The following is a 115,343-nucleotide window of genomic DNA, read 5'->3' on the forward strand; positions in this document are numbered from 1 at the left end:
AGTATCTCAAATTTTAAGGAGTATTATTTAAGAGGAGTGCAAATGGCATTAAGTAATAAAGAAGTCAAGGTGCTTTCGTTAAGCTCGCTTGGAGGAATGTTAGAATTTTATGATTTTATTATTTTTGTGTTTTTCACATCGGTGATTTCACAGCTCTTTTTCCCCGCGCAAAGTAGCTTTTGGGCGAATATGAATACTTATGGCGCGTTTGCAGCGGGCTACTTCGCTCGCCCGCTTGGTGGCGTGATAATGGCGCACTTTGGCGATAAAAGCGGGAGGAAAAATATGTTTATGCTCTCTATTTTGCTAATGGTGATTCCCACCTTTGCGCTGGGGCTTATGCCTACTTATGAGCAGATTGGGATTCTCGCGCCAATCGTGCTAATCCTTGTGCGCGTAATGCAGGGCATTGCTATTGGCGGGGAGTTGCCCGGGGCGTGGGTGTTTGTCAAAGAGCATAACCAAAACCATTTGGGCGCGACAATGGGAATCTTCACAAGTGCTGTGGTCTCTGGAATCTTGCTAGGGAGTATCGTTACGCTTGGGGTGAATCTAAGCTTCTCACAAGAAGAGATTAAAGAATGGGCGTGGCGCATTCCGTTTTTGCTAGGCGGTGTGTTTGGAATCATCTCTATCTTTTTACGCCGATATTTAAGCGAAACGCCCGTGTTTAAGGAGATTAAAGCACTAAGCCAAACAAGCAAACTCCCTATCAAAGAAGCACTCAAATCGCACCGCTATGGCTTAGTGCATAGCTTTTTTTGCACTTGGGTGCTCACAGGGTGCGTGGTAATCACAGTGCTTCTCACACCAAACTTGCTAAGCGCAGTGTATGCAATCGATAATGTCTCTAAGGTGATTTATCAAATCATTGCTATCTTTTTCCTCGCTTCGGGCAATGTCTTTGGCGGGATTTTGAGTGATAGGATTGGAATCTGGGGGGCGAGTATCGTGCAGGGCTTAGGGCTTATGTTTTTTGCCTTTGTGTTTTATTATGGGCTTAGCAACCAAATGCACTTAGACGCGGTGTTGTTGTTTTATTACTTAATGGCGTTTTGCGCGGGAGTAATGGTCTTTACCCCGCTTATAATGGTAGAGAGCTTCCCCGCGCCTATTCGATATAGCGGGATTTCGCTAAGCTATAATGTCTCTTACGCGCTCTTTGGCGGGCTTACGCCTATCTTTTTTAGCTGGGTGGTGCATAGCGAAGATGTCTCAAACTTGCTTATTGGCTTTTATATGATGTTTTTGGGCGCGCTTGCTATCGTGCTGGGGAATCTTAAGATTAGCGGAGTGAAGCGATGAGGAGATTCTCTAGTGTGGCGAGCGTGGCGTTGGTTTGTGCGCTTAGTGGGTTTAGTGGCTTTAGCTTTAATGGGTGCGAGGAGTTTATCGACCCTTACGCTGATAGCCTTACAGAAGTGGAGCGCACAGAGACTTATGCGACTTATATCGAGGACACAAAGGCGGATAAAAAGTTTTCCCTTATCCTTAGTCGGCTAAAAGCCCCGCAAAGCTTCAAGCATAAAAATAAAATCACGCAATACACGGACTTTAGCAAAAATAAGGTTATGGACTTTGAGGGCAAGCAAGAGTTTGTCATAACGCCTATTGAGGAGCTTCTCACACTTTATCTCACGGACATTTCACGCGAGGAAACACTCACAATGCCACGATATGAGCTTGTCGAGCTAGAGAGCGTAGAGCATAAAAAAGTGCCTAACTCATATAGCCTCATCACTAAAGAGCATATCTTTGAGGGGTGCTTTTTAGTGAGTTTCACGCCTAGCGTGGATAAAGATGGCTTACTAGAGCGCAAATCCTACTTTAACGCAGATGGCTACATCAAACGCTATGAGTTTGGCGAAGCGCAAGGCGAGCGGTGGCTCTACAAACTCTCATCAAAGCCCTGCGAAAAGACGAAAAAACCTTTTTAGTTTTTTGCGTTGCAATGTGCGAGAAATTGAAATTTATCGCGCTTAGATTCTATTAGATTCTCTATTTTATAGACTTCATAGAATCAACACAAACCCTCATACAAAGATTTGGTTATTGCAAAATATCAAGGGCTTGGGTGCAGAGATTTTTCCACACGCTAAGTTGTTGGGTTTGGTTTGATTGCAACTCTTTGCATTGATTAAAGCTAAGCCGTGCGTCTTTTTCGTTGTTTTGAGTCTTTTGCACCGAGCCTTTGAGGTAGAGGGCTTGAGCGAGCGTGGGGACTTCTATATCCTTTTTAGCAAGGCTATCAAGCACTTCTAGGCTTTGATTATACCTGCCTAAGCGCATTAAACTTTGCGCCAATGCAAAATCCACATACGGCGTGCCGTGCGTGTTTTTGTGGAGTTGCTGGAGGCGTAAAATATCGCGTGCATACACTTCGATACTTACTTCGTTTTTCTCTGCTTCGGCGCGCTTAAGGAGCTCTAGCTCCACATCAATCAATCGTATATCATCGCTTAAATGCTCGTGCAAAAATGTATAAACTTGCGTTGCTTCATCTAAGTTGTTGCTAAGGATTAAATGGCGGAAAAAGATAAAGCCCACATCGTAGTATTCGCGTTGCTTAAGTCCTTTAGCAAGATTGAGCGTATCCCTCGCTGAAAGCAATGTAGGCTTGTTTTTACCGAGCTTATCGAGGTTTTGCGTCTCCATATATAAGACTGATAGCTTGGTTTGTGGGTCTTGTGCTTCTTTGGCGAGATTCTCTATTGCCACTTGAGCTTGGGCATTAAGCGCGAGAGAGTAGAGGCACTCAAACGCGGTGAAATTTTGATGAAAGGTAAATTGCTCCTTTTTATAATGACTAAAGTCTTTAGCGATTGCTTTACAATCCTTTTCTTGCAGGGCACGCAATAAGATTTGATAATAGCTTTTATCGATGAGCTCCGCTTCAACGCCATTTTGCGCGATGACATTTTCATACTCGCCCCTATCAAAGAGAATCTGGGCTTTGAGATTAAGTGCTTTTTGCGCTACGGGCGTGTTTGGATACTTCTGCATTAAGTAATCATAGCGCGTGATTTTCTCATCTGGCGAATCATCTAATCCAATATCAAAGAGCAACTCATCATCGCGTTCTTTGACTTCGGCTAAATGCCCTTTGTGTGGGTATTCTTCTGCGTAAAGGAGATTTATCCTATGCGCGTTTTCATAATCTCCAAAGTTTTGGTAAAAAACCGCTGTCTTATTGAGTAAATCATCGCGTGAAAGGCGCAAATCATCATCATCTGTATTGTTGTATAAATACTCGCCTATTTTTGCTGCGCTCTCCCACATTTCGTGCTCAGTAAGTGTGGTGATAAAATCAAGGCTTTGAAGTAAATTATTGACAAAATAGGTTGGGTTTGCTGTCATTAGCGTATCAACAAGCCTTTTTGCTTCTTTATTTTCTTTTCTACTCATATAAAATTCGCTCCACTTTATCGCAATCAAACTTGCAGAATCTAAGTCCTTTGCCTCTTCATAGGCTTGGATAAAATGACGCATAGCTTGCTGTGGCTGCTCTAATCCATAATATGACCTTGCAAGTTGCATTTTAGCGAGCGGGGCAAAACGCGAATTTGGATATTCGGTTATAAGCCTATCGTAGTAATACTTCGCCTCTGAGATAAAGTGGATTCCAACATACGCATTTCCTAGAGTGTAGAGCACTTCTGGGATATTCATATCTGTGGGGTATCGCTTCACCCACCGCACGCCTGTATCAACGATAGAATCTGCATTCTCCACTTCGTCAATTTCTCGCAGGGCAACGATTCTATAAAAAAGCAAATCCCGCACAAAAATCGTATCTGGGAACACGCGCAAAGTATCATCGATGACTTTTATCGCATCAAGGTAGGATTGTGATTTCATTAAACTCTGCGCATTTAGGTAGTAAGCAAAGTCCTGCCCCTCATCAAAGTGCAATGGCGCGCGATTGATGTCAAGCTCACCGACAAACTGCTCCTCTTTTGGCAATACTGCCACAGGGAAATTAAGTCCTTTGCTTTTGGTTTGAGAGAGAAAGGGAATCACGCCCTTAAAGCCTACGATTTGCCAATTTTTGGATTTTTTGGGTCGCTCTTTGGGAATGGGGTCATTGGTCTTTAAATCTGAGAAAGTATTAAAGAGTTTGGAGCTAAAATTTGGCTCAATATAAAGATAGAAATGCCCGTCAATAACGCGATTATAGAATCGAAAAAAAATCGTATTTGTGGGCGAGAAGCTCGCTCTTGGGGTGCGCTCAATAATGCAAACCACACGAATAGGCTCGCTATGCTCGTTAGTAAATTCTTGGCATTCAAATGGCTCGCTGTGCTGGAGATTGAGCACAGAGAAATATTCGTTATTTTGCTTGCCATAGTTTATGGTTACATCAAGTGCCTTTGTGGTAGCAACAATACACAATACGCAAAAAATAATCCTTATGGCTTTCATCGCGCCACTCCTAGCCTTGCTTGATAAAATTCTATGAAAAATAAATGAAAATTATTGATATTGATATAGTAAAACACACCATTGTATGCTATCAAGCAAATTTTGAGCCATTAGGGCACATAGAGAAACATAAAATACACAAATCGCCACAATAGCCACGCCAAAAACGCTTTTTTGTGGGCTCAGTGTATGCGGTGTGGAATCGTGTAAAAAACTTACCACCACCACACGCAAATAATAAAACGCCGCTATCGCGCTGTTGATTACCATAATAATAGCAAGCACACTTAAACCACTATCAATAGAGAGTTTAATGAGAATAAACTTCCCCCAAAAGACACTTAGAGGCGGGATTCCCGCTAATGCAAACATAAAGATTCCAAGACTTATCGCACTTATAAGCGAGCGATGAGCAAGCCCGCTAAAACGCGAAATAGCATAATCTTGTGTATCTTTAGAATCGCGTAATAACCAAAGCATACCAAATGCACCAATGTTAGCAAACATAAACCACACCCAATAGGCAAACAAACTGCTTAACCCCTCTAATCCACCAATTAAAACCCCGCTTAATAAGAATCCAGCGTGTGAAATCGAGCTGTATCCAAGCATTCGCTTTACATCTTTTTGCACTAAGGCAAGCAAGTTTGGCACACTCATCGTAAAAACCACAATGATAAAAAGCAAAACTTGAGGGAATCTGCTCTGGTCGCTTACTTCTATGGTGAGATTAAGCAAATAAAACGCTACGACAAATGCTGCAATTTTTGGCGCGATAGACATAAAGCCCGCCATTATCGCACTTGAACCCTCATACGCATCAGGAGTCCAAGTGTGGAATGGCACGGCAGAGAGTTTCACGCCAAGCCCGCAAAACATCAGCACAAAGCCTATAATGATATGAATGCTAAAAGTATTTGACGCGAGTAAGTCTAAACTCCCTGTCCCAAGATACAAAAATGCCGCACCAAAAACTAAAAACGCGCTTGCATACGCTCCCATTGTGAAATACTTAATTGCTGCTTCAATGCTATTTTTCCCTCCACCAAGAGCGATAAGCCCATACACGCCAAGCGAAGAAATCTCAAGCCCAAGTAAAATAACCACTATATTGGTGCTACTTACCATACATTGCAACCCAGCAATAACAAAAAGCCAAATAGCGTAATATTCGCCTCTTTGAAATTCCTTAGTGCTGTTTTGAGCAAGGCTTAATAAAATAAAAAGCACACTTGAGAGCAAGATAAGAATCTGAGCTAAATAAGCCACTCCACTCACAAGAAGCAAGCCAAAGAAAATTCGCTTAGGCTGGTAAATAACTCCTGTATTACTCAGCACAAAATACAAATCAGCCACCAAAAAAGCAACGCTCAATACTCCACATAGCCACATCTTAGGACGCGTATAAAACGCACTTACAAGGAGCACCACTAAAGCACCAGCAAGGACACAAAACAACGGATAGGCTTGCGAAATCTCAAGCCCTGATACATACAAATCGTTTAATTGTTGCATTTACTCTCCTTGTGTAGCGGGATTTTGTAGGTTAGAATCTTGTATAGGTTGGAGGGAGTGTAGAGATTTCTCCTCGTTAGGTTGAGTGGGGTTAGGCATAGATTCTTGTGTGCTTTGGTCGGCTTGCTCGTCTTGCTCTAATGGAGTCTTAGAGAGCTTTTCTACAACAGATGAGTCCTCTGGGTCTATGATAGTATGCGGGATAAGGGGGTCAAAGTAATTGAGTTTAGAATCCACTACATCAAGTATCATAAGTGCGGAATTTTGCGCGGGAAGCAAAATGGGCTTTGGATAGATTCCAAAAGCGATGATAAGCAACGCCAATGGAATAAGCGCGCATTTCTCACGAGCATTGACATCGTTTAATGTGGGTGTTTTAGAATCAAGTTTGCCTAAAAACACGCGCCCAAACACGCTCAACATATACACCGCACCCATAACCACACTAAGCCCAGCAAGCAGTGTGATGATTTTATTTACTTTAAAAAATCCATATAAACTCAAAAACTCGCCCACAAAGCCTATGGTAAGCGGTAATCCCACGCTTCCTAATAAAGCAATGGCAAAAAGTGTGCTAAACTTTGGCATAATGCTTGCAAGTCCGCCAAGAGATTCTATCATCGATGTATTTTTGCGCTCTTGTATCACACCCACAAGCATAAAGAGCATCGCGCTAATAATGCCGTGAGCCACCATAAAAAATACCGCACCGCTTATGCCCTCGACATTGAGCGAAAACACACCTAAAATAATCACGCCAATATGTGAGATTGAGCTGTATGCAACGACTTGCTTTATATCCTTTTGCGCGTAGGCTAAAAACGCTCCATACACCACCATACACACACAAATTATGCTAATTATGAAAGTAAAATCTACGCTTGCCACAGGGAAAAGCGGGAAACAAAAGCGAATGATTCCATAAATCCCCATTTTTGAAAGTAATGCGCTAAGGAGCACTGAACCCACAATGGGGGCTTGTCCATACGCATAAGGCAACCAAGTATGCAGTGGAAACATTGCACTTTTTACCCCAAAAGCGAGAAAAAACGCTATAAAAAGCCAGCTTTGCACATTGAGATTAAAATCATACCAATCAAGCAAATTAAAACTCCAAACCCCGCTATCCAAGTGAAACACATAGGCATAATAAACAATCCCAACAAGCATAACAAGCGAAGCACTAAAGGTATAAAGGAAAAACTTCACGCCTGCATAAATCCTGCGCTCTCCTCCCCAAATCCCAATAATAAAAAGCGAGGGCACTAAAGTAAGTTCCCAAAAAATATAAAACATCATCACATCAAGAGCGCAAAAAACACCAATAACAATGCCTTGAAGGAGTAAAATATTTGCTATAAAATAGCGCAATTTTGGTGTATCAGGCGAAATAAACACAATCCCCAAAAAGCCAATAAGCGCACTCAACAACACCAAAAAGAGCGAGATTCCATCAACGCCCACAAAATATGCAATACCAAGAGTATCAATAAGAGGGATTTTGTGAATAAACTGAAAGCCAGAAAAATGGCTATCAAAATACCAAAACAACGCACCACAGAGCACAATCTCAATGCCACCTACAAAAATCCCAAAACTTCGCGCACTAATGGGGACATTATGAAAAAAGATTTTTCGCATAAAGCTTTCTTTCCACAAAATCATTAACACACCACAAAGCACAGGGAAAAAGATGATAACGCTCAATAAATAGCCTAAAACACTATGCACTTAACACCTCCCAAAGCCCAATTAGCATTAAAGCGAGGAAGACAAATACGCCACAAACCATTAAACGCAAACTTTGCGATAAATCTCCACTTTGCGTAGCCTTTTCATATTCGCCACCTTTTGCGAGCATTTTTGCAAGAGAATCTACAATGTTATCAATGATTTTACACTCAATGCGTTGCCACAAAAATGTAGCGATTTTTTGGTAGGGGATAATGATACATTTCTCATACAGCTTAGGGATATAATATTGATGAAACAAAAGTTTATACAATGCGTTTGGTTGGGAATCAGTAAAGCCATTTTTATATTTGCCTATCGCAAAAGCTATCCCCCCAAACACTACGATTGTCGTAATAGCAATAAGATAGTAATGCGGGAAATCACTTGGCTCAAGGGAGAGTTCTGGTAAGAGCGGATTGATACTTGTCGCAAAATATTCCTCAAAAAATCCTGCCACAACGGCTAAAATCCCCAATGGCAACAGAGAAAAAAGCATTAGATTTGGTGCTTCGTGCGCGTGCTGTGTGCTTTGTTGTGCTTGTTTGCGCGGAGCAAATACAAGCATTAGCAACCTAAAGCTATAAAATGCAGTAAAAAATGCCCCTACAAGCAAGGCGACCCATAATCCAAAATGCTGGGTGTAAAAGGCAGATTCTAAAATCAAATCCTTAGAAAAATATCCTGCAAACGGAAATACCCCACAAAGGGCAAGTGAAGCGACAAGCATAAACACAAAAGTCGCCCTTAGAGGCTTATATAAACCACCCATTTTGGTAATATCAAGCTCATCATTGCACGCGTGCATTACATTCCCAGCCCCCAAGAATAAAAGAGCTTTAAAAAAAGCGTGTGTAACAAGATGAAAAAATGCTATCCAATACATTCCAAGTCCAGCTGCTACAAACATATATCCAAGCTGAGAGAGTGTAGAATACGCGATAATGCGCTTTAAATCACGATTGACTAACGCCATACTCGCTGCGAACAACGCCACAAAAGCACCAAGATAAGTGATAAACACTCTCACATCAAACAAATACCAATACAACTCATCTAAACGAAGCACCAAATACACACCAGCCGTTACCATTGTGGCTGCGTGAATAAGCGCGGATACGGGAGTAGGACCCTCCATCGCATCAGCTAGCCAAGTATGAAATGGGAACTGCGCACTTTTCCCCATAGCACCGATAAAAAGTAATGCCCCACCCCATAAAAATCCTTTATACTGCTCATAAGATGGTGCATTAGGACTGCTACTATGTGCCAAATCCGCGCTTAATGGGAGAATATCTCTAAAATAAATAGAATCTGCCGTGCTCGCTATAAAGAAAATGCCAAGAAGCATCGCTAAATCCGCAATTCTATTCATTATAAAGGCTTCATTGGAAGCAAAAATCGCGCTTTGCTTGTGATAAAAAAATCCAATAAGCAAGTATGAACACAGCCCTACTCCCTCCCAACCGATAAATAACCCAAGCAAATTATCACTCATCACCAAAAATAGCATTGAAAACACAAACGCACTCAAAAACGCGAAATAGCGGTTAAATCCTTTATCGTGCGCCATATATCCAATAGAATAAATATGCACGCAAGCACTTACCAAATTTACCACACTAGCCATTACCAAACTCACAAAATCAAGCTCAAAGGTAAATCCACTAAAAAACCCTCCAGCCACTATCCAATCGCCCATATACAAGCGGATAAGTCCAATCCCAATATCAGCTGTATAGAATCTATACAGCAAAAAGACGCATACAATAGTGCTCATAAGCAACAACGCGCTAGGCACAAATCCAGCAATCAAGCGTTTTGGGCTAAATGCAAAGTAAGCACTAAACAGCGCGCCAGCAAGTGGAGCAAACAAAATAAAAAAACCACAAAATGTTTCAAAAATTACAGAATCACCCGCCATTACTTATCCTTTAAGATTGCTTAATGAATGCAAATCGATATTGCGTTGCTTTTTAAACCATACCACCAACAATCCAAGTCCTACACACACTTCAGCTGCTGCAATAGCAATGACAAAAAAGGCGAACACTTGTCCTTGTATATCGCCTAAATGTGCCCCAACAGCTACCAATGCAATGTTTGCAGCATTAAGCATAATCTCTGTGCAAAAAAAGAGCATTAAGAGATTTCTGCGTTGCATAAGTCCAAAAAGCCCCACGCAAAATAACAATGAAGCCAAAATAAGATAATGATACAAACCTATCATTGCTCCCCTCCATTTGTAAGGTTTAGCGTATCTGGTGCATTTTTATCGCTAGATTCTGTGTTTTTGTGCATTACAAGTGCGATTGCTATGACCATACTAAGGAGCAATAAAATCGCTGCCATCTCAAAGGCAAAAAGATATTGTGTGAAAACAAAAAACCCAAATGTTTGGACATTATTGAGTGGTTCTTTTGATTGCACACTAAGCGTAAGATTCCCAAAAAGCTCAAGTTCGCCCACAAACATAACACAAATCACAACCAATAATGCCCCCACAAGCACGCTTAGCACTATGGCAAGGGTTTTGTTTTTATACGATTGTTTAAAATCTTTAGTAAGATTAAAAAGCATCATACCAAAAGCATATAACGCTACAATCGCGCCACCATACACTACGATTTGCACTACGCCTAAAAACTCTGCATTAAGCAAAAAGTAAAATACCGATACAAGCACCATTCCAAGCGCAAGCGCACTCATCGCATAAAGAGCATTTTTAGAAAGCACCACCACGAGACAAAGTCCCAATACAAGCACACCAAAGGCATAAAAAATACAAGATTCTATCATTGGCTTGCCTCCGTATTTGCTTGGGATTGTGCTGTGCTATGAGAATCTGGTGTGTTTTGTTCTTGTGGAGCAGTGTTTCCCTGCGAAATGTTATCCTCTTGGCTTTCATCAACTTTTTGTTTAATCCCATACGCTAGGGGAGTGGGAATAAGCAAGCTATCAGCATTTACACTCACGCTTCCATATCCTTGAAATTCCCCACTTGGTGCTTTTTCCAACAAAAAGTCCTTTGCGCCAAAATGCGCTCGTTGTGTGCTTGCATTTTCTATCCGCTCTCCGTGCACAATGGCGAGCTCTGGGCACACTTCCGCACACAATCCACAATAAATACAACGACCAAAATTTATCGTATAATCATCGATTTTTTTACGCCCATCACTTCCAATGCCTGTAATAATGCGAATGCAATTACTCGTGCAAATCTTCTCGCACAATCCACAGCCAATACATCGTTCGTTGTTGGATTCCAATAATCGCTGGAGTTTATGGATAGAGCGATAACGCGAAGAAAGTGGCATACTCTCAAGGGGATATTGCACCGTTACACTTTTACTACAAAATTCTCTTAAGCTCAACGATAATCCCTTAATAATATCAAGAGAAAAAGTTACTTTAATGGCTGAAATCACACGCCAAAAGAAATTTTTAGGCTTTTTTGATTCTGCAATATAATAATATTTTGCCATTTTTACTCCTTTATGCTTTATACCAAAAGTAGCACTACGCCCGTTATGCAAACATTAAGCAGTGCCAAAGGCAACAACACTTTCCAACACGCTCTTAGTAGCTGGTCTGAACGAATATGTGGTAAAGTCGCCCTCACCCACATAAACAAAAAGATAAAAAAGCATACTTTAAGCAAAATCGCTATGCCTCCGGGGATAAAGCCTATGGGATTAAAACCACCAAAAAAGAGTAATGCAAAAATAAAGCACACCGCAATCATATTGGCGTATTCACCGATAAAAAATATCCCCCACCTAAGCCCGCTATACTCTGTGCAATACCCAGAGACAATCTCTGCTTCGTGCTCTAACAAGTCAAATGGCGTGCGATTAAGCTCTACAAACGCCGCGCAAGCAAAAAGCACAAAAGCAAGAGGCTGTTTAAAAATGAGCCAATCACTCACATTTGCTTGATAGTTGTTAATATCAATAAGCGAAAGCGAGCCCACAATCATCAGCGGAGCAAGCAAGCTAAGCCCTGTAATCATCTCATAGCTTACAAACTGCACCACTGCTCGCGCTCCACCAATGAGCGAATACTTACTATGCGAGCTAAAGCCAGCAAGCAAAGGTGCATAAATCCCACACGAACTTATCGCCAAAAAAAGCAAGATTCCCATATTGACATCTGCGACAATAGGCGCGATAGTGTGTCCAAACATTTCAAACTCAGGGAAAAATGGAATCGCGCTCATCGCAACAAACGCCGATACAACCGAAACAATAGGCGCGATAATAAACATTAAGCGATTGGCATTAAGCGGGATAATATCCTCTTTAAAAAAGAGTTTAATGCCATCGGCAAGGGCTTGAAGCAGACCAAAAGGCCCAACATAATTTGGTCCAATGCGCCGTTGAAAAATACCCAAAACCTTGCGCTCCAAATAAGTGGAAAATCCCCCTAATGAAGCAAAAACTGCAATAATGACTAAAATCTTTAAAATAGTTTCTGTGATATAAAAACTCATTGTTGCGCTCCCACACTTGATGTCTGCACGCGTAACTTGGTATAAAGCGCATTGCCAAATAATGCCCTCGCGCCCTTAAGCAATGGAGAGAGGACGAAAAATTCGCCATCCATATTGTAATCAACAAACACTTGGGCTTTAAGGCTTGCTCCTTTATCGTTTTGCAAGAGCACAAAATCATTGGGTGTGATATTAAGGCTTTGCGCATACGCTGGCGAAACATACACACCTACTTTATTTTGCAATGAATCTGAACGCGCGTTAATGTGATTAAAATACGATGGACTATGAGCTAAAAGTGCGTTTAAAGACTTTGATTGTGTGTCATTGCTAAAAGGCTTTAACCCAGCTATACGCGGATAAAGAGAATCTAAAAAGCCCCTAGATTCTAAAAGTTTGCCTCGTTTGTTTTCCCCATTTGGGGCGTAAAAATTCCTAAGACTATGTAAATGTTGTAGTGTAAAATTGTGGTTAAACGCGCCCATTTCCTTGCTCCAGTCGCTCATATACCCGCTTCCTAATCCAAAGCCACACGCAATATCAGCCAAATCCAAACACGCGCAATCAAAGCTAGGCGCAAGAGGCAACAAACGCAACTCTGCATTAAGCACGCTTCCCTCCATTTGGGCAAGGGCTTTTATAGCAACATTGGGTGGTGTTTGCTTGCTATTTGGGTTGTGGCTATCAAGGACAAACGCCATCTTGCCAAACTCCTCATATATTTCATCATTGCATACACGCACGCCTATGCAATGCTCGATGTCTTGCAACTGCGCATAATCGCTTAAATGCGCCAATGAAAGCATACCAAGCGCATTGCCAAAAGGTGGGATACAAAAGATTGTCATTTTGCAAGATTGTGCTAATTGTGCGAGAAGTTGCACGATGCGAGCACTTTGAGCGTGAGAGTAAATTTCCTCGCCTACGATAATCACTCCATTTTGCGCGACAAAACCCTGTGTGAAAAATCCATCAAACGCTGGCGATGGCAAATCTTGCGTAGATTCTTGCGTGGTATGAGAATCTTTATCTTGATTTTGCGTAGAAGTATCTTTAGAATCTTCTTGCAGGCTCTCTTGCTTTGGCATAAGCTCTTTTGTGAGATTCTCTAAAAAGGCGCAAATTTCGCCCACCTCATAGACAAACGACTTTGAATTGCGACCAAGCCTTGAGATAAGCGTATTAGCAAACGAGTGAAAATGTGCGAATTTGCATTCCTTATCTGCTTTAAGTTTTTGGTTAATAAGATAACGCAGAGATGGCATTGCGTGTGGCAAGTTTGTGCCAATGCTAATAATGCCCTTTGCCTGCTTCACACAGGAGAGAAACCCTATTTGTGCGCCTGCGTTTTTTAATGCTGTGATAAACGCGCCAAAATTCTGTGCTCTCTTATTGTATAAGTTAAAACCAATTTTTTGGCGCAATGATTCTAAAATGATAATTTCCTCATTGGTGCATAAATCCCCGACAATCACGCTTTTAGCAGTGCTAAAAGCGTCTATACATTCTTGTAAGTCTATTTGGGTTGCATTCAGTGGCTCGCTTATATTATCTCCGCCAAATCGTGCTGTCCCGCAAATGGGCTCAAACTCGCCATCATTAGTAATGCGATAAATTTGCTTTTTGCCTTCTAAATTGCTATGGCGAGATTCCATATATATGAGACAGCCACCAGCACAATGCGTGCAAGTAGTGGGAATCTTGCTAAGTTCCCACGCATTTGCTCTATACTTAAAATCCTTGACAATAAGCGCACCCACAGGGCATACACTCACACACTCCGCACAATCTAAGCAGGGTTGCTCGCCTACAAAACTAATAAGTGATTTTTGTCTCCTTACCCACACGCTTAGCGGGTCTTTTGGGATTGTGTCCTTCCACAATGTGGTATCAACTTCTTGTAAATCTGCTTTTTGTGCTTTGAGGTTTGCCTCGCCTAGATTCTCATCACAAGTAGTTACACATCGCTCACATAATATACATAAATTTGGGTCATAATTTACTTTTGCCCAGCTTGCGTGTGGTTTGTTGGATTCTTGAATAAAAAAATGTTGGCTCTGCACGCCCATTTTGTTTGTCCAATTTTGTAAATCGCACTCTCCGCTTTTATCACATACACCGCATTGCAATGGGTGATTAACATCATAAGTTTGCATAATAGCTCTACGCTCATCTTGGAGCTCTGCGTTTTGTGTGATTATTTGCATTCCGTCTTTTGCTTTACTCGCGCACGCATAGGCTCTTTTGCCATCAATTTCTACCATACACATTTTACACGCACGCGTGGGCGAACAATTATTAAGATAACAAATCGCGGGAATCTCAATGCCATTGCGCCGTGCGACTTGCAAAATGTAATCGCCCTCATTGCAAAATATCTCTACACCATCGATATTTATACGCACTTTGGTAGATTCTATAATGTTAGACATTCACACCTCCTTGCAGTGAGGTAATTTTATAAAACGGATAGTGTGAAATCTCGTGCGAACAAAGGATAGCTATCGTGCCTTTTAACTCACTTAGCAATCTCGCTTGAATCTCTAATGTATCTGCGTTTTCTAAGCGCAATGTATATGGGGTTGGCGCGCTTGAAATATCTTGTAGTTTAAAAATCATACCAAAGTTGTTTGGCATAAGTAATTTGGCGTCCTTTGGCAAACTAACTTTTTGCAAATCACTTGGAAGCACTTGATAGACAAACGCACCATCGCTTTGTGGCAAATCCTCAAATTCGCTTGCAATAGCACTTGTAAGCGCAATCAACCCCTGCGTGGAATCTAAGCCCACATCTAAATCCTGCAAGTAAAGTTGCGTGTGAGTTAATAACGCGATTGTGCGTATAAGTTGTGCGATGAGCGAGGACTTTTGGTGTAATGCTAAATCCCTACCAAGCAATAATGCGCACTTTTTGTCGCACAAAAAACGACCAATATTAAGGGCTTCTTCCTCGCTCATATTACTCTCGCTAGCCAAGTAACCAATATCAAGGCTCTCTAAAAATTCTTGCACCTCATCATTTTTCTTAGCAAGATTCTCACAAACTCCCCAAAGTAAAAGCGCGCAAACTGCGTGTTCTGTGCCAATTTCATAATTATAGCCATTGGGTGTAAAAAACGGGTGCAAGAGAATAGTATCGCTAGAATGTGTCATAGAGTGCGCTAACGCAGGAAATACTCCAACACTGACAAATGAAATGTCTGGTTTTATATCTGCAAATGGCTTTATGTTAGCATTGAGCATTGTTGCAAACTTTTTCATTGCTTCACCTCGCTTGATTGCGCTGGGGTAGATTGTGTGCTGGATTGGAGGGTGTGAAAAGAGCCTTTGCGCACTACAAAAGTCCAATCTTTCTCGTTAAAGCGAATGGAATTGATTAGCTCCGCGCCACATTCTAACGCTAAATCCGCGCTTTTTTGGATTAAATCAAACTCGACAAGCTCAAAGATAAAAATACTCACTTCACCATCCTCACTTTGTGTGATAATCTCGCGCATTCTCTCCAAGCACTGCGCTCCTAAATGTCGCAAATCATATCGCCTCATCTATCCACCTCGCCAAAAATTGCATTAAGATTCCCAATGATTGTAACCACATCAGCGAGATAATGCCCCAACAACAAATCTTGCAAAAGCCCTGTGTGATAGAAGCAAGGGGCACGCACTTTCAAGCGATAAGGATATGGCGCACCAAGTGAGTGGATAATAAAGCCCAATTCCCCGCGTGGAGATTCTGTTGGGGCATACGATTCTCCCACAGGAGGGCGCATACCTTGCGTAACAAGGACAAAATGCTCCATTAGCGAATAGTTTTGTGTCATTATCTGCTCTTTTGTGGGAGAAATGTATCGCGCATCTTTTGCCATAATTTGTGATGATGTGCCTTTATAAAACTCCAACGCTTGACGAATAATTTTAGCAGATTGTCTAATCTCTTCCATATACAAGCGATAACGCGCATAGCAATCGCCCTCTTTAGCAAGCGGAATGTCAAAGTCAAATTTCTCATAAATGCTATATGGCTCACTCCTGCGAATATCAACCTCCAAACCACAGCTTCGAGCGATAATGCCACTTAATGCCCACGATTTGGCAATCTCTTTAGAAATCACGCCCACGCCATCTAATCGCGTTCTCCAGATTCTATTTTTGTCAAGCAAGCCTTCAATAAGTCCTAACATTTGTGGCAAAGAATCTAAAAAATTACACACCTTGCTATCAAAATTTGGAGGCAAATCTAGTGGCACACCACCGATACGCATTGCATTATGTGTAAGCCGCGCCCCGCAGTATTCCTCCATTAAATCAAGTCCATATTCGCGTTGTTTAAACGCGTATAAAAAAATAGAGAGTGCGCCCACATCCATTCCGTGCACGCCTACATAGAAAATATGTGAGATAATGCGACTAAGCTCTAATAAAATCACCCTGATAGCCTCCGCACGCAATGGCACTTCCACGCCGATAAGTTTCTCAACACTAAGAGCATAGGCAAAGTTATTGCTCACCGATGAAATATAATCAAGTCTGTCTGTGGTTGGCATAAACTCATTATAAATCATATTTTCTGCGAGCTTTTCTACCCCTCTATGCAAGTAACCAATATCAGGCGTGGCTTTGGTAACAATTTCATTTTCTAACTCTAAAATAAGTCGCAGTTGCCCGTGCGCGCTCGGGTGCTGTGGTCCAAAATTAAGAGTGATTTTGCTTGGAGTATGCTCATCGCCTTGAGATTGACGCTCAAAAAAGATATTCTCAAAACTAGGGTTTAATCGTGTATAAACTTGTGCCATTATCGTTTCTCTTTGAGTTTTGTTGGAGTTTTTGGGTATCGCTTGATAGCATAAGGTTTATTTTCTTCTTGGAATCTATGCGTATCTATCACGCCTTGCGTGTCTGCATTTTTAGAATCTCCACTATATTTTCGCATTGGTGCAAAGTTAATGCTATCGCCTCTATCAATCCTTGCGCTATCGCGTTGCTCAGGACCGATTATATCGCGATATTGCTCGCCAAAAATCGTATCAACCTCATACCAAGCAGCATTTTCATCGCCTTGTAGCGGATATGATTTGCGCAATGGATGTCCCACCCAATCAGGTGGCATAAGGATTCTACGCAAGTCTTTGTGTCCTTTAAACTCAATGCCAAACATATCAAAACACTCACGCTCTGCCCAATTCGCACTTTTATAAAAAGGTGTAAGAGAATCTATACTATCACCTGCACCTAACACACACTTCACCTTTAATCGCACAATCTTTCGCCCATTGTCCTCATATTTCACGCACAAATAAGAAAGCTCAAACTCATCTCTTTGCTCTAAAAAATCCACCGCTACAAGCTCGGTTAATGTCTCAAAACCAAGCCCAAAAAGTCGCTCAAACACCACAAGTATATTTTTGGAATCCACCCAAATTGTCGGCATTCCTAGCTCCATATAGTGTGATTGTATAAGCTTAGGCAAAGCGACGATAAGCTCACTAGCAAAATGCCACTGCATAAAATCCACTCTTGGCACAGCTTTTGGAATCTCAAATTTTTGCGTATAAGCGACTTTTTTTTGTCTATTTGGGACTTGATTTTTTACCATAACTACACCATTCGCTTAGATTCTAAATGTTTGTTCTGTGCCACAGGGATAGCCTTGTTTGAACGGATATGTTGTTGTAACATCAAAATTGCATATTGCAAAGTTTCAGGGCGTGGGGCACAGCCGGGCAAATAAATATCCACAGGAATGATTCTATCCACGCCTTGCACGGTAGCATAAGTATTAAACATTCCGCCTGTGTTCGCACAACTCCCCATAGAAATCACCCATCGTGGTTCGGGCATTTGGTCGTATAATCGGCGCACAAACTGCGCGTGCTTCTTGGTTACTGTGCCAGAGATTATCATCAAATCACTTTGTCGTGGAGAAGCGCGAAAAATGCTCCCAAATCTATCCAAATCATAGCGCGAACCGCCTGTCGCCATCATCTCAATAGCACAACACGCCAATCCATAAGTCATTCCCCACAGCGAGTTGCTTCGCCCCCAATTTAGAATCTTATCCACCGTGCTAAGCACTATGGGTAGTCCGCCATTTTGCAAATAGTTTATTTTATGCTCTGCCATTGCAATGCTCCCTTTTTCCACGCATACACAAACCCAACAATCAAAAGTGCAAGAAAGCTAAGCATTTCAAAAAACACAAAGCCACCCAACCCAAAATCCCTAAAGAGCTTGAAATCAATCGCCCAAGGAATCATAAAAATCACCTCAATATCAAACAAAATAAACAATAACGCAAGTAAAAAAAACTGCGAAGAAATCGTGTTTGATTGTTTATTTGGTGTAACGCCACACTCATAAGGAGCGAGTTTTAGCTTCTCTCTATCTTTTTTGGCAATCGCATTTGAAATCTTATGCTGTAAATGCAAAAGCCCGCCAAAAATCGCAATGCTCATAATAAGTGCGAGCAACACACCAATATATGGATAGGCAAATGTTGTATGACTCATCGTTTTCCTGCTTTATTTGTTGTATTTCACTCATAATTTTACGCAAAAATACATAATTTATTCCTTAAAAATGCAAAAAAGTTTCTTATTTCTTTAACTTTGTAATATTTTAGTAAAAAAGTCAAAAACTATTGTGATAAATTTTTGTATGGAGTCTTGGAGATTCTGTCCTTATGACGAACTTTCTGCTTATTTTAGGTTTTATCTCAAGCATTTTTAAGGGCGTTTTTTATACTACTCTTTGCTTCACGGTCTAATTCCCTGCGTTTAATGCTTTCTCGTTTATCATAAAGTTTCTTGCCACGCACAAGTGCAATTTGAACCTTAAGAGTATTTTTATGATTGAAATATATGCTTAATGGCACAATACTAAAACCTTGCGTGCTAACCTTGCCAAAGAGTTTGTCAATTTGCTTTTTATGTAAAAGAAGTTTTCGCGCTCTGCGCTCATCTGGCTTAAAAAATGCGTTGGTATGCTGCAATGCGCTAAAATGCGCACCAAACAAAAATGCTTCTCCCTTAATAATACGAACAAAGCTATCTTTGAGATTCACGCGCATAGCACGCGCACTTTTTACCTCTGCTCCCACAAGCACAATCCCTGCTTCTAAAGATTCTATAATCTCATAATCAAAAAATGCTTTTTTATTCTTATGCACGAGCTTTTGTCGCGTTTGTGTATCATTTTTTGTGTTATTTTTACTCAAGTTCTTTTGCATTGTGCTCCCTAAAAATGACTTAATGCTTTTATTGTAATTCTAACAAAAACTACACAATGTCCCCACTTAAAGCAAGAATTATGACAAATCCAACATTTAGGCATAAATGGGCGTAAAATTGTAATTTAATTAAAAAATATTTTGTAAAATCGCCACGCATTTACCAAAACTTACTAAAAGATTAGACTTTATACACATAAAATCTTAAAAATAAGGCAGGAAAAGAGAATGGAAAAGGTGTATTTTGATAATAACGCCACGACAATGATTGACCCCAAAGTCAAGGCGTTAATGGACCCATTTTTGAGCGAGCATTTTGGGAATCCAAACAGCTTGCATAAATTTGGCACGATTTTGCATAAACCAATCGCTGAAGCGATTGATAAACTCTACGCAGGCATAAACGCCAATGATGAAGATGATGTCATCATTACTTCTTGCGCGACAGAATCAAATAATTGGGCACTCAAGGGTGTGTATTTTGATTTGATTCATAGTGGTAAAAAACGACATATTGTTACCACAGAGGTTGAGCACCCAGCTGTGGGTTCAACTTGTAGCTTTTTGGAATCTCTAGGTGTGGAAGTTACACGCTTACCAATCAATGCTAATGGGAATATTTCTGTGGAGCAAGTGCGTGATGCTTTGCGCGATGATACAGCCCTTGTAAGCATTATGTGGGCGAATAACGAAACAGGGCTTATATTCCCTATTGAGCAAATTGGCGAGTTGTGCAAAGAACGAGGTATTTTATTTCACACCGATGCGGTGCAAGCTATCGGCAAAATCCCTGTAGATGTGCAAAAGGCTAATGTAGATTTGCTAAGCTTCTCTGCACATAAATTTCACGGACCAAAGGGTATAGGTGCGCTCTACATTCGCAAGGGTGTGAATCTCACGCCTCTACTTCACGGAGGCGAGCATATGCGCGGGCGCAGAAGTGGCACGCTCAATGTCCCCTATATCGTGGGTATGGGCGAAGCAATGCGTTTAGCAAATGACGCACTTGAATATGAAAACAAACAAGTGCGCCAAATGCGTGATTACTTAGAAGATGAATTATTAAAAATCGATGATGTGTTTGTGGTGGGCAGTAGAGAAAATCGCGTGCCAAATACGACACTTATCAGTGTGCGTGGGATTGAGGGCGAGGCAATGTTATGGGATTTAAACAAAGCTGGAATCGCGTGTAGCACGGGTAGTGCGTGTGCGAGCGAGGATTTAGAAGCAAATCCTGTAATGGTCGCCATCGGTGCAGATAAAGAGCTCGCTCACACAGCGATTAGAATCTCACTTAGTCGCTTTAACACACAAGAAGAAGTGGAATATATGATTGATGTATTTAAAAAAGCTGTAGCAAGACTACGAGAAATCTCTAGCACTTATAGTGCATAAACACAAAATAAGTAAAGGATAAAAAATGGCAAAAAATGACTTAATCGGTGGTGCGTTATGGGACGCATATAGCAAAAAAGTAGCACAACGAATGGACAACCCCACACATTTGGGCGTCATCACGCAAGAAATGGCAGATGAAAAAGGCGCGAAGCTAATCGTTGCCGACTATGGCGCAGAATCTTGTGGCGATGCGGTGCGACTCTATTGGCTCGTGGATAACGATGATACAATCATTGATGCGAAGTTTAAGAGCTTTGGCTGTGGGACGGCGATTGCAAGTAGCGATATGATGGTAGAGCTATGCCTAAACAAAAAAGTCCAAGACGCCGTGAAAATCACCAATATCGATGTGGAAAAGGCACTGCGTGATGACCCCGATACGCCCGCTGTGCCCGGGCAAAAAATGCACTGCTCGGTAATGGCGTATGATGTCATCAAAAAGGCTGCAGGAATGTATCTAGGCAAAGATGCGGAGGATTTTGAGGACGAAATCATCGTGTGTGAATGCGCGCGCGTTAGCCTCTCAACCATAAAAGAAGTCATCAAACTCAACGACTTAAAAACGGTAGAAGAAATCACGCAATACACCAAAGCAGGCGCGTTTTGCAAATCCTGCATAAAAGAGGGCGGGCACGAGAAGAGAGAATATTATCTCGTGGATATTTTAAACGCCGTGCGCACCGAAATGGAGAGCGAAAAGCTCAAAAACCAATATGAAAAAAGCCAAAGTGATGGGGCGAAATTCTCCGATATGACAATGGTGCAAAAGGTAAAAATGGTGGATAAAGTCATCGATGAAAATATCCGCCCTATGCTAATGATGGACGGCGGAAATATGGAAATCCTCGATATTAAAGACACAAGCGATGGGCATATTGATATATACATTCGCTATATGGGGGCGTGCGATGGGTGCGCGAGTGCTGCCACAGGCACACTCTATGCGATAGAATCTGTCTTGCAAGAGAATCTAGATTCTAGTATCCGTGTAATGCCGATATAAATGCCTATTTGATGTATCAAAGCAAGAATCTTAAAAATTTGTAAGGATAAGAATGCCATTTGTCAATATTCGTATCACAAAGGAAAATGGCGAACCCACAAAGGAGCAAAAAGCTCGTCTCATCGAGGGCGTAACGGATTTGCTAGCCCAAGTGCTAGGCAAAAACAAATCTAGCACCGTGGTAATAATCGATGAAATCCACACCGATGACTACGGGCTAGGAGGCAAGCCAATCACGCAAGTGCGCAAAGAGCAAGCAAAAGCACAAAGCAAATCCCAAGCAAAAAAGCTCAAATAATGCGAATCTATCTAGCGGGCGGGTGCTTTTGGGGTGTGCAGGCGTATTTTGATTTAATCAAAGGTGTGCTTGATTCTCAAGTGGGCTATGCAAACGCGCTCCCGCAATACACTAAGAATCCAAGCCAAAAATTAAGCCAAACATTAAGCTATGAAGTGGTGTGTAGCGGGCTAAGTGGTGCGGTAGAAGCAGTGGAGATTGACTTTGATGAGGGGATTTTGCCTTTACATTCTCTGCTTGCGCGGTTTTTTAGCATCATAGATCCTACGAGCATAAATAGACAGGGCAATGACATAGGCACGCAATATCGTAGCGGAATCTACGCGCTAGATGAGCGCATTTTAGCGCGTGCAAAAGAATTTATCGCTAGCAAAATCGCTCCACAAATCGCCCTAAAAACCTCTTTGAGAATTTCCCATTTAGCAACGCCCCCTTTGACAACGCCTTTGCAAATCGCCACCGAAGTCCTGCCTCTAGCCAACTTCACCCCCGCAGAATCCTACCACCAAAAATACCTCGCAAAAAACCCCAATGGCTACTGCCATATCGATATAACAAAGGCATTAGAGCCACTAGATTTGCAATCTTAAATAAAACTTTACTTCTCTTACTTTACCCTTGCCTTATGTGTCTTTTTCTCACTCTGTGTGCCACAGCCACAACCACAGCCTTTTTTAGGTTGTATAAACTTCTTTGCCACTAAAATAACACAAACCAACACTAAAGCTATGCCAATCCACTCAACTACTCCCATAATTTCTCCTTTTAAGTCTAAATTTATGCAAAGGAAACTATAATAACCCAAAATTTGTTAATGTAAGGAGTAAAAATGCCAAAATCCATAAAAAAGGTAGTCCTTGCCTACTCTGGTGGGCTTGATACAAGCGTGATTCTCAAATGGTTGGGTGATAATTATGGCTGTGAAGTATTCACTTTCACTGCAGACATTGGGCAGGGCGAGGAAGTCGAGCCCGCACGGGCAAAGGCTCTCAAACTCGGCATAAAAAAGCAAAATATTTTTATCGAGGATTTGAGAGAAGAGTTTATAGCAGACTTTGTGTTTCCAATGTTTCGGGCAAATGCAATCTATGAGGGCGAATACCTGCTAGGCACGAGTATCGCTCGCCCGCTTATCGCCAAGCGACTTGTCGAAATCGCCAAAAAAGTCGGTGCAGATGCCATAGCGCACGGCGCGACAGGCAAGGGAAATGACCAAGTGCGCTTTGAAATCGGGGCTTACGCGCTAAACCCAGACATAAAAGTCATCGCTCCGTGGCGCGAGTGGGACTTAAATAGTCGCGAGAAACTTCTCTCTTACGCACAAAAAGCGGGTATTGAAATCGAAAAAAAGGCAAATAAATCGCCTTATTCAATGGACGCAAACCTGCTCCACATAAGCTATGAAGGGCAGATTCTCGAAGACCCAAATGTCGCGCCTGAAGAGAGTATGTGGCGGTGGAGTGTGAGTCCTAAAAATGCGCCTGATACGCCACAAATCATTACCATTGAGTTTGAAAAAGGCGATGGCGTAGCAATCGATGGCAAAAAGCTAAGCCCCGCGAAATTTTGGGAAAAACTCAACGAACTAGGGAGCAAAAATGGAATCGGGCGACTTGACTTAGTCGAAAATCGCTATGTGGGAATGAAATCGCGTGGCTGCTATGAGACGCCCGGCGGGAGCATCTACCTCAAAGCACACCGCGCCATAGAATCTCTCACCCTCGATAGAGAAGAGGCACATCTCAAAGATTCTATAATGCCAAAATACGCCGAGCTTATCTACAATGGCTATTGGTTTAGCCCCGAGCGAGAGGCACTCCAAGCCCTCATCGACAAGACACAGCAACGCGTAAATGGGCAAGTGCGCCTAGAACTTTACAAGGGCAATGTTACGATTTTAGGGCGCAATTCGCGCAATTCGCTCTTTAACGCCGCGTATAGCACCTTTGAGGAAGATTGCGTCTATGACCAAAAGGACGCCGCGGGCTTTATCAAGCTAAACGCATTGCGCTTCATCATCGCAGGCAAGGCAAAGTGTAAAAAATAAGTAAAATTCTCTATGCGTAGATTTTAGTTGGGATTTGGTGTGCTATAATCGCACGCTAAACCAACTTAAACCAACATTAACTAGGATACGCTAATGCCACGCGCTAACAAAAATACAACCGCCCAACAACCCCCCCTCACAGAATCTCCACACAAAAAACAACTCCAAAACAATCAACAATCCACGCCCAAAATCCCGCATAAGCCAAAGCCCAAAATCGAAGCTGTGTGTGATTTTTTGTGCCGTTATTCTAGCGCATTGCTTAGCAATGGCGCATACACTTCGCGTATCATCAAATGCACGGAGCGAATCGGCAAGGCGTGGGGCTATGAAGTGCATTTAAGCGTGTTTTTGAAATACATTACTATCAATATCACCGATGCGCACAACTACGATAACCGCCGAACTCAAGTCATAAACAACGCACCCCTACGGGCAAATCTCGCGCTCATCTCCAATCTAAGTGCGCTAAGCTGGCAAATCCACGATGAGCACCTAAGCCTAAAAGAAGCCCAAAAATCCTTTGATTACACCCTTTCTCAAAAGCGACTCTCCGCTGTGCTAGGCGTGTTTATCATTAGTCTTGGTAATGCGGCGTTTTGTCGGCTTTTTGGCGGGGATTTGGGAGCGTTGCTCTGCATTTTTGCGGGGACTTTTGTGGGGATTTTGGTGCGCCATTTTTGCCACAAAATCCATCTTGATTCTCGAGCGCAGTATTTGCTATGCTCATTTATCGTGTCTTTTACGGCGTATATCGGCGTGTGGCTGGGGCTCTCTGCCACGCCTGATATAGCTATCGCGGGGAGTATCCTCTATCTTATCCCGGGTGCGCTTATCATCAACGCCTTTGTGGATATTATCCACGAAAACACGCTAATGGGAATCTCACGCACCATAAATATGGCAGTGGCGATGATTTGCCTTGCAGCAGGGGTGTTTATCACGCTTAGCATTTCCAAAATCAATATTTTGTGATGGGGTTTGTGTCATTGCCACGCATAAGGCGCAAAAACCTAACATATTTACAAGTAAATAAAGTAAAATCTCAATCCACATAAAGAATCTAAATGCCAAAGCTAAATCCACTGCTAGAATCTGATAACATAGAATGCCCCCACAAAGGCAAAGTCTTGCTTCAATCAAGCACAAAGGACATAATGTGTGTGCAAGATTCTAGCAACAATGACGCGGGAATGATAAGCCTAAGCGATTTAGCAAATGCCACCATTGTGGGCTGTGCTAACAATATCGCAGGGATTCCAAGTCCTTGCACTAAATTAGTAAATATCCCAAACTCTATTTGCTCCACAATGCTTGAAATAAACAATCAAAAAATAATCCTAGCCCAATTTATCTCACAAGTCATAACCGACAAAGGCTCACCTTTAATCTTGCAAGGGCAACCAAAAGCAAAGGATATTTTCGAGCTAGATGAGGAGGTGGCAGAGGGTTTTTATAATGCACAAAATAACAACGAGAATGCAGAATCTATGAGCGAATCTAACCAAAAATCTAGCGAGGATTTAAACAAATCTAATGCAGAATCTAACTCAAAATCAAACACAGATTCTAGCAATTCACAATCCACGCAAGATTCCCAAAAAGAAATCATTGAAATGTATTTTAGCTATGGGGAGGAAATGATACAATTAGAGGATTATGATACGCGATTTACAAAAGATATTAACTTACATTTAGCAACACAAGGCTACAATAAAGGCGAAGTTATCAACATAGAATTAGAGCGAAATAATCAAATCTTTAGCACACAAGCGACAATAGATGAAAATGGCAAAGCCATCATAAAAAATGTATTTAATGATTAAGGGGTAATATAATGAGTGAGTGCAAAATCATAGCAAGAGCTGGCGATAAAAGCATAGAAAAAAATGTATGCAGACCTGATTTTGAGGAAGTGCTAAAGCCTTATGTGGAAATTACGGATATTGGCATTGATGAATGGGTAGCAGGTTATAGGCAACTTGTAAAACAATACAAAGATAAACAAATTACACAGGAACAGATTTATGTAGAACTAGACGAACTTCATTTCGCTAGGTCAGGCAAAATCTACAAAAAAATTGGCACTGCTTTATTTAATTTCTTTGACGACAATCAAAAAGAACACTACAACACTTGCGCTACAAGAGTAAGCTATGCTATCAATCATAGCCCTGTGCCATTTCACAAAAATCCAAATAGTAACAATCTTAAACCCGATGGACGCTGGAAAATAAATGGATATTACTATTATATATCTGTCGATAATATTATAGATTCGCTAGAAACCATTTGGGGAGAACCAAAAAGTTATGGAGAGAATTTTGAAACATTACTACAAAAAGAACATTCAATGGATTTTTATGTATCTATGACGACCAAAAGTGAAAATAAAAAACTTTTTGAAAAATTAGAATCTTTTAATAAACAGGGCGTTGTTGCAATGAAATTACAGGGAAATCGCATTAGACATTCAACGCTATGGGATAGAGATGGATTTGTAGATGTTAAAATGAATGATAAACTTGATGATGATATAAAAAGAACATATTTATATGGGTATGATTACTTAAGCGACCCAAAAAATACACAGCCCATTGTATTGGAATTCTATTTTTGGGAGTTAAAATAATGAAAAAGTTAGTAGCATTGTGTGCGTTGATTGTTTGTGTAAGTATTATATATGCCCATGACTATGTCGCTTTTTATGATGATAGCGAATACCTTGAAATCTACAAAAAAGAGGGTAAAAAGTTTTATAGATTTTGGGGACTTGATTATTGTTTAGGATACTCAAAAAAACTGCAGGGAAATACTATGGAAGCCAATCACATACGCGAACAGGAAGCTATCTTAAGAAAAGGTGGAGGAGAGGAAGCGTTGGCAGAATTGAAAGATTATATTGATAAAAATGTGAAATTTAAAAATTTGTATTTTTGTATAGGAATGGTTTATGATTCCCCACAATACCAAGCCGAAATCGAACGAATCATCAAAAAATACTGCAAGGAATGCGAGTGAATCCAAAATACCAAAGTTTGATGATAAGGAGAAATGTGCGATGAAAACAATAATAACGCTAATGTGTTTATGTGTAATGGTAGCGTGTAGTGCAGATAGCGTTGATATAGCAGATTCTAAAGGCAGAACTTTTTGGGATAAAAAATTTATTCGTTACCCAGCAGAAGGCACATATTCATCAGCTCAAATCACAAAAACTTGCAATACAAAAGAATATTTTGATGAAGTAGGATTGCAAACAAATTCAAAAGATAAAACCATTAAAGAGAATTTTCCTATGGAGCAAGGCGAGGCAATAGAAATAAAAAGTGTGGTCTTACAAAACAATAAATTTCTGCTAAGAATTGGGGATTTGCAAACAGCAACTTGGAGTGTAGAGTTTTTAGATGATACACATATTGAATCGTGTAGTCAATATGATAATTCTACATTTTGCCATAAATATGTTTTATGTCCTTAATTCGCAAAAATTTATCTTACAAATAAGGATAAAAATGAAAAATCTAATAGTTTTATGCCTACTATGCTTTACTCCAAGCAATGCCTTTATCGTAACCTCGCAAGAGGAAATAGAATCTAAACCATTGCTTTATAGCCCAAATACCACGCAAATAAACGGCGAAAGATTATTTTTTAACGATTTGCGACAAAGTCCTACATTGCCAAAAGGGCTAAAACCGCTTGTATTGACAAAAAGCACAAAGGATTTTACAGATAGCCAAAAACAAGGCGCAAATACATATCATCGCTTTGAGGGGGATTTGGAGGTTAGCGGCGTGTTGCAATATGCTATGAGTGCGGATTATAGCGGATTTTATCAAGGGTGGATTTTGTTTTTTGATGAGCCTTATTATACGCAAAATCTCATTCCCAAAAACAAGCCATATCCAAGCAATACAGATATTTTCCCTGATAGTGCGTATATAGAGATTCAAGATGGGCAACTACCAAAACCGCTTTATGATTTATCTAAAACTAAACCTTTGTCCATCATCGGTGTGCGTGTGAGTGCGAGGCTAAAAACATTAGATATTACCACAGGCGATGGCGATGAGTGGAGGTTTTTTGGAGAGATACAAAATTTACAACCCATAGGCAAAACATTTATCAAATATCCTAATAGATTAGAATTGTATAGTTTAGGTGCGAATGGGGAGGCGATTTTGACTTATGCCTCCAAAGATTCTTACATAAACTTGCGCGAATCGCCAAATGGCAAGATTCTCTATGCGATACAAAAAAATGATATGCCTAGCAATGTTTGTGAATATGCAAAATACAAAGCAAATAAAGGCGTAATCGTATTTTTAGGCAACGATTCTCCCAAATGGTATAAAATCGCCTATATCCCACCAAATGCAAAAGACACAAGCAAAGCAATCTATGGCGTGATTCACAGCTCACAAGTGGGCTTTGAATGTGGTGAGTAATGCAAGCAAAATGTAAAAATCGTAAAAAATACTGCAATGAATGCGAGTGAATCTGTGGTAGAAAATTTATTGTCGGTAGAAAATATGATAAAAAAGGCGATTTATACTATTTATTCTACGAAGTTGGGACAAACCACAAGGATAAAGGGACGAGCAATGAAAATAAACTTTATGTAAAAACCAACCAATCTTTAGAGGGGACGAGTTTTTAAAAACATACAAATAAAGCAAATAAACATTATTTTATTACCCAGATTCGCAAAAATCTATCTTATAAACAATGAGAAAAATGAAAAAAAGGTATATCTTGGAATCACAAATCCAAAAGATTCAATCTCTTAAAGAAATAAAAAACAAGGAGTAAAAAGCAAAAATTGTCATAGAGAATTATTTGGGTGGGCAGTATTTTTTCACTATTGATGATGTGTTTGTCAAAGATGGCGTGTTGCATTTGTGTGAGAGCAAACATAGCAAAAACGCGCTTTTGCCAAGCAGTGATGACATAAAGGACGGATTACTAAAACTAATGCTGTATAATAATCTTGCAAAAATTAAGGGCTATGAGAGGTTTAAGGTTGTGTTGCGATTGACTTCGGGCGTTTTAAATTCTAGATTTTCTATGCCAAGTGAGAATCTATGCGATTTTATCGCTCAACATAAATTTTCAAACGCACAAATTACTATGCTAAAACTCTTAAATTTAGAATGCAAAAGCAATAACTTTGAAATATGGATAAACAATGACTCATTCTTTGTTTGATGATTGTATCGATTCTCGCGTGAAATCTTGTGATAAAACACGCACAAAATCTCGCAATAAATCAACATTGATAAAATCCCCTCTGCGCTATCCCGGAGGAAAATCTCGCGCAGTTGCATTCCTCGCGCAATTTTTGCCAAAGGACATAGATGAGTTTAGAGAGCCATTTTTTGGCGGGGGTTCTTTTAGCCTTTATCTTACGCAAAATCCGCGCTATGCAAAAACCAAAATCTATGCTAACGATTTAAATTCTGAACTTTTTTGCTTTTGGCAGAGTTTGCAAACGCGTCCAAATGAGCTAATAAGCGGGATTTTAGAGCTAAAAAATAGATTTCAAAATGGCAGGGATTTGTATCGCTTTATCCTCTCTAGGCGAGAATCCCCCTAGACACACTCACACGCGCAATCGACTTTTTTATCCTCAATCGCATTACATTTTCAGGCGTGGTGGATAGTGGCGGGTATTCACAAAAGGCGTATGAGGGGAGATTTACGCCTAGTAGCGTGGAGCGATTAGCACAAACGCAAAAGATTTTAGGGAATATCGCGTTTTCAAATGCTGATTATGCAGAGTTTTTGCAGGGCAAATCGAGCGACAAAAACAGCATTTTTCTCTTTTTGGACCCGCCCTATTTTAGCGCGAGCAAATCCAAACTCTACGGCAAAAAGGGCATTTTACACACGGGGTTTAATCACAATACATTATGCAAACATCTCAAATCCACCAAGCATAAATTTTTGCTCACTTATGATAATAGCGCGTTTATCCGCGAGCTGTATAGGGATTTTTGTCTGTGTGAATGGGATTTGCAATATGGTATGAATAATGTCGCTAGTGAAAATGCCCCAAAAGGCAAGGAACTTTTGATTAGCAATTTTGAGCTAGAAAAACGCACATTAACACATAATGCCACAATGAAAATAACGCAAAATCACGCGAAATAAAAGCGGAGATTCTAGAATTTACACGCAATGTTACAAAAAAACAAACAAGCGCGAGTAAAATAGCGACAAAAATAACGCTTAAAAGGGGGCTAAAATGATGGATTTTAATTTACACGGCGCGATTGCGAGCTTTTGGGAAAATCACAGCGAGATTTTGGACATTTTGCATACCGAGATTTTGCAAGGCTCTTTTACCCAAGAGATTATCGGGCATTTTATTTGCGCGTTTTTGGCGGGCTTTGGCTTTTGCTATGGGCTAAATCCACAGCTTAAAACACTCGTGTGGAGCGCGGTTTTTGCAGGCATCGGGCATACTTCGCGCGCTTATCTTATGGATTGTGGGGCTCTTAGCTTTGCGGGGGCGAGCTTTGTGGCGAGCTTGCTTATCGGGCTTTTAGGCACTTTTGTGGCGAAGCGGCTAAAAGCCCCCATTGAAGTGGTGATTTTCCCCGCCCTGCTCCCGATGTTTCCGGGCAAATACGGGTATCAAAGCATTATTTCGCTACTAAATTTTATCGAGCATAGGGACGATGCCACACGCTTAGAGTATTTGCTTAGCTTTTTTGATAATTTTATGATTATGTTTTCTGTCTCGCTATCGCTTGTCGCGGGCACTCTTGTCGTGCTTTCAATCTTTTATGAGCAAAGCTTTATGATGACACGCGGAATAAAGAGGCTAAAAATACGAGAGCATTAAAATTATGCTTGGAAGCGCACTATTGCATAGCTTTAGGCTAGTTGCCAACCATAAAAGACGGGCAAAAATGGTATAATACACACAAAACCAAAGGAGTTTTTTGTCAATGCTTAAGTTTAATCCCGTTGCGCTAGAGAATCTAAATCCTATCTATGCCCAAGAGCCATTAGAAAAAACGCATTTAAGCGCGTTTGCAAATATTATCGCTACATATCTTTTAAGTGTGCAACATAAGCTAGAGCAAAATCTCATATCCACCAAATACAGCGAGCGCAATCTTGCTAGCAACGAGTTAGCGCAGTTTTTTAGCGCGCTAGGATTTGAAGCTATAAGCGAGCAAGAAAGTGGTGCATTAAATGCAAATAGCGCGATTGATTTAGCCCTCATAAAGCGCGACACAAAAGACACTTCAAACGCCACGAACGCGCATACAAAAGTCATCATAGAAGCAAAACTCCCCCAAAATCTCACCAAAAATAAACAATCGTTTAGCCCCCAAAATGTAAATTGCAAGGCATTGCACGAGGCGATTTTGTATTATTTGCGCGAAGTGTGTGAGAAGCAAAACTACGCGCTAGAATCTATCATTATCACGGATTTTACGCGCTTTTTTATTTTTAGCTACAAAGAGTTTGATAGGCTGTTTTTTAAAAATACCAAAATCAAAGAGGCATTTGCTCGCTACAAAAATGACACGAGCAGTTTTTATGCAAAGGCAAGCGATATTATAGATACGCTAAATGATGAATTGCAAGGAATCGCCATTGATATTTCCACGCTAAAAAATCTAAATCCACAAAATCTAACTCCCAAACATAAAAAATACCTAGAATTTTTATGCAAGATTTTCCATAAAGATTTTCTCTTTGGCGAATTTAACTTAAATAATCCGCTAAGCCCTAGATTTTATAATGAATTGCTCTATATTTTAGGGCTTGCCGAATACACCAAAAATGGCAAAATCCTAATCCTACCGAGCAAAGAGAGTAAAGAAGGAAAAAATACGCTTTATCACTTAATCACTTCTCACTTGCAAGCCTACGACACGCACAAAGCAAATGATTTAGATTTTGTGATGCAATATATTATTTTGTGGCTAAATAGAATCTTGTTTTTGAAGCTCATAGAGGCAAATCTCGTGCGCTTTAATGATGATAAAACCCTCTCATTTCTTAATAAATCCAAACTCAAAGATTATCAAGCCCTATCCCATTTATTTTTTGATATTTTGGCAAAAGAGCATCATAAGCGCGATACAAGCTCGCCTTTATCTTACTTGCCACATTTAAATTCTAGCCTCTTTGAGAAGCAAGAATGCGAGGAAATCCTAGAAATCTCTATGCTTGATAATAACGCTACATTTTTTTACTACCCCACCACTCAAGTCAAAAAAGATGGCAAGACAAAGGCTGGCAGTGTGAATCTGCTAGATTATATATTTGAGTTTTTAGATAGCTTTGATTATGGCAGTGGGGAGGCAGGCAAAAATAATGCGCGACATAGTGCGCGATTTGATAGTGTGGATTCTAGCAATGTCATCGAGCAAAAAGAGCTTATCAAAACAAATGTGCTAGGGCTAGTCTTTGAGAAACTAAATGGCTACAAAGAGGGGAGCTACTATACGCCAAATTTTATCACTAGCTATATGTGTCGCGTGAGTTTGGAGCAAGTCATCGTAGAGAAATTTAACGAAGCAAATCCTAAATGGAATGCCAAAAATCTCAATGACTTGCGTGAGCTAATCCGCGATGAGCGCGAGAGGAGGGAAGATTTTAAAAAGATTTTGCGTGAAATCAAAATCTGCGACCCTGCGGTAGGGAGCGGGCATTTCCTCGTCTCTGTGCTGTGTGAAATGGTGCGTATTTATCATTACTTGCGACTAAGTGATGAGCTAAATGAATATGACTTGCGCATAGAAGATGATGAAATAATCATCTATGTGGCGCGTGATAAAGTCTTTGACTATCGTAAGCCTACTAAGCCAAATGACAATAACCAAGCTATCCAAAAATCGCTCTTTCATCTCAAAAAGTGCATAATTGAGAGCAATCTCTTTGGCGTGGATATAAACCCAAATTCTGTGGAAATCTGCAAACTGCGACTATGGATAGAACTACTAAAAAATAGCTATTATCTCACGCAGGGTGATGAGGGCTATGAGCCACATTTAAGCGTGCATTGCCACCAAATGCAAACCCTGCCAAATATCGATATAAACATAAAATGCGGAAACTCGCTCATAAGTCGATTTGCCCTGCAAGATAGCCTGCGACATATCCCAAATATCGACAAGCAAATCAAAGACTACCAAAAGCTCGTCTTTGAATATAAAAACTCTAGCCAAAGTGAGCTAAAGCCACAGAAAAAAGACATAGAATCTAAAATCCAAAATCTAAAAGCGACATTTCGCCTCACACTAAAAGACCCAAAGACAAAGCAAGCCCTAGAAAAAGCCTTAAAAAATCATATCCGTGATTTTGGGAATTTTTTGCTTGATGATGAGAGTTTGCTAGATGGACTAAGCGGGCAAATAGGCAATCTCTTTGCAGAGGCAAGCCTAAGCGAAGAGGAGCAGGCAAAAGCCGCACAAAGCTATGCAAATATCAAGCTATTGCGTCATAGGCTAGATTCTGTGCTAAGTGGCGCGGAGTATAAAGGCGCGTTTGAATGGCGTCTTGAATTTCCCGAAGTGCTTGATACAAATGGGGATTTTATGGGGTTTGATTTGGTGATAGGCAACCCACCGTATGGGAATCTCAACAAAGATTATCAAAAGCAACTTATAGAATCAAATTTTCCACATTCGTATTTTGGCGAGATTAGCTCAAATTTTGCCGAGCTAGCACACACGCTTATTAAGCAAAAAGCGCGTTTTAGTTTCGTAACAAGTTACGCGCTTACTTTTTCATTGGCACAAAGCGGGCTTAGAAATCTTTTGCACTCAAATTATAAGCATATACAAATCTCATCGTATGATAGAGATGGCTCTCCGCAGTTTGACAAAATGTCTCAAAGCGTAAGTATTTTGTTTGCACATTCTAAGGGCGAAAATCAAAAAGCGGTTTTTCAAACAAGCAATTTTGTGCGACAAAAAATTCCGCACGAGGAGGTAGAATTTAGCCCTGTGAATGATTTGCTACTCATTGATAGCGAGCTAGGCAATGATTTTGCCACAAGGCATAGAATCCCAAAAATTGGCGGGCGTAAAAATTTAGAGCTTTTGTGTTATTTGAAAAAATTGCCACACAAACTTGGCGATTTGTTTGGTGGCGATGAGTCGCTATACATACGCACAAGCGGGAATTATTGGTATAACGCGTTTTTAGAGATACCCTATAAAAGCACGGAAATCAAATCTTTTAGCGTGAAAAATAAATTTTTTGTGTTTTGTCTTATCAATTCAAACGTGTATTATTGGTGGTTACGAATCTATGGGGACGGCAGGCATAATAACAAAGATATTATGGATAGTTTTAGATTGCCAAAAATAGATTTGATACAAAAACATAATGATTTGTGGGAAAAGCTAGCACTAGCACATTGGCAAAAAATGCAAAGTGTATTTAACGCGCAACATAACTTTTTTGCTACTTCGCAAATCAAAGATTGCGTGGATATTTTGGATTATCATATTTGTTTGAAAGTTTTGGGGTTTGATATGGACATTTTAAAATATATTTGCGATTATGATAGCAATATACGCGGTGGAATAAAAGCGGATTTTAGGAAAATCAAGGATAAATAATTATGCTAAAATTGCAAGAAATTTTACACAAAAACATAAGCAATGCCACTCACTAACTCACTACAAAAGAAGCAGAAGTATTACTGCTACAAAATGGCTTTGTGGTGGATAGATAAAAAGGGGAAGTCATAGAATCTATAAAAAACTCTAAATGAATGGTTTTACCACACCGTAAAGGATAATAAAATGAAAAAGCTAATTTTTGCCCTTGTGGCGATAGTATGTGGCGTGTGTAGCACAAATGCTGGTGAAGCGCAAGAAGACTATTGTGGCGATACGAATCTAAGCGATTGTATAAGCCATTTTGATAAACAATGCGAAGCTAACAATTATGCTGCTTGCTTTGTGCTAGGAGAGTTGCACTATAAGCAAAAGCAACATAGCGAATCCAAAAAATACTTTGAAATGGTTTGTGATAAAGCAAATAGCAAATCTCCCTTTCAAGTAAAGCTACTTGATGGTAGTTTGAGTAAAAAAGTCCCTGCTATTGAAGCTATGCAAGTGGCTTGTAGTAATTTAGCAAAATTCTATGGCACTGGCAAAGGCGTTAGGCAAGATAAAGGCAAAGCGTTGCAATATGATAAAAAGGCTTGTGATTTGGGTGAAGCGCAATCTTGCGCTACGGCTGGGTTCGTATATCTTTTTGGTGATGGCACACAGATAGATTACAAACTAGCAAAAAGCTATTTTGAAAAATCCTGTGAAATGCAAAATTTTTATGGTTGCAGTATGCTAAGTGTAATGTATCGCGATGGCAAGGGCGTAGAGCAAAATCTATCCAAAGCAAAAGAATATCACGACAAAGCCTGCAATTTGGGCAAAATAGATTGTGATGAGTAAAAAACTAATAAAAAGCAGTTTAGGTTTGTTTGCGCGTTGTGGGTGAATCTAGCGTGATTTGGGGTAAATTTGTGGTAAATTTTTGAACAGATTCACGCAAGATATATGCGAATTTATTTTAGCGCAAAATCTAGCCCTCCAAATACTACAAAAACCATCGCCAATATAGCATTGCAAAGGCAATGAGAAGCACGATTCCCACGCCACTTAGGCAAATCCCAAAGCGAAACATATCCCAAATCTTTATCCCGCCCTTGCTAAAGACAATCGCATTTGGTGGCGTAGAAATAGGAAACATAAAGCTAAAGCCCACGCAAATGGTGGCTATAAGCATCACAAGACTTTGCATTTGGGGGTCTAAAAAGCCCTTTGTAGAGGCAAAAATGATAGAGAGCAAAATCGCAATAAGCGCGGTGGAGCTAATAAACATACTTAAAGTCAGCACAAGCAGGCACAAAAGCAAGATAAACACGAGGATTGGCAAACTTGAGAGGTAGCTAAAAATCGGCGCAAACGCGCTCCCCAAGCTCATCTCCGAAATCGCCATAGCCACGCAAAACCCCGCCCCAAACAAAAAGTTAATCTCATAGGGAATCTGCTTAGAATCTTCCCATTGCAAAAAGCCTAGCTTTGGCACAAACATAAGCAATCCAAAAAGAAGCAACACCGCATTTTCATTGAGCCCTAAGCCATTATAAATAGGCTTAATTGGGGAATTTAGTAGCAACAAAAGCAACAAACACCCAAGCATAACAAGCAATCGCTTATGCGCAAAACTCACGCTAATTTCTTTAAACACCTCGATTTGAAGCGTATCATTTGGCAAGCCAAAAGAGAGGATTTTCACCATTGCATAAAGCATTGTGATTGTGAGGGGGAGCATCATCATAATCCAAGTCATAAAGCCGATACCCTCAAACCCCACCGTCTCTAAAAAGCCGATAAAAATGAGATTTGGAGGCGTGCCAATAGGCGTGGTAATCCCGCTAATGCTCGCCCCAAACGCCACGCTAAGCAAAAAGCGCGTTTTTAGCACCTCATCATTTGACACGGACAACGCCACAGGGATAAGCAATAGCGCAACGGTGGAGTTTGAGAGCGCGCTACCTAACGCCACACTCGCCACGCCAAGCGCGGTAATCACACCCTTTGGCGTGGGAGGGAAATGGCTTAGGAATGATTTGGCGATGATTCTATGCAAGCCGATTTTTTCCACCGCAGTGGCGAGCATAAAGCCGCCCAAAAATAAAAAAATAATGGGATTTGCATAATTGCTCGCGGCGGATTTGACATCTAAAATCCCAAACGCGGGGAAAAGCACGATAGGCAGGAGCGAGACTATGCCAAGAGGCAGGGCTTGATTTGTCCATAGGATTATAAGCAGTGCGAGAATCCCCACAAATGCGCCCACCTGCACACTCGCATCAAAAGAAAAAATACTCACAAGCGCAGTGATAATCGCACATAAAAGCGCAAGCCCAAGCCCAAGCGAAATAGCAAACGCACCTTTGAGGGCAAATTTTGCGCTGTGCTCATTATGCGTGCTATGTCGTCTCGCTCGCCACTTGAAGTGCATATTACTCCTTAGGAATTATGTTGTGCTTGAATGCAAAAATAAAGTAATGTTGCTTAAGCAAATTGTGTGCTTAGTAAAAAAGAGAATCTCCAATCACTAAACTTTCCAAAGATTGGCGGGGATTACAATTTCTTTTCAATAAAGGTATTTACATCGCCTGAATAAGTGATTTCATCAATAGCTTTTGTATCAATAAGCTCCATAGTCTCAGCAGAATCTCTCATTGAGAGCTGGCAATCTTTAAGCTCCTCTTCATTGTAGGTGAGGTGCATATCCGCACTCGCCACGCCTTTTAGTTTAGTGATTTGTTCTAAAGATTGTATATCTTCTTTAGTATTTGGGGCTTCTATGGTGGCGATGATAAGTCCCTTATCTCTCTCATCTAGCGCGACTTGCGCGTGCGTAATGGCGTTAATTTCATCTAGTAGATTCTCCCAATCATCTCGTTTTGCCCGAATGATAATACTTGAAACATTCATATTTCTTCCTCGCATTTAGGATTTTGGCGTTGCTATTGTAACGCATTTTTTATATCAAAAAAATAAATTTTCTTGCTATCAGCACCCACAATAATATAGTTCTTATAAAAGATAATGGTGTTAGGTAGCGCATCAATGCCATTTAACTTTGCCACTTCGTCTTTCCCCTTTAGCACAGAGATTTCGCCACTCTCATCACTCATATATGCGATATATTGAGAATCTTCGCTTATAGCCACGCTGTATATAAGAAAATTTGAGCGCGAAACTTCCTTTAGCTCCGCTACTTTGCCTTGAGATTTTATTTCATAAGTAGCCAGCCTTTTGTCCATCCCCCCACTCACTAAGACATTATTAGCAAAGCCAAGTGCGAAAATATTATCCTTATGCACGCCATCAAATTTCGCCACCAAATTTACATTACTACAATCAAGCGCGTAAATTGCTCCAGATTCTCCTGTGGTATAAAGCAAATTATCCTCGCGATTAAGCACCATATCACTAAAGCGATAAATAGCTATTTTGCGTTTATTAAGCACTTTGCCACTTTTGGAATCTACTATCCACACTTCATTACCCACAAACCCAACGGCAAAGGTGCTCTCATCAATCCACAATGCCTTAGCGACATCTAAGTCTTTAATGACAATTTCACTCCTACCATTTTTGTGTAAAAACAAATCGCGCTTTGTCGCATTTGAAGCGACAATGAGTGCCTCGCCATTTTTATTCACATCTGTGTGAAATATTCTCCTCTCAATTACATTATCAAACAAATCTGTATAGCTTGGGAGTTTGATACTTTGCAGTGGTTTGAGTGATTTTTTGGCAAGGACTCCATTAAGGTCATAAATATCCACTACGCCATTACTTGTAGAGACATAGAGCTTTGGGTTGGGTTGTGTTTTTAACTCTAAAAGTCTAAGCGCGCTCACTTCCTCTTTAGAATCTAGCACTATACTCGGGCTAAGAGCAAACAACCCTCCACAAAACACTACCATAACACAAATAAGCTTTTTCACTTTGCACGCCTTTTGTAGAATTCTTAACCTCTGCATAAATAAGCCAAGTGCTTATTTATGCCTAAAGGTTAGATTGTGAAGCTTACCTTACACCTTGATTGATAACTTCAAGTAAATTTGACCTTTTTTTGTCTTTTTCGCTTTTAAAATCTGCGACAAAACTATTATTGATTAAAGGTTTCGCATTTGCTTGTGGTGCGTGGCAAGCCGTGCAGTTAAAGCGAGATTCTGCGATTTTGTTAAGCTGTCTTTTTGCACGCAAATCATACATATGTGAAGCTGGCACAGGCGTAGCACCCATATCCTTTGCTACCTTTCTATCGTGGCACATCACACACGCATTATCCTCTTTTGTAACGCTTAAATCCGTAATATCGTGAGGTATCATCGGTGGAGCATTCGTAAAGGCTCGCTCAATGAGCTCACTCTCGCCCGGTGCGCTATCTCTAAACTTATACTCTTGGAGCTTGACACTCTCGCCATCAAGTGGCGCACTTCTTAGACCAATTTCCCTATCGCTCTTAAGTGTTTGCCCAAATGCCAAACTCACACCAAAAGCGACTATCCATACATTACAAAGCAACAACTTTTTCATTTTACACTCTCCTTTTTGAATTTCAAAATATTAAAGCCAAGCGCATTGTCATTGCACACTTCGATACAACGACCGCATTTAATACACGCGATATTGGTAACTTGCGCACTTTTCTTGCCTATCATATCTAAAACTTGGGCTTCTGGGCAGATTTTCACACACGCACTACAATGTGTGCAGTTCTCTACCTTATGCTCAATGCGTAAAAGCGACTTCGCTCCAATAAGACTATAAGTCGCTCCCAAAGGACATAAATACCCGCAAAAGCCATTTTTTAACATAAATAAGTCAAACAAAAATACCGCCAAGATTCCAAAAAATCCAACGCCCAAACCAAACACCAAACCTCGATGAAGCATAGAAATGGGGCTTATCATTTCCCAAGCAAGCACGCTAAAGGCAAATGAAAGCACCAACGCCAATCCTAAAATCACAAAACGCGTCTTGCGTGAGAATCCAAGAAAACGCGCGTTTTCAATATGGAGCACTCTACGCAAATAATTCGCCAAATCCACAACCATATTGATAGGGCATACAAAAGCACAAAACCCGCGCCCCATAAATAATGCGTAGATTCCAAGCACTATGCCTAAGCCAAGCAACAAATCAAAGCTAATCGCTCCACCAGCCAAAAAAATCTGCATAAACGCTAGCGGGTCGCTAAGCGGAATCACTTCTGCTATTTTAGAAAAACTCAAATCACCCTCTAAAATATTAAGTGGCAACATTTTTTCTTTTGGGTTCGTGATGGCGAGATTACGCTCACCCACGACAAAGCCAGAAATATCGCTTTGAAACACTAAATGTGGTGTTTGAGAAATGCTTACAAATGAGCAATTTGCAAGCACAAAAAGCAACAAAATCCCCACTTGAGAGAATCTTCTCAAAAGTAAATATTTATATTTGCTTACTTTCATCATAGCAAATCCCCATCATTAAGATAGTTTAATCCACCACCTGTGCCATTTTTAGGAGAATCTGTTTCATTTGTTTTATTTTTATCCACAGATTCTAAGCGATTCTCATCGCCCTCAACCCAGCCTTTGACATAGTTTGTCCCCATCTTACCAAGTATCATCTCTCTTGGCAAGACACGAATAGTAGGCAACTCCGTTACACAAGCCTTCTCACATTTTCCACAACCTGTGCAAAATTCGTTTGCCACCATTGGCAGCATTAAAGCGTGCTTGCCCGTGCGCTCATTAGACTTATACTCTAAGTAAATCGCCTTATCAAGTATAGGACAAGCGCGATAGCACGCATCACACTGAATCCCAGCATACGCAATACAATTAAGCGTATCAATAACTGCCACACCCATTTTTGCCTTCCCAATGTCAAGTTTCTCATCAGTTTTGAGGAGATTCACATCAAGTGCATCTGTGGGGCAAGCTACCGCACAAGGAATGTCCTCACACATAAAGCACGGCACATCGCGTGGAGTGAATACAGGTAGGCCTTTGTTTCCACTTGTGGCAAGCCTTAGTGTGTAGTAAGGACAAGCCTCCACACAAAGCCCACACTTTATACAAGTAGCTTCAAAGTTTTCTCTCGCACCGGGCGGATAGAGCCATAATGGATTAGCTTTGGCTTCCTTGAGATAAGCACTCCATACCAATCCACCAACAGCCACCAAACCCATTGTTTGAAAGATTGAGCCTATTGCCTTTCTACGCGCTTCGTTCATTTAAGATTCTCCACTCTTATGCTTTATATACTTTCACCGCACACTTTTTAAAGTCAGATTCTTTAGAAAGCGGACAAGTCGCATCTAAGCACACTTTGTTGATAAAGACATTTTCGTCAAACCAAGGCACATACACAAGCCCTCGTGGAGGACGATTGCGTCCATCAATATCTACACGCATTTTTACTCTACCGCGTCTAGATTCCACATAGACTTGGTCGCCTTTTTTGATACGCATTTCTTCTGCATCTTTTTTGTGCATATAGCATAATGCCTCAGGCACAGCGCGGAATAGCTCAGGCACACGCATAGTCATCGTGCCACTATGCCAATGCTCTAACACACGCCCTGTGCTCAACCAGAATGGATATTCCTTATCAGGGACTTCTGCGGGCTCCATATATGGACGGAAAAAGATTTTTGCTCTATTTGCGATAGATTTTTTCTCTCCACCACCTTTTGTAAGCGTGCCTGTTGGCAAGGCAGCCTCTTTGTTGCCATAGAAGGCAAATGGTTTGCCATTACCATATTGACGCGCATAGGGGTCATACTTAGCATTAAATCGCCAAAGTGTTTCTCTACCGCCAACCACAGGCCACCTTAACCCACGCACTTTGTGGTAAGTATCAAAGTCTGCAAGGTCGTGCCCGTGTCCATTACCAAATTGGCGATACTCTTCCCAAAGATATTTTTGGATAAAGAACTTATATCCGCTAAATTCTTTATCATCGCTCCCTTTGATTTTTCGCTCATCTCCAAAGACTTCGCTATTAAGCTGTCCTTTTACCGCGCTAAATTGCTTTGCTGTTTTATTAGCAAAAAGCACATCAAAGAGCGTATCATCTTCTTTGTAGCCCATTTTCTTTGCAGCATCTAGCACAGGTTTCATATCGAGCTTATCATACGCCTTGCCCCATACTTCTTTGAGTTTAAATCGCTTAGAAAATTCAAGCATTTGCCAAGTATCGCTCATCGCGCTTCCTTGTGGGACAACTTGTTGTTTCCAATGTTGTGTGCGTCTCTCAGCATTTCCATACGCACCCCATTTTTCATAAATCATCGCCACAGGCAAAATTAAATCCGCCACCTTAGCACTAATGCCCGGATAACAATCACTTACCACGATAAAGTTATCAAGCTCTCTTGCAGCCTTAATCCAGTGATTTGCATTTGGGCTGTTGTGCCAAGGATTATTGACATGCACCCACGCCCACTTAACCGTGCCATCTTCTATGGCGCGTAAAAGCCCCATATATGGTAAGCCGGGCTTAGGGTTAATTGTGCCAGCTGGCACTTTCCAAATTTTCTCACTAATGGCGCGGTGTTTTGGATTTGCTACGACCATATCCGCTGGCAAGCGGTGTGAGAATGTCCCAACTTCACGCGCTGTCCCGCACGCACTTGGTTGCCCTGTGAGAGAGAATGCACCATCACCGGGCTTACTTTGCTTGCCTAAAAGTAAATGCACCATATAAGCCTGCTCATTTACCCAAGTCCCTCTTTGATGTTGATTAAAGCCCATTGTCCAAAAGCTCACAACCTTGCGGTTTTTCTCAATGTAGTAATTCGCAAGTTGTTGAAGCTTTTTCTTAAAAGAATCTAAACTCTCATCTTTATCGCCTTTTGCCAAATTAGCAACAAAATCAAGCGTATAAGGAGCAAGACCCTTTTTAAACTCTTCAAAAGTAATAAGCCAATGCGCATCAGGCTTGCCATTATTTTTATTTTCTAACACATCGCCTGCTTTATATCCAAGATAACTAAGCGTTACACCCTCATCGGCACTGAGTGTCTTGCTTACTTCTTTTGCCACTGTTGGCTTTTCTTTACTTGAGAAGCTTTTGTGGTTTGGATTAGGGCGCATTCCATACCCTATATCCACAGGACCTGTGGCATACGCACAATAGTTATTGACAAACTCTTTATCAATCGCTTGAGGTTTGTTATACACGATTTCTCTGGCGATGTAATTCCAAATTGCCAAATCTGTTTGGGGCTTAAAGATAATTTCAATATCCGCAATATCACTCGTTCTGTTTGTGAAAGTTGAGAGATTGATAAGTTTTACTCTCTTTGGGTTTGAAAATTTCCTATCTGTAACCCGAGACCATAGCACAGGGTGCATTTCCGCCATATTTGCACCCCAAGTTACAATCGTATCGGTAAGCTCAATATCATCATAGCACCCTGCTGGCTCATCGATTCCAAAGGTTTGCATAAATGCCACCACCGCACTTGCCATACAATGTCTTGCATTTGGGTCAATATTATGACTCCTAAAGCCTGCTTTCATTAGCTTAGAGGCGACATATCCCTCTTGGATTGTGTATTGCCCACTCCCAAAGACAGCGATTCCCGTTGGACCTAGTGTGTCATACACAGCTTTGAATTGCTTCTCCATTTCATCAAAGGCTCTTTTCCAGCTTACAGGAGCGAATTTACCTTTTTTGTCAAACTCACCCTTACTATTCACGCGCAAAAGTGGCTGAGTAAGCCTATCCTCACCATACATAATCTTAGCGCAAAAATACCCCTTAATGCAGTTAATACCACGATTCACAGGAGCTTCTGGGTCGCCTTTAACCGCGACTATTTTTCCATCTTTTGTCGCTACCATAATCCCACAGCCTGTCCCGCAGAATCTACAAGCACTTTTATCCCATTTCCAAGACTTTTGGGCACTATTTGCCTGCGCTACAAGTGTGCTTGGCACACTCATACCAACAGCTGAAGCCGCTGAAACCACTGCCGCGCTTTTGATAAACTCACGGCGTTTTAAGTTTGCTGACATTGCGTCCTCCTCAAAAATGTTTTTGCTTAATGTAGTCGTTTTGGGCTATGTTCATTTTACTATGATAAATGATACATTTCCACCAAAGAATCTACACGCACTTGGATTATATACAATATGCTCTATAAAGGCAATATATACTAAATTTTATACATTTTTATAGTGGAGTTAAAATACTTAAAAATATCGTTATATATGGACTTATAATACATTTGTTGTTTTTGTAAAAAAAAAACACCCTATTTTTCTTATTTGTTTCATTATTACACATTTTTTGATAATTTTAAGGAAATTTTCAGCAAACTATAATTTATAACTTTACGCTACTGACAAATATACGCATATTTTATAGAATCTATACTTCACACATATATTCTCATTTTATTTAGTAAAACAGGATTCTATACAAAACGGAAAAACAAAAATTGTGTAATTTTGTAAAAAGCTCCCATAAAATTACATAATCACTCAAATATGTTTTTTTTTTTTTTTGCATTATAATTGTATAATCATATATATGATAATGTTTTGTTTTGCAAAGACAATCTTTGAATTTTAAGGAGCGCAAATGCCAAAAACACAACCACTTTTACAATTCTTTAATGCGATAGCAATGTCATTAAGCCTTGCTCTAAGCTCTCTTAGTGCCACCAGCACGGAGAACTACTCAAAGTGGCTCGCTCGCATTGGTGGAGAGGTGGATTATATCCGCCATAGCACAGAGGGTATGTGGATGCACGGGGCTGGCACGAGCTGGATTATCCAAACTGCCTATATCAAAAAGCAAGTAAAATTAGAGCTTGATTTGCAGTTTGGACGATCACCTATGGATATACACGGTTCGTATGCCACCTTTGCAGTGGATACAAGTCCTATAAAAAACGAGCCACGATTTAATCGTTTTAGTGGTGCAAGCACACTCTATCTCAATGCTGCATTCAAAGTTGGGTGGAATATCTTAGATAGTATAGAAGACCCACTCTATATCAATCTAGGTTACAATACGGGTGATGTTTTCCTCCATCACTCTCGTGGCTATCCTATTATCTTTGCGCAACAGAGCGTAGCCTTGTTTATAGAAGCTGAAGGCAAAAAGAGTATCAACGATACATTTGCCATAAGTTATCTTGGAAGAATAGGATACTTAGGTGCTATCACACAAGTGCAGGGATCTGATGATATTCAACAAAAAGATGTAGTAAATCTCGAACCTTTGAATAATGAAGCTGGCTTTGAGGCGTGGGCAAGTGTAGGCTTCACTTATGCACTTAGCAAAAAGGTGAGCTTTTTTACGCGCCTCAATGCGAAGTATTTGCATTTACCAGCTACGCGTTCTGCTCAGCTCACCACCATTACAAATAGCTATCCAAATGGCGACCCGCTTGATACAGGCATAGTGAGTAACCAAGTCTTTAATGTCGCCTATCCTAAAACCTATCGACTTTTTGCTGGGATAAGTCTTGGCTTTGAGTTTTAAGGAGGTGGCAGATGAAAGCATTGATAACATTCAATCAAAAATTTACAAAGTTTTTCCTTATTGGTGCGTTGTCTTTGAGTTTTTTGGCTTCATTGGCACAAGGTGCGCAAGAGCTCATTAAAGATGGATTCTATCGCCACATTGGCACGGGAATCTCCTACTATCGCTATGGCGAAGTGGATACATACAACAATGACGCTTTTGTAATGCGTATAGAATCTCCTATGCTTAATGCTTCAGGCAATATGGGCTATGTCTTTCCAAACGGGATAAAACTTGATGGATATGCTGATGTCAATATCTCTTTATGGGCGTTTTACACAGGGCATACCCGTGATGAGAGGAATCCAGCTAATGATGGAAAAAAAGCAACAAGCCCTGAGTTTAACTCATATTATAGATTCCAAGGGCTTGTGGGGTATAACTTCTTAAATGGAGTAAGTGAGAGGACAACGCTTTACCTGCAAACAGGGACAGCCTACTTCCTTAGTCGCACAGATTCTCAAATGATAGAGCGTTTGCAGGGCTATTTCCATATTCCATTGCAACTAGAAGCAGAAATTATGCTTTCCAACTCACTCGCGCTTAACATTATGGGTGGAGTAAATTGGGTGCTCTTTGGCAATCACTTAAGTAAAGGCACGCGCGAGAATTCCACAGGGAATCTCAATGTAACGCAAAGAGATGGGCTCTTTGGCGCGAGTGGTTTTGTGGGATTGCGTTATAGGACGAAAGAGGGCAATATCAATGCAATAAGGCTTATGTATGAATACCTTAGGGCTGGAGATTCTCCACCTAGTGGCATAATATACACTTGGGGAGCTACGCAACCTACCCGCTATATCGAGCCCAAAAACAGCACGCATATTATTAGCTTGCAATATTTTTGGAGTTTTTAAGAACGCCATTTGCTTTAAGACTTTTTAAGTTAAAGTCTTAAAGGGATAACAATGCCAACACGCATAAACAAATGTTTTGTATTTTTATGGATTGTTTGGACTTTTGGAGTGGCAATCCTCCAAGCGCAAACTAACCAAGTTGATGTTAAGATTGAGTTAAAAAGTGATTTAGAGCAAGCACTTGAGTTTGCTCTAAATTATGAAGAAGACTATAAAGACCAAGCACTAGGATTCTTAAATACCCATTATAATATCTTACTTGAGAATCAAGGGGGTATTTGCGCCCTGTGTAATGCACGCGAACCAAAGTATTGTGAGCTTATTGAGCGTGTGTGCTATGTCTCACTTGATGCCCCACCCGCGACAAACCCCAATAAAATTGGCAAGGGCACATTTTTGATGAATAAAAAAGAACAACAAATCTATGATACACTCGGTAAAAAACTTACCGAACAAGGCGAAGAAAATCCCCTTACATTTATCGCTAATCGTGGCGGATTTTTAGTATTAGGATTCCCAAAGACTTCTCCACAAGAGGGCTTAGACTTTGAGCGTGATGTGCGCGTGGGCTATGAATTTTTACGCAAAAACTTGCAATACTTAGATAGCGAGCACAAAAATGTGCTTGATGAAAATATGATGAAGACACTCTTTTGGGGAGCGTGGATAGATGAGCACACAGCCTGCATAGCTAAAAGACTGCCAAGCTTTGATATGCTTCTAAGCAATGGCGTTACAAAAGATTCTATCCTTGATATGCCACAATTTGGCGAAAAATGCAGTGGCGGAAGCATAATGGGCTATGTCAATGCAGACACCTTTGTCATCGCACAGATTTATAGCCAGCAATACTACTATGGCGGGGAATATTATCTCAACTCAATCATATTTGTAAATGACGGCGATATGATGTATGTGTTTTTGCGCTCAAACCCACCGCCCGCATAAATCAAACAACCCAGATTCTCTGCATTTTATAAATTAGGAGGGCAATATGACGGCATTTATCACAGGAGCGAGCTCTGGCTTTGGCAAAGAATGCGCGAGAGAGCTCGCTAAACTTGGTTACAAAGTCATCGCACTTGCACGCAGAGAATCTCGCCTCCAAGAACTACAAAGCGAATTTAGCGGACAAATCCACACTATTTGTGTTGATGTGCGTGATAAAAAATCAGTGTTTGAAGCACTTGAGACAATCCCACAAAACTTTCGCGATATTTCCGTGCTGATTAACAATGCTGGACTTGCCCTAGAAACACTAGAGTTTGATAAACTAAGTATCGAGGATATAGACACAATGGTTGATACTAATATTAAGGGATTTTTGTATGTTGCACGCGCCGTGATTCCGCTTTTACGCAAGCAAAAAAGTGCGCATATCTTTAATCTAGGCTCGGTAGCTGGGCGCACGCCATATTTTGGCGGAAATGTGTATTGTGGCACAAAGGCTTTTGTCGGGCAGTTTTCACTTGCATTGCGTAATGACTTGCGTGGAAGTAACATTAAGGTAACCAATATCGCGCCCGGACTTTGCAAGACAGAGTTTAGCGAAGTGCGATTCAAAGGTGATAAGAAAAAAGCAGATGCGGTATATGAGGACACAAAATACCTAAGTGCAAAGGATATAGCACAAGTAATATGTGCGATTCTCTCCTTGCCAGAGCATATCAACATTAACGAAATTGAGTTAATGCCCGTTACGCAAAGCTGGGCTGGATTTCATTTAGAAAGATACCCACTTTGATGTTTTTTTGATTCTGCAAATTTTTACTTGTATTTGTGTTTGGGCACATTATCATTTGGATTATCTGGGTCATAAATTTTGTGTGTTTTACTCGGGCGGATTTTGTTGTCTAGAATCTAAATAGTTCGCGCTATCAATCGTGGCATTATCACTCGCATTTATAATGCCTTTTGGCAATGCTTTTTGCAAAGCGATTTCTCCATCGCTACAATCCGCACCCAAAATCAGCGCGCGCAAGACTTTGTCAATATATGCGTCATTTATTGTGCTATCATCGATTGGTGCGTGTGGTTGCGCCCACATAATAGAAACAAAAGCGCATATAAGCGCGATTTTTGCAAAAAGATTCATTTTGAGAAGCCTCCATATTGTTTTGTGTGAAATTATACTAGAGGATTTTTATAATCCTTGATTTGTGTGATGCTATAAATCATTACTTTTTATACGCAATAACTAGATATTCCATCTCATTTTCCTCGACAAATTTTTTCACGCCATAATCGATATTTTCGCAACTCGTTACAAACACACGGCGAATAGTTTTGTTGGCAAACACGCGTTGATTTTTTTCGATATAGCTCGTGCAATCCCCTAAAAAAATCCGCAACTGCTCTTGTTTGACTTGTGTGCGTTCCCAATTTTTGCACTGAATCAGCACCGCCTCATCGCCCTTGTATGCGACTAAATCAATGCCATTATCACTTTTGCCCTCTTTTAGCCCCTTAAAATACACTTTGTAGCCGTTGTTTTGGTATTCTTTGCCGATTTGGAGTTCGTATTTATCGCCTTTTTGTTTGTTGTCAAAATCAACATATTTCTTTGATTTACGCCTTTTGCGCGGTTTTATAAAAAATCGCAAAATTTTAATAAACTTAAAAAGCATTTATTTTCCTCATTTTTCTAAATTCCCTTCAAACGATATGGGCAATACCTGTTTATATCTATGGTTTTGTGTTTATCTTTTGGTAGATTATACCACGCAGTTACTACAATATTTTGAGTAAGAGAGAGAACAATGCAAAGATTTTGCTTTCCTAAAGTTGTTTGTAAGACTTTGTCATCTCGCAATACTAACCTTTCGTCCCATTTTTGTTCATCTTTTAAATAAGTCATATTGTATTCAACAATCATATTGTTACACCCCCCCCCCCCGCATTTCAATTTTGCTTGATAAAGTAAATTATCAATATCTTGCTTGTTAAAACTGATAGTTTTTTTGGCAAGCAAATGTTTATCAATGGCTGTTTTTGATATATCTATTTTGTTAAATTTATCAATCAAAATCTTTAGTCCTTTTCCATCTATTTGGCTTATGTGTCGTTTAAGCTGTCTGGTATTAGCTTTTTTTACATTGCCTATGTTATTTTCTGCTTTTAGCATTTATTCCGTCCGTCTTCTAGGATTTTTGGCTTACCATTTGAGTCAAACTCCACTACGACATAAGGCAATCCTTGCGTATTTAGTTCTGCCATAAACAAGTCGGGGTCGTTTTGCTCCATATTCCAAACCCCCGCGCCTTGAAATTCAGCTTTTAGCGAAAAATCGTGGAGTGCTTCGCCTCGCTGTCTTGATGGACTATTTGTCCTATCTTCGTTGCTCGGCTCGCACAACCCCGATTTTTCATCTAAAATCTTAGAATTTCCTGCCTTATTGACATTTTTAAAATCTCCGCAGGATACCTCCGCAGGATTCCCATTTTTTGATTGCAATTCCACTGCATTATCAATGCCTTGCCATTCCCCGCCTTTTGGCATATCATCGTTATTTGAGTCATTTGCCGTTTTCTCACAATTTATCCCCCATTTGCCCTCACAGATTAGCTTCGCGCCTATCATCGCAGGCACGCCTGTGGTATAGCTCACGCCCTGTGCACCGACTTCCTCGTAGCATTTTTCGTGCTCGCAAATGTTGTAAATGTAGATTGTCCGCTCTTTGCCCTCTTTTATGCCCTTTATGTAGCAGCCGATATGCGTTTGCCCTTTGGTGCGTGGGGCGAGACTCGCTGGGTCTGGCAGGAGCGTTTTTAGCACTTCGATAGGCACGATTTTGCCCCCTTTGTGCGCGACTTCATCGATTCTTAAAAGCCCGACATTCTCCAAGCATTTCATATGGGTGAGATAGGATTCGCCAAATGTCATAAAAAAGCGGATTTTGCGCAAGCCTTTAATATTGCGGATAAGCGATTCTAGCTCCTCGTGGTAGAGCAAGTAGCTGTTTTTCACTCCCACGCCTAGATAATCCCACTCTTTCATAAGTGATAATGGGGCAATGTCTCTCCACTGCCCACCAAAGTAGCTTTCATTTTGCAAATCTTGCGTGTTTGATTCTAATGCAAAATGCTTTTCGCTTCGCTCAAATTTGCGATAGATTTTATCCTCTTGCAAATCTGGATTTAGCGTGAGATTCGCCTCCAAACTCGTAGAATCCGCCCCATTTTTTACCCAAAATCTCCCCTTGCTACTCACCTCACGCAAGTTAATTTCAGGGTTAAAATTTGTCGCAAACGCATATCCGTGGTCGCCTGCATTGCAGTCCAAAATATCAATGCTGTGAATCTCATCAAAATAATGCTTTTGCGCGTATGCACAAAAGACATTCGTAACGCCCGGGTCAAAGCCACTGCCAAGTAGCGCGAAAATCCCCGCTTCCTTGTAGCGCGTATCATAAGCCCACTGCTCTTTATACTCAAAATGCGCGCTATCGGGGTGCTCATAATTTGCCGTGTCTAAATAATGCGTGCGAGTGCGCAAGCACGCCTCCATAATCGCCAAATCTTGATAGGGCAACGCCACATTTACCACGAGTTTTGGGCGGTATTTTTCTATCAAAGCCACCACCGATTCCACGCTATCGGCATTTACCTCATCGATTTGTATCTCGCCAAAGCCCTTTGCGCGGATAGATTCTGCGATTGCTTGACATTTACTCAAAGTGCGCGAAGCTAATATGATTTTTGAAAATACACGCCTATTCATCGCTATTTTATGCGCGACTACGCCACCTACGCCACCTGCTCCGATTTGCAATACACACGCCATTATTCACTCCTTGCGCTATAAAATTTATAAAATTGTAACAAAATCTTTTATAAATGCCCTTGATACGCTCTCCCAAAATGCTCCAAACTTGCTAAAACTGCACTTAAATCCGCACCCAAAGGCGTGAGCGAATACTCCACTTTTGGCGGGACTTCGGCATAGACTTTGCGTTTGATGATTCGCGCATTTTCTAACTCACGCAGATTTTGGGTTAGCACATTTTGGCTTATGATTTGATTTTTGCTCGCGCTTATGGATTTTTTTAGCTCTCCAAATCGCTTTGTCCCGCCTAGCAAATCACGCACGATTAGCATTTTCCATTTGTTGCCGATTAAGTTTAGCGTGGTTTCTATCGGGCAGGGCGAAAAGAAATTTTTGCTGTATAATTTTTTCATCACAAATCCTTTGAATCTAAAATTAAAAATTGCGTGATTTTAGCAAAAATTTGCTTTTTAAGATTCAGCTTTGGATTCGCACATTTATGGGTAGGATTCGCGTGAATCTATGCGCTTAGCCATAGCCCAGCACACGCGCAACATAGCGTAAATGGCGTGAAAATAAGCGCGTATTTGCAATAACGCCAAAAGCCAAAAGTTATCCCCCTTTGGGACAAAATCGAGCTTTTAGCAAGCAGTGATAGCCAAAGCAAAGTGCAGAGAGAGCCGATAGGGGTTAGCTTTGAGCCGATATTACAGCCTAGTAAATGCGCATATACAAGGTTTTGTTTGAGATTTGTATTTATACCAAAGTCAATACTTGCTAAACTCAAAGTGAACAAATGCGGTTTTTCTCCAAAAAAATGCGCAAAAGGAAAAGGTGGAAACATCTCGTGTATCGTTAAATTGCCAAAAAGCACCATAGGCAAATTATTAAATATACTTGAACCAATCGCACTAGCAACACTAACGCCAAAAGTGCTACTAATTGCATCGTGGGATAGCCCGCTTAAAAACACATCAAATGTGAGCTGAAGCTCCGTTTTTGTAAGCGCGGATACCACCACAAAGAGCCCAAAGACAAAGATGATAATCCCAAAAGGCGCGTTTTTTAGCGTGGATTTTGCCTTGCTATGCGACTTACGCCACAGAGTAAAAAGCAAAATCCCCGCATAGATTCCGCAATTCACACTCAAAGGCAGAGCAAAATGCGTGGAGAGGAAAAAACTTGCTACAAACACGCAAAGACACGCACAATGCAGGGCAAAAAGTTTGTTTGAGAGTTTGGGTTTGAGCGGGGTGCGAAAGTAGATTTTTGCCGATAATGGAGCGCGAAATACGACTAAAAACAACGCGATTGCGCTAAGAATGCCAAAGAGATTTGGCAAAAGCATCGCTCGCGCAAAATCGCCAAAGCCTATGTGGTAGAATCTTGCGGTGATTATGTTGGTGAGATTTGAGATGATAAGCGCGTTTGAGCTAATGTCGCACATAAAGGCGGTGGCAAACAAAAAGGCGATGAGTTGGAGGTTTGTCGCGTTGCGAGAGCGCAAAAATACCCCTAGCACAAGTGGCGTAAAAATCAAAATCGCCCCGTCATTTGCTAACACCGCGCTTGTAAGAACGCAACAAAGAATGAGTAAAATAAATGCTTTGCGCGTGTTTATGGCAAATTCGCCCTTTTGCACTCCAGCATTGTCGTTTTGAGCAAGCAAAATATCTTTTTCTTTGTCATTCTGAGCGAACGCAGTGAGCGAAGAATCTCTATTGTTTGAGGTTTTAGAGATACTTCGGGCTATGCCCTCAGTATGACAAGTCAAATCCTCGCAATGCCAAGAATTAGTTTTTGCCTTTTTTACGGAATATTTTACGGCACAGATTTTTAGCACCCAAAAAATCAGCCATTCAAAAAATCCAAACGCCTGTAAGCAATAGCTAATCACAATAAGCGCGATGAGGGTGAGCGCAGAATCCCAAATAAGCAAAAAGATAAAGCCCAAATCGCGTAGCTCCACAAGCCCAAGTGCGAATGTCGCCACCGCACCAATGCTAGAATACACCCAAATGCCAAATCCAAAAGGGCGACGCAAAATACAAAAAAGTGTAAGGGCGAAAATAATAAAAGCTAACATTTACATTCTCGTTTGCATCGCGACCAAAAAATTACAAAATCTTTTTTAAATCGCTAATAAATTCTGCAAATAACTTTATCTTTTTGCTAGGCTCAAAATCTGCGCTACTTAAAATATAGCACCCATCGGTATCGACCTCACAAATTGCCCTGCCTTTTTTAGCAGGACTTTTTACGCGCAGGGTTTCGTCCTCATCAAGCGTGATAAAAAAGACTTTAATATGCCTTGTCATGCTAGATTCTAGCAATTTAAGTTTCCAATATCCTGTTTGGGCTATGCGTTCGCGCAAAGTAACCTTGCTTGATAGAACAGCAATAATTTTGCAAGATTTTGGCTCAAAAACCACCATATCCACATCGGGCAAGTGCATACCAAACTCACCATAATCCACGCAAAGATTGCGTTTTATCATTTCTAAATTTTTAGGTAAGTTTTTGGTTGTTTCTAGTTTGTTGCCATTGATGATTTCTAGCCCCAAATTTCGCACGCTATCAGCGATTATGTATTCGATAAGTTTTTCTAAATTTTTCCCCTTAAATGCCCTCCAAGATTGCTCGGTATCGTTTATACCTTTTTGCAAGGCAAAATCTCTATGGATTTCCTTTGCTTCCTTAAAAATTTGCGAGAGATATTTATATGTCTCATTGCCAAATTTTGCTTTTTTGTTTTCATAAAGATTTATTAAGTCCGTGATAGTCATTACTTCTCCATTATCAAAATGTATTCGGTGGGATATACGAGTTTATCGGTATTTTTTGTTTTTGCAAATCGTCCTGTTTTAGAGTCGCGTGTGGAGGGGAGCATTTTTGATGGGATTTCTCGGTGGATAATATTGCACATTTTAAAGCCTAAATTTTGCATTTGTTCAGCAAATACTTCCGCGTTTAAAATCTCAACTCCCCTAAATTCTGTATTGCCAATTACTATGCAGGCTTTTGATTTTGGTTTTAGCACACGATACATTTCTGCAAATGATTGCAACATATCAGCATAATAGCATTGCACTTCAATAGCTTTTTTGCCCTTAAGTTGCGTGATGATATTTTGTGCGATTTTACTTTGTAAATCCGTGTTTGGTAAAGAGTTTTCTCTAAAACTACTGCCGATAAATTTTTTTCTAAATTCGCTTAGATTATCCAAAAATCCAAGCCATAGACTTGGTAGCTGGTGCAAATCGGCATATTCATAACTCGTTACATACGGAGGACTTGTAATGATAAGTTGGACTTCGTTGTCTTTAAGTGGCAAACACCTAGAATCCCCACACGAAAGATTTAAATGTTTGTCAATATTTGTGAGCGTATTTGCATCAAGCATTTGGTTAAATTGTTCGTGTTTTTTTATCATTTTTTTTGCTTGAGTTAAAAATAGTGTGTAGCAATCTGCATCTTTTTTGTGTAAATCTCTTGTGGGTTTTATGCTTTTTTGTAGCCAAATCGAGCAGGTTTTTAAAATCTGAGCAAAAGCGACTAGATAAAAATCTTGTATATCTTTATTTTCAATCCCTAAAATGTGCGTCAAAATTTCTTTAAGTTCGCACTTTTGCTTTGACTTAAACCAATAATCAATGCGCTCATTTGAATCGATATTTTTTAGATTTTGGATATTGTTACATTTTGCTTTCTTCTTAGAGTTGTTTTGTGATGATTTTTGAAAAAATAGCGAGTTTTTATCATCATTTGAAAACTTCACTGACAACGCGCTAAACTCTTGCTTCAAAAGATTTATATCTAAGGGCGTAGTTTTTACCTTTGCGACAAGATATGCGATTTGATTTATATCTACCCCAGCGCAACGGCGATTATGCACGAGGGTTTCTACCATAGTCGTCCCACTCCCCATAAAAGGGTCAAGCACCAAGTCCAAAGGCTTACTATATAGTTTAATTAGTCGTGAGGTAAGTTGAGGGATAAATTTTGCAGGATAGGTATAGTAGCTGTGCGTGATATAGGCAGTGTCTTTTTGTGTTTTATCACTAAACGACCACGAATAATCAATGGGAATCGTGCGAAAATCTTGTAAATTGATTGTATTATTTTGTGAATTTTTTTGCGTTGATAGCGAAAAATCTAATCTAGATTCTAGATTTTGCTTATATTTTTCATCATATTGTTGTGCTACTGAAGTCATTAAAAAATGTCCTTTTAGTGAATTTGTTGCCATTATATTATGTTTAGATTAAAAAGCGTAACCAAATCGCAATTATACAAAACTTTGCCTATTTATTTTCGCTAAGGTTTTTCAAACGGATTTTATCCCAAAGAGTTTCTTTGAGAGGGCGCACCATAAAATGAGTCCGCATAGTGCCACGCTTCCTAAAAAAAGATACGCGCTAAAGTAGCCATAATATTGCGCGAAATACCCGCCTACGCCATTGCTTAACGCCCCGCCAAGTCCCCCGCAGGTAAGCGCAAAGGCAAGTCCTGCGTTGATATGTCCGCTCCCACGCAAGATAAGCGCGACCACTACGGGTAAAACTACCCCGCTAACCCCCGCTCCCACGCCATCTAAAATCTGCACGACTATCATCGCTGCTATACTATCAAAATGCGCTGCCACGCCCCCGCGAATGATGAGCGCGAAAAAGCAGGCAAAAAAGAGCCAAAAATAGAGTTTAAATTCTGAATCTTGCGTAGATTTTGGCGCGGGATTTATGGAATCTAACTTATAAGAATCTAATTTTTTTAAAAATCTCCCGCATAGATACGCCACAAATATCATCGTGCTTTGTGCGATGAGAATCGTAGCTGCGGCATACGCGCCACTTGAATCAATGCCTAGCCTTTGCGCCCTTTGGCTTAGTAGCGGAAGCATTGCGGCATTGCTAAGGTGGAAGCAAAACATTATTATGCTTAGAAATAGCACGCGTTTATCGGTAAATAGCGCGATTAGGCGCGTGGGTTTGGGTTTAGGTGTCGCTTCAAAAGTCGCTTTGCTACAAATATCGCCCCGCGCAGTGAAATCATCGATAGACTCTCGCTTTATGAGTGTCAAAACCACAAGCGAAATCCCCCCAAGAGTCGCCGTAATCACAAACACGCTCACAATGCCAAAATACAGCGCAAAGCAAAAGCTAAGTGCCGCGCCAAACGCTGTCCCTGCGTGTTTATAGGCTTCGTTTCGCGCCGTTTGGAGCGGATAGTCGCGCACACCGACAATGCCAAGCGTGAGTGCGGCAAACGCAGGGGCTAAAAACACCCCGCTAAGCGCGACTAGCCCTTGTGCGATAAGCGTGAAAATAAATGAGGGAAAGAGGTAATTAAGCGTGCAAAATGTGATGATAAGGGCGATAAATGCGCCTATAAGCTCTTTTTTGCGCGTGGTTTTATCCACTAAAATCCCGCAAGGCACGCCAAGTGATAACGCGATAATGTGTGAAATCCCGCCGATAAGCCCGACTTGAGATTCACCAAAGCCATTTTGGAGTAAAAATACGCCCAAAAATGGTCCCAAACCATCGCGCACATCAGCGACAAAGAAATTGAGCCACGCTAAGAGATTACTAGGATTCATTTGTGTCCTTTAAGTAAATAGCCTGCTTGCTATAAGGTCTTGCCAATAATTTTACGATTATAGCACCAAACATCGCAAATACAAACCAAACAGAGCGCAATATAAAGCCTTTTTGTGAGATTCGCACAAAAATCTAAAAGCCAAAAATTTATGCAATTTGCACTTCAATAAAACTTCACATTGACTACACAAACGCAAGGTAAAATTTCGCCCGTGAATCTAAAAATCTAAAAAATAGATTCACAAAAATTACATTAAGGAGTTTAAAATGAAGTATTTTGTAGCAGTGATTTTAGGCGTATTTTTAGCCCAAAGTGTGGCGTTTGGCGCAAAGGCAGAGAGCGAGCATCCGCCACTAAGTGAGAGCACCAAAAAAGCAATCGCGCAATATAAGAGAAATCCTAGCGAGGCAAATAAGCAAAACTTGCTAGATTCGCTAAATGCAAGCTATGATGCCGTCATCGCGCAGAAAAAAGAAAAACTTGCCACCCGCGAAAAAGAGCGCGAGAAAAATATTAGCGCGTGGCTAAATGGCATAAAGCGTGGCAAAAACCCGCCATTTATGAATTTGGAAACGGATAACAACAAAGGCAATGAGCGCGAAATCGTGGCAAAAGCGATAAGCGCGTATAATCAAAATAAAAACGCGCACAATGAAAAGGCGTTAAAAGAGGTGTTGAGTGCGTATTATGAGGCGTTTTTAGAAGAGCAACGAGTGCATATCAAAGAGACAGAGGATTTGCGCGAGGAGCGCATAAAGGCGAGTTTTGAGCGATTCAGTAGCGAGCGATTTATGCTCTCAAAGGGCGGGAAAAATAGCGCACAAAATCTAAGCAAAGATGAGATTTTAGCTGAAATCATCGCAAATTTTATCAATGTGGGCGCGGAGTTTGTGCCTGTAAATCCAGAATCTCGAGTGCGTGAGCGCAAATTTAACGCGCTTATCAATGACGCACAAAAGGCGTATCTGCAAAATCCTAGCAAGGAAAATAAAGCAAAACTGCGCGAAGCGATAGCAGAAGCGTATAATGCGGCGTTACAAGCGCGAATCCAAAGCGTGAATCAATCAGCAAAAAAGGGCGTGAGTGGCGGGGCGAAGTTGCTTGAAAAAATGCAAGATAGCGCGTTTTTGGACGAGCAGTTTAGCGAGCTAACGCAGCAGCGCAATCTCTATGGGCGAATCGATAGGATTGTCTCTTTTGGGGGCAACACAGCGGATAATTTCACGCCACGCGCAAAGCAGGATTCTATGCGACTTGCCACCGCGCTAAAAAATGGCGATAAAAATGCGATGTCGCGGGAGTTTAACGCGCTATATGGCAAAATGCTAGACGCGCAAAAATCGCAGTTAGATTCAGCACAAAAAGGGCTTGATAAGCTAGTCGATGAGTGTTTGGAGTCGCTTATAGCTACGCCACAAGCGCAATCTAACCCACGCAAATCGCCAAATAAACCACCAAAAAGGTAGGTGTGAAATGTATGCGAAAATTTTGCTTTGCGTGGCTTTGGGTGTGCTTTGGCTAAATGGTTGTAGCGCGAGTATCGCGCGAAAGGCGGTAGTCAAAGAAACGATAATTGTATCTTCAAAGCACAAAACACACAAGCACCACCATAGGCATTATAGATTTTAGGAGATTTGTAGTGTGAGGCAAATGAAAATTTGCCCCAAAATAGGGGATTGCGCGATTTGTGAGGCAATGCTAGTGAGCCATTTATAGCTTTTAGCTTTTACACTGCGATTTTGCCCATTTTGCTTATTTGCGTAACTCTTTATAAAGCGCGTCTTTTAGCTCCAGCTCCTCTTTGGCACGCCACACGCTTTCTTCTAGCTTGTTTTTATCGAGGGCTTGCTCGTTTTGGTGGATTTGGTTTAGCAAATCTTTGGTTGTAGCCTCATCGTTTTGCGCTTTTGCGTGGTGGAGTCGCACTTGTAATATTTTCTTTTCTAGTTCGAGTTTCTCGCGCTCATCGCGGAATCTTTGCGTGGCTTTGTGCAAACTATTGTGCAATTTTGCTTCAATTTGCAGTGCGCGAATCTGCGCTTCTTTACTCGCATTTGCAAAGATTTCTGGCGCAATTCCCTTTATGCGTGGTAATTCTGCGCCTAGCGGGGCGAATCCAGCCTCGTGTGATGGGCGCGAATCGTGCGGTTTAGCAGTCGCGCTTATGGCGATAATCGCGCTAGAGAGTAGCGCAGTAGCGATAAAATGTCTCATTTTTTGTCCTTTGTATTAAAATAAAAGCGCGATTATAGCGAAATTTTGCTGTTAGATTTGGTGTTTGATTCGTGCGCTTTCTAACTTTTTCACACAAATTTTAAGTAATTACATTTTGATTAGCAAAAATTTTTAAAAAATTTTCCTTAAATTTTATCCTATTTTACGCAATAGTCCTAAAAATTATACTACGATATAAAAAAATACCTACTTGATTTTATAATATTGCTTTTATTATAATTCCGCCACGCTAACGCAAAAATTTTGTTAGCGAAATCAAACCAAAAATTAAGGAGGCAGAAATGTCAAAATTTAGTAAAATCTCTTTTGGAAATGAGCCACGAACAGAGTTTAAGGAAGCACTTGGGGCGACAGGCTGTGAAATATCCTACAATGCCTTGTCAGCGGGAAATGCAGTGCCATTTTACCACGCACACAAGCAAAATGAGGAAATTTATATCATTTTGGAAGGTGAGGGCGAAATGGAGTTAGATGGGCAAAAAGTCGCACTCAAGGCAAATGACGCGCTTCGCATTGCGCCAAGTGTAATGCGAAAAATGTCAGCAAAGACGGATTTACGCTTTTTGTGTGTGCAGGTAAAGGAAAATAGCCTAACACAATGGACGCAAAATGACGGCATTATAGGCGAATAGGGGGCAAAAATGGTAAAAAATAATAGACGGAAATTCTTAAAAATTTCGGCTTTAGGCGTAGGAATGGCGATTTTTGGGGCTAACACATTTGGCAAAAGCTTTGGCAAAAAAGGAAAATTAAAAATCGCTGTTTTGGCTGCCACAGGCAAGGCTGGGCGACTTATCACGCTTGAAGCCCTAAATCGCGGGCATAGCGTAACCGCGTTTGTGCGAAGCGCGGATAAAGCAAAGGATTTGGCAGATAAGGGCGCGAAAGTGGTGCAAAAGGACATTTTCGCGCTTGTTTCAAGCGACTTGGCGGGATTTGATGTGGTGATTAGCGCGTTTGGCGAGTGGAAGGATTTGAGCCTCTATAAAAAGCACGGAGCGCATTTAGCTAAAATTTTAGCGGGCGACAACGCGCGACTTCTCGTAGTGGGCGGTGCTGGAAGTCTCTATATGGATAAAGCACACAAAGTAATGCTAATGGATACGCCCACTTTCCCGCAAGCACACAAAGGCGTGGCAAAGGCACATAGCGAGCTTTTGGACTTGCTTCGCAAATCAAAAAATCTAAATTGGGTGTATGTAAGCCCACCCGCAGAGTTTGTCGCAGACGCACCCAAAAGTGGCAAATACAAAATCACAGGCGAAGAGTTTGAGGTAAATGACAAGGGCGAATCTAAGGGCTCTTACGCGGATTATGCAAGTGCGATGATAGATATTGCAGAAGATTCTACGCGAAACAAAGTGCGCGTGGGCGTGATAGGGCTATAATATTTTGTGGCTTGTTTGCGTAGTTTATCTGCGTGGTTTGCCCGCTATGAAAATCCTTATTGTGATATTGCAAATGCTAATTTTTGCGCTTTTTGTCGCGTATAAAACGCTTGCAGCAATGAGTAAAGGCAAAATCTGCGTAAGCGGAGTGAAGCTAAAGATTTACGCAAAATAAAAACAAAATATGTTTTGTTAAGGCAAATTTTTATACAATTTGACATTTTATTTTGCTTCAAGGAATGCGATAGCTATGTCAAATTTGGCTTACAACCTTTCTAATCAACCCGCGCTTTTTAGTGTGGATTCTAACGCGGATTTAAGCGAAAATCTAGCGGAGCGAAAAGCGCGGTTTTTAGATTCACTCAAAGGCAAAAATCTAGCCTACAAACGCTACACCAAAAGCCCTTTACGCTATGGCGGAGGTAAAAGCCTAGCCGTTGGGCTAATAATCGAGCATTTCCCAAATGATATTTCACGCGTCATTAGCCCATTTATCGGCGGTGGGAGCGTGGAGGTGGCAAGTGCGTTGGAGTTAGATTTGGAAGTCAAAGCCTTTGATATTTTTGATATTTTGGTGAATTTTTGGTGCGTTTTACTTTCAGATTCTGACACGCTGTGTGAAAACTTACAGAATCTAGAGCCAAATAAAGAGACTTACGCGACAATCAAAGCCGAGCTAAAAGCGCATTATAAAAATGAGGCGAAGCTCGATAAAATCACACTCGCGCGGGATTATTATTTTAACTTTAATCTTAGCTATGGACCGGGATTTTTGGGGTGGATGAGCAAAATCTATGAGGACAAAACGCGCTACACAAATATGCTTAATAAACTGCGTGATTTTGGGCGCAACAAAAAAGCGCGAAATCTTAGCGTGGAGTGCGCGAGTTTTGAATCTGTTTTTGAAAAATACCACAACGACTTTTTCTACTGCGACCCGCCGTATTTTCTCACAGGCGATTCTAAAATGTTTAAGGGAATCTACCCTATGCGAAATTTCCCCATTCATCACAATGGCTTTAAGCACGAGCTACTAGCCGAGCTTTTGCGCGCGCACAAAGGCAAGTTTGTGTTGAGCTACAATGACTGCGAGTGGGTGCGCAATGCGTATAAAGATTTTACAATTTTAGAGCCAAAGTGGCAATACACAATGGGACAGGGCGAAACGCGAATCGGCAAAAACCGCATCGAGCGTGGCGATACGGATAATATCAAGCAAAGCCACGAGCTGTTGATTATCAAAGAATAAGGGTGTGAAAATGAAAATTAGCGAAGTCAAAACGGCGTTTAAAATCGCTGATGTGGAGTTTGTCGCGGGTAGCACGAAGCTAAATTTTAACTACCTAAAAAATCTTAAAGATGAAAACGGCAACGCCTTGCCACAAAGCATTTTAACCCAAAATGTCGCGCGGGTGTATCTTATCGTGGTTGATGGGGTGATAAAGAAAATCGGTGGAAGTCAAGCGGTGGGTGGAATCAAAAATACGCTAGAAATCTACAAAGACGGCGGAGTCAAAGGACGCCCGAGTATCCGTAGTTTTGGCGTGTGGTATTTTCTCTATCATACGATTTTAAGCGGGGCAAAAATCGAATTTTATATGATTTATCAAGAGAATTTTGAAAAAGAAATCAAAGGGCTTTTTGGACTAAAAAATGTCAAAAATGCGTATATTTCGTATAAGCTGATTGAGGAATGTTGCATAACGGATTATTTGTCGCGTGAAAATGGTAAGCACCCTGATTGGAATGTGCAAGAGCAGGGCAAAGACTGGCCACTAGAAATCAAAAACGAACACGCAGAGATTCAAAAGAATGCGCAAAGTCGAGCGAAAAAGATAATAAGAAAAGAGGCGAAAAGATAACCAAATCACACAGATTTTAGAGTCGCACGGCATTACCCACAAATACGAATTTGATTTTAAGGCTTTTAGCACGGGCAAGACAGAGTTTAGCAACCATAAAGAGATGATTTTTGTGTGCGAAGTGGTAAAATGCAAGTGATTTGAGAGAGAATCTATATGCAAATATAAATGCAAATCTACGCAAAAACGCGTAAATCTACCCTGCGTAAATCGCCCAAAGATTCAATATATACGCAATATTCGCCAAATAATTTTCGCGCACTAAATGCGAATCCACGCCCCAAAAACTCATCATTGCACCGCACTAACTGCTCTAATACAAAGTCTTTGTAATTCGCGCTTGTCGCCATTTCTGCCCCCTAAATCTCGCAATTTTATCGCAAACCTACTTTGCGCGTTTGTCATTTTTGTGGCTTTGATAGCTCTTTATCACACGCGCCAAAATCCCCTTTGCAAAGGGCGCAATCTCATCATAGCTAAAATAAATATCCGCATCTCTTGACCTTAATACATGCGGGAAGCGAATCGCAACAACCAAATTTTCTCTATCAAATTGCGCATTATTTACCCAAAAATTCTCCACTTGCGAATCTCGCTCATTATTAAAAAAGTCCGCTTCACCGCATTTACATTGCCCTTTATTATCGCAATTATCTAGGAAAAAATCCTCATCGCAATATTCGCCTCCCCATTTTTTAACCACGATCTTTCGCAAATTTGCATTGTCATTTAGCAACTCACGCACGGGCATAGCAGGCAAAAATGCCTTGCTTTGCGTATCAAACCATCTGCCATATTTTTGGGCAAATACCAAGCCACCGCCATTTGTGTGCGATTCGACTGCGCGTTGAAAATCTTGTGAATAAAAATATCGTTGCGCTTTTGATAGCATTTTGTAGCAGCGATTAAATGGCGCGTTTGATTGATAATCATCGCTCTTTTTGGCATTTTCGCCCAAACGCTGACAAAAGCTATCATTTAAAAATTTTGCGATAAGTTTTGGCGAATCTTCTTTTGCGAATTGCAAGGATTCTATGTCAAAATATGCGACAGAACTGCCCTCCGTGCAGTAAGCCCCACAACCTTCCCATAGCTGACTAATCTCTAAAAAATCATCATCAAACGCCTGTATTGCTACACTGCTTATAGAATTTGGCATCAATCTATCTTCATCTCTATCAAAAGGGAGAATTTCTTTGTGGGCATTTTGCTTTGATATTTTTTGTATGCCGTCTAAATAAAAACTACCCACAATAGCGATGCCCACATCATCAAGGTATAAAAACGCGCCATTTGGATTTAAGTAATCTTTATCCGTCAAATTCACGCCAAAGCCTATCATTGTGGCTTTGCAGAGTTTATCGCCCAAACATTTGCCATCTTTGTTGCGTAAATCTATGGATTTTTCTTGCATATAGTGGGGATTTGGGTGATTTGGGCTTGAATCTTTGAAGTTTAAAATCTCAATGCTCCGTTTTTCTAATTTAGCTTCTATGCACTTTTTGTCGCTTTTGCAACTCACTAGCTCTTTTAGCCACGCCCTTTGATTTTCTAATAATTTTTGTGCGCCTTCTTTGTTGATGATTGCCCTTTGTAGCGCAAAATCTCTAGCCATAGCCGAATCTAAACTACTGAGATACGAATCAGCGCAAATCGCCTTTTCTGTCTCATTTCGCGCCTTTTTGCAATCAAAGCTGGGTTTATTTTTATTGGATTCATCGGCGTTTAGATTGTGATTCGCACCCAAAATAAGCACAAAAAGCGCGATAAAGATTTTTTTCATTATGGCGTCCTTTTGGATTAAAAAATGACAAAAATAAAACGCGATTTTAGCAAGATTTTGCAAAATTTTGTGCTTTATAACATTCGCGCAAATTTTTGCAAAAATTTTTACAAATCCCCCCTTGACTTAGATTCGTGCTTGTGTTTTATAATTGTGTTTTGTTGTTTTTGGTTGAGATTGCCACGCAAAATCTAGTGATTTTCTAAAGAAACTTCGCTTTTGCTTGCTTTGCTATCAATGACACAACGCAAATTCTCGCAATGACAAAACAGCATTGAAATTTTAAAATTTAAAGCAAGCAAATTCTTTCTCCCGCATTCTCCCGCGCGCGTTTTTTGCCTTAGTTGTCATATCATTTTATCGTTGCAAAATCCACACAAATTCTTTAATGGATTTTTGGGCGTTGTTTTTATGTTTTTATAATTGCAACATAATTGTGAGCAATGGAGGCTACATTTGAGTGATTTGACTTACTTTGCTTATAGTAATGCGGAGCTAGATTCTCTCAAAGCCAAAGATGCAAGGCTTGCGGGTATGATTGAGAGAATCGGGCGCATCAAACGCGAGGTAGATAGCGACTTAATCGCAAGCGTGGTGCATCATATCATCGCCCAGCAAATCTCTACTAAAGCCCAAGAGAGCATTTGGGTGCGGTTTTGCGACAAATTTGGCGCAAAGAAAAGTGTGAAGCAAAAAGCTGGACAAAATTTACATAACAATTCAAGCAAAAACTCAAGGCAAAAAGCGCGAAATCTCGCGCCACAATCTAAACTCAACATACCAAAAACATACTAAAACCCTCAAACCTCGCAATGATAATGATTTGTGGGGTTTGCATTACTCATTCAATACGACAACATCAAAAACATATTTTGCAAAAAATCTCACAAAAACCGCTTGACTTAATAATATATTTTTTATATAATCATATTTTTATATTTTATGATTTTCGTATAATATAAAAATCATAATTTGTAAAATCTCTTATAAGGAGGCGTAAATGCCAAACAACAAAGACACACAAACGACCAAAACCACGCAAAATTCAAGCGAGGATTTTATCCATTTAGGCTTTATTTGCAAGCAGATTTCACTACTGCTTTATGACGCACTAGAGCCCATATATGCCAAATATGAGCTTGATTTTCGCCAAGCTGGGATTTTGTTTATGGGGTTAAACGCAAACCTCTCCCAAACCCATATCGCAAGGCTCGCCCGCACTGATAAAAACACCATTGGCGTAATGATAGATTCCCTGCAGGAGCGCGGATTACTAGAGCGCAAGCAAAACCCAAAAAACCGCAAAGAAAACCTTATCTTGCTTACCAAAAAGGGACAAAATCTAGCACTAAAATTGCAAAAAGACATTGCCAAAGCGCAAAAAGAGGCTTTAGGGATTTTGCCACAGGTGCGATACAGCGAGCTTTGCGAGGAGCTAGCGAGCGTATATCAGCACCTTAGGGCAAAATCCACACAAAATTAACAAAAATGTGCGTAAAAGGCGGGGTTTTACGCATTGCACAATGCGTGCGTGAAACTCACACGCAAATTTTAAAATTTAAATTTTAAAGGAGCAAAAATGAATACAAACAAAACACTTACAATTATCCAATACACCGACCCTATGTGTATTTGGTGCTATGGGCTAGATGTGGCTTTGCGTAAAATCGAATTTAGCAACGATAATGTAGAGATACACAATGTGTTAGGGCTTTTGGTGCGCGATAGTAAAGAGATTATTGGCGATGATGAGTTTGCGCCATTGCGCTTTACACAACTAAAAGAGCAAATGAGGGCGCATTTTTTAGACGCGGGGGAGCGAGCGGGGTTGCCACTTGATATTTCTCATCTCGATTCTAAAAAGGCAAGTGATATTACTTCGCTTCCTGCAAGTCTGTGTGTAATGGCTATGAAGCTAGTGCGTAGCGAATCTCAAAGCGCGTATTTGCGCCGTGTGCGCGAGGCATTTCATAGCGATGGGCTAAATACGAGTGATGAAGGTGTATTGCTAAATTTAGCAGGCGATTTTTTGCGTGATTTCGATGAACAAAATGCGTTTAAGAGTGCGCTAGAAAATGGCGATGCGCAAAGAGCGTTGCAGAGCGATTTGCAACGCGTGAGGACAAAATCTATCCGCGCATTTCCCACGCTAGAGCTCCTCTATGGCGAGAAATCCCAGATTTTGCAAGGTTTTATCGAATATGAGGGCTTAAAGCGCATTATCACAAGGCTTAGCGATGGCGAGTGTGTCTTGCGCGAAATGGAGTTTAGCGATGAGGGCTTAGTCGCGTTTGTAACGCGATTTAAGCGTGTGAGTGAGCGTGAGACAAGCATTGCGCTCCATATCGACACAGCGAGATTACGCGAGCGTGTAAATCTGCTAGAAAATGCGGGGGTTTTAGAAACGCAACAATGTGGAAATAGCTACTTTATAAGCCTGCCTCATAGTGTGTCGCGTGGCGTAGCAAGTGGCTTTGCGTGTGAAAATGGCGTGTGCCAAAATGTTAGCTTGGCTTAGATTTTAGGATTTTGTCATATTGAGCGAAGCGAAATATCTCAAAGCAGCTTCTTAAAAAGCCCTTACATTCTAGAGATTTTTCGCTACGCTCAAAATGACAACATACGCAAAACAGCATTTAAATTTTAAAAAAGGAGCAACAATGAAAAAAGCAATAAAGATTTTCGTAGGATTTGTAGTGGTAGTAGGTATCGCGTTTGGTGGTATGGTGGTAGTGAGCAATGCAACTCGGGGTGAGTTTGTCGCGCAATTACAACAATCGCCGACTTTCACGCAAAAAGAGGGAATCTACTTTCGCGTAGTCAAATTTGGCTTTATCGATGTGGTGGGTGAGTTTAAGGAATTTTACTCTCAAGGCAAGGTTGAAAATGGTAATATTACGCAACTAAAAGGCGAGATAAGTGCGGATTCTGTGGATAGCCAAAGTGAAAAGCGCGATGAAATAATGCGTAGCGAAAAGTTGCTACATACCGCGCAAAATCCCCGTATTGAATTTGAAATGAGTGAGTTTGTCGCTAATGCGGTGGCACAAAAAGGCGAGCAAAGCGGACAAAATACTCACGCGATTATCAAAGGCAACCTCACGCTAAATGGCATAACCAAAGAAATACAACTAAACACGCATTTAGAATCTAATGCCAAATTTCAAAATATCATCACGCTTAGCGGACAAATCAATGTCAAAGATTTTGACATAGCAAACTTCCCTGTGGTGAGCGATTTTGTCGATATAGGCGCAAGGATTGTGCTTGATTGAAATGGCGTTATTTTTATGTTTTTATAATTGCAACATAATTGTGCGCAATGGAGGCTACATTTGAGTGATTTGACTTACTTTGCTTATAGTAATGCGGAGCTAGATTCTCTCAAAGCCAAAGATACAAGGCTTGCGGGTGTAGTTGAGAAAATCGGGCGCATCAAACGCGAGGTAGATAGCGACTTAATCGCAAGCGTGGTGCATCATATCATCGCCCAGCAAATCTCTACTAAAGCCCAAGAGAGCATTTGGGCGCGGTTTTGTGACAAATTTGGCGCAAAGGACAATGTGAAGCAAAAAGCTGGACAAAATTTACATAACAATTCAAGCAAAAACTCAAGGCAAAAAGCGCGAAATCGCGCGCCACAATCTAAACTCAACATAGAATCTCTCATTAACGCAGGTGTGGATAACCTGCGCTCTTGTGGGGTTTCAGCGCGCAAGGCGGAGTATATCATCGACTTTGCGCGCAAGGTGCAAGCGCGTGAGTTTGACATAGAGCGCGTGAAAAAAATGAGTGATAAAGAGGCGATAGATGAGCTAGTCAAACTGCGTGGGATTGGGGTTTGGACAGCGGAGATGATATTGCTTTTTTGCCTGCAAAGAAAGGATATTTTAAGCTATGATGATTTGGCACTGCAGCGCGCTCTAAAATTACTCTATGGGATAAATGGCGAGGGCAAACAGGGCAAAATCCCTAAAAATGTGTTTGAAACATATCGGGCGAAGTTTAGCCCTTATGGCAGTATCGCAAGCCTCTATCTGTGGGAAATCGCAAGCACAAAATTTGAGGGTTAGATTGTAAAATCTCAACAAACTTAAGTCCGCTATTTTGAATAATTTTTATAAATTTCAAGGTTTTTTTAGATTATATTTGGTTAATATTCCTCTTAATGACTTTCACTTTAGTGATTTTCATTCAATAGAAATGCACCAAACCACCTTAGGATAAACACTATGCAAAAAACAATAAAGACAAAATGGCAACACGCAATAGCCCTTATGGTGATAGGGATTTTTAGCACAATACTTAGCACAAACGCCAAAGACTTCTCTGTGCTTTTAGATTCTCATATTGGCTTTGAAGTGAAAAAATTTGGACTGATGAATGTCAAAGGACATTTTAAGGAATTTAGTGGGGAATTAAGCCTTGATGAAAATGGGCAAATTAGCGCACTAAAAGGCGAAGTGGCAACGCATTCAGTCTTTAGCGATAGTGCGAAACGCGATAAACATTTGCTTGAGAGTGATTTTTTGGACGCAAGCGCATTCCCTAAAATGAATCTGCAAATGATACGCTACACGGCACAATCACAAGATGACAAAACAACAAAAGGCACAATCATAGCAAAACTGCAAATACGCGATAAGACTAAGGAAGTGGAGTTTGAGAGCCTACTAAGCCAAGATAACGAAATAAGCCTTGAACTAAAAGGTGTGATTAACATTAAAGATTTTGGCATAGATGGCTCGATGATGAACTCAAACACCGTGCGCATTATCCTGCAAACGCGGTGGAGTGAAAAATAGTAAATGGCGACAAGTGCGGAGTTTAAAGATTTTGTTTTGGATAGGTTGGAGCAGTGTGTGCGTGAGGGATTACATAAGAATCTAGGTGGGGGTTTTAGCTTTAGTGCGAGGAAAATGTTTGGCGAATATTGCGTGTATATTAAGGATTTGCGTGGCTTTGGTGGCTGTGTGTCAGGCGAAAATGGAGGTAAAAAAGTGCTGTTTTTACTCTGCGATGAGCAAGTCTTTATCAAAAAATACGAGGCTTTGGAGCAAATCGCGCAGGATTTTAGCGCGTATTTTTCGCTTGGATTCCCTTTTGAAGGTGCGAGGGAGCATTATATAATCGACATTGAAAACACAGAATTGCTCTTTGCAATCATACAATCCACATTGCCGTTTTTGCCCACTCCAAAGCCCAAAAAGAGCAAAAAATAAGTTATTGTTTTGCGTGTGGCAAATTTATAGTAAAATGCGCCAAAAACTCTAACAAAGGACTTTTATGCAATCAAATGCCGACAAAACACCCAAATGGAGTTACTTTGATATAAGCTGGATACTCTCACTCTTTGGCACAGCAGTGGGTGCTGGGATTTTATACTTGCCAATTCGTGCTGGTGGCGGAGGATTTTATCCTGTGGTGGTGATGTGTGTGCTGATTTTCCCAATGGTATTTTTAAGCCACCGCGCTTTAGCACGATTTGTCGCTCAAGCAGAGGGCGTGGATAAAGACATTACACACGCTGCGGAGGAGTATTTCGGGCTTGGTGTGGGATTTTTTATCACTATTTTATATTTCTTTGCGATTTTTCCCATTTGTCTAGCTTACTGCGTGGGTATCACAAACACTTTTGCAAGTTTTGGTTACTACCAGCTTTTGCCACTGCTAGATTCTCAAAGTGCGTTAAAAGCCTTTTTAGAATCTGCCTATCAAATCCAAGATTCTCAAAATGGTGCTATCGCCACGCTTTTACCTATTTATCGTGCGGTGCTTGTCTTTATGCTTGTGAGTGGGTTTATGGGCGTGATGCTTTTTAAGCAAAGATTGATTTTAAAGGTGTGTGAATGGCTTGTATATCCGCTATGTGCGGTGCTTTTTGTCTTTTCGCTCTATCTTATCCCACATTGGAATCTCGCCTCTCTTAGCCAAATGCCAAGTGTAAATGATTTCCTTATCGTAGTGTGGCTGACTTTGCCTGTGCTTGTTTTTGCGTTTAATCACTCGCCAGCAATTTCAACTTACGCGCTTAGTATAAAGCGTAAATACCCGCAAGACTACGAAACAAAAAGCAATCGCATTTTATTTGCCACTTCATCAATGCTACTTTTCTTTGTGATGTTTTTTGTGTTTTCGTGCGTGCTAAGCCTCTCGCCCGATGAGCTCTCTCAAGCTCGAGCACAAAATATCCCCGTGCTTTCTTACTTTGCCAACAAATTAGGCAATCCTATAATTTCTTACGGGGGACCGCTGGTTGCATTTTTAGCCATTACGAGTTCATTTTTTGGGCATTACTTTGGGGCGCGTGAGGGCGCAGAGGGAATCGTGCGTAAATGCACCAAAATAGCTGGATTTAACCCAAATTTACGCGCTATATCCGTAGCTTGTGGCATTGCAATGTATGTCATAATGCTCTTCGTGGCATATTATAATCCAAGCGTGCTTGATTTCATCGAGAATCTAGGCGGTCCAATCATCGCAACAATTTTATTTTTAATGCCTATAATAGCGATTTGGAGCGTCTCTAAACTAAAAAAATTTAAGAATCCCGCGCTTGATTTGTTTGTATTTTTCACGGGCTTGCTTAGTATTTTTAGCCTTGTGTATAAGTTCTTTGTGTAATCACATTAGATTATGTGGGGGCTATAAGCGTGGTTTGTGGCATTGATGAAGCTGGGCGTGGCTGTTTATGTGGGAGTTTATTTATGTGTGGAGTGCTTGGGAGCGAGCAAGACTTGCAAGACTTAGGCATCAAAGATAGCAAAAAACTCACACAAAAACAACGACAAATCATCGCTAAGAATCTCCACACACTCGCCAACAATGGAATAATCAGCTACTTCCTCACACAAAAATCCGCCACACAAATTGACACACTTGGCTTAAGTGCGTGCTTAAAACAAAGTTTAGAAGAAATCGTTGCCTTTTTTAGCACACGACAAAACGCCCAACCCAAACACACACAGCAATCAACCACACAAAAGCCTCTCCACGCCTACACATTTCTCTATGATGGCAACACTTCATTTGGGCTCAAAGTCCCTCCCCCACATAACCTTAAAACACTCATAAAGGGCGATTGTAAGAATCTGCTTATCGGCGCGGCGAGTATCCTCGCAAAGGTGGCAAAGGATACAGAAATGCTTAAACTCCATAGTCTCTATCCTCAATACCACCTAAAAAACAACAAAGGTTATGGCACAAAAGCACACATTCAAGCAATCTTAGAGTTTGGATACACGCAAGAGCACCGCAAGAGCTTCCATATCACGCAACGATTATTATAAATTTGTAATTTTGTTACTATTAAGATAATATTTATCACTTACAATCTATTCTTGTCTATATTTTATAAAACTTTAAGGTTAAATTGATTACTCTTAGGTAATATAAAGAACAAATTTGGTTGGATAGTGAATAAGTATATTTTTGGGGGTTGCTATGGTTATACCAGAGTGGAATAATGAATATTCAGTGCATAATGGGGCTATTGATGATGAGCACAAAATGCTTTTTGAGCTGGCGCGAAAGTGCTATAACATTCTGCATAAGAATGTCGATAGGAGTGAAGTTAAGGCGATTTTGATAGAGTTTTTTAATTATATGCGCACGCATTTTAGCCACGAAGAGCATTATATGAAAAGTATTGGCTATCCTTATTTAAGCGAGCACCAAAAACTGCATAGAGAGATTATGAAAGAAGTGGCAAATATCACAAAGACTTCAAGGCAGACACAAGATTTAAAACAAAAGCTCATTTATGTGGCGAGAGATTGGCTTGTGGGGCACATTATGCAAGAAGATATGAAAATTGAAGAATGGCGTGCTATACAAGTAAGCAACAACACGCTTAAAATGCTTGAATCAAATAATGCAAACTCAAACGCGAATAGCTATGTCTATCAATGCAAATGTAAAATCCACAAAATGAATAGAAGCGAACACACAAAGCTAAGTAAAATAGATTCACAGATTCTCTGCAAAGATTGCAAAGAGCCTTTAGAATTTTTACACGAAGCCTAATGCCCTTAGATTTGAAGACTCCCCATTATTCAGTGGGGCAGTCTTTGTTTTTAGAATCTATGCCTTTGGTTTTATCATATTTTCAGGCACGACATATTTATTAAAGTCTGCCTCACTAAGAAGCCCAAGCTCTAAGCACGATTCCTTGAGTGAGATTTTCTTTTTGTGTGCGTTTTTTGCCACTTTTGCGGCATTTTCATACCCAATATGCGGATTTAGTGCGGTTACGAGCATTAGTGAATTGTGTAGGTTGTGGTCGATTTTTTCTTTATCAGGTGCTATTCCCACCGCGCAATGCTCATTAAACGACCTCATCGCATCAGCAAGCAAATCAAGACTTTGCAAGAAATTATAAATAATCACGGGTTTAAAGACATTGAGTTCAAAATTCCCTTGAGACGCCGCGAAGCCAATCGCCGCGTCATTTCCCATTACTTGCACACACACCATTGTGAGAGCTTCGCATTGCGTGGGATTGACTTTGCCCGGCATTATGGAGCTTCCGGGTTCGTTTTCTGGGATAAGAATCTCGCCCAAACCACAGCGCGGACCGCTAGCAAGCCAACGAATGTCATTTGCGATTTTCATTAGGTTTGCTGCAAGAGCTTTCATCGCCCCGTGTGTAAATGTAATAGCATCGTGGCTGGTTAGGGCGTGGAATTTATTAGGACTTGAGACAAATTTCACACCTGTAAATTTACTTAACTCCTCGCTTACTTTTTCGCTAAGTTGGGGGTGTGCATTTAGTCCTGTGCCCACAGCTGTCCCTCCGATTGCTAACTCGCGCAATGTTGGCAGTGAAGCGGTGATTTGCTCCTCGCTGTGCTCTAACATAGAGAGATACCCGCTAAACTCTTGTCCCAAAGTAAGCGGAGTAGCGTCTTGGAGATGTGTGCGCCCGATTTTGACTATGGAATCAAACTCTTTAACTTTCTTTTGAAATGTCGCCTTTAGCTCACGCAACGCAGGCAATAGTTTCTTTTCTATTTGAATCACACTTACGATACTCATCGCCGTAGGGAATGTATCATTTGAGCTCTGAGACATATTGACATCATCATTTGGGTGGATTTTTTTGCCATCTTTGGCGCGAAAATCCCCGCCCAAAATCTCACTAGCACGATTGGCAATGACTTCATTCATATTCATATTGCTTTGCGTGCCACTTCCTGTCTGCCAAATCGCGAGCGGGAAATTATCATCAAACTTGCCATCGATGATTTCATCACACGCCTGCGTAATCGCCTTTTTCTTTTCATCATTGAGCTTGCCTAATGCGTTATTAACCACCGCCACAGAACGCTTGAGCTTAGCAAAGCTATAAATTAACTCTTTTGGCATTTTTTCAACGCCGATTTTGAAGTTCTCAAAACTTCGTTGCGTTTGTGCACCCCAATACTTTTCATTTGGGACTTTGACTTCACCCATTGTGTCGTGTTCGATTCTGTAATCTGCCATTTGTTACTCCTTTTAAAAATAAAATTAAGACGAGGTATTATAACACCAAATGAGAAAATCCACCCTCGATAAGCTATCTTATCAAGGGTGGAATACGAAAAGTTACTTACAAACTAAAGAGATTCTTAGACATATCCTGCAATAAGCGCAAACACATATCCAAACACACAGGAGCTAAATACGCCCACAAGTCCCGGGATAATGAAGCTGTGATTGATTACAAATCGCCCGATATGCGTAGTCCCTGAGCGGTCAAACTGAATGGTCGCCAAGTCGCTTGGATAAGTAGGCAAAATGTAATATCCATAGCACGCCGCCGCAAATGCCACGATGATACCGGGCTCTACGCCGATTCCAAGTGCCAAAGGCACAAACGCCGCTAAGGCTGCTGCTTGTGAATTTACGAATTTTGAGATGAGAAGTAGCATTATCGCGTAAGTCCAAGGATGCTCTTGCACCACTTCACCAAGAGAGGCTTTTAGCATAGGTGTATGCACGGCAAACATCGAATCTGCCATCCAAGAAATACCAAACACCGCTACCATAGCAATCATACCTGATTTGAAAATCGCATTGTTGCCTATGTCGCTAACCTTTACCTTTGTGAAAATCACCAGCGCAGAGCCTGCCATAAGCATAAACATCTGAATCACAGCTACCATACTCATAGGCTTGTCATCAAATGCTGGGCGAAGTCCTTTGAAAATCCCTAGCAACGCCACTAACGCAATCGCTCCTAAGAAAATAAACATAGCCACCCACTCTATCGTAGGGAGTTTCACGCCTAAAAGTGTTTTGCTCTCGCCATAGACATATTCTTTGAATTTTGGGTCTTTGATACGCTCTTGGAATTCCTCATCTTTATCCAAATCTTTGCCTCTAAACCACGAGTAGATTCCCACACATAGCACGCCAAATGCGCCGCTAGGGATAGTGATTTTTAGCAAGTCGATGTATCCATCAAAGCCAGACATATGGGGCACGCCCTCTGCTAAAAGCATTGCGGTAAGGCTCACCACCGCCACGCTCACGGGTGAGCAGATAATCCCCATTTGGCTAGCGATAGACGCTCCAGCCATAGGGCGTTCTGGGCGGATATTGTTTTTAATCGCAATGTCATAGATGATAGGCATCATCGTATAAACTACATGCCCCGTGCCACAAAGAATGGTAAGAAACCAAGTTACAAACGGAGCTAAAATTGTGAGAAATTTGGGATTTCTACGCAAGATTCGCTCTGCGATTTGTAGCATCACATCTAGCCCACCGCTTGAGAGCAATGTCGCACTCGCCACCACCACGCAAAGAATGGTAAAAATCACATCGATTGCAGGCTTGCCCGGCTTGACACCAAAGCCAAATGTAAGGACAAAAATCCCAATCCCGCCGAGCAATCCAAGCGCAATCCCGCCTTTCCTCGCACCATAAAACAAACAAATTAAAACGATAATAAGCTGTATTGCAAATTGCTTGCTATCGCTTAATGACATCAAAAAATCCATAAAACACTCCTTTTGCAAAATATCGCAAACAACCAAAAACAACAAAAATCTAACATTGGGAAGACAGAGAGCTAAATTTATCATCGCACTTAGTAGTCGCGTGGAGCAGATTTTATAAAAAAAAAAAACACCCATAGTCAATAAAATTGCCAAAATTTTACATAAAATTTACTTTTTATTTACCTTTTGAAGTTTGGTTAAAAATTCAATGATGTAATGAAGTATTTTGTGGTATATGTGATACATCAAAGGCTAGATTCCATTTATCAAACAGAATCTAGCCATACTTTAGAAGAATGTATGAAGCACTTTTAGAATCTTTGCGCGACACCTCCGCCCTATTACGCGCTAGCTCCGCCGTGTAGGCTTAGATGAGGCATTATGAAATCTATCCAAGGGATTCCCACAAGCAAGTAAATCACCATATAAATCGCCGCGAAGATTCCACCAAGTAGGAAAAATGTCGGTCCTTTGATATAGTGGCTACCAAACCACAGCGGGCTACACCCTGTGCCATAAGGCGTGATAATCCCCATAAAGCCCATAGGCAAGATAAGCAACAATAGCGTCTTATTGACATCGAGCCCGGGGATTGACTGCACGAGCGTTACAAAGATGAGCATTACAGCGGTTACATACGCAGTCCCAGAGGCAAAGAAATAGCGCAACCAAGAAAACGCCAAAATCAGCGCGATAATCGCCACGATAGGCTCTACGCCATCAAACTTCCCATCAAAAAGATTTGCTAGCCACGCGATAAAGCCCACATTATTTAGCCCGCCAGCCATAGCCACAAGCGTAGCAAACCATACAAGCGTGTTCCACGCGGGCTTATTGCCTAAGAAATCCTGCCAGCTAATACATTTTGCCGCTACCATTAGCACTATCATTAGGAGTGCGGTGGTCGTGGCGTTTAGATTATAGAGCGCGGATTTTGGGAAAAAGCTCCCGCCTACCCACAGCACAAGCCCGATGAGCGCGATTACAATCATAAAGATTTGCGGGCGAGTGATTTTGCCTAATGCGTCATATTTTTGCTTCGCCCAATCCACCACTTCTTTGCTTCCTTTGACTTCAGGCGGGTAAATCACATAAGCCAAAATCGGCGTGATAATCCACAAAATAATCCCCACAGGTAAAAATGCTAAAAACCAGCTTACCCAATCCACGACTGCGCCACCGCCTTTTTCTATTTGCGTTAAAGCTAGCGGGTTTGGAGCTTGCCCTGTTAAGAAAATCGAGCTCGATACACAAGTCGTAGCAAGCCCTGTCCAAATAAGATACGCGCCGATTTTGCGTGGATTTTTATCAGGGTGAGAATCAAACATAGGCGCAATGCTTGAAACCACAGGATACACTGAACCACCGCTTCTAGCGGCATTGCTAGGGATAAATGGAGCGAGGATTAAATCCACAAGCGCAATGGCATAGCCTAAGCCCAAAGTGCTTCGCCCTAGCTTACTTACGATATAAAGTGCTAGCCTCTCGCCAAGCCCTGTCTTAGTGAATCCTAGCCCAATCGTAAATGCCGCAAAGATAAGCCACACAACCGCGTTAGAAAATCCGCTGATTCCCCAATTTAGCGCGTCTGCGGCTTTGATTTTGGCTTCTATCTCGCCTGAGCCTTTTGGTCCTAGTCGGAGCACCACCGCTATCACAATGGCAATCACGCCGATAAACGCAGGCGGGATAGGCTCTAAAATAAGCCCTAAAATTAGCCCCATAAATACGGAGAAATAAATCCACGCATTATGAGTGCAGCCCTCAGGTGCATCTACACCCCATAACTTTGGCAAAATAAACACGATAAGCCCAAACACCACAGGTGCAAAGAGCTTCGCATAAAACACCGCTTTGTCCTTTTCCATTGATATGTCCTCCCAATGTTAGATTTGCAATACGCTTGGGATTATAAAAAAAAACACCCACAAATTTCAAGGTAAATTTGTGATATTTGATAGTTTTTCTTAATTGCTGGGTATTTATTACTCACTTTTTCAGTGATTTATTTAAAAGGTTTTATTATTTTTTACCTTACCATTTATTTGTTGGGGTAACGCTGTATTCACTTTTTATAAACAAATGCGCACGATTACACATCACAAAGCGATTTACAGGGCAGTGAAATTTCTTTTAAATAGGGTTTGACATATTGTAATTGCAAATTTTGCGTGAAATGTTAGGGAATCTAAAGGCTTTTTAAGCACATTTTGTATAAAATGCTGAAATTTTGCTTAAAAATTGAATCAAGCAATAAAGCAAACGCACAAGCGTTAAAAGCAAGCAATGCAAGCATAAATGCCATATTGCAAGCACATTAAAAGGACTCAAATGCCACAACGCACCGACATTAAAACTATCTTACTCATCGGCTCTGGACCCATTGTCATCGGGCAGGCGTGCGAGTTTGACTACTCTGGCACACAAGCAGCAAAGACGCTTAAAAACTTAGGCTACCGCGTAGTGCTGATAAACTCAAACCCCGCTACGATTATGACAGACCCTGACTTTGCCCACCGCACTTATATCGAGCCTATCACGCAAGAAGTCATCGCAAATATCATAAAAGCCGAAAACATAGACGCGATACTGCCTACTATGGGCGGACAAACCGCGCTCAATGTCGCAATGGAAATGTATGAAAGCGGAGCGTTGGAGGGCGTGAAGTTTCTCGGTGCAAACCCGAGCGCAATCAAAAAAGGCGAGGATAGACAGGCGTTTAAAGAAGCTATGCTAAAAATCGGTATGGATTTGCCAAAGAGCCATTATGCCTACACGATTGATGAAGCACAGCAAGCCGCACAAAGCATTGGATTCCCGCTTATTATCCGTGCGAGCTACACGCTAGCAGGTGGTGGCAGTGGCGTGGCGTATAATATCGAGGAGTTTAAGGCATTGGCAAAAGCGGGGCTAGAAGCAAGCCCGATAAATGAAATCTTAATCGAAGAAAGTCTTTTGGGGTGGAAAGAATACGAAATGGAGGTAATCCGCGATAAAAATGACAACTGCATCATCGTGTGTAGCATCGAGAATCTCGACCCTATGGGCGTGCATACGGGGGATTCTATCACTATCGCCCCTGCGCTCACGCTCACTGACAAAGAATATCAGCGAATGCGCGATGCGTCTTTTAAGATTTTGCGTGAAATCGGCGTGGATACGGGCGGGAGCAATGTGCAATTTGCCATAAATCCGCAAAATGGGCGAATGACGGTGATTGAAATGAATCCGCGTGTCTCGCGTAGTTCGGCACTTGCGAGCAAGGCGACAGGCTACCCCATAGCCAAAGTGGCTACAATGCTAGCCGTTGGATTTAGCCTAGATGAGATTACAAACGACATCACAGGCACGCCTGCGAGCTTTGAGCCTAGCATTGATTATATCGTTACCAAAATCCCGCGCTTTACTTTTGAGAAATTCCCGCTCGCAGATTCTACGCTGACTACTTCGATGAAGTCTATCGGCGAGGTGATGGCGATTGGCGGGAGTTTCAAAGAGAGTTTGCAAAAGGCGTTGTGTAGCTTGGAGAATGGATTTTGCGGACTTGATAGTATGACAAGCGATATTGAAGTGGCGCGGAAAGAGACACGCAGGGCAAATGCAAATCGAATCCTGTATGTGGCAGATTGCTTTCGTTTGGGGCTTAGTGTCGATGAAGTCGCGGAGCTTAGCAAAATCGATAAGTGGTTTTTGCACCAAATCTATGAGCTAGTGGAGGCTGAAAGGAGCGTGAGTAGCGAGATTTTGCGTGATGAGGGGGCTATGCGCACTCTCAAATCACAGGGCTTTAGCGATAAGGCTTTGGCTAGGCGTTTAGCACAAAATGAGGGCGTGGAGATAAGTGAGGGCGAAATCTACACGGCTAGAGTGGCGATGGGCGTGGTAGCGAGATATGAGGAGGTGGATACTTGTGCGGCGGAGTTTGAGGCTTTGACGCCTTACCTTTACTCGACAATCCCGCTTAATCCTTTGTCGTGCAATTTGTCTTTGGATTTGGGCAATTCGCTCCGTGGTAATCATTCCGTTGTAGGTTCTGCGAATGCAGAATCTAGCTCTACAAACGATAGCGTGGAATTTCAGGATTCTGAATCTAATGCGCCACTAAAAATTAGAGCAACAAATGGGCGCGGTATTTTGGAGGAAAAATCGGGGCTGTGCGAGGCGAGCAACGAAGATAGGACAAGTAGTCCATCGAGGAAGCGAGCCGAAGCACTCCACGATTTTTACCCAAAAGACAAGCCCAACGCGCAAAAAGTGCTAATCATCGGTGGTGGTCCAAATCGCATCGGACAGGGCATCGAATTTGACTACTGTTGCGTGCATTCTAGCTTCGCGCTCAAAGATTTAGGTGTGCAAAGCATAATGTATAACTGCAATCCTGAGACTGTAAGCACGGATTATGATACAAGCGACACGCTTTACTTTGAGCCTATCGACTTTGAGCGCGTGAGAGCAGTGATAGAGAGGGAAAATCCAAATGGCATAATCGTGCATTTCGGGGGGCAAACGCCACTAAAACTCGCTAAAAATCTCACTACAATTGGTGCGAATATCATCGGCACAAAGGCTTCTGTCATCGACACCGCAGAGGATAGAGAGAAGTTTGCCGCCTTTGCCAAAAAACTTAAACTTAACCAACCCCAAAATGGTATCGCGTATAAAAAAGAGGAGGCGTATGAAATCGCGCGAAATATCGGCTATCCCGTGCTTGTGCGCCCTAGCTATGTGCTAGGCGGACGCGCTATGCGTATCGTGCAAAGCGATGATGAGCTAAAAACCTATATGGACGAGGCGGTGAGAGTGAGTGAATCTAGCCCCGTGCTTGTGGATAAATTTTTAGACCACGCCACCGAGCTTGATGTCGATGCGATTTGCGATGGGGAGGAAGTCTATATCGGGGGGATTATGCAGCATATCGAGGAAGCAGGCGTGCATAGCGGGGATAGTGCTAGTTGCTTGCCACCTTTTGGGTTAGATTCCCACACGATTAAAGAAGTGGAGAATCTCAGCGCATCAATCGCCATAGAACTCGGTGTCATAGGATTGCTTAATATCCAATTTGCGATTTTTCAAAACACAATTTATATCATTGAGGTAAATCCCCGCGCTTCTCGCACCGTGCCTTTTGTGAGTAAAGCCACAGGGATTCCACTTGCCAAAGTCGCTACCCGCGTAATGTGGAATCACGCGCAAAATCCCACGAATAAAGGTATTTTACGAGAATCTTTGGCATTTTATGACTCGTATAAAAAAATATCTTTTGGCGAGAAGATTCACAAACCAAAACCCCTCAAATCAACCGCATTTAAAGAATCTGTGTTCCCATTTGCTAAACTTGGCGCAGATGTATCTTTAGGACCAGAAATGAAAAGCACGGGCGAAGTAATGGGAATCTCTAATAGCGTGGGCGTGAGCTTCGCAAAATCCCAACTCGCCTCCCATAATCCTATCACGCCAAAAGGACAAATATTCCTCTCACTAAGCGATGTAGATAAAGCACAAGGGTGCAAACTCGCAGAAAAATTTGTCAATCTTGGGTTTAGTATTTGCGCCACAGGGGGCACACATAGAGCACTACAACAAAAAAATATCCCCTCTATAAGCGTGCAAAAAATCTCTGAAGGGCGTCCAAATATTTGTGATTTAATGATGAATGGCGAAGTGGCGATGGCGATTAACACGAGTGATGATAATTCTAATAAAAATGACACCACACAAATTCGCGCACAGATTCTCAAAAGTAAGATTCCCTACTTCACCACGCTAAGCGCGGCAAGTATGGTAATAGAAGCGATAAAGGCGATGAAACAAAGCGATATAAATATCCCAAACGCCTTGCAGGATTGCCTCAAAAGTTAAAAACTTAGAATCCAACACTCAAACGAGTAGTAATGTAACTCCTATCAAGGCGCAAAGAATCTCCACTAGCAAATGTGAAATTTGGCGGGGCAATGCCTATAAAACCGCTATCTTTCATCGTGTGGATATAATAACCTGCCACTACGCTAAAAATCGTAGCCTTGCGCAAATGCAAATCAATATGCAATAAAGCAGAATATTCTAATGCGCTTGGTGCGGAAGTGTAGCGCAAATTAAGCCCGAAGTTGATTGCCTCTGTGTATGCGGTGGGGGTTGAGAGTTTTATATCGCTAAAAAATAATCCGCTCATTGAATCTGGTGCGGTAAGTGCATTAAGGGCTGGACCTGTGGTATAAACGCTATTATCAAGGAAGTTTATCCCCGATGGATTCCCAGCTTGCCCCACACGCGAGTTCGCTGCGCCGAAGTTTTTATACACCGCAAATGCGATATTATATGCCTTATCAAACTCAAAGTCTTGACGCACTAGCACACTCGCATTCCAACCACTTATGTCTTTTAGTGTGCCGTTATTTGCGCCAATTTGAGCAAAATAATGCTTCCCAATGCCCATAATGCTGGTGTAATGATAGGGGAAAATCGCTGTGATTTTTGTATGTGAAGCGACACTAGAATCTGCCCCAAAGTTTAATTCGACATTAAAGCCCGGCGCGATATATTCTCTATCGGCGTAATACACATATATATCAGCCTTTGTATTTGTGCCCTCATAGCCACTTGTGAGACTTAAGATACCTTGTTGAGCAAAAAGGCGATTATAATCCATTAGCCAGCCATTGCCCACAAGCGCAACTCCACTCGTGCCAAAGGCTTTAAAGTAAAAACTACCTACATTCACGCGTGCATTGAGCCCCTCTACATACGCATCAACCCAATCATCATTTTCTTGCTTAAAGCGTCCAGCACTAAGCGTGATATTCTCTCCCTCATACTTTATAAAAGCATTATGCACGAAAATATAATGCGCGTTATTTGGCGTAGCCTCGCCTCCTCTTGAGTTGTAATAGCCCGGATAAAAGCCAATGTGATTAAATGAGGAGCCCTTTGTAGAATCGTTGATAAGCCCAGCTCCTACACCACCTATCATAACTTGAAAATTGCCAGATTTATACCCGACATTTACTTCGCCCAAAGTATAGCCATAAGTGTTGTTTGGCAAACTCTGCGAGGCAGGATTGAGTGCGAGCTTGTGCCACATTTCTAATCCAGCATTTGCAAAAATACCCTGCGCTTCATCACCTGATTCTTGTGCGTTTATCACGCTCAACGCACTAAAAGCCATTAGCCATAGTAATTTTTTCATACATTGTCTCCTAAAATATTTTTCAAGCGCAAGTATAGTAATATTTATGAGATTTTACAATGAGAGAAGCGAGATTTAGGCAAGATTCTATGATTTCATAGAATCTTGTGGCATTAAAACATATACATATAGCGCAAAGCAAACGCGCTAAAACCAGAATCTAAAGCAAGCTCAAAGCGGTGTTTCCTATCTATCATAGCAAATCCGCCACCATTCCAGCCCCAACCAATAGCAGAAGCCCCTGTATACCACCAATCATTTGAGGAAATATAATAATATCCAAGCGATAATCCCGTGTATAAGCCCCAAATGGTTTTTTGGGTTGGAGTAAATTCGATAAAATAATCCGCCCCAGCTTGCACATACACGCCATTATATGAGTATTTTCCACCCCAATAACTATATGAGTAATTGTAGTAGTTTGCCGAGCCAATGCCACGAATCCCGTGTCTAAACTTCTCTAACTGCATATCTTTGCCAAAGTAGTGCATATATCCGCCAATGATTCCCGCATTTATCGTGCCAAGCCCGCCAAAGCCAATTTGTGGTCCTAAAAAGGCTCTATCATTGCTTTTTGAAGTATGAGAATTGTTGGAAGATTTTTTGGTGTCTTTGTTTTGAGATTTTGTATTTTTACTCTCCTCGTTGAGTGCGAGATAGAGGGGTTGTGCATTCGCACTTAAAATATCAATAGGGGGGGGGGTAGATATGTGTTGTTCTGCACTAAGTGCGCCTGCCAACAACAACGGCAACAATGAAACAAAAACTTTATTTGTGCTCATTTTTTCTCCTTTTAAGTATGATGTGTTTGGAATCTAGATTCCAAAAGGCGCAATTATGCAATATAAAACCTTAATTTAAACTTAAATTAGCGCAAAAATAAAAATCTATGATATTAGATTTTTTGCAATACTACAAATATTATGCGGAGTAAAACCAAATCGCTCAAAAAGCGCATCACCCTTACCACTTGCACCAAAACTCTGCATTCCAAACACGGTATGCGCGAACGCATACCACTCTAACGCTCTTGCTGCCTCAATAGCGAGAATCTTAGAATCTCCAAACAGCGAATCTCTATACGCGCTATCTTGAGCGAGCAAAAGCTCAAAACAAGGCGCACTTACGACATTTGTGGCAATCCCCTCACTCTCAAGCAATTTTTGCGCTTTGAGCGCGAGACTTACCTCGCTCCCACTTGCAAGCAATGTAATTTTAGCATTGCGCTCTATTGTGCTTGTGGCTAAGAGATACGCACCTCTTTGCACTTGCTCTTTGGTGGCGTTGCTTAGAACTTCAAGATTCTGTCGGCTTAGCACAAAGGCACTTGGAGATTGTGATTCTAATGCAACCTGCCAACACGCGACATTTTCATTGCCATCGCAGGGGCGAAAAGTAAGTAAATTCGGCATAGCACGCAAATGCGAAAGCTGCTCGATTGGCTGATGTGTCGCACCATCTTCGCCCACACCAATGCTATCGTGGGTGAAAACATAAAATACCTTTGCTTTCATAAGGCTCGCCACGCGAATGCTAGGCGAGAGATAATCACTAAAAACAAAAAAAGTTGCACAAAATGGCAAAAAAAGTCCATAGTTTGCTAGTCCATTGCAGATTGCGCCCATTGCGCCTTCACGGATTCCAAAATGCAAATTACGCCCTGTGGGGAAATCACCAAGACCCTTTAGCTCAGTGTTATTGCTCGGGGCTAAATCCGCGCTCCCGCCGATAAATCCACTCACGCCCTTAGCGATAGCATTGAGAATCTCTCCATTACTCACACGCGTAGCCAAAGACTTACCCAGCTCATAATGCGGAAAGGCTATGTCGCCCACATCTTTCATCGCAAAGATTCTCTTACGCACCTCATCGCTTAATGCTCTCTCCCACTCTAACTCCTCTAATTCGCCTCTTTCTTTGACATTAGCAAATCGCAACGCCACAGAAGCTGGAATCTCAAAAGTTTTCGTGTTATCAAAGCCGAGTTTTTGCTTTGCTTGTTTGACAATCTCCTCTCCTAAAGGTGCGCCGTGCGCCTTATGGCTGCCTTCAAGCTCTAAAGCACCCTTAGCTATAGTGGTTTTGGCAATGATTAGGCTTGGTTTTGTAGCGTTTATGGCATTAAGCAATGTTGTGTTAATCTCCACAAAATTATGTCCATCGCATTCAAAAACTTCCCACCCTTGCGCTATAAACCGCTGTTTGATATTTTCATTAAACGCGATACTCACATCTCCCTCAATGCTAATGTTATTGCTATCATAAATAAGCACAAGACTATCGAGTTTATGTAAGCCCGCCAAAGAGCAAGCCTCATAGCTTATCCCCTCTTGCAAATCTCCATCGCCACACAAACAAAAAATATTGTGATTAAATACTTCCTTACCAAAGGTATTTTGAGCGTATTTCTCCCCAAAAGCCATACCAACGGCATTGGCAATACCTTGTCCAAGCGGTCCTGTGGTGATTTCTACACCTTGAGTGTGCTTGTATTCTGGATGTCCGGGAGTTTTAGAATCAAGTGTGCGAAATTGTTTCAAATCTTCCAAACTTACATCAAAGCCCCATAAATGCAACAAACTATACACTAACGCGCTAGCGTGCCCGCCACTAAAAATAATCCTATCGCGGTTAAGCCAATGTGGATTGGCTGGATTAAGCGTAATATACAAACTAAGCACACTCACTATATCTGCCAATCCCATAGGTGCACCGGGGTGTCCAGAGTTTGCCTTTTGCACCATATCCGCGCTTAAAAAGCGCACCGTGTTTGCCATTAGGCTAAGTTGGGCTATATCATTCTCTTGCAAACAAATCTCTTTCATAGAAATCCTTAATTTTGTAATTTTTACTTTGAATTCTAACAAAAGTGAGATGTTAGAAACCTTAAGTTATAATCACAAAAGCAAAATTAGGAGAGAAAATGTCAAAAACTATTTTGTTGCGTTTGCCAAATTGGCTTGGAGATTGCGTAATGTGCGCAAGTGCGTTTGAAAAATTAAAAGACGCGTATAAAGATGCAAAATTTATCCTTGTAGGAAGCCAAGTTATTGAGGTTTTTGCCACCGATGAAAGAGTAGAGCGTATCATCATCGATACAAGCAAAAAAGCAAAATGTCGAATCTACGCCACCTATCAACTAGCCAAGCTCGCTGGAAGTGCGGATATAAGTTTTTGCTTTACCAATGGCTTTTTTGGTGCGCTTTTTTTGTTCTTTACCCGCTCTAAAGTGCGCGTGGGCTTCGCTACGAATATGCGCTCATTTTTGCTTACCAATGCTATAAAAATGCCTACAATAAAGCCTCTGCACCAAGTGCAAAAATATGAATATTTACTCAAAGGTTTTGTAAGTGATGAAGTTTTTAGCTCCTTTGCTCCGCTACGACTTCCATTGCACAATACGAGCAAAATTGTTGTAGATTCTAAAAAAGCCATTGGCATAAATCCCGGAGCAGCGTATGGAAGTGCGAAATGCTGGGAGAAGGAGTATTTTTTAGAAATTATAAAGGCGTTTTTAGAGCAAGGATATGTCGTCTATCTTTTTGGCTCTGGGGCAGGATTACAAAGAGATTCCAAAGACGCACAACAAACGCAAAAATACGCCTTTTTGCAATCAAAAAACTTCATTGATGTAACCAACAAAACCACTTTAAATGAGCTTGTTGAAGCGATTAACAAACTCGCACTTTTTATCACTAATGATAGTGGTCCTATGCACATAGCCGCTGCACTTGGTGTAAAAACACTGAGTATATTTGGCTCTACGGATACCGCTGATACTTGCCCGTGGAATCAAACAATCGCGCAAGAGTTTTTTTACTCAAATAAAGAAATTTTGGCGCAAACTTCCGCCCAAGATTCCAAACCTCACTCTCTGCCAAAAGATATTACAAGCCTTAATCTCGTGCAAGCGGATAATTTACATATCATTAGCAAGCATATTGAATGTGCCCCGTGCAAAAAGAGAATCTGCCCTCTTTCCCATCATCTTTGTATGAAAAGCATTACGCCTAGCGAAGTTTTAACTTTAGCAAACCACATACTTCAACACTAAAGGACAACAATGAGCTTAGAAAACCTCAACTCAAAAGAACTTTTTATCTATTCTACCAATCGCTCTATAAAGAGCAAATATGAGCAAGATAGCATTTGTAAGCCAAGTATGTTGCGCAAGGAGTTTTTTAGCAAAGCGATATATTATCCTCACAAAACACTGCTTCCCAAAAATGTATGCAAACTCCTTTTGGGTAGCATTTTAGAGCAATATGACAAAGAAACAAGCAATCTCTCAACCTCCCGCCTAGTTTTTGAAAAAAATTTTTTGGCATATCTGCAAAGTAGTGCATTTTTTTTGCAATTTTATGATGAACTCTTTATCCACAATATTGACATTGCAGACATTCCTTTGCAAGATACTTATGGGGATTATGAAGAGCATTTGCATATTTTACAAGAGGTTTTTGCTCGCTATAATGCGTTTTTAGATTCTAAGCATTTGGTGTATAAAAGTAGAAAATATGAAATCTTAAAGTCGTGGCTGGGGAATTTTTCACGCATTGTCCTACACTTAGATAGCGTGCTTAATCCTTATGAAAAAGAAATTTTACAAAAAGTGGCAAACTTTTGTGAGGTTGTCATTTGCTTTCAAACCCAAGATAAAATTCCTCATAGTGTTTTGCGCGAAGATTCTAGTGATACACAGCTTGATAATATCCACACGCATTTTTTGCAAATCTTTGATAAACCTCTTGCTTTAGAGCCTTTTACGCGCTATGAAGTGCGCTACCCGCAAGGCACAATCATCGACCAAAAGCCCTGCCCCACCATAAACCACCACATTAGTGCCAAAAGTTTCTTTGGGCGCATTGAGCAAGTGGGTGGCATTAGAGAGTGTATTAAAAATTGGCTTGATAGCGGAATTTTGCCACAAGACATTACCATAGTGCTTCCAGATTCTCACTTTGTGTCCTATCTCAACGCCCTTGATAAAGAGCATAACTTTAATTACGCAATGGGAAAGAAATTTGATAAAAGCGCGCTTTTTGAAGCAATTCAAAAAAGCATCATAAAATCTCCCCCCCATAATGTCCAAGAACTACACAACATTGTTTCAAAGGAACTTCAAACAAACAACCCTAAATACACGCAAATAAATGAAAAAATTATGAGCATTATGTATGATTACGCAAGCGCACAAGAGTTGTTTCCTATACAAAATGTGGGTGAGAGCTTCTTGCAAGATATAAGCAACCTTAGCCTTGATGATAATCGCGGTGGCAAGATTTCGGTTATCGAAGTGCTTGAAAGTAGAGGGATTGAGCTCAAATATGTCATTATACCTGATTGCAATGAAGATAAGATTCCCTCGCTTAGCACAAGTGATATGTTTTTAACCACCGTCATAAGAGAGCGATTAGGCATACCAACTCTTTATGATAAAAGAGCCCTGCAAATATGGCATTACAAAAATCTTTTATTCAACGCAAAAGAGGCTTGTATGCTATTGGTAGAATCTGAAGAATACGCACCTTGTATGTTATTAAACGAGCTTGATATTACACCAACGCCAAGCAATGTAAGTATTTTTAAACACGCTCTTTTACCCACATTGTATAAGCAAGAATCCTACTTTGCTAAGCTTGGATTGTATTTTTCTCCATCAAGTTTTAACACCCTACTTAAATGCCCGTTGCAATATTACTTTAAATACATTGCAAATTTCTGCGCCCCAGATGAAGATTCTAAGGACAACACCACTTATGGAAACATTATCCACGAAGTTTTATACAAAGCATACAAACCCTATCAAGGCGAGGTTATTGACTTGCAAAAAATGAAGAAAATTGAAGAATCTTGCCTTACAATGCTCTCACAAAAAAACTTTGATAAAGGCGACACGCTTAGTGCGCTCCAAGAAATCCAAATACAAAAAATGCTCCTTGAAATGGAAACATTTTTCACCAAAGAGTGCGAATACATAACACAAAACGGCGCATTCACGCTCATAGGATTAGAAATAAAGTTTGAAAACTTCACACTTCATAATTATGTTTTTGCTGGCAGGATTGATAGAATCCAGCAAAACCAAGATGGAAGCATTCTTGTTATTGATTATAAATACAAAAAATTTGAGAAAAATTTTGAGGATTTAGCCCTTGAGATTTATCGACAATATATTTTACAACAATATCCAAACAAGCAAATCCAAACAAGTTTTTATTTCCTTAAACACTCACGCAAACAAGATGAGACATATACAATACAGCAAAACACACAAGAGAAATTGTTTGAGAAATTCGCAGAGATTGATACAAAGTTTTGCCACACAAAAGAGTATATACTTGCGCACAATAAGGAACATTGCGTGATTGAAGATTTGCAAGCATATAGCGCATTGGAATCTCGTTATGGAGAGTTTGAGCCACTAGGCAAGGAAAATAAGACTTGTCGATATTGTGATTACCGCACCCTTTGTGGAATCTAAATGCCACATTCCACAAACACCGCACTCACTCAAAGTAAGGATTTGCGCTTAGTATTTGTAAAAATATGCTAAAATCCACAACTCTTAAACTCATAAAAGGCACAATCAATGATACAAGCGATAATACACAAAATTTTAGGCTCGAGCAATACCAAAATGCTAAAAGCCTACACAAAGCGCGTCCAAGAAATTAACGCCCTTGAAGAACACTATACCAAACTCAGTGATGACGAGTTAAAAGGTGCGTTTGAAGCACTAAAAAAAGCACACCAAGAAGACGGCGCGAGCTTAGATTCTTTGTTACACCAAAGTTTTGCAATCACGAGAGAAGCGGCAAAGCGCACGCTAGGAATGCGCCATTTTGATGTGCAACTCATCGGCGGTATGGCACTGCACGATGGACGCATAGCAGAAATGAAAACAGGCGAGGGAAAAACCCTTGTCGCCACACTTCCCGTATGCCTCAACGCACTTAGCGGGAAAAGTGTGCACGTCATCACCGTCAATGACTACTTGGCAAACCGCGATGGAAGCGAATTAGAACCACTCTATAACTTTCTTGGCTTAAGTGTTGGCATTATCACTGCGGACTTGCGTGATGATGACAAAAAGCTCGAGGCGTATAGCGCAAATGTCGTATATGGAACAAACAACGAATTTGGGTTTGATTATTTGCGTGATAATATGAAATATGACTTAACGCACAAAGTGCAAAAGCACCACTTTTTTGCCATTGTCGATGAAGTAGATTCTATTTTGATTGATGAGGCACGCACACCCTTAATCATTTCCGCACCTGCTAATCGCACAATGGAAAATTATCATCTCGCCAACTCTGCGGCACAGAATCTAAAAGCCCCGCAAGACTTTAGCATTGATGAAAAAAACCGCGTGATTTTACTCACCGAAGATGGCATCAAAAATGCCGAGCAACTTTTCAAAGTCGATAATCTCTATAGCATTGAAAATGCCGCGCTCTCCCACCACCTAGACCAAGCCTTAAAGGCAAATTATCTCTTTGCCAAAGATAAAGATTATGTCGTGCGTGATGGAGAGGTGATTATTGTTGATGAATTTACGGGACGATTAAGCGAGGGAAGACGCTTTAGCGAGGGCTTGCACCAAGCCATTGAAGCAAAAGAAAAAGTCGATATTAAAGAAGAATCTCAAACCCTCGCAGACATTACTTTCCAAAACTACTTTCGCCTGTATGACAAGCTCGCGGGAATGACGGGCACAGCACAAACTGAAGCAAGTGAATTTTTGCAAATTTATAAACTTGATGTGGTCTCAATCCCCACAAATGTGCCTGTGCAACGCAAGGATTTAAATGATTTGATTTACAAAAGTGAAATGGAGAAATTTAAAGCCGTCATTGCCAAAATCACGGAACTTTACAAAAAAGGACAGCCCGTGCTTGTAGGCACAGCGAGCATTGAGCGAAGTGAAGTGCTCCACGAACTTCTCAAAAAAGCTAGAATCCCACACACCGTGCTTAATGCCAAACAACACACCAAAGAAGCTGAAATCATTAAAGATGCGGGGCTTAAAGGTGCTGTAACCATCGCCACAAATATGGCTGGACGCGGGGTTGATATAAAAATAAGTGATGAAGTGCGCGAACTTGGAGGATTGTATATCATCGGCACGGAACGACACGAGAGCAGGCGCATTGACAACCAACTTCGCGGACGCTCAGGCAGGCAAGGCGACCCCGGGGTGAGTCAATTTTATCTAAGCCTTGAAGATTCCTTGTTGCGCATATTTGGAAGCGATAAACTTAAGGGCATTATGGAGCGATTAGGGCTTAAAGATGGCGAACACATAGAATCTGGGCTCGTTACACGCTCTGTGGAAAATGCGCAAAAAAAGGTGGAGAGTTTGCATTTTGAATCACGAAAACATTTGCTTGAATACGATGATGTGGCAAATGAGCAACGAAAGGCGATATATCGTTTGCGTGATGATTTGCTTAATAAAGAATACGAAATGCGTGAAAAAATAGAGCAAAATAGGCAAAGTGCGGTGGCATTTATGCTAGAGAGAGCAGGGATTTATCAGCACGAAGAAAGTGAGAACTTTGATATTGCTAACCTAAAAGCCATTGTGTTGGAGTATTTTGGACTTGAGTTGGGTAATGTAGAGAATCTTGATTATGACGCACTTTATACGCATATCTTGGAAGCGGCAAAAACCGATTATGAAAACAAAATGGGCGTGCTCGATTCCACTCAACGCAATGAAATTGAACGCATTATCTATCTCCAAGTGCTAGACAATGCGTGGAGAGAGCACCTCTATACAATGGATAACCTAAAAACAGGTATCGGGCTACGCGGATACAACCAAAAAGACCCATTGGTAGAATACAAAAAAGAAAGTTATGGATTGTTTTTAGAATTTGTAGAGAATCTTAAAATCGACACGGCTAAAACACTCCAAATCGTGCGCTTAAAACCACAAGAACAAGCAAGCGAAATAAAAGAAAAAATCATTGAAAACCTTGAAGAAGGGAGCGAGGAGCTAAGTTTCAACAAAGATACAATGCAAAACCAACCACAAAAACGGCAAAAAATCTCGCGCAACGACCCCTGCCCGTGTGGAAGTGGGAAAAAATATAAACTCTGCCACGGCAAAAGCGGACCAAAAAAAGGGTTGCTCGCATAAGATTATGAAAAGACCATTACACACAAAATACAATCACTAGGAATAGAATGTCTAAACTTACTACTTATTTGCTCCCCAAATATTTGCGCTTTGATAGAGCGCAACCCTTTATTAGCGTTACGGCGATTTTGGCTATTCTTGGTGTTGGTATTGGTGTTATGGTGCTATGCGTGGCGATGGCGATTATGAATGGTATGACAAAGGAATTTGAACGCAAGCTCTTTATTATGAATTACCCAATTAGCGTATTTTCTAAAACTTATCAGGGCGTAGATTCTACAATTTTTACAGCCCTAAGGGAGAAATTTCCGCATTTACTTTTTAGTCCCTATTTGCGTTATAACGCCCTAAGTCGTGCTGGTGGAGATATGAATGCAGCGGTTGTCATTGGTGTGGATATAGATTTAGAAATCAAGCTCAATGAAGTCGTGCGCGGAGTATTTAGTGTGGCAGATTCTCAAATACTTGATAGCGCAAAGATTGAAAAATTCAAATCCCAAAACTTCCCCGCTATTATCGGTAAGGAATTACAGCTTAGGCATTTTTTAGAGGTTGATGACAAACTTACCTTATACTTTAGTCAAGTAGAGCCAAACGCACTCTCCCTCTCGCCACTAAGCAAACGATTTGATATTGTAGAAATCTTTGATTCTGGATTAAAGGCATATAACGAGGCGTATATTTATACGAATTTACAATCATTGCAAAAAATTCGCAGACTTCCTAGCGACCTTTATGATGGCATTCATATTTATAGCACCGAACCATTTAAAGATATAGCCCCTATTAAGGAATTTTTAGAAAGTGCATTCCCAAATCGTGTCGGCGTAGAAGGCTGGTGGGAGCAAAATGGTAACTTTTTCTCTGCTATGGAGCTAGAAAAACGCGCATTATTTGTCGTGCTTATGCTTATTATCCTTATGGCAAGCCTTAATATCATTAGCTCGCTTTTAATGGTGGTGATGACAAGGCGCAGGGAAATTGCTCTAATGCTCTCTCTTGGAATGAGCGAAAAAGAGATTAAACAAACTTTCTTTTCACTTGGCACATTTATTGGCGGATGTGGGATAGTGCTAGGGGTGGTGCTCAATTTTGTCGCGCTTTTTGTGCTTGATACTTTTCCTATTATTTCATTGCCTCAAGATGTCTATGGCACGAGCAAATTGCCTTTGGATTTATCTATTATTGATTTTGTTGCTACCATTTTTGGGGCGAGTGTGATTGTGTGTTTGGCTTCCTATTATCCTGCAAAAAAAGCCTCAAAAATTGATGTTTTAAGTGTTTTACGCAACGAATAAGAATCTAGATTCTTAAAAAATGCTTTATTTAAGCAAGATTTAAGTTTAATGGCGTTAGAATCTCGCCGACCTAGATTCTACTTTTATGCGATGTGATTTTTTGTGTAAAGTAGCTAGGATTTTTTGCAATAGCTTAAAAAGTGTATAGGGGGGGGGGGGCAGATATATGACAATTTATGTCGGAAATTTGGTGTATTCGGCAAGTTCAAGTGATGTGGAAAATTTATTTTCTCAATTTGGCGAGGTTATCTCCGTAAAACTCATCAACGATAGAGAAAGTGGCAGACCAAAGGGCTTTGGCTTTGTGGAAATGCCAGATGAAGCAGCAAACAAAGCAATCCAAGCTTTAAATGACAAAGACTTTCAAGGAAGAAACCTACGCGTAAATGAAGCAAAGCCTAGAAATTAGCCTGCTTCATTACCACTTTTCGTGTAAAAATTGTATAATACTTGTCTTTTGAATTTTGGTGATTGCCTTAATGAAAAAGTGGAATATTATGCAATATTTAAGAGATTCTTAGGATTTTTTGAATGGAAAATATACATTATATTGATGTGTGCTTTGTGGTGCTGTTGCTACTTTTGAGCGTCAAGGGATTTCATCGTGGGTTTATTCGTAGCTGTGGCTCGCTGATTGGAATCATCGTTGGCATATCTTTGGCGACTAAACTCTACATTAACGCAGGGCTGGTATTTGGACACTATGTCTATCATTTTGATGACCAAATAGATTCCATCATTGGATTTGTGTTGGTGCTTTGCATTTCGTGGGTTATCATCATTTTCATTAGCGAATTTTTGGCTCAAAGACTTGAAAACAGCATTGCGGGGCGTATAGATAATGTGCTTGGCTTCTCGCTTGGTGTGGTGAAATCCTTTGCTCTATTGGCTTTGTTGGTATTTTTTCTCGCACAGATTCCATTTTTACAAAACTTCACAAAACAACTCAAAACACAAACCCACAGCTATAAATTTATAGAATCTTTTAGCAAGGCGTTGCATTTAGATTCTGTGATTTTTGGGGCGGTGCAAAAAGCAAAAAAAGAGGTAAAAAAGGGAGCGCAATCTCTACAAAAAGACGCCCAAAACAAATCCAAAAAACCAGCCAACCAACCTAACCAAAAAAATGCAAAAAGTGAAGCAAAGAAGTAATGTTTTCAAATTTTTATATCCAGCAACGCATTAAAAAAGCCTCTTCTTTGCGAGAAATTGGCAAAAATCCATACAGCACAAATGCCAAACGCACGCTTAGCAACGCAGAATTTTTGCAAAAATATGCCTTTTTAAAAGCACAACAAGACGCTAATGATACAAGCACTCCAAACGATTCAAAGCCTTGTGAATGCGTGGTTGGACGCGTGCGATTTATCCGCCTTATGGGAAAGGCGTGCTTTATCAAAATACAAGACCAAAGCGGCATTTTGCAAGCATATATAAGCACAAATGAGTTGGGCGAGCAATTTGACGAAGTCAAAAAAATCCTTGAAGTTGGCGACTTTGTGAATGTTTGTGGTTTTGGCTTTGTAACCAAAATGGGCGAGCTTAGCATTCACGCCCTAGAATTTAGCATTTTAAGCAAGGCTATCGTGCCACTCCCTGAGAAATTTCACGGGCTTAGCGATATAGAGCTACGATACCGCCAGCGATATGTGGATTTAATCGTAAATGATGATGTAAAGCAAACTTTTGTGCTACGAAGCAAAATTATCGCGTGCGTGCGGGACTTCTTTGATAAAAAGGGGTTTTTAGAAGTCGAAACGCCGATGCTCCACCCAATACCCGGTGGCGCGAATGCCAAGCCATTTATCACCCATCACAATGCACTTGATGCGGATAGATATTTGAGAATCGCGCCAGAACTTTATCTCAAACGACTTATAGTAGGTGGGTTTGAAGCGGTGTATGAAATCAACCGCAATTTTAGAAATGAAGGTGTAGATTCTACACATAATCCAGAATTTAGTAGCATAGAATTTTATTGGGCTTACCACACTTACACGGATTTAATGAATCTTACAAAGGAACTTTTTGCCTTTTTGTTGCGCACTTTAGAGTTGCCAAATGTTATTCCCTTTGATGAGCAAAGCATTGATTTAACGAAGTGGAGAGAAATATCATTTATGGATTCCCTCACCGAAATTGGAGGGCTTGATAGGAGGATTATAGAATCTAAAGAGAAGTTAGCGGAGTTTTTACGCCAAAAAGGCATTAAACTCCTGCCTAATAGCACTTATGGCAAACTTTTAGATGAGGCGTTTAGCGAATTTGTAGAATCTCAACTCATTAACCCCACTTTTATCACGCACTACCCCATTGAGCTTAGCCCGCTAGCGCGTAGAAGCGATGAGGATAGCGAGATTGCAGAGCGATTTGAGCTCTTTATCGCTGGACGCGAGATTGCCAATGGGTTTAATGAATTAAACGACCCGCTAGACCAAAAAGCGCGATTTGAAGAGCAGGTGCGTCAAAAAGATGCAGGCGATGAGGAAGCGCAGTATATGGACGAAGACTTCGTATGGGCGTTGGGATATGGTATGCCACCCACTGCGGGAGAGGGCATTGGTATTGATAGACTTATAATGCTCCTTACCAACCAAAAAAGTATAAAAGATGTGATTTTATTCCCCGCACTTAAAATCCATAAGGGAAATTATGATATACTAGAGGATAAAAATTAAAGGACAAGGATTACAAAATAATGGGATATTTAGAGCAAAGCGATAGTGAAATTTTCAACCTCATAAACAAAGAATTAGCACGCCAAAATACACATTTAGAGATGATTGCGAGTGAAAACTTTACTTTCCCAAGTGTGATGGAAGCAATGGGTAGTATCCTCACAAACAAATACGCTGAGGGCTATCCGGGTAAGCGATATTACGGCGGTTGTGAATTTGTCGATGAAATTGAAAATATTGCGATTGAGCGGGCAAAAAAGCTCTTTGGCTGTGAATTTGCCAATGTCCAACCACACTCTGGCTCTCAAGCAAATGGCGCGGTGTATGCGGCATTGCTTAAACCTTATGACAAAATCTTAGGAATGGATTTAAGCCACGGCGGGCATTTGACACACGGCGCAAAGGTAAGCGTAAGCGGACAACTCTATCAAAGCTTTTTTTATGGTGTGGAGCTTAATGGCTATATTGATTATGACAAAGTCGCACAATACGCACAAGTAGTTAAACCAAATATCATTGTATGTGGCTTTTCAGCTTATACAAGGGAACTTGACTTTAAGAGATTCCGTGAGATTGCAGATTCTGTGGGTGCGCTTTTAATGGGCGATATTGCACACATTGCTGGACTTGTAGTTGCAGGCGAATATCCTAATCCATTCCCGCATTGCCATATCGTTACCACCACGACACACAAGACTTTACGAGGACCACGCGGGGGAATCATAATGACAAATGACGAAGAGCTTGCCAAAAAAATCAACAAGGCTGTATTCCCCGCATTACAAGGTGGACCGCTAATGCACATCATCGCTGGCAAGGCGACAGGTTTTTTAGAGAATCTAAAGCCAGAATGGAAAACTTACGCCAAACAAGTAAAACTCAACATTAAAGAACTTGCCAAAGTGCTTACAAATCGAGGATATAAACTTGTAAGTGGTGGCACGGATAACCACCTTGTGCTAATGAGCTTTTTAGATAAAGATTTTAGTGGCAAAGATGCGGATTTAGCACTTGGGAACGCCAATATAACGGTCAATAAAAACACCGTGCCCGGAGAGATTCGCTCGCCATTTATCACGAGTGGGATTCGCATTGGCTCACCAGCCCTTACTGCACGCGGTATGAAAGAGAGTGAATTCTCATTTATCGGCACAAAAATTGCTGACATTTTAGATGATATTACAAATACTGCACTACAAGAAAAAATCGCTAAGGAAATTGCTGAATTCTCCAAAGATTTTATCATTTATGATAAGGCAATTTACTAAAATGGCGATTTGGTATTTAGACAGGATAAGGGGGTGTAGAATATGACAGAAATGGATTTAAAACTTATCAAATTAGACACTTCTCACTACCACCAAAAAAAAGATGGCATTGGCGAAAAAATCGTATATAACGGGAGAATCTTATATGACAAATTTAGCGAGGTAAATTCTCCCCTTAGTTTGGGTATTATCCAGCGACATTGGCGCAAGGAAATCACCGTAGCCCATTCACTTGTTCTCAAAGATTCTAAAGTAGAAAATATTGTTTTTGATTATAATGGACGCAATACCGATAGATTCTATCACCGTGCGCAACTTTTGTTGCGCGATGAGGGATTTATCAACTTCACTGCCTATACCACAAAGACACCAGGACATCTGCATTTATACATACATAAAGGACACACGGATTTAAATGAGGGCAAAAGGTTGGCAAAAATGCTTTCATTTAAACTCGCTCAAAATTGCCCGCTAGAATGGCGTGTTTTCCCCAATAATGAACTTCCGCAAAATTTTAATATCTTAGCCATACCTTATGAAGTCTTTGCTAAGGAGCGCGGAGCATCGTGGGCGAAGCATATGTAACCTTATTAAAGGAGAACTACAATGGAAGATAGATTTAGTGATATTTTGATTGACAATGCACCAGAGAATAACCGCAATAAAAAAGTTATTTTGCTTGTTATTGCTGCAGTCGTGCTGGCAGGCATTTTGGCTGTATTTGTATTAACAAGCACTCCAAATGAACAAAAAGAACAAACTAGCGAGCAGCAACTCGCCCAAGATTCTAATTTGCAAGAACAACAAGAGGAGCAATCGCCCTTTACACCTGTGGATACACAAGCTAGCAATGAAGATAGGTTTAATGACATTGTGCGACAAATCCAAGAACGACAAGAGGCACAAGCGCAAGGCACTACTCCTGCGCCACAGGAGCAAACACAACCTTTACTAGAGCAAACACAAAATGTTGATATGCAGGCAAAAGAACCCACACCAGAGCAAATCACACCGCCCACACAAGCACAACCAACGCCACCTCAAGTAGCTCAAGCGCAACCACCAAAGAGCGCGCAACCAGCGCAAACCCCAAAGCCAGCGCAAGCTACACCAAAACCCGCTCAACCTCAAGCGCAACCACCAAAGAGCCAAAATACTCAAGCTCCAAAAAACACGACAGATAAGTCAAAAAATGGGCAAGTCGCGCAAAGAGGGCATTATATCCAAGTGGGGAGCTTTGAAAATACGCCAAACAAAGAGTTTTTGGGTAAAATTGGAAGTTATAGCTATCGTGTGAAACCAGAAAATGGTGGCACAAAATATTTGATTGGTCCTTTTACTTCTCGCACCGATGCGAATAGAGAGCTATTAAAGATTAAAACTGATATAGGTGGCGAGGCGTTTTACTACGAAGTAAAATAATCCCATTGCTTTAGCGCAAAATGAGAATCCCTCCGCTAACCTAGTGCGTTATAATACAACCACACCAAAAATAGCACTCCAACGCCATTTAAGGCAATATAAGCAACCCTAAACCTAATAGCAAAAATGCTTAAGATTAGGTAGCCAAAAAATATCGGCGCGCTACTAAAGACCTCAACAGCTTGCAAATCCAAACTAAAAAGCCACACCAAAAAATCATCAAACACATTACCCACACTTAAGCAATGCGCGATAATGCTCGCGGGGAAAAAGAGCGTAAAGCCTATTGTTATGGGGATTGAAGCAATGGTATAAACGCTGAAATACGGGAAAAAGAAATGCACCAAAATCAGCATATTGACAAAAATCACCGCATTAAAAAACACAGGCAAAAGCACTAAAACATAAAATTTGTGCGTCCAAAAATGATGGAAAAAATACGCACAAATAAGAGAATCTTTGCTTTTAGCCACATAATCTCTACGCGCAAGATTCCCAAGCTCTTTACAATGGTGCATAAACAGATAAATATAAAACACGCCAAAAAACGAGAGAAAAAACCCCACACTAAAAAGCAAGCGCGGGAAAAACGCAATACACACAAGCCCAATAAACGCCAAAAAGCGAAATTGGAGAATCCTTGCTCCCATAAATGCAAGAAAAAATCCTATAAATGCCATTACCCACGCGCGCAAAAATGATGCACTAAAATCAAGCAAAACCAAATATCCAAACAATAGCGCAACAACTATCGCGCCAACATCATAGAATCTATTGCGATATGGGAAAAATCTATGCACCCTTTTGTATAAAAAATGGAGCAAGATTCCAAACCCAAGACTTAAAATACCCAAATGAAATCCACTAATAGCAATCACGTGGGCAATGCCTAAGGTATTTGCCACATCGCGCAATGACTTTGGGAGAAAATCGGCGATATAAAGTGTCTTATACAGCTCTCCCATTAGAGAATCTGTGTGTTGAGAGAGGATAAACTCCCGCAAAGAATCACGATAATCTTTTTTGGATTCCACACTTATGCTAAAGCTAAAAAAATAGCACGAACGCAAATACTGCCAAAACTCGCATTTCGCACTCTTCCCCCATAATCGCACAAAAGAGTGCTGTAAATCTTTAATATCCTCTTTAGAGGTGGTATAAATACTTGCCCCATCTTGCGTTTGAATCTTTAGCACCTCATAGCTCGTGCCTTTGGGTGAGTTCTTTGTATATTGAGCAATGACTCGCCCATAAATCTCTTTAGGCTCTGTGTGGCTTTCATAGTAGCGTGTATAATGGGAATATTGCAATCCCACATTGATAAAAAATATAACCAAAAGTGCACACAACGCAACTATCCATTCTTTAAGGGAATCTAAAACCATACTAACCTTTAAGTTATTTTTGGCTCATTATAACCAACTCTTGCTTGGCTTAGTGCTAAGGCTTCTTTATATTGCCCTTAAAGCTAAACTTAAGAGCTAGGTTAAAAGCTCCAAAAATATTGAAAAGTAAGAATATGTGTGCTATTTTTTGGCTCTATATAACTCACTGGGTCTACGCCACCCCACACATACATATTTGGACTGCGCTCGGAATCTCCCACCCTAAAATATTCATACATAAGCCTTATCATACTGACATTGCCTGCATTTGTCTTATAGCGCAATCCCACAGAGCCACTCGCACCAAAGAGCCCTTTTCGTTGGATTGTGTTGAGATTGGCTGTGGAGTTTTCTCGTGTGCCCCTGCTTAAATGATTACCAAAAAGCACCCAATTCACCCCACCCATAAGGTTAAGCGCGAGTGAATTGCTTAGCACAATTTCGCTCTCTAGTTGCAAAGGAATATGAAAATATCCCTGCAAACGCTCTAGCGGTGTCGAATCGTTACGACTAAAGAAATACCCTACTCCCGTTTGGAGATAGAGCGTTGTGCGCTCGCTTGCGCCGTTTAAGAAATTATATCCCACTAATCCCTGCGCTCTATAATACGAGCTAAAATCTGGTTGATTGACAAACTTCCCATCATTATTTGGGTCTCTTTCATCACGGGTGCTCCCTGTATACCAAGAAAATGGCACAGCGACATTGGCATCGATAGAGCCATCAAATTTTACTCCGTTGGCAGAGACATAGCCTATGTTACCAGCGATGTTAAACATAGGGGCTTCTATACGCATTATAAAGGCATCATTATTTCGTGAATCTACTTCGAGATAACGCCAATATGACACGCCAAATCCAATATGGCGATAGAATCCATCTCTAATCAAATCTTGCGCACCTTGTGCGATAGGAGTCAAAGAGGCACAAAGCAAAAGCGTGCTAATAAAAGTTTTTGTCAATTTTTGATTAAATAGTTTCATTTACCACCTCCTTAAAACTCAAAGCCAAAGCTAAGCCCACCAGAGAATTGATAAGCGTTAGGATAGGCGATGTTAAAGGTTTGATTTCCTACTACGCCCGTATCAAGTGGGTTGTTGTTTCCATAATTATTTGCAATGGTGGTGAGCTGGGTGGATTGCGTGGCGGGCAAATATTTGTATTTTGCATTAAGCCGTGCAAAAAAACTTGTCCTTTTCCCTATGTCGTAAGTGATTCCCACATTTGCTCGAAGTTCATAGCCAATGTCATTTGATGCTTTTAAAACGATAGCCCCTCCATTATTGCTTCCTGTGAGGTTTTTATCTTGGTCGCTAATTCCTACTTGAGCACCTGCTAATGACACTCGCCCAAGATAAGTAAGCGCAAATTTATCACCCAATCTCTTTTTACCCTCAGCTTCTATGAAGATTCCGCCGTGAACTTGGTTAAAAACAAATGGATACCCATTAGAGTGATGAACAAACATATCTAATAGCACATAGCCCAAATTGATATAAAATGGCTCTTCTATGCTATCAGCGATATTCCAGCCAGCCTTAAGCGAAACATCTAAGTATCTTCCTGTTGCCCCTTGCCAGCGGTTAAATCGCTCTTCATTTTTAATGATATTCACATCAGTGGCAAAAGTGCCATAAGTGTTATACCCTGCGTGCAAATCCATAGGCGTGCGTCCATATCTCGCATCTAGGGCGACTTTTACTTGCTTTTTGATATAAGCCGTCTCTAAAATCCAGCCCGTCCCCACGCCGTGCATCCACATACCATTCACACTGCGGTGGGTATAATCTAAATCCATACCAAGCCTCGTAAGCCACCTTGAATAGTTCTCTGTGCTAGTCGCGCTAAGAGAGTTTGCAAATAAACTTAGGACGAAACCTAAAAACATTGCTCTCAATAATGTCATTTTTGTCATTCTTACCCCTTAGGTTGAAGTTTTATGTTGTGTTAAGCAAGCAATAATGCTTCCCATTGCATTATATAACAAAAAAAAAAAAACGCATTTGCATAATCGGTAATTTTATGATAAATTTTTACACAATTAGGCAATTTTTGCAAAAATCCATTCACATTTATTTCACAAAAATGTCCTAGTATTGCAAATTTTAACCATACTTGGTTATATCACATTAAGGAGTTTAAATGAAATTTGATAAACAACTTTGGATGAAAGTCCATACTTATTTGAGTCTTTTTTTCTTAACCGCTGCGTTTATTTACGCACTTACGGGAGTGCTATACATTTTTGAAATCAGACAAAACTCTGGAGCGCAAGTGTGGAAGTATCCCATTGATTCCATACCGCCAAAGGAGCAAGCTAGCGAAATCATACTGCATACTCTCAAGCAAAATAACTTAGAGATTCCAAGTGATACGCAAATAAAAGAGTTTCGCGGGAATCTTAGCATAGGCAATATCTATTATGGCGCAATGATTCTCAAAGACAGAGACGGGCAACTCGTTATCCAAGTAACCAAGCGCAATCTCTATGGTGTGCTAATGCTTATGCACAAATCTGTGGGCACAAAATTTGAGCTAGGGGGATTTAAGTTTTCATTTTATGACTTCATCGCCATTGGGTTTGGAATCTCAATGTTTTTATTTTATTTTTCAGGGTTAGTGATGACTTCATTTTGCAAAAAACGGCGTCTTAGCTCGTTTCTTACATTTTTTGCTGGCTTTGTCATAACGGCGTTGGCGATATATTTTAGCCTTTAGCGAGAACTAAACGCCAAACCTTTTATCATCATCGACATTTAAATCAAGAGGCTGGCTTAGTGCGATAATGTGGCAACTATGCTCTATAAGGGCTATGAGCTTTGCCACATAGGTTAAATCGCGTCCAAAGGCATAGATTCCATACCCGCGAATAATGACAAATTCTTGTTGGGATTGCTTTAAGAATCTCACAATATCGACATTAGCGCGCTCCTCCCAAGTTTCATAATCCTTTGGGTCGAGGATAGGCACGCTTTGAGAAAGTCCTATAAATCCAAAGTAATCGCTCGGATTTAGTGTGGTGTTTTTTAGCGAAAAGGCTACAACTGCTGGAGGCGCGGCAAAAACGATAAACTTCGCCTCACTAAAACTCTCATAAATTTCTGCGTGGATATACGCGTCCATACTTGCGTCATTGTAGCGGTAGTCGTAGTTTATATCAAGCAACATAAGGGCACTTTCATCAACGCTATCAAGTATTGCATTGCGCCTATTTACTACGAACTTTTCTTGAGATATTCGCCCCGAAATAGAGCCGTGAAAAATCCCAAAAAGCCCCGCATTAAACATACAACGCGATACTTTGGTAATCTGGTCTCTAATCTGGGCACTGACTTCTTTTGTATGCACATTCATACACGGCATTGTAGCTAAATGTAGCACCAAATGCACGCGAAATCACAAAATCGCCACAAGATTCGATAATGTATAACCAATAGACATATATTTCCTAAAGTTTTTTACTAATAAAAGTTTATATAACTTGACTAAAGTTTTATGATTTTTAGCAATTCATTTACCAAATTGCTAAAAATTTTGTTATAATGCCTGCGTTTTTGTCAATAAGATTCTCGTAGTCTTATTGCAAAACAATATTTGTAGGAAGTTTTAAGGAATGAGGCAATGGGCAAAAAAGATTTGCTACTAGAACAAGTGATTACACAATACATCAAGCTAAAAGAGCCTATCGGTTCTGAATCGCTTAAAGCAACTTGTGGAAATTCGTTTTCCTCTGCGACTATTAGAAATTATTTCAAACTTCTTGTCGCAGAAGGTTGGCTCTCTCAACCCCACATAAGCAGTGGGAGAATCCCAACCACAAGCGCGCTAAAAGCACATTGGCGCAAGTGTATCGATAGCAAAAGTCCCTGTGTCATCACAGATTTAACGCGACTTAAAAATGCAAGCTTTGCACACCAAATTTGTGCAATCGTGTGTTTAGAGCAAGCAAACAAACTCCAAAAAATCCAACGACTAAATGGAGATTTGTTGTTGCTTGTATTTGAAAGAGCCTATGCTGTGATGCCTTATAGCGCAACTTTAGAGCGATTTTTACAGGAGTTATGCAATCTTGATATAACAGACATTAAAAAAATCGCTTATCAAGTGCGTGCTAGGGAGCTTTTAGACACACTAGATTCTATCTCAAAGGCACAAATATCGAGATTTTGCGTCTGTGCGCTGAAAGAAATGCTAGAGCTCCACTCAAACGAGGAGGCATTTTTAGACATCATTGATGGATTAGTGTTTCACAAGCTACAAAATGGAATCTATTTTGAGGAAATTTTGCCAAGCAACTATTTAGGCGTAATGCAAGATGTCCATACCGCACAGGGCAATGGGCATATTTTTTGTGTAGGCACGCTGGATAGGGATTTTAGTAAATTTTATGATGACATTGCAAGTTAAGGAGGTAGTATGGAAGAAGAAAAAGCACAATGTAGCCAAGATGAAACATCTGCGGTCGATTCTTCGTTGCAAGAGGATTGTGAGCAAGATTCTAACAATACTAATGCGACAGAGCAATCGCTAGATGAAGATTATAAACAAAAATATGAAGAGCTTAAAGACCAATATACGCGTGTTTATGCGGATTTTGAAAATGTCAAAAAACGGCTAGAGCGCGAGAAATATCAAAGTTTGGAATACGCAAATGAAAGTTTTGGCAAAGATTTATTACCTGTGGTTGATACCTTGCAAAAGGCATTAGAATCTGCCAAAGCAAGCGAAAATAGCGAGGCAATCACGCAGGGTTTAGAACTTACGCTTGAGAGCTTTTATAAAGCACTCTCCAAACACGGCATAGAGGCAATAGCAACGGATAGTGAATTTGACCCAAATCTACACGAATGTCTAATGCAAGTGCCCCTGCAGGGCAAGGAAAATGGACAAATCGCGCAGGTTTTGCAACACGGATTCACTTACAAGGGGCGCACACTACGCCCTGCGATGGTTAGCATCGTAAAAAACGATTAAATTTAACACAAAGGATAACAAATGGCAAAAGTAATTGGAATAGACTTAGGGACTACAAACTCCGCAATGGCGGTATATGAAGGCACAGAGGCAAAAATCATCGCTAACAAAGAGGGCAAAAACACTACGCCTTCAATCGTGGCATTTACCGATAAGGGCGAGATTTTGGTAGGCGAGCCAGCCAAAAGGCAGGCTGTAACCAATCCTCAAAAGACGATTTACTCCATTAAGCGCATTATGGGGCTTATGCTAAATGAGGATAAGGCAAAAGAGGCACAGAAGCGACTTCCTTATAAGATAGTCGATAGAAATGGCGCGTGCGCGGTAGAAATCGCGGATAAAACCTACACGCCACAAGAGATTAGCGCGAAGATTCTGATGAAGATTAAAGAGGACGCAGAAAGCTATCTCGGCGAGAGCGTGAGTGAAGCGGTAATCACGGTGCCAGCGTATTTTAACGATTCTCAACGAAAGGCGACAAAAGAGGCAGGCACGATTGCAGGGCTAAATGTGCTTAGAATCATAAATGAGCCCACTTCAGCCGCGCTTGCCTATGGGCTAGATAAAAAAGAAAGCGAAAAAATAATGGTGTATGACTTGGGCGGCGGGACATTTGATGTTACGGTGCTAGAAACAGGCGATAATGTCGTAGAAGTGCTTGCCACAGGTGGAGATGCGTTTTTGGGAGGTGATGACTTTGATAACCGCATAATCGATTGGGCAGCGAGCGAATTTAAAGATGAGAGTGGAATCGACATAAAAGCTGATGTGATGGCACTCCAGCGACTAAAAGACGCGGCTGAAAATGCCAAAAAAGAACTCTCAAGCGCGCAAGAGAGCGAAATCAACCTGCCTTTTATCACCGCAGATGCGAGCGGTCCAAAGCACTTTGTCAAAAAGCTCACGCGTGCGAAGTTTGAAAGCCTTATTGAGGATTTAATTGATGAAACGATTACAAAGATTGATTCTGTGATTAAAGATGCGGGGCTAAGTAAGGGCGATATAAGCGAAGTGGTAATGGTGGGCGGAAGCACGAGAATCCCAAAAGTCCAAGAGCGCGTAAAAGACTTCATCGGCAAAGAGCTAAACAAATCAGTAAATCCCGATGAAGTCGTGGCTGTGGGTGCAGCGATACAGGGTGGCGTGCTAAAGGGCGATGTCAAAGATGTGTTGTTGCTTGATGTAACGCCGTTGTCGTTAGGAATCGAGACAGCGGGAGGAATTTCTACAAAAGTGGTGGAGCGAGGAGTTACTATCCCAACTAAGAAAACGCAAATATTCTCAACTTATGAGGACAATCAGCCAGCGGTTTCTATCAATGTCTTGCAGGGCGAAAGAGAGCTAGCAAAGGACAACAAATCGCTTGGTCGATTTGACTTGCAAGGTATCCCAGCTGCGCCACGCGGTGTGCCTCAAATCGAAGTAACCTTTGATATTGATGCCAATGGAATCCTAACCGTGAGTGCCAAAGATAAAACCACAGGCAAGTCCCAAGAGATTAAAATCACGGGCTCAAGCGGGTTAAGCGATAGTGAAATCGAAAAAATGGTAAAAGACGCCGAGCTACACAAAGAAGAAGACGCGAAGAAAAAGGAGCTTATTGAGCTTAAAAATCAAGCTGATAGCTTGGTGTATCAAACCAGAAAAAGCCTAGAAGAGAATAAAAGTGCTCTAGATTCTAAAGTCGCCACAGAGATTGAAGAAGCGACAAAAGAGCTGGAGGAATGCCTTAAAAATGAAAATATAAGCAAAGAGGAAATAGAATCTAAAATTAAAAACTTAAGTGATAAGGCACAGCCTTTGGCTCAAGCTATGCAAAACAACCAAAATGATACAGAGGAAAAGCCAAAGAAAAAGGGCAAAAAAGGCAAAGATGACGATGTCATAGACGCCGAAGTGGAGTAATCCACTCATTTGAATAAAATAAATCCTCTCAAATGCTCCCTTTATGGGAGCATAGCCACAAAACATCATAAAATAACTTTATTTCGCTATACTTCTAGGATTTTTAATCTATCGCTACAAAGGACACACAATGAATATCGCCAAAAGCAATCTTAATGAATTTCTCACAACCAATAGAACACAATTTATTATCCCCACCTATCAACGCAATTATGCGTGGGACAAGGCACAATGCCAAAAACTCTTAGAGGATATATTAGCTGTCGCTAATGGGCAAAAACAAAAGCATTTTGTTGGCACAATTACTTATATCACCCACGATTGTGCTGACAAATTAGAATGTGTCGTAATTGATGGGCAACAGCGACTTACCACCACTACCTTACTATTAAAAGCAATACAAAAACTAAGCAATAATGAAGTTATAAAAGAGGAAATTACAACAAATTTTCTAAATTTTAAACAATTAGGGGGGGGGGGCAAAAAATACATACAAACTGCGCTTAAAGCCTATCAAAAAAGATAGAGAAGCCCTAGAATCTGTGATGAGTGATGAATACCAAGAAACACACAAAAACTCTAAAATTATCCAAAACTACAAATTCTTTTTAGACGAGCTTCAAAAAGAGCAACCCAAGATTCTAGATGCTATTTATATGACGATGAACAAACTCGAAATAGCCAATATCTCACTTGACCCAAAAAATGATAACCCACAAGTTATTTTTGAGTCTATTAACTCCACAGGAAAATCCCTTGATGATATGGATTTAATCCGCAATTTTTTACTAATGGATAAAGAACCAACAATCCAAGAGGATTTATATAAAAATTACATAGCAAAACTAGAAGATACTTTAGGCAATGAGAATAATCTCTCTAAATTTATAGAAGCATATTTGCGTGTGTATTATGGACTCCAAGTCAAAAGAAAAAGAATCTATGAAATATTTAAACAACTCTTTAGAGAAGAATTTCAGAACCATACTCAAAAGGCATTGCAAGACCTCCTCAAATACGCCAAAATCTATCAAGTTATAACAAATAATGAAAAAGCATTATTTAACGACCCTTATGACAACCCTAAGCAAAAAGACGCACTCTGTGATAAATTTGGTATGCTACAAACCTTACAATTTGGTGTGGCGTTGCCATTTGTAATGCGACTTTGCAATGACTTTCAAAACAAAGTCTTAGATTTTACTAATTTCAACAATATGCTTAATATCCTTGTGGCACACAATGTAAGAAGAAGTATTTGCAAACTAGAGAGCAACGCCCTTGCAAACACTCTGTATGAACTCTATGATAGACTTAAAAAAACCGATGGTATAAATGCTACTTCGCTTGCAAAATACCTCGCTAAAAAAAGTGGTAAAGAATCTTTCCCTAGCAACACAATGCTAGAAAAAGACTTCATAAATGTCAATGCCTATTCACTCAAAAAAATCATTCAATTTGTCCTTTATCACATTGAGCTATCAACCAACAAAGAATGTATAGAATCTAATAATCTTACTATTGAGCATTTTTATCCACAAACCCCTACAAAAGAATGGCAAAAAGACTTGCAAAACGATGAAATTGAACAATTAAAAGAATACAAACACACTTTTGGGAATCTTACTTTAAGTGCAATCAACTCACAACTAGGCAATAAATCTATGCAAGAAAAAATACAGATTCTCAAACAAAATGGCTCGCTACATTTAAATCAATATTTTTGGGATAAAACTTCTTGGGGACTAAATGATATACAAGAGCGTTCTAAGGAGCTATATAACAAATTTATTGATATAGAAATTTTTAAAGATTTGCCACAAGAATATAGGCGACATACAACCTTAACTCTAGAATCTGATTTGATAGAATCTAGCATAAAAAGCCTTATACTCCCCAATGGTGAAACAAAAATAGTAAAAAACTTTGATGATGTAGCAAAAAGCGTGATAGACTATTTGGTGCAAAACCATAACAATGAATTCTATGATTTTATACAATCTCCCACCCCAAAATATATCACCAGCTCCTATGATACAAAAAAATCAAAACAATCTTTTTTTTCTATCATTGATGAGAACCATGCGTTTTTTACAAATGACATTATGCGTGATATTAAGAAATTGATAGAAGGCTGTGATCTTGAATGTAGTAGTTTTGAAATTATACTAAAGTCATAAAATCACTTACTAAAAAATCGCTCAATCGCTTCGCGCATTTGACTAGGCGTAGTGGTAGAGTTTATAATCGTGCGAAACTCACTTGCATTACGCTCCCCCTTGCTATACGCGTGGCAATTTTTGCGAAATATAATCGCTCCACGCTCACCATAAGATTCTATCATTTTATCAAAATGCTCCAAAACAATGTCTTTTTTTACAATAGGTGGGAGTTCATCGCTATTGTGCTTAATCTGCCAAAAAATCCAAGGCGCGCTCACAGCTGCCCTACCTATCATCACACCTTGTGCGCCACATATATCCATCACGCGTCTTGCATCTTTTGGGCTTTTAATCTCGCCATTTGCAATAAGCGGGATAGCAATATGTCGCCTAATAAGCGCGATAGAATCATAATCTATCCGTTCAGCCTTATACTTATCCATTCTCGTCCTGCCGTGAATCACCACAAAATCCACATTGGTATCATTAAGGGCATTGGCGATTTCAAGGGGGATTTTTTTATCAAAGCCAAGTCGCAATTTCAAACTCACATATTTTTTGTTGCTTTTTTCTTTAATGAGGTTTGCAATCTCAACTAAGAGTTGTAATTTTTGTAAAAGTCCGCTGCCATTGCCGTGATTGGCGACTTTTGGAGCGGGGCAACCACAATTTAAATCAATAATATCAATGCCTTGCTGTGTGTTTAAAATCTCAACTGCTTTGGTAATAATGTCTTTTTTTGAGCCAGCGATTTGCACACTATAAGGCGTTTCATTAGGGCTTTTGGCAATGAGTGGCAAAGTTTTTTTAGGATTAAACACGAGCGCGTGCGCACTTGTCATTTCACTCACCGTAATATCCGCGCCAAATCTCTTCACCACGCTCCTAAATGGCAAATCCGTATAGCCAGCCAAAGGTGCGAGCATAAGGAGATTCTCAAAGACAATGTCGCTTTTAGTTTCGCTCTTTGTAATCAAAATAATCAAATTCCTTTATGATTCGCAATGTTTTATCCCTTTCAATCACTCCAAGTGCAGGCAATGGCACGCCATTAAAAGTGTTGTTTTTCACAATAGTATAATGCAACATATCCTCAAAAACCACTTTATCTCCCACCTCAAGCGGACTATCAAAGCTAAAATCCCCAATTATATCGCCAGAGAGGCAAGTAGGACCACCAAAGCGATAGTGGTATTTTCCCTGTTGCTCGCCCCTATCAGATTCCATTTTGCCCTGTGAAATCTTAAACACATTTGGACGATATGGCATTTCTAAACAATCTGGCATATGTGCGCTCGCGCTCACATCTATGATGGCAATGTCTTTTTGATTACGCACAATATCCACCACACTTCCTACCAACACACCCACTTGCCAGCCCACCGCTTCACCGGGCTCTAAGAACACCTCGCACCCATAAGTGCTCACAAACTCACGCAACAAAGAATCTAAAAGCGCGACATCATAATCTTTACGCGTGATATGATGTCCGCCACCAAAGTTTATCCAACGCATTTTTGCAATGTATTTGCCAAAATATTTTATAAAGTGCGGGAGAGTGCGGGAGAGTGCATCAGCGTTTTGCTCGCAATGTGTGTGAAAATGTAATCCCTCAATATGCTCTAAGCCAAATTGCGCTACGCCACTTTGAAATTCATCTGGTGTGATTCCAAGCCGACTAAATGGTGCGCAAGGGTTATAAATCTCTGGATTTACTTCGCTGTATAAAGGATTTACGCGCAAGCCTAGTGAGATTTTATGGGAGGTTTGCTTATTGTGATGTAAGATTTGTGGGAGAAATTTTTGATATTGAGCAAAGGAGTTAAAAATAATATGCGTGGCATAAGGCAAAAGAGAATCTACTTCCTTATACGCTGGGCTAAAGACGCAAACTTCTTTTTCATCGTTTGCCCCGCCAATCTCCTCATAACCAAGCCTCGCTTCATACGCTCCACTCGCGCAACTCCCGCCTAAAACCTCTCTCACCTCTTCAAAGCAACGCCAAAACGCATATCCCTTAAGAGCCAACAAAACTTTTACGCCATTTATTTGCTGGAGTTTATTAAGAATATTGAGGTTGTGTATAAGCCTCTCGCGCTCTAAGACATAGCAAGGAGTGCGAATGGAATCTAAAAGCGCAATGGTAGCATTATCTCGCATTGACAATAAAGCTAATTAGTGAATCATCAGCTGTCTAATCGCTGCTTCAATCTGCACGGGATTAGACTTTGAAATAAACTCATCGGCATTGAGACTACGCGCCATATCTTCGTTGCTTGAGCCACTCATTGAAGAATTCACCACAATAGGGATATGTGAGGTAGCAGAATTATTTTTCATTTGCTTAATAACCTCAAACCCACTTGCTTCTGGCATCTCTAAGTCTGTTATAACCATTCCGATATTGTTAATATCAGTCGTTGGGGAAAACACATAATCAAGCAACTTGCGCCCATTAACAAAGTCATAATGCACCACACCAATGCGATTTAGGATAATTTGCATTGTTTTTAGCACGCTTGGGCTATCATCGGCTAGAAGCACACATTTGGTCGCTTGGACTTGAGAGACTTTGTTCATTTCTTCTTCTTTTTCTTTCTCAATCCACGGGAACACATCAGTAAGCATTTTTTCAATATCAACCACCTGCACTAAAGAGCCATCATAATAGCGTGTGCGTGAGACGAGCTTGGCGTTTTGTCCGCTACCACCCACACCTGAGCTTTGCTCGATTTCTGTCCATTTTTTGTTTAAGATTCTATCAGCCTCATAGATTCTCACTCCAATAGTCCAGCGAGAAAACTCACAAATCATAATAATATCAGCCTCCCCAGCAGGACGCTTAATGGAGTGCTTACGCAAATCTTTGGTTTTTTGTCTTGGGTCATAAAAAAACCACTTTCTCATATCAATAAGAGGCACAGTAAGCTCCCTAATGGTAATCAACCCCTCAATAAGTGTATTTGCCTCGTGGCTTACAATGGTAAGCGAACCTGTGTATTTAATAACCTCGCGGATTTTAAACACATTAACCGCATATAAATCTTTGCCCTTTTCTAAGCGAAAGCACAAAAGTTGCAACTCATTATTTTTGTGTAGGCTTGTTATTTGGTCGACTTTTTGCATACTCGCAGACATTTTTACTCCTTTTACAAACCAAATTAGCTAGATTCTAAATCGCTCAACTTGCATAGAAATTTTATCAATTATAGCCAAAAATGCCTAAAAAAATGCCTACTTACACAAATTAAGTTTTTTAGAATGCGTGCTTAACTCATCGTCTTTTTTAATTTCTTTTTTGGGAATCTTAGAAAACACTTCGCGCGCTTTTTTGCATTCATTTTGCTTATAATATCCCCACGCCAAAGAATCTAAATATGCCACATCATTAGGTGCAATCTCTAATGCCCTTTGCACATACCACACGCCCTTTTGTAAATCTATATCATAATCAATCATTAAATACCCAACAAAATTATAAAACACGCCCAAGCTCCCCTCTTTTTGGGAATCTAAAAACGAATCTTTTTGGATTAAATCAATAGCTTGTTGCATACCGCTAATAATGTTTTTTACGCGATTCGTATCCTGCTTATCAGCAAGGCTTTCAAAAGCATAAAGATGTGAAAATCCAAGATACATCGGCTCTTTGTAACTTTTATACACTTCAAGTGCGCTTGCTTGAGCGTTTTTATAGTCTTTCGCCCCCACATAAAGCTCAAACAAAAGATGTGGTTCAAATGGATAAAGTTTTGCAATTTGTAGTGCCTGTGTGTATTTCTGCCCCAAAGTATAAGCGTAAATAAGGTTTTTCGCATTGGCAATGTTAGATTCTTGGTTGTATTGCTCTTGGAGAATGCTTTGGAGTTTTTGGATTTTTCCAGCCTTATCATAAAGCAACAATGCCTCAAAGCAAATGTCCTCTTCGCAAGGATACTCACTCAAGTGAGAATCAAGCAATTCCACAGCTTTGTCTATTTTGCCATCTTGTTTGTATAAAGAGAGCAATCGCAACAAAATTTCAGGAGAACGCGTTTGATTATACAAAATTTCAAAATGCTTAAATGCCTCATCTTTTTGGTCAAGTCCAAGATACAAAACGCCTAGCACATTATGGATAACGGGCTCATCTTCTTTAGATTCTATATATTTGGCGATTTTTAGTGCCTCATCAATGTTATTGAGTTTAAGATGGGCATCTAAGCTTGCTTTGTTGATTTCCATATCTTGTGAAATTGGCGCACTAGATTCATCACCGTTTTTAGCTAAAAAATCACTAATATAACCCAGCACTATTTGTGGTGATTCAAACCCCACGCTTAAAAGTATGCTCTCTTTTAGATATTCGAGCTTTTGTGTCTCTTCATAAAGCACCAAATACATATCTCGCGCTTTTTTGGGCTCTGTATTTTGCAAATCAAGGGCTTTAAACATATACTCTTCTTCATTAAATGCCCCAAGCAAGACACCAAAACACAAAATCCCAAGTAGCATAGCAATGGCTGTTTTTCGTAAAAATTTCAAAATTGCACTCCTAAACATTCTTGTTGTAAGGATTCTTTGCCTTGTGAATCTAAAGAATCTGCTCTATGCGCGTCCCAAAATGGAAACTCCCTGCATTGCTTTGGGCGAACGGAATAAATTCCGCACTTCCCAGCATCAAAAAACACGCAAGCCAAATCATTGGATACATTTGTGTGTGGGAGGCTTTTTTCAATAAGTGAAAATTTATAACCCACTTTACGCACAAATTTTTGTGTAAAAGATTCAAACTCTAATCCCAAAAATTCTGCTATTGCGAGCATTTCATCGACACTCACAAATACATAGCCACTCTCTCCCACACAACACTTCCCGCCACATTGCTCGCATTTGCTCGGGGAGAATCGGAAGTCAAATCCAACTCTTGTAAGTGTGTGGTGTGATAGAGTAGATTCTAGCAATTTAGAATCCATTGGCTGCTTAACGCCACTCATAAAAGCTATCTCCTGAAATTTTATACACTTTGTTCTTATAATCAACTTGGTTATTTAAGAATCTTTCATTAAAATAACGACTTTTTTTATCCACAACTTCTCCCAAAAGGAGCTCTACACCAACGGCAGTAGCGTAATTCACCCAATTATACTTCAAATCTCTCCCAAGCAGGGCGGCATATTCCAACAAATATGGATTGACTTGGTTAATCACATTCACGACAAACAATTCCTTTCTATCACTTGGCTGAATGAGACTAAGCAACGATGGGTCGTAATTTACTTGTGTTGAGAGCATTCTCCTAGGGCGTGCGCCACTTGAGCCCATTATACTTATCATAAGCCCCGTGCGGACACCCGGTGTATTAAAAATCGCTACACTTGATTTTAAATATCCCTTTTGTGAGGCTATAAGTTTATTAAATGCCTTAGCGTCTTTGCCATCAATGGCCTGCTCAAAAACTATCTTTGCGTTTTTAGCGTGCAATAATGAGCCAAGATATGAGCCTGTTTGGGATTTATCGTTATACACGACAATTTGCTCCCCTCCACTCAAAGAGAGTAAAATCTCTATTTGTTTTTCATAATCTATACCGCCAAAGTAGAGGTTTTTGGGGATTTTGACATTTTGAATTTGTCGTGCGTTAATAGTAGGCAAATAAATAGGCGTGCTAATATCTAAATCTTGAGCAATATGTTTTGCCCCATTGGCAGTAAAAATACCGATGATAAAATTGTTTTCTCCTGCGACAGCGCGGTCATAAGCCTCTTGTATGGCTTTAGAATCTTCTGTATTCGTGTTAAACACTTCAAAGCTAAAATCCCCGCCACGAACCATTAGATATGACAAAATTGTATCAATACTTGCAGTAAAATATCTTCCAATGACCTTTTTGGGCATTAAAAGAGCGATTTTTACCCCAGCCACATTGTTTTTTTGTGGAGGTATTGGCATTTCTAAAATACCAATTTCTTGCATTGCGATAGAGAGTTTTGCGCGTAACTCTACATCTTCTTCATCACCAAAGCGCGCGATAAAAGAAATGTAATCGCCCTCCTCATACAGTTTATTTAAACATCGTTTAGAGCAGTTTTGTGTTTCTAGATTCACGACTTCGATTTTAGGCAGAGGCAATGGTGAGATAACGACATTTTTGGCTACGCAGGGCATTACCAAAAGACCAAAAACAAGCACAATTCTTTTCATAGCATTCCTTTTGCAATTTGTAAATGTTGCATAACTTCTGGCTTTAGCGAAGGGTTACGCACCACTTCATTGAGCGAATAAGTTGGTAAAAAATTATGGGTATTATGCCACAAAATTCTCCCATAATGTCGTGTATCTATGACACTCTCTCCAAGCAAGCGTGCTAGGCACTCTTTGCCAAAGACTACGCACGCCTTAGGAGCAATCTTTGCCATTTGAGCGTGTAAAAATCCAATGCACGCACTCACCTCATCATCACTTGGGCTTGTTTGCGATGGGCATTTTATCAAGGACAAAATAGAAACATTGTTAAGCGGGAGGCAAAAAACATTGGCGATAATTTTTTGGAGCATTTGCGCACTTTTGTTTTGCAAAAACACAGCATTAGTAGAATCTGTGATTAAAGGGGTGTGTGTGATAAAACAAAGAGGGCTTTGAGGATTGATAATCCCGGGGATTCTGCTTGTGGTATGTTTAGCGCGCCCACACATACTGCACTGCATAATACTAGAGCGTAAATCCCCGCCACCAAGCGTTTCTAGTTTATTTGGTGCAAGTTTTGGCTGCGAAGAAATAGCCTCACAAAAGCACTCCCCACACATCTTGCGTAAATACAATCGTTTTAGCGTTAAAAGTTCATACGCCGACATTGCACCCTCCTAGATTCCACGCAAACTCACTTGCGTTATAATTTTTACACAAGCGCGAGTTTGAGCACATCTTCAATCGTGCTTACACCCACAATTTGCATACTTTGTTTCACCTCATCATCAATTTCTTCTAAATCGCGTTCCAAATTTTTCTTAGGAATTAACACTTTTTTAATCCCAGCCTTATGTGCAGCAATGAGCTTTTCCTTTAACCCACCAATAGGCAACACCGCGCCACTTAAAGTAAGTTCGCCTGTCATCGCCACATTTGCCCTCACTGCCCTATCACTAAGAATCGAAGCAAGGGAGCACGCCATTGTGATTCCCGCACTTGGTCCGTCTTTTGGCGTAGCACCCTCTGGTATATGCAGG

General features: G+C 40.7%; 112 protein-coding genes and 1 pseudogene (1 of these 113 running past the window's edge). 58 read left to right on the plus strand and 55 right to left on the minus strand.

Annotation, left to right across the window (positions count from 1 at the left end; all coding sequences use genetic code 11):
- Positions 1–36 precede the first annotated feature (36 nt).
- On the plus strand, positions 37–1,305 hold the full coding sequence (locus ACWIWK_RS00005) for an MFS transporter (RefSeq protein WP_454151988.1): 1,269 nt from the start codon (positions 37–39) through the stop codon (positions 1,303–1,305).
- Complete coding sequence (locus ACWIWK_RS00010; protein WP_454149670.1) at positions 1,302–1,937, plus strand: hypothetical protein; 636 nt, start codon at positions 1,302–1,304, stop codon at positions 1,935–1,937. Before ACWIWK_RS00005 ends, ACWIWK_RS00010 begins: the two co-directional genes overlap by 4 nt.
- Before the next feature lie 112 nt (positions 1,938–2,049).
- Here the strand turns inward: ACWIWK_RS00010 and ACWIWK_RS00015 are convergent, their stop codons facing one another.
- The 16 genes from ACWIWK_RS00015 to smpB all read right to left on the minus strand — a co-directional run bounded on the left by ACWIWK_RS00015 (position 2,050) and on the right by smpB (position 19,384).
- Positions 2,050–4,422: a tetratricopeptide repeat protein gene (locus ACWIWK_RS00015; RefSeq protein WP_454149672.1), complete on the minus strand. Its 2,373-nt coding sequence runs from the start codon at positions 4,420–4,422 to the stop codon at positions 2,050–2,052.
- Between the two features lie 51 nt (positions 4,423–4,473).
- Positions 4,474–5,937: an NADH-quinone oxidoreductase subunit N gene (locus tag ACWIWK_RS00020; RefSeq protein WP_454149674.1), complete on the minus strand. Its 1,464-nt coding sequence runs from the start codon at positions 5,935–5,937 to the stop codon at positions 4,474–4,476.
- Positions 5,938–7,644, minus strand: coding sequence for a complex I subunit 4 family protein (locus ACWIWK_RS00025; RefSeq protein ID WP_454149676.1), 1,707 nt, complete (start codon positions 7,642–7,644; stop codon positions 5,938–5,940).
- 16 nt (positions 7,645–7,660) lie between these two features.
- Positions 7,661–9,592: an NADH-quinone oxidoreductase subunit L gene (gene nuoL, locus ACWIWK_RS00030; RefSeq protein ID WP_454149678.1), complete on the minus strand. Its 1,932-nt coding sequence runs from the start codon at positions 9,590–9,592 to the stop codon at positions 7,661–7,663.
- A gap of 3 nt (positions 9,593–9,595) precedes the next feature.
- Positions 9,596–9,898 carry an NADH-quinone oxidoreductase subunit NuoK gene (nuoK, locus tag ACWIWK_RS00035; protein ID WP_454149680.1) on the minus strand — a complete coding sequence of 101 codons (303 nt, stop codon included), beginning with the start codon at positions 9,896–9,898 and terminating at the stop codon, positions 9,596–9,598.
- Positions 9,895–10,467 carry an NADH-quinone oxidoreductase subunit J gene (locus ACWIWK_RS00040; RefSeq protein ID WP_454149682.1) on the minus strand — a complete coding sequence of 191 codons (573 nt, stop codon included), beginning with the start codon at positions 10,465–10,467 and terminating at the stop codon, positions 9,895–9,897. The genes nuoK and ACWIWK_RS00040 overlap by 4 nt, the downstream gene beginning before the upstream one ends.
- Entirely contained in the window at positions 10,464–11,153 is a 690-nt protein-coding gene (gene nuoI, locus ACWIWK_RS00045; RefSeq protein WP_454149684.1) for an NADH-quinone oxidoreductase subunit NuoI, read from the minus strand. The genes ACWIWK_RS00040 and nuoI overlap by 4 nt, the downstream gene beginning before the upstream one ends.
- A gap of 17 nt (positions 11,154–11,170) precedes the next feature.
- Positions 11,171–12,160: an NADH-quinone oxidoreductase subunit NuoH gene (gene nuoH / locus ACWIWK_RS00050; RefSeq protein WP_454149686.1), complete on the minus strand. Its 990-nt coding sequence runs from the start codon at positions 12,158–12,160 to the stop codon at positions 11,171–11,173.
- Complete coding sequence (locus ACWIWK_RS00055) at positions 12,157–14,592, minus strand: 2Fe-2S iron-sulfur cluster-binding protein (RefSeq protein ID WP_454149688.1); 2,436 nt, start codon at positions 14,590–14,592, stop codon at positions 12,157–12,159. The genes nuoH and ACWIWK_RS00055 overlap by 4 nt, the downstream gene beginning before the upstream one ends.
- On the minus strand, positions 14,585–15,421 hold the full coding sequence (locus ACWIWK_RS00060; RefSeq protein WP_454149690.1) for a hypothetical protein: 837 nt from the start codon (positions 15,419–15,421) through the stop codon (positions 14,585–14,587). Before ACWIWK_RS00060 ends, ACWIWK_RS00055 begins: the two co-directional genes overlap by 8 nt.
- Positions 15,418–15,705: an NADH-ubiquinone oxidoreductase subunit E family protein gene (locus tag ACWIWK_RS00065; RefSeq protein ID WP_454149692.1), complete on the minus strand. Its 288-nt coding sequence runs from the start codon at positions 15,703–15,705 to the stop codon at positions 15,418–15,420. Before ACWIWK_RS00065 ends, ACWIWK_RS00060 begins: the two co-directional genes overlap by 4 nt.
- Entirely contained in the window at positions 15,702–16,952 is a 1,251-nt protein-coding gene (gene nuoD, locus ACWIWK_RS00070; RefSeq protein ID WP_454149694.1) for an NADH dehydrogenase (quinone) subunit D, read from the minus strand. Before nuoD ends, ACWIWK_RS00065 begins: the two co-directional genes overlap by 4 nt.
- A complete protein-coding gene (locus tag ACWIWK_RS00075; protein WP_454149696.1) occupies positions 16,952–17,752 on the minus strand; it encodes an NADH-quinone oxidoreductase subunit C in 801 nt (266 codons plus the stop codon). The genes nuoD and ACWIWK_RS00075 overlap by 1 nt, the downstream gene beginning before the upstream one ends.
- A gap of 2 nt (positions 17,753–17,754) precedes the next feature.
- Positions 17,755–18,279 (minus strand): NuoB/complex I 20 kDa subunit family protein, encoded by a 525-nt coding sequence (locus ACWIWK_RS00080; protein WP_454149698.1) that lies wholly within the window; start codon positions 18,277–18,279, stop codon positions 17,755–17,757.
- A complete protein-coding gene (locus ACWIWK_RS00085) occupies positions 18,261–18,665 on the minus strand; it encodes an NAD(P)H-quinone oxidoreductase subunit 3 (RefSeq protein WP_454149700.1) in 405 nt (134 codons plus the stop codon). Before ACWIWK_RS00085 ends, ACWIWK_RS00080 begins: the two co-directional genes overlap by 19 nt.
- A 206-nt stretch (positions 18,666–18,871) precedes the next feature.
- The gene (smpB, locus tag ACWIWK_RS00090) at positions 18,872–19,384 is read right to left on the minus strand and encodes an SsrA-binding protein SmpB (protein ID WP_454149702.1); all 513 of its coding nucleotides are present in this window, start codon (positions 19,382–19,384) and stop codon (positions 18,872–18,874) included.
- A gap of 228 nt (positions 19,385–19,612) precedes the next feature.
- Here smpB and ACWIWK_RS00095 point away from each other — a divergent pair, with 228 nt between their 5' ends.
- The 4 genes and pseudogenes from ACWIWK_RS00095 to msrA all read left to right on the plus strand — a co-directional run.
- Entirely contained in the window at positions 19,613–20,779 is a 1,167-nt protein-coding gene (locus ACWIWK_RS00095; protein ID WP_454149703.1) for a NifS family cysteine desulfurase, read from the plus strand.
- Positions 20,780–20,804: 25 nt separating this feature from the next.
- A complete protein-coding gene (locus ACWIWK_RS00100) occupies positions 20,805–21,785 on the plus strand; it encodes an iron-sulfur cluster assembly scaffold protein (protein WP_454149705.1) in 981 nt (326 codons plus the stop codon).
- A 52-nt stretch (positions 21,786–21,837) separates the two neighbouring features.
- A complete protein-coding gene (locus tag ACWIWK_RS00105) occupies positions 21,838–22,083 on the plus strand; it encodes a 2-hydroxymuconate tautomerase family protein (RefSeq protein ID WP_454149707.1) in 246 nt (81 codons plus the stop codon).
- Positions 22,083–22,652, plus strand: a pseudogene (msrA, locus tag ACWIWK_RS00110) (peptide-methionine (S)-S-oxide reductase MsrA); the annotation flags it as partial. The gene ACWIWK_RS00105 and the pseudogene msrA, both read left to right, overlap by 1 nt.
- A 38-nt stretch (positions 22,653–22,690) precedes the next feature.
- Here the strand turns inward: msrA and ACWIWK_RS00115 are convergent.
- A complete protein-coding gene (locus ACWIWK_RS00115; RefSeq protein ID WP_454149709.1) occupies positions 22,691–22,837 on the minus strand; it encodes a hypothetical protein in 147 nt (48 codons plus the stop codon).
- Between the two features lie 75 nt (positions 22,838–22,912).
- Between ACWIWK_RS00115 and ACWIWK_RS00120 the strand changes: the two genes are divergently transcribed.
- The 14 genes from ACWIWK_RS00120 (at position 22,913) to ACWIWK_RS00185 (ending at position 35,568) form a co-directional block, all read left to right on the plus strand.
- A complete protein-coding gene (locus tag ACWIWK_RS00120; RefSeq protein ID WP_454149711.1) occupies positions 22,913–24,130 on the plus strand; it encodes an argininosuccinate synthase in 1,218 nt (405 codons plus the stop codon).
- Positions 24,131–24,223: 93 nt separating this feature from the next.
- Positions 24,224–25,105, plus strand: a complete 882-nt coding sequence (locus ACWIWK_RS00125; RefSeq protein WP_454149713.1) for a threonine/serine ThrE exporter family protein — start codon at positions 24,224–24,226, stop codon at positions 25,103–25,105.
- A gap of 92 nt (positions 25,106–25,197) precedes the next feature.
- Positions 25,198–25,956 (plus strand): hypothetical protein, encoded by a 759-nt coding sequence (locus ACWIWK_RS00130; protein WP_454149714.1) that lies wholly within the window; start codon positions 25,198–25,200, stop codon positions 25,954–25,956.
- 11 nt (positions 25,957–25,967) lie between these two features.
- Positions 25,968–26,762 (plus strand): T6SS effector amidase Tae4 family protein, encoded by a 795-nt coding sequence (locus ACWIWK_RS00135; RefSeq protein ID WP_454149716.1) that lies wholly within the window; start codon positions 25,968–25,970, stop codon positions 26,760–26,762.
- The gene (locus ACWIWK_RS00140) at positions 26,762–27,151 is read left to right on the plus strand and encodes a hypothetical protein (RefSeq protein WP_454149718.1); all 390 of its coding nucleotides are present in this window, start codon (positions 26,762–26,764) and stop codon (positions 27,149–27,151) included. Before ACWIWK_RS00135 ends, ACWIWK_RS00140 begins: the two co-directional genes overlap by 1 nt.
- 40 nt (positions 27,152–27,191) lie before the next feature.
- The gene (locus ACWIWK_RS00145; RefSeq protein WP_454149720.1) at positions 27,192–27,611 is read left to right on the plus strand and encodes a hypothetical protein; all 420 of its coding nucleotides are present in this window, start codon (positions 27,192–27,194) and stop codon (positions 27,609–27,611) included.
- A gap of 34 nt (positions 27,612–27,645) precedes the next feature.
- Positions 27,646–28,581, plus strand: a complete 936-nt coding sequence (locus ACWIWK_RS00150; protein WP_454149722.1) for a hypothetical protein — start codon at positions 27,646–27,648, stop codon at positions 28,579–28,581.
- Positions 28,582–28,617: 36 nt separating this feature from the next.
- Positions 28,618–28,758 (plus strand): hypothetical protein, encoded by a 141-nt coding sequence (locus tag ACWIWK_RS00155; protein WP_454149724.1) that lies wholly within the window; start codon positions 28,618–28,620, stop codon positions 28,756–28,758.
- 214 nt (positions 28,759–28,972) lie between these two features.
- Entirely contained in the window at positions 28,973–29,341 is a 369-nt protein-coding gene (locus tag ACWIWK_RS00160; protein ID WP_454149726.1) for a hypothetical protein, read from the plus strand.
- A complete protein-coding gene (locus ACWIWK_RS00165; protein ID WP_454149728.1) occupies positions 29,322–29,729 on the plus strand; it encodes a DNA adenine methylase in 408 nt (135 codons plus the stop codon). The genes ACWIWK_RS00160 and ACWIWK_RS00165 overlap by 20 nt, the downstream gene beginning before the upstream one ends.
- Before the next feature lie 59 nt (positions 29,730–29,788).
- Complete coding sequence (locus ACWIWK_RS00170; RefSeq protein WP_454149730.1) at positions 29,789–30,286, plus strand: DNA adenine methylase; 498 nt, start codon at positions 29,789–29,791, stop codon at positions 30,284–30,286.
- Between the two features lie 94 nt (positions 30,287–30,380).
- A complete protein-coding gene (locus tag ACWIWK_RS00175; protein WP_454149732.1) occupies positions 30,381–30,983 on the plus strand; it encodes a threonine/serine exporter family protein in 603 nt (200 codons plus the stop codon).
- 106 nt (positions 30,984–31,089) lie between these two features.
- The gene (locus ACWIWK_RS00180) at positions 31,090–34,728 is read left to right on the plus strand and encodes a type IIG restriction enzyme/methyltransferase (protein WP_454149733.1); all 3,639 of its coding nucleotides are present in this window, start codon (positions 31,090–31,092) and stop codon (positions 34,726–34,728) included.
- 186 nt (positions 34,729–34,914) lie between these two features.
- On the plus strand, positions 34,915–35,568 hold the full coding sequence (locus ACWIWK_RS00185; RefSeq protein ID WP_454149735.1) for a tetratricopeptide repeat protein: 654 nt from the start codon (positions 34,915–34,917) through the stop codon (positions 35,566–35,568).
- Between the two features lie 145 nt (positions 35,569–35,713).
- Here the strand turns inward: ACWIWK_RS00185 and ACWIWK_RS00190 are convergent, their stop codons facing one another.
- The 7 genes from ACWIWK_RS00190 to napA form a co-directional block, all read right to left on the minus strand.
- On the minus strand, positions 35,714–37,144 hold the full coding sequence (locus tag ACWIWK_RS00190) for an SLC13 family permease (RefSeq protein ID WP_454149737.1): 1,431 nt from the start codon (positions 37,142–37,144) through the stop codon (positions 35,714–35,716).
- A 122-nt stretch (positions 37,145–37,266) separates the two neighbouring features.
- The gene (locus ACWIWK_RS00195) at positions 37,267–37,623 is read right to left on the minus strand and encodes a chaperone NapD (RefSeq protein ID WP_454149739.1); all 357 of its coding nucleotides are present in this window, start codon (positions 37,621–37,623) and stop codon (positions 37,267–37,269) included.
- A gap of 32 nt (positions 37,624–37,655) precedes the next feature.
- A complete protein-coding gene (locus tag ACWIWK_RS00200) occupies positions 37,656–38,645 on the minus strand; it encodes a hypothetical protein (protein WP_454149741.1) in 990 nt (329 codons plus the stop codon).
- Between the two features lie 82 nt (positions 38,646–38,727).
- On the minus strand, positions 38,728–39,240 hold the full coding sequence (locus ACWIWK_RS00205; protein WP_454149742.1) for a nitrate reductase cytochrome c-type subunit: 513 nt from the start codon (positions 39,238–39,240) through the stop codon (positions 38,728–38,730).
- A complete protein-coding gene (gene napH, locus ACWIWK_RS00210; protein WP_454149744.1) occupies positions 39,237–40,160 on the minus strand; it encodes a quinol dehydrogenase ferredoxin subunit NapH in 924 nt (307 codons plus the stop codon). The genes ACWIWK_RS00205 and napH overlap by 4 nt, the downstream gene beginning before the upstream one ends.
- The gene (gene napG / locus ACWIWK_RS00215) at positions 40,157–40,927 is read right to left on the minus strand and encodes a ferredoxin-type protein NapG (RefSeq protein ID WP_454149746.1); all 771 of its coding nucleotides are present in this window, start codon (positions 40,925–40,927) and stop codon (positions 40,157–40,159) included. The genes napH and napG overlap by 4 nt, the downstream gene beginning before the upstream one ends.
- Positions 40,928–40,943: 16 nt before the next feature.
- A complete protein-coding gene (napA, locus tag ACWIWK_RS00220) occupies positions 40,944–43,718 on the minus strand; it encodes a nitrate reductase catalytic subunit NapA (RefSeq protein ID WP_454149748.1) in 2,775 nt (924 codons plus the stop codon).
- A 568-nt stretch (positions 43,719–44,286) separates the two neighbouring features.
- Between napA and ACWIWK_RS00225 the strand changes: the two genes are divergently transcribed.
- Genes ACWIWK_RS00225 through ACWIWK_RS00240 form a run of 4 tightly spaced genes read left to right on the plus strand, consistent with a single transcriptional unit; the run spans position 44,287 to position 47,838 of the window.
- The gene (locus ACWIWK_RS00225; RefSeq protein WP_454149750.1) at positions 44,287–45,195 is read left to right on the plus strand and encodes a hypothetical protein; all 909 of its coding nucleotides are present in this window, start codon (positions 44,287–44,289) and stop codon (positions 45,193–45,195) included.
- Positions 45,196–45,206: 11 nt separating this feature from the next.
- Positions 45,207–46,094: a hypothetical protein gene (locus tag ACWIWK_RS00230; protein WP_454149752.1), complete on the plus strand. Its 888-nt coding sequence runs from the start codon at positions 45,207–45,209 to the stop codon at positions 46,092–46,094.
- Between the two features lie 51 nt (positions 46,095–46,145).
- Positions 46,146–47,042: a hypothetical protein gene (locus tag ACWIWK_RS00235; RefSeq protein WP_454149754.1), complete on the plus strand. Its 897-nt coding sequence runs from the start codon at positions 46,146–46,148 to the stop codon at positions 47,040–47,042.
- Positions 47,043–47,088: 46 nt separating this feature from the next.
- Entirely contained in the window at positions 47,089–47,838 is a 750-nt protein-coding gene (locus tag ACWIWK_RS00240) for an SDR family NAD(P)-dependent oxidoreductase (protein ID WP_454149756.1), read from the plus strand.
- Between the two features lie 87 nt (positions 47,839–47,925).
- Here ACWIWK_RS00240 and ACWIWK_RS00245 read toward each other — a convergent pair whose 3' ends face one another.
- The 9 genes from ACWIWK_RS00245 to ACWIWK_RS00285 form a co-directional block, all read right to left on the minus strand.
- Positions 47,926–48,189, minus strand: a complete 264-nt coding sequence (locus ACWIWK_RS00245) for a hypothetical protein (protein WP_454149758.1) — start codon at positions 48,187–48,189, stop codon at positions 47,926–47,928.
- Between the two features lie 82 nt (positions 48,190–48,271).
- Positions 48,272–48,721, minus strand: a complete 450-nt coding sequence (locus ACWIWK_RS00250) for a restriction endonuclease (RefSeq protein ID WP_454149760.1) — start codon at positions 48,719–48,721, stop codon at positions 48,272–48,274.
- A gap of 17 nt (positions 48,722–48,738) precedes the next feature.
- Complete coding sequence (locus tag ACWIWK_RS00255) at positions 48,739–49,218, minus strand: hypothetical protein (RefSeq protein WP_454149762.1); 480 nt, start codon at positions 49,216–49,218, stop codon at positions 48,739–48,741.
- A complete protein-coding gene (locus ACWIWK_RS00260; RefSeq protein ID WP_454149764.1) occupies positions 49,212–50,876 on the minus strand; it encodes a saccharopine dehydrogenase family protein in 1,665 nt (554 codons plus the stop codon). The genes ACWIWK_RS00255 and ACWIWK_RS00260 overlap by 7 nt, the downstream gene beginning before the upstream one ends.
- Before the next feature lie 47 nt (positions 50,877–50,923).
- Positions 50,924–51,271 carry a MarR family transcription factor RrpB gene (rrpB, locus tag ACWIWK_RS00265; protein ID WP_454149766.1) on the minus strand — a complete coding sequence of 116 codons (348 nt, stop codon included), beginning with the start codon at positions 51,269–51,271 and terminating at the stop codon, positions 50,924–50,926.
- Positions 51,272–51,378: 107 nt separating this feature from the next.
- Positions 51,379–52,944: an ArsB/NhaD family transporter gene (locus tag ACWIWK_RS00270; protein ID WP_454149768.1), complete on the minus strand. Its 1,566-nt coding sequence runs from the start codon at positions 52,942–52,944 to the stop codon at positions 51,379–51,381.
- Between the two features lie 31 nt (positions 52,945–52,975).
- Positions 52,976–53,644: a BsaWI family type II restriction enzyme gene (locus ACWIWK_RS00275; RefSeq protein WP_454149770.1), complete on the minus strand. Its 669-nt coding sequence runs from the start codon at positions 53,642–53,644 to the stop codon at positions 52,976–52,978.
- Complete coding sequence (locus tag ACWIWK_RS00280; protein WP_454149772.1) at positions 53,644–55,074, minus strand: DNA methyltransferase; 1,431 nt, start codon at positions 55,072–55,074, stop codon at positions 53,644–53,646. The genes ACWIWK_RS00275 and ACWIWK_RS00280 overlap by 1 nt, the downstream gene beginning before the upstream one ends.
- 111 nt (positions 55,075–55,185) lie before the next feature.
- The gene (locus tag ACWIWK_RS00285) at positions 55,186–56,457 is read right to left on the minus strand and encodes an MFS transporter (protein WP_454149774.1); all 1,272 of its coding nucleotides are present in this window, start codon (positions 56,455–56,457) and stop codon (positions 55,186–55,188) included.
- 268 nt (positions 56,458–56,725) lie between these two features.
- Here ACWIWK_RS00285 and ACWIWK_RS00290 point away from each other — a divergent pair, with 268 nt between their 5' ends.
- Entirely contained in the window at positions 56,726–57,925 is a 1,200-nt protein-coding gene (locus ACWIWK_RS00290; protein ID WP_454149776.1) for a hypothetical protein, read from the plus strand.
- Positions 57,926–57,932: 7 nt separating this feature from the next.
- Positions 57,933–58,088, plus strand: a complete 156-nt coding sequence (locus ACWIWK_RS00295) for a hypothetical protein (protein ID WP_454149778.1) — start codon at positions 57,933–57,935, stop codon at positions 58,086–58,088.
- Positions 58,089–58,211: 123 nt separating this feature from the next.
- Here ACWIWK_RS00295 and ACWIWK_RS00300 read toward each other — a convergent pair whose 3' ends face one another.
- A complete protein-coding gene (locus tag ACWIWK_RS00300; protein WP_454149780.1) occupies positions 58,212–58,673 on the minus strand; it encodes a hypothetical protein in 462 nt (153 codons plus the stop codon).
- Positions 58,674–58,975: 302 nt separating this feature from the next.
- On the opposite strand from ACWIWK_RS00300, the gene ACWIWK_RS00305 reads away from it, so the two are divergent.
- The 5 genes from ACWIWK_RS00305 to ACWIWK_RS00325 all read left to right on the plus strand — a co-directional run bounded on the left by ACWIWK_RS00305 (position 58,976) and on the right by ACWIWK_RS00325 (position 61,944).
- Complete coding sequence (locus ACWIWK_RS00305) at positions 58,976–59,326, plus strand: cupin domain-containing protein (RefSeq protein WP_454149782.1); 351 nt, start codon at positions 58,976–58,978, stop codon at positions 59,324–59,326.
- Positions 59,327–59,389: 63 nt separating this feature from the next.
- Complete coding sequence (locus ACWIWK_RS00310) at positions 59,390–60,082, plus strand: NAD(P)-dependent oxidoreductase (RefSeq protein ID WP_454151989.1); 693 nt, start codon at positions 59,390–59,392, stop codon at positions 60,080–60,082.
- Between the two features lie 46 nt (positions 60,083–60,128).
- A complete protein-coding gene (locus ACWIWK_RS00315; protein WP_454149784.1) occupies positions 60,129–60,257 on the plus strand; it encodes a hypothetical protein in 129 nt (42 codons plus the stop codon).
- Positions 60,258–60,332: 75 nt separating this feature from the next.
- Positions 60,333–61,331, plus strand: a complete 999-nt coding sequence (locus ACWIWK_RS00320; protein ID WP_454149786.1) for a DNA adenine methylase — start codon at positions 60,333–60,335, stop codon at positions 61,329–61,331.
- Positions 61,332–61,341: 10 nt separating this feature from the next.
- Positions 61,342–61,944: a type II restriction endonuclease gene (locus tag ACWIWK_RS00325; protein WP_454149788.1), complete on the plus strand. Its 603-nt coding sequence runs from the start codon at positions 61,342–61,344 to the stop codon at positions 61,942–61,944.
- A gap of 16 nt (positions 61,945–61,960) precedes the next feature.
- Here ACWIWK_RS00325 and ACWIWK_RS00330 read toward each other — a convergent pair whose 3' ends face one another.
- From ACWIWK_RS00330 to ACWIWK_RS00340, 3 genes are read right to left on the minus strand one after another with little or no spacing between them, the layout of a single operon-like run.
- On the minus strand, positions 61,961–62,128 hold the full coding sequence (locus ACWIWK_RS00330) for a hypothetical protein (protein ID WP_454149790.1): 168 nt from the start codon (positions 62,126–62,128) through the stop codon (positions 61,961–61,963).
- Positions 62,121–62,294, minus strand: a complete 174-nt coding sequence (locus ACWIWK_RS00335; protein ID WP_454149792.1) for a hypothetical protein — start codon at positions 62,292–62,294, stop codon at positions 62,121–62,123. The genes ACWIWK_RS00330 and ACWIWK_RS00335 overlap by 8 nt, the downstream gene beginning before the upstream one ends.
- A 35-nt stretch (positions 62,295–62,329) precedes the next feature.
- Positions 62,330–63,727, minus strand: a complete 1,398-nt coding sequence (locus ACWIWK_RS00340; RefSeq protein ID WP_454149794.1) for a lysozyme inhibitor LprI family protein — start codon at positions 63,725–63,727, stop codon at positions 62,330–62,332.
- 456 nt (positions 63,728–64,183) lie between these two features.
- On the opposite strand from ACWIWK_RS00340, the gene ACWIWK_RS00345 reads away from it, so the two are divergent.
- The 10 genes from ACWIWK_RS00345 (at position 64,184) to ACWIWK_RS00390 (ending at position 71,752) form a co-directional block, all read left to right on the plus strand.
- Entirely contained in the window at positions 64,184–64,522 is a 339-nt protein-coding gene (locus ACWIWK_RS00345; protein WP_454149796.1) for a hypothetical protein, read from the plus strand.
- 205 nt (positions 64,523–64,727) lie between these two features.
- Entirely contained in the window at positions 64,728–65,210 is a 483-nt protein-coding gene (locus ACWIWK_RS00350) for a MarR family winged helix-turn-helix transcriptional regulator (protein ID WP_454149798.1), read from the plus strand.
- A gap of 96 nt (positions 65,211–65,306) precedes the next feature.
- Positions 65,307–66,245, plus strand: coding sequence for a DsbA family oxidoreductase (locus ACWIWK_RS00355; protein ID WP_454149800.1), 939 nt, complete (start codon positions 65,307–65,309; stop codon positions 66,243–66,245).
- A 142-nt stretch (positions 66,246–66,387) separates the two neighbouring features.
- On the plus strand, positions 66,388–67,002 hold the full coding sequence (locus tag ACWIWK_RS00360; protein WP_454149802.1) for a YceI family protein: 615 nt from the start codon (positions 66,388–66,390) through the stop codon (positions 67,000–67,002).
- Positions 67,003–67,062: 60 nt separating this feature from the next.
- Complete coding sequence (locus ACWIWK_RS00365; protein ID WP_454149804.1) at positions 67,063–67,800, plus strand: DNA-3-methyladenine glycosylase family protein; 738 nt, start codon at positions 67,063–67,065, stop codon at positions 67,798–67,800.
- A gap of 159 nt (positions 67,801–67,959) precedes the next feature.
- Positions 67,960–68,532: a YceI family protein gene (locus tag ACWIWK_RS00370; protein ID WP_454149805.1), complete on the plus strand. Its 573-nt coding sequence runs from the start codon at positions 67,960–67,962 to the stop codon at positions 68,530–68,532.
- A 3-nt stretch (positions 68,533–68,535) separates the two neighbouring features.
- Complete coding sequence (locus ACWIWK_RS00375; protein WP_454149806.1) at positions 68,536–68,949, plus strand: transcriptional regulator; 414 nt, start codon at positions 68,536–68,538, stop codon at positions 68,947–68,949.
- A gap of 64 nt (positions 68,950–69,013) precedes the next feature.
- Positions 69,014–70,351, plus strand: coding sequence for an HAAAP family serine/threonine permease (locus ACWIWK_RS00380; RefSeq protein ID WP_454149808.1), 1,338 nt, complete (start codon positions 69,014–69,016; stop codon positions 70,349–70,351).
- Between the two features lie 14 nt (positions 70,352–70,365).
- The gene (locus ACWIWK_RS00385; RefSeq protein ID WP_454149810.1) at positions 70,366–71,016 is read left to right on the plus strand and encodes a ribonuclease HII; all 651 of its coding nucleotides are present in this window, start codon (positions 70,366–70,368) and stop codon (positions 71,014–71,016) included.
- 154 nt (positions 71,017–71,170) lie between these two features.
- Positions 71,171–71,752, plus strand: coding sequence for a bacteriohemerythrin (locus ACWIWK_RS00390; protein WP_454149812.1), 582 nt, complete (start codon positions 71,171–71,173; stop codon positions 71,750–71,752).
- Positions 71,753–71,809: 57 nt separating this feature from the next.
- On the opposite strand, the gene fumC is transcribed toward ACWIWK_RS00390, so the two are convergent.
- The 3 genes from fumC to ACWIWK_RS00405 all read right to left on the minus strand — a co-directional run bounded on the left by fumC (position 71,810) and on the right by ACWIWK_RS00405 (position 76,580).
- Entirely contained in the window at positions 71,810–73,210 is a 1,401-nt protein-coding gene (gene fumC, locus ACWIWK_RS00395) for a class II fumarate hydratase (protein ID WP_454149814.1), read from the minus strand.
- A gap of 125 nt (positions 73,211–73,335) precedes the next feature.
- Positions 73,336–74,712, minus strand: a complete 1,377-nt coding sequence (locus tag ACWIWK_RS00400) for an anaerobic C4-dicarboxylate transporter (RefSeq protein WP_454149816.1) — start codon at positions 74,710–74,712, stop codon at positions 73,336–73,338.
- A gap of 341 nt (positions 74,713–75,053) precedes the next feature.
- Positions 75,054–76,580, minus strand: a complete 1,527-nt coding sequence (locus tag ACWIWK_RS00405; RefSeq protein WP_454149818.1) for a DASS family sodium-coupled anion symporter — start codon at positions 76,578–76,580, stop codon at positions 75,054–75,056.
- Between the two features lie 463 nt (positions 76,581–77,043).
- Between ACWIWK_RS00405 and carB the strand changes: the two genes are divergently transcribed.
- On the plus strand, positions 77,044–80,571 hold the full coding sequence (carB, locus tag ACWIWK_RS00410; RefSeq protein WP_454149820.1) for a carbamoyl-phosphate synthase large subunit: 3,528 nt from the start codon (positions 77,044–77,046) through the stop codon (positions 80,569–80,571).
- Between the two features lie 4 nt (positions 80,572–80,575).
- Here carB and ACWIWK_RS00415 read toward each other — a convergent pair whose 3' ends face one another.
- The 3 genes from ACWIWK_RS00415 to tkt all read right to left on the minus strand — a co-directional run bounded on the left by ACWIWK_RS00415 (position 80,576) and on the right by tkt (position 84,711).
- A complete protein-coding gene (locus ACWIWK_RS00415) occupies positions 80,576–81,895 on the minus strand; it encodes an outer membrane family protein (protein ID WP_454149822.1) in 1,320 nt (439 codons plus the stop codon).
- A gap of 113 nt (positions 81,896–82,008) precedes the next feature.
- On the minus strand, positions 82,009–82,677 hold the full coding sequence (locus tag ACWIWK_RS00420) for a hypothetical protein (protein WP_454149824.1): 669 nt from the start codon (positions 82,675–82,677) through the stop codon (positions 82,009–82,011).
- Between the two features lie 105 nt (positions 82,678–82,782).
- Entirely contained in the window at positions 82,783–84,711 is a 1,929-nt protein-coding gene (tkt, locus tag ACWIWK_RS00425) for a transketolase (RefSeq protein WP_454151990.1), read from the minus strand.
- Positions 84,712–84,818: 107 nt separating this feature from the next.
- Between tkt and ACWIWK_RS00430 the strand changes: the two genes are divergently transcribed.
- The 10 genes from ACWIWK_RS00430 to ACWIWK_RS00475 all read left to right on the plus strand — a co-directional run bounded on the left by ACWIWK_RS00430 (position 84,819) and on the right by ACWIWK_RS00475 (position 97,712).
- Positions 84,819–85,949 carry a glycosyltransferase family 9 protein gene (locus ACWIWK_RS00430; protein ID WP_454149826.1) on the plus strand — a complete coding sequence of 377 codons (1,131 nt, stop codon included), beginning with the start codon at positions 84,819–84,821 and terminating at the stop codon, positions 85,947–85,949.
- Between the two features lie 9 nt (positions 85,950–85,958).
- On the plus strand, positions 85,959–88,379 hold the full coding sequence (locus ACWIWK_RS00435; protein WP_454149828.1) for a PD-(D/E)XK nuclease family protein: 2,421 nt from the start codon (positions 85,959–85,961) through the stop codon (positions 88,377–88,379).
- Positions 88,380–88,487: 108 nt separating this feature from the next.
- Complete coding sequence (gene secA, locus ACWIWK_RS00440) at positions 88,488–91,046, plus strand: preprotein translocase subunit SecA (protein ID WP_454149830.1); 2,559 nt, start codon at positions 88,488–88,490, stop codon at positions 91,044–91,046.
- A gap of 47 nt (positions 91,047–91,093) precedes the next feature.
- Positions 91,094–92,344 (plus strand): ABC transporter permease, encoded by a 1,251-nt coding sequence (locus ACWIWK_RS00445; protein WP_454149832.1) that lies wholly within the window; start codon positions 91,094–91,096, stop codon positions 92,342–92,344.
- A 166-nt stretch (positions 92,345–92,510) separates the two neighbouring features.
- A complete protein-coding gene (locus ACWIWK_RS00450) occupies positions 92,511–92,753 on the plus strand; it encodes an RNA recognition motif domain-containing protein (protein WP_454149834.1) in 243 nt (80 codons plus the stop codon).
- A 122-nt stretch (positions 92,754–92,875) separates the two neighbouring features.
- On the plus strand, positions 92,876–93,496 hold the full coding sequence (locus ACWIWK_RS00455; RefSeq protein WP_454149836.1) for a CvpA family protein: 621 nt from the start codon (positions 92,876–92,878) through the stop codon (positions 93,494–93,496).
- Complete coding sequence (gene lysS, locus ACWIWK_RS00460) at positions 93,496–95,022, plus strand: lysine--tRNA ligase (RefSeq protein ID WP_454149838.1); 1,527 nt, start codon at positions 93,496–93,498, stop codon at positions 95,020–95,022. Before ACWIWK_RS00455 ends, lysS begins: the two co-directional genes overlap by 1 nt.
- 20 nt (positions 95,023–95,042) lie before the next feature.
- Entirely contained in the window at positions 95,043–96,290 is a 1,248-nt protein-coding gene (locus ACWIWK_RS00465) for a serine hydroxymethyltransferase (RefSeq protein WP_454149840.1), read from the plus strand.
- Between the two features lie 42 nt (positions 96,291–96,332).
- Positions 96,333–96,875 (plus strand): DUF1882 domain-containing protein, encoded by a 543-nt coding sequence (locus ACWIWK_RS00470; protein ID WP_454149842.1) that lies wholly within the window; start codon positions 96,333–96,335, stop codon positions 96,873–96,875.
- A 21-nt stretch (positions 96,876–96,896) separates the two neighbouring features.
- Positions 96,897–97,712, plus strand: a complete 816-nt coding sequence (locus ACWIWK_RS00475) for an SPOR domain-containing protein (RefSeq protein ID WP_454149844.1) — start codon at positions 96,897–96,899, stop codon at positions 97,710–97,712.
- Positions 97,713–97,747: 35 nt separating this feature from the next.
- On the opposite strand, the gene ACWIWK_RS00480 is transcribed toward ACWIWK_RS00475, so the two are convergent.
- The 3 genes from ACWIWK_RS00480 to ACWIWK_RS00490 all read right to left on the minus strand — a co-directional run bounded on the left by ACWIWK_RS00480 (position 97,748) and on the right by ACWIWK_RS00490 (position 101,012).
- The gene (locus ACWIWK_RS00480) at positions 97,748–99,097 is read right to left on the minus strand and encodes a ComEC/Rec2 family competence protein (protein ID WP_454149846.1); all 1,350 of its coding nucleotides are present in this window, start codon (positions 99,095–99,097) and stop codon (positions 97,748–97,750) included.
- 101 nt (positions 99,098–99,198) lie between these two features.
- Entirely contained in the window at positions 99,199–100,080 is an 882-nt protein-coding gene (locus tag ACWIWK_RS00485; protein ID WP_454149848.1) for a hypothetical protein, read from the minus strand.
- An 11-nt stretch (positions 100,081–100,091) separates the two neighbouring features.
- On the minus strand, positions 100,092–101,012 hold the full coding sequence (locus ACWIWK_RS00490) for a hypothetical protein (protein ID WP_454149850.1): 921 nt from the start codon (positions 101,010–101,012) through the stop codon (positions 100,092–100,094).
- Positions 101,013–101,239: 227 nt separating this feature from the next.
- Here ACWIWK_RS00490 and ACWIWK_RS00495 point away from each other — a divergent pair, with 227 nt between their 5' ends.
- A complete protein-coding gene (locus tag ACWIWK_RS00495) occupies positions 101,240–101,815 on the plus strand; it encodes a hypothetical protein (RefSeq protein WP_454149852.1) in 576 nt (191 codons plus the stop codon).
- Positions 101,816–101,821: 6 nt separating this feature from the next.
- Here ACWIWK_RS00495 and ACWIWK_RS00500 read toward each other — a convergent pair whose 3' ends face one another.
- Positions 101,822–102,451, minus strand: coding sequence for a class II aldolase/adducin family protein (locus tag ACWIWK_RS00500; RefSeq protein WP_454149854.1), 630 nt, complete (start codon positions 102,449–102,451; stop codon positions 101,822–101,824).
- A 267-nt stretch (positions 102,452–102,718) separates the two neighbouring features.
- Between ACWIWK_RS00500 and ACWIWK_RS00505 the strand changes: the two genes are divergently transcribed.
- The 5 genes from ACWIWK_RS00505 (at position 102,719) to ACWIWK_RS00525 (ending at position 108,156) form a co-directional block, all read left to right on the plus strand.
- Positions 102,719–103,504 (plus strand): HrcA family transcriptional regulator, encoded by a 786-nt coding sequence (locus tag ACWIWK_RS00505; protein ID WP_454149856.1) that lies wholly within the window; start codon positions 102,719–102,721, stop codon positions 103,502–103,504.
- 9 nt (positions 103,505–103,513) lie between these two features.
- Positions 103,514–104,071 carry a nucleotide exchange factor GrpE gene (grpE, locus tag ACWIWK_RS00510; protein WP_454149858.1) on the plus strand — a complete coding sequence of 186 codons (558 nt, stop codon included), beginning with the start codon at positions 103,514–103,516 and terminating at the stop codon, positions 104,069–104,071.
- 21 nt (positions 104,072–104,092) lie between these two features.
- A complete protein-coding gene (gene dnaK, locus ACWIWK_RS00515) occupies positions 104,093–105,976 on the plus strand; it encodes a molecular chaperone DnaK (protein WP_454149860.1) in 1,884 nt (627 codons plus the stop codon).
- Between the two features lie 130 nt (positions 105,977–106,106).
- Positions 106,107–106,502 carry a DUF262 domain-containing protein gene (locus tag ACWIWK_RS00520; RefSeq protein WP_454149862.1) on the plus strand — a complete coding sequence of 132 codons (396 nt, stop codon included), beginning with the start codon at positions 106,107–106,109 and terminating at the stop codon, positions 106,500–106,502.
- Positions 106,503–106,521: 19 nt separating this feature from the next.
- Positions 106,522–108,156 carry an HNH endonuclease family protein gene (locus tag ACWIWK_RS00525; protein ID WP_454149864.1) on the plus strand — a complete coding sequence of 545 codons (1,635 nt, stop codon included), beginning with the start codon at positions 106,522–106,524 and terminating at the stop codon, positions 108,154–108,156.
- A gap of 2 nt (positions 108,157–108,158) precedes the next feature.
- Here the strand turns inward: ACWIWK_RS00525 and ACWIWK_RS00530 are convergent, their stop codons facing one another.
- The 8 genes from ACWIWK_RS00530 to lon all read right to left on the minus strand — a co-directional run.
- Positions 108,159–109,064, minus strand: coding sequence for a tRNA dihydrouridine synthase (locus ACWIWK_RS00530; RefSeq protein WP_454151991.1), 906 nt, complete (start codon positions 109,062–109,064; stop codon positions 108,159–108,161).
- 28 nt (positions 109,065–109,092) lie between these two features.
- A complete protein-coding gene (gene nspC, locus ACWIWK_RS00535; RefSeq protein WP_454149866.1) occupies positions 109,093–110,298 on the minus strand; it encodes a carboxynorspermidine decarboxylase in 1,206 nt (401 codons plus the stop codon).
- Between the two features lie 15 nt (positions 110,299–110,313).
- Positions 110,314–111,276, minus strand: coding sequence for a chemotaxis protein CheW (locus ACWIWK_RS00540; RefSeq protein ID WP_454149868.1), 963 nt, complete (start codon positions 111,274–111,276; stop codon positions 110,314–110,316).
- Between the two features lie 96 nt (positions 111,277–111,372).
- Positions 111,373–112,662: a tetratricopeptide repeat protein gene (locus tag ACWIWK_RS00545; protein WP_454149870.1), complete on the minus strand. Its 1,290-nt coding sequence runs from the start codon at positions 112,660–112,662 to the stop codon at positions 111,373–111,375.
- Positions 112,659–113,093: a YkgJ family cysteine cluster protein gene (locus ACWIWK_RS00550; RefSeq protein ID WP_454151992.1), complete on the minus strand. Its 435-nt coding sequence runs from the start codon at positions 113,091–113,093 to the stop codon at positions 112,659–112,661. Before ACWIWK_RS00550 ends, ACWIWK_RS00545 begins: the two co-directional genes overlap by 4 nt.
- Before the next feature lie 7 nt (positions 113,094–113,100).
- The gene (locus tag ACWIWK_RS00555) at positions 113,101–114,321 is read right to left on the minus strand and encodes a hypothetical protein (protein ID WP_454149872.1); all 1,221 of its coding nucleotides are present in this window, start codon (positions 114,319–114,321) and stop codon (positions 113,101–113,103) included.
- Positions 114,318–114,971, minus strand: coding sequence for a uracil-DNA glycosylase family protein (locus tag ACWIWK_RS00560; protein WP_454149874.1), 654 nt, complete (start codon positions 114,969–114,971; stop codon positions 114,318–114,320). Before ACWIWK_RS00560 ends, ACWIWK_RS00555 begins: the two co-directional genes overlap by 4 nt.
- Before the next feature lie 44 nt (positions 114,972–115,015).
- Positions 115,016–115,343 carry the 3' end of an endopeptidase La gene (lon, locus tag ACWIWK_RS00565; RefSeq protein WP_454149876.1) on the minus strand. Its footprint extends 2,138 nt past the window's final position, so only the last 328 of its 2,466 coding nucleotides appear in the window; its start codon lies off the right edge, out of view; its stop codon occupies positions 115,016–115,018.

This window comes from Helicobacter sp. 23-1048, from assembly GCF_053654545.1.

Excerpts from the sequence above, each read along its gene's own strand:
- ACWIWK_RS00010 (WP_454149670.1), top strand. The coding sequence starts at position 1,302 with ATGAGGAGATTCTCTAGTGTGGCGAGCGTGGCGTTGGTTTGTGCGCTT.
- ACWIWK_RS00015 (WP_454149672.1), bottom strand. The coding sequence starts at position 4,422 with ATGAAAGCCATAAGGATTATTTTTTGCGTATTGTGTATTGTTGCTACC.
- ACWIWK_RS00020 (WP_454149674.1), bottom strand. The coding sequence starts at position 5,937 with ATGCAACAATTAAACGATTTGTATGTATCAGGGCTTGAGATTTCGCAA.
- nuoL (WP_454149678.1), bottom strand. The coding sequence starts at position 9,592 with ATGGCGGGTGATTCTGTAATTTTTGAAACATTTTGTGGTTTTTTTATT.
- nuoK (WP_454149680.1), bottom strand. The coding sequence starts at position 9,898 with ATGATAGGTTTGTATCATTATCTTATTTTGGCTTCATTGTTATTTTGC.
- ACWIWK_RS00040 (WP_454149682.1), bottom strand. The coding sequence starts at position 10,467 with ATGATAGAATCTTGTATTTTTTATGCCTTTGGTGTGCTTGTATTGGGA.
- nuoI (WP_454149684.1), bottom strand. The coding sequence starts at position 11,153 with ATGGCAAAATATTATTATATTGCAGAATCAAAAAAGCCTAAAAATTTC.
- nuoH (WP_454149686.1), bottom strand. The coding sequence starts at position 12,160 with ATGAGTTTTTATATCACAGAAACTATTTTAAAGATTTTAGTCATTATT.
- ACWIWK_RS00055 (WP_454149688.1), bottom strand. The coding sequence starts at position 14,592 with ATGTCTAACATTATAGAATCTACCAAAGTGCGTATAAATATCGATGGT.
- ACWIWK_RS00060 (WP_454149690.1), bottom strand. The coding sequence starts at position 15,421 with ATGAAAAAGTTTGCAACAATGCTCAATGCTAACATAAAGCCATTTGCA.
- ACWIWK_RS00065 (WP_454149692.1), bottom strand. The coding sequence starts at position 15,705 with ATGAGGCGATATGATTTGCGACATTTAGGAGCGCAGTGCTTGGAGAGA.
- nuoD (WP_454149694.1), bottom strand. The coding sequence starts at position 16,952 with ATGGCACAAGTTTATACACGATTAAACCCTAGTTTTGAGAATATCTTT.
- ACWIWK_RS00075 (WP_454149696.1), bottom strand. The coding sequence starts at position 17,752 with ATGGTAAAAAATCAAGTCCCAAATAGACAAAAAAAAGTCGCTTATACG.
- ACWIWK_RS00080 (WP_454149698.1), bottom strand. The coding sequence starts at position 18,279 with ATGGCAGAGCATAAAATAAACTATTTGCAAAATGGCGGACTACCCATA.
- ACWIWK_RS00085 (WP_454149700.1), bottom strand. The coding sequence starts at position 18,665 with ATGAGTCATACAACATTTGCCTATCCATATATTGGTGTGTTGCTCGCA.
- smpB (WP_454149702.1), bottom strand. The coding sequence starts at position 19,384 with ATGCAAAAGAACTTGAGTAAAAATAACACAAAAAATGATACACAAACG.
- ACWIWK_RS00095 (WP_454149703.1), top strand. The coding sequence starts at position 19,613 with ATGGAAAAGGTGTATTTTGATAATAACGCCACGACAATGATTGACCCC.
- ACWIWK_RS00100 (WP_454149705.1), top strand. The coding sequence starts at position 20,805 with ATGGCAAAAAATGACTTAATCGGTGGTGCGTTATGGGACGCATATAGC.
- ACWIWK_RS00105 (WP_454149707.1), top strand. The coding sequence starts at position 21,838 with ATGCCATTTGTCAATATTCGTATCACAAAGGAAAATGGCGAACCCACA.
- ACWIWK_RS00115 (WP_454149709.1), bottom strand. The coding sequence starts at position 22,837 with ATGGGAGTAGTTGAGTGGATTGGCATAGCTTTAGTGTTGGTTTGTGTT.
- ACWIWK_RS00120 (WP_454149711.1), top strand. The coding sequence starts at position 22,913 with ATGCCAAAATCCATAAAAAAGGTAGTCCTTGCCTACTCTGGTGGGCTT.
- ACWIWK_RS00125 (WP_454149713.1), top strand. The coding sequence starts at position 24,224 with ATGCCACGCGCTAACAAAAATACAACCGCCCAACAACCCCCCCTCACA.
- ACWIWK_RS00130 (WP_454149714.1), top strand. The coding sequence starts at position 25,198 with ATGCCAAAGCTAAATCCACTGCTAGAATCTGATAACATAGAATGCCCC.
- ACWIWK_RS00135 (WP_454149716.1), top strand. The coding sequence starts at position 25,968 with ATGAGTGAGTGCAAAATCATAGCAAGAGCTGGCGATAAAAGCATAGAA.
- ACWIWK_RS00140 (WP_454149718.1), top strand. The coding sequence starts at position 26,762 with ATGAAAAAGTTAGTAGCATTGTGTGCGTTGATTGTTTGTGTAAGTATT.
- ACWIWK_RS00145 (WP_454149720.1), top strand. The coding sequence starts at position 27,192 with ATGAAAACAATAATAACGCTAATGTGTTTATGTGTAATGGTAGCGTGT.
- ACWIWK_RS00150 (WP_454149722.1), top strand. The coding sequence starts at position 27,646 with ATGAAAAATCTAATAGTTTTATGCCTACTATGCTTTACTCCAAGCAAT.
- ACWIWK_RS00155 (WP_454149724.1), top strand. The coding sequence starts at position 28,618 with ATGAATGCGAGTGAATCTGTGGTAGAAAATTTATTGTCGGTAGAAAAT.
- ACWIWK_RS00165 (WP_454149728.1), top strand. The coding sequence starts at position 29,322 with ATGACTCATTCTTTGTTTGATGATTGTATCGATTCTCGCGTGAAATCT.
- ACWIWK_RS00175 (WP_454149732.1), top strand. The coding sequence starts at position 30,381 with ATGATGGATTTTAATTTACACGGCGCGATTGCGAGCTTTTGGGAAAAT.
- ACWIWK_RS00180 (WP_454149733.1), top strand. The coding sequence starts at position 31,090 with ATGCTTAAGTTTAATCCCGTTGCGCTAGAGAATCTAAATCCTATCTAT.
- ACWIWK_RS00185 (WP_454149735.1), top strand. The coding sequence starts at position 34,915 with ATGAAAAAGCTAATTTTTGCCCTTGTGGCGATAGTATGTGGCGTGTGT.
- ACWIWK_RS00190 (WP_454149737.1), bottom strand. The coding sequence starts at position 37,144 with ATGCACTTCAAGTGGCGAGCGAGACGACATAGCACGCATAATGAGCAC.
- ACWIWK_RS00195 (WP_454149739.1), bottom strand. The coding sequence starts at position 37,623 with ATGAATGTTTCAAGTATTATCATTCGGGCAAAACGAGATGATTGGGAG.
- ACWIWK_RS00205 (WP_454149742.1), bottom strand. The coding sequence starts at position 39,240 with ATGAAAAAGTTGTTGCTTTGTAATGTATGGATAGTCGCTTTTGGTGTG.
- napH (WP_454149744.1), bottom strand. The coding sequence starts at position 40,160 with ATGATGAAAGTAAGCAAATATAAATATTTACTTTTGAGAAGATTCTCT.
- napG (WP_454149746.1), bottom strand. The coding sequence starts at position 40,927 with ATGAACGAAGCGCGTAGAAAGGCAATAGGCTCAATCTTTCAAACAATG.
- napA (WP_454149748.1), bottom strand. The coding sequence starts at position 43,718 with ATGTCAGCAAACTTAAAACGCCGTGAGTTTATCAAAAGCGCGGCAGTG.
- ACWIWK_RS00225 (WP_454149750.1), top strand. The coding sequence starts at position 44,287 with ATGCCAAAAACACAACCACTTTTACAATTCTTTAATGCGATAGCAATG.
- ACWIWK_RS00230 (WP_454149752.1), top strand. The coding sequence starts at position 45,207 with ATGAAAGCATTGATAACATTCAATCAAAAATTTACAAAGTTTTTCCTT.
- ACWIWK_RS00235 (WP_454149754.1), top strand. The coding sequence starts at position 46,146 with ATGCCAACACGCATAAACAAATGTTTTGTATTTTTATGGATTGTTTGG.
- ACWIWK_RS00240 (WP_454149756.1), top strand. The coding sequence starts at position 47,089 with ATGACGGCATTTATCACAGGAGCGAGCTCTGGCTTTGGCAAAGAATGC.
- ACWIWK_RS00245 (WP_454149758.1), bottom strand. The coding sequence starts at position 48,189 with ATGAATCTTTTTGCAAAAATCGCGCTTATATGCGCTTTTGTTTCTATT.
- ACWIWK_RS00250 (WP_454149760.1), bottom strand. The coding sequence starts at position 48,721 with ATGCTTTTTAAGTTTATTAAAATTTTGCGATTTTTTATAAAACCGCGC.
- ACWIWK_RS00255 (WP_454149762.1), bottom strand. The coding sequence starts at position 49,218 with ATGCTAAAAGCAGAAAATAACATAGGCAATGTAAAAAAAGCTAATACC.
- ACWIWK_RS00260 (WP_454149764.1), bottom strand. The coding sequence starts at position 50,876 with ATGGCGTGTGTATTGCAAATCGGAGCAGGTGGCGTAGGTGGCGTAGTC.
- rrpB (WP_454149766.1), bottom strand. The coding sequence starts at position 51,271 with ATGAAAAAATTATACAGCAAAAATTTCTTTTCGCCCTGCCCGATAGAA.
- ACWIWK_RS00270 (WP_454149768.1), bottom strand. The coding sequence starts at position 52,944 with ATGTTAGCTTTTATTATTTTCGCCCTTACACTTTTTTGTATTTTGCGT.
- ACWIWK_RS00275 (WP_454149770.1), bottom strand. The coding sequence starts at position 53,644 with ATGACTATCACGGACTTAATAAATCTTTATGAAAACAAAAAAGCAAAA.
- ACWIWK_RS00280 (WP_454149772.1), bottom strand. The coding sequence starts at position 55,074 with ATGACTTCAGTAGCACAACAATATGATGAAAAATATAAGCAAAATCTA.
- ACWIWK_RS00285 (WP_454149774.1), bottom strand. The coding sequence starts at position 56,457 with ATGAATCCTAGTAATCTCTTAGCGTGGCTCAATTTCTTTGTCGCTGAT.
- ACWIWK_RS00290 (WP_454149776.1), top strand. The coding sequence starts at position 56,726 with ATGAAGTATTTTGTAGCAGTGATTTTAGGCGTATTTTTAGCCCAAAGT.
- ACWIWK_RS00295 (WP_454149778.1), top strand. The coding sequence starts at position 57,933 with ATGTATGCGAAAATTTTGCTTTGCGTGGCTTTGGGTGTGCTTTGGCTA.
- ACWIWK_RS00300 (WP_454149780.1), bottom strand. The coding sequence starts at position 58,673 with ATGAGACATTTTATCGCTACTGCGCTACTCTCTAGCGCGATTATCGCC.
- ACWIWK_RS00305 (WP_454149782.1), top strand. The coding sequence starts at position 58,976 with ATGTCAAAATTTAGTAAAATCTCTTTTGGAAATGAGCCACGAACAGAG.
- ACWIWK_RS00310 (WP_454151989.1), top strand. The coding sequence starts at position 59,390 with ATGGCGATTTTTGGGGCTAACACATTTGGCAAAAGCTTTGGCAAAAAA.
- ACWIWK_RS00315 (WP_454149784.1), top strand. The coding sequence starts at position 60,129 with ATGAAAATCCTTATTGTGATATTGCAAATGCTAATTTTTGCGCTTTTT.
- ACWIWK_RS00320 (WP_454149786.1), top strand. The coding sequence starts at position 60,333 with ATGTCAAATTTGGCTTACAACCTTTCTAATCAACCCGCGCTTTTTAGT.
- ACWIWK_RS00325 (WP_454149788.1), top strand. The coding sequence starts at position 61,342 with ATGAAAATTAGCGAAGTCAAAACGGCGTTTAAAATCGCTGATGTGGAG.
- ACWIWK_RS00335 (WP_454149792.1), bottom strand. The coding sequence starts at position 62,294 with ATGGCGACAAGCGCGAATTACAAAGACTTTGTATTAGAGCAGTTAGTG.
- ACWIWK_RS00340 (WP_454149794.1), bottom strand. The coding sequence starts at position 63,727 with ATGAAAAAAATCTTTATCGCGCTTTTTGTGCTTATTTTGGGTGCGAAT.
- ACWIWK_RS00350 (WP_454149798.1), top strand. The coding sequence starts at position 64,728 with ATGCCAAACAACAAAGACACACAAACGACCAAAACCACGCAAAATTCA.
- ACWIWK_RS00355 (WP_454149800.1), top strand. The coding sequence starts at position 65,307 with ATGAATACAAACAAAACACTTACAATTATCCAATACACCGACCCTATG.
- ACWIWK_RS00360 (WP_454149802.1), top strand. The coding sequence starts at position 66,388 with ATGAAAAAAGCAATAAAGATTTTCGTAGGATTTGTAGTGGTAGTAGGT.
- ACWIWK_RS00370 (WP_454149805.1), top strand. The coding sequence starts at position 67,960 with ATGCAAAAAACAATAAAGACAAAATGGCAACACGCAATAGCCCTTATG.
- ACWIWK_RS00375 (WP_454149806.1), top strand. The coding sequence starts at position 68,536 with ATGGCGACAAGTGCGGAGTTTAAAGATTTTGTTTTGGATAGGTTGGAG.
- ACWIWK_RS00380 (WP_454149808.1), top strand. The coding sequence starts at position 69,014 with ATGCAATCAAATGCCGACAAAACACCCAAATGGAGTTACTTTGATATA.
- ACWIWK_RS00390 (WP_454149812.1), top strand. The coding sequence starts at position 71,171 with ATGGTTATACCAGAGTGGAATAATGAATATTCAGTGCATAATGGGGCT.
- fumC (WP_454149814.1), bottom strand. The coding sequence starts at position 73,210 with ATGGCAGATTACAGAATCGAACACGACACAATGGGTGAAGTCAAAGTC.
- ACWIWK_RS00400 (WP_454149816.1), bottom strand. The coding sequence starts at position 74,712 with ATGGATTTTTTGATGTCATTAAGCGATAGCAAGCAATTTGCAATACAG.
- ACWIWK_RS00405 (WP_454149818.1), bottom strand. The coding sequence starts at position 76,580 with ATGGAAAAGGACAAAGCGGTGTTTTATGCGAAGCTCTTTGCACCTGTG.
- carB (WP_454149820.1), top strand. The coding sequence starts at position 77,044 with ATGCCACAACGCACCGACATTAAAACTATCTTACTCATCGGCTCTGGA.
- ACWIWK_RS00415 (WP_454149822.1), bottom strand. The coding sequence starts at position 81,895 with ATGAAAAAATTACTATGGCTAATGGCTTTTAGTGCGTTGAGCGTGATA.
- ACWIWK_RS00420 (WP_454149824.1), bottom strand. The coding sequence starts at position 82,677 with ATGAGCACAAATAAAGTTTTTGTTTCATTGTTGCCGTTGTTGTTGGCA.
- ACWIWK_RS00430 (WP_454149826.1), top strand. The coding sequence starts at position 84,819 with ATGTCAAAAACTATTTTGTTGCGTTTGCCAAATTGGCTTGGAGATTGC.
- ACWIWK_RS00435 (WP_454149828.1), top strand. The coding sequence starts at position 85,959 with ATGAGCTTAGAAAACCTCAACTCAAAAGAACTTTTTATCTATTCTACC.
- secA (WP_454149830.1), top strand. The coding sequence starts at position 88,488 with ATGATACAAGCGATAATACACAAAATTTTAGGCTCGAGCAATACCAAA.
- ACWIWK_RS00445 (WP_454149832.1), top strand. The coding sequence starts at position 91,094 with ATGTCTAAACTTACTACTTATTTGCTCCCCAAATATTTGCGCTTTGAT.
- ACWIWK_RS00450 (WP_454149834.1), top strand. The coding sequence starts at position 92,511 with ATGACAATTTATGTCGGAAATTTGGTGTATTCGGCAAGTTCAAGTGAT.
- ACWIWK_RS00455 (WP_454149836.1), top strand. The coding sequence starts at position 92,876 with ATGGAAAATATACATTATATTGATGTGTGCTTTGTGGTGCTGTTGCTA.
- lysS (WP_454149838.1), top strand. The coding sequence starts at position 93,496 with ATGTTTTCAAATTTTTATATCCAGCAACGCATTAAAAAAGCCTCTTCT.
- ACWIWK_RS00465 (WP_454149840.1), top strand. The coding sequence starts at position 95,043 with ATGGGATATTTAGAGCAAAGCGATAGTGAAATTTTCAACCTCATAAAC.
- ACWIWK_RS00470 (WP_454149842.1), top strand. The coding sequence starts at position 96,333 with ATGACAGAAATGGATTTAAAACTTATCAAATTAGACACTTCTCACTAC.
- ACWIWK_RS00475 (WP_454149844.1), top strand. The coding sequence starts at position 96,897 with ATGGAAGATAGATTTAGTGATATTTTGATTGACAATGCACCAGAGAAT.
- ACWIWK_RS00480 (WP_454149846.1), bottom strand. The coding sequence starts at position 99,097 with ATGGTTTTAGATTCCCTTAAAGAATGGATAGTTGCGTTGTGTGCACTT.
- ACWIWK_RS00485 (WP_454149848.1), bottom strand. The coding sequence starts at position 100,080 with ATGAAACTATTTAATCAAAAATTGACAAAAACTTTTATTAGCACGCTT.
- ACWIWK_RS00490 (WP_454149850.1), bottom strand. The coding sequence starts at position 101,012 with ATGACAAAAATGACATTATTGAGAGCAATGTTTTTAGGTTTCGTCCTA.
- ACWIWK_RS00495 (WP_454149852.1), top strand. The coding sequence starts at position 101,240 with ATGAAATTTGATAAACAACTTTGGATGAAAGTCCATACTTATTTGAGT.
- ACWIWK_RS00500 (WP_454149854.1), bottom strand. The coding sequence starts at position 102,451 with ATGAATGTGCATACAAAAGAAGTCAGTGCCCAGATTAGAGACCAGATT.
- ACWIWK_RS00505 (WP_454149856.1), top strand. The coding sequence starts at position 102,719 with ATGGGCAAAAAAGATTTGCTACTAGAACAAGTGATTACACAATACATC.
- grpE (WP_454149858.1), top strand. The coding sequence starts at position 103,514 with ATGGAAGAAGAAAAAGCACAATGTAGCCAAGATGAAACATCTGCGGTC.
- dnaK (WP_454149860.1), top strand. The coding sequence starts at position 104,093 with ATGGCAAAAGTAATTGGAATAGACTTAGGGACTACAAACTCCGCAATG.
- ACWIWK_RS00520 (WP_454149862.1), top strand. The coding sequence starts at position 106,107 with ATGAATATCGCCAAAAGCAATCTTAATGAATTTCTCACAACCAATAGA.
- ACWIWK_RS00525 (WP_454149864.1), top strand. The coding sequence starts at position 106,522 with ATGAGTGATGAATACCAAGAAACACACAAAAACTCTAAAATTATCCAA.
- ACWIWK_RS00530 (WP_454151991.1), bottom strand. The coding sequence starts at position 109,064 with ATGCTCGCACCTTTGGCTGGCTATACGGATTTGCCATTTAGGAGCGTG.
- nspC (WP_454149866.1), bottom strand. The coding sequence starts at position 110,298 with ATGCGAGATAATGCTACCATTGCGCTTTTAGATTCCATTCGCACTCCT.
- ACWIWK_RS00540 (WP_454149868.1), bottom strand. The coding sequence starts at position 111,276 with ATGTCTGCGAGTATGCAAAAAGTCGACCAAATAACAAGCCTACACAAA.
- ACWIWK_RS00550 (WP_454151992.1), bottom strand. The coding sequence starts at position 113,093 with ATGGATTCTAAATTGCTAGAATCTACTCTATCACACCACACACTTACA.
- ACWIWK_RS00555 (WP_454149872.1), bottom strand. The coding sequence starts at position 114,321 with ATGAAAAGAATTGTGCTTGTTTTTGGTCTTTTGGTAATGCCCTGCGTA.
- ACWIWK_RS00560 (WP_454149874.1), bottom strand. The coding sequence starts at position 114,971 with ATGTCGGCGTATGAACTTTTAACGCTAAAACGATTGTATTTACGCAAG.